The 82,315-nt window shown below is 66.5% G+C and carries 90 protein-coding genes and 3 pseudogenes; 45 read left to right on the top strand and 48 right to left on the bottom strand.

Annotated elements, in window-relative coordinates:
- Positions 1–286: 286 nt before the first annotated feature.
- A complete protein-coding gene (locus D893_RS10015; protein WP_246863910.1) occupies positions 287–634 on the top strand; it encodes a VapC toxin family PIN domain ribonuclease in 348 nt (115 codons plus the stop codon).
- 6 nt (positions 635–640) lie between these two features.
- Here the strand turns inward: D893_RS10015 and bioF are convergent, their stop codons facing one another.
- The 3 genes from bioF to D893_RS10000 all read right to left on the bottom strand — a co-directional run bounded on the left by bioF (position 641) and on the right by D893_RS10000 (position 3,343).
- Complete coding sequence (bioF, locus tag D893_RS10010) at positions 641–1,825, bottom strand: 8-amino-7-oxononanoate synthase (protein ID WP_110619710.1); 1,185 nt, start codon at positions 1,823–1,825, stop codon at positions 641–643.
- A 64-nt stretch (positions 1,826–1,889) separates the two neighbouring features.
- Positions 1,890–2,888 (bottom strand): biotin synthase BioB, encoded by a 999-nt coding sequence (gene bioB, locus D893_RS10005; protein WP_110619709.1) that lies wholly within the window; start codon positions 2,886–2,888, stop codon positions 1,890–1,892.
- Positions 2,885–3,343 carry a hypothetical protein gene (locus tag D893_RS10000; RefSeq protein ID WP_110619708.1) on the bottom strand — a complete coding sequence of 153 codons (459 nt, stop codon included), beginning with the start codon at positions 3,341–3,343 and terminating at the stop codon, positions 2,885–2,887. The genes bioB and D893_RS10000 overlap by 4 nt, the downstream gene beginning before the upstream one ends.
- Positions 3,344–3,419: 76 nt before the next feature.
- On the opposite strand from D893_RS10000, the gene D893_RS09995 reads away from it, so the two are divergent.
- Complete coding sequence (locus D893_RS09995) at positions 3,420–4,130, top strand: ComF family protein (protein WP_110619707.1); 711 nt, start codon at positions 3,420–3,422, stop codon at positions 4,128–4,130.
- Between the two features lie 31 nt (positions 4,131–4,161).
- Here D893_RS09995 and ubiA read toward each other — a convergent pair whose 3' ends face one another.
- The 9 genes from ubiA to D893_RS09950 are packed head-to-tail and all read right to left on the bottom strand — an operon-like array spanning position 4,162 to position 14,004.
- Entirely contained in the window at positions 4,162–5,037 is an 876-nt protein-coding gene (gene ubiA / locus D893_RS09990) for a 4-hydroxybenzoate octaprenyltransferase (protein ID WP_110619706.1), read from the bottom strand.
- Between the two features lie 12 nt (positions 5,038–5,049).
- The gene (gene aroE / locus D893_RS09985) at positions 5,050–5,892 is read right to left on the bottom strand and encodes a shikimate dehydrogenase (protein ID WP_110619705.1); all 843 of its coding nucleotides are present in this window, start codon (positions 5,890–5,892) and stop codon (positions 5,050–5,052) included.
- Positions 5,889–6,905 carry a porphobilinogen synthase gene (hemB, locus tag D893_RS09980; RefSeq protein ID WP_110619704.1) on the bottom strand — a complete coding sequence of 339 codons (1,017 nt, stop codon included), beginning with the start codon at positions 6,903–6,905 and terminating at the stop codon, positions 5,889–5,891. Before hemB ends, aroE begins: the two co-directional genes overlap by 4 nt.
- Positions 6,906–6,931: 26 nt before the next feature.
- Entirely contained in the window at positions 6,932–7,861 is a 930-nt protein-coding gene (gene hemF, locus D893_RS09975; protein ID WP_077243596.1) for an oxygen-dependent coproporphyrinogen oxidase, read from the bottom strand.
- Between the two features lie 11 nt (positions 7,862–7,872).
- Positions 7,873–8,442, bottom strand: coding sequence for a Sua5/YciO/YrdC/YwlC family protein (locus D893_RS09970; RefSeq protein ID WP_024329308.1), 570 nt, complete (start codon positions 8,440–8,442; stop codon positions 7,873–7,875).
- A gap of 31 nt (positions 8,443–8,473) precedes the next feature.
- Positions 8,474–11,122 carry a DNA topoisomerase I gene (locus D893_RS09965; protein WP_110619703.1) on the bottom strand — a complete coding sequence of 883 codons (2,649 nt, stop codon included), beginning with the start codon at positions 11,120–11,122 and terminating at the stop codon, positions 8,474–8,476.
- Between the two features lie 57 nt (positions 11,123–11,179).
- The gene (locus D893_RS09960; RefSeq protein ID WP_110619702.1) at positions 11,180–11,665 is read right to left on the bottom strand and encodes a DUF494 domain-containing protein; all 486 of its coding nucleotides are present in this window, start codon (positions 11,663–11,665) and stop codon (positions 11,180–11,182) included.
- Positions 11,662–12,810 carry a DNA-processing protein DprA gene (gene dprA, locus D893_RS09955; protein ID WP_110619701.1) on the bottom strand — a complete coding sequence of 383 codons (1,149 nt, stop codon included), beginning with the start codon at positions 12,808–12,810 and terminating at the stop codon, positions 11,662–11,664. Before dprA ends, D893_RS09960 begins: the two co-directional genes overlap by 4 nt.
- 27 nt (positions 12,811–12,837) lie before the next feature.
- A complete protein-coding gene (locus tag D893_RS09950) occupies positions 12,838–14,004 on the bottom strand; it encodes a LysM domain-containing protein (protein ID WP_018946674.1) in 1,167 nt (388 codons plus the stop codon).
- A 138-nt stretch (positions 14,005–14,142) separates the two neighbouring features.
- On the opposite strand from D893_RS09950, the gene def reads away from it, so the two are divergent.
- Genes def through msrA form a run of 13 tightly spaced genes read left to right on the top strand, consistent with a single transcriptional unit; the run spans position 14,143 to position 28,044 of the window.
- On the top strand, positions 14,143–14,676 hold the full coding sequence (gene def / locus D893_RS09945) for a peptide deformylase (protein ID WP_110619700.1): 534 nt from the start codon (positions 14,143–14,145) through the stop codon (positions 14,674–14,676).
- Complete coding sequence (gene fmt / locus D893_RS09940) at positions 14,676–15,668, top strand: methionyl-tRNA formyltransferase (protein WP_110619699.1); 993 nt, start codon at positions 14,676–14,678, stop codon at positions 15,666–15,668. Before def ends, fmt begins: the two co-directional genes overlap by 1 nt.
- On the top strand, positions 15,668–16,993 hold the full coding sequence (gene rsmB, locus D893_RS09935) for a 16S rRNA (cytosine(967)-C(5))-methyltransferase RsmB (RefSeq protein WP_110619698.1): 1,326 nt from the start codon (positions 15,668–15,670) through the stop codon (positions 16,991–16,993). Before fmt ends, rsmB begins: the two co-directional genes overlap by 1 nt.
- Positions 16,993–17,538, top strand: a complete 546-nt coding sequence (locus D893_RS09930; protein ID WP_110619697.1) for a DUF4390 domain-containing protein — start codon at positions 16,993–16,995, stop codon at positions 17,536–17,538. Before rsmB ends, D893_RS09930 begins: the two co-directional genes overlap by 1 nt.
- Entirely contained in the window at positions 17,523–19,751 is a 2,229-nt protein-coding gene (locus tag D893_RS09925) for an ATP-binding protein (protein WP_110619696.1), read from the top strand. Before D893_RS09930 ends, D893_RS09925 begins: the two co-directional genes overlap by 16 nt.
- On the top strand, positions 19,748–21,130 hold the full coding sequence (locus D893_RS09920) for a sigma-54 dependent transcriptional regulator (protein WP_110619695.1): 1,383 nt from the start codon (positions 19,748–19,750) through the stop codon (positions 21,128–21,130). The genes D893_RS09925 and D893_RS09920 overlap by 4 nt, the downstream gene beginning before the upstream one ends.
- A gap of 3 nt (positions 21,131–21,133) precedes the next feature.
- A complete protein-coding gene (gene trkA, locus D893_RS09915) occupies positions 21,134–22,513 on the top strand; it encodes a Trk system potassium transporter TrkA (RefSeq protein WP_110619694.1) in 1,380 nt (459 codons plus the stop codon).
- Between the two features lie 10 nt (positions 22,514–22,523).
- Entirely contained in the window at positions 22,524–23,978 is a 1,455-nt protein-coding gene (locus tag D893_RS09910; protein ID WP_018946682.1) for a TrkH family potassium uptake protein, read from the top strand.
- A gap of 33 nt (positions 23,979–24,011) precedes the next feature.
- Positions 24,012–24,356, top strand: coding sequence for a tetratricopeptide repeat protein (locus tag D893_RS09905; protein WP_018935934.1), 345 nt, complete (start codon positions 24,012–24,014; stop codon positions 24,354–24,356).
- Positions 24,353–25,312, top strand: a complete 960-nt coding sequence (locus tag D893_RS09900; RefSeq protein ID WP_110619693.1) for a lysophospholipid acyltransferase family protein — start codon at positions 24,353–24,355, stop codon at positions 25,310–25,312. The genes D893_RS09905 and D893_RS09900 overlap by 4 nt, the downstream gene beginning before the upstream one ends.
- 3 nt (positions 25,313–25,315) lie before the next feature.
- Entirely contained in the window at positions 25,316–26,188 is an 873-nt protein-coding gene (locus tag D893_RS09895) for a DNA-formamidopyrimidine glycosylase family protein (RefSeq protein ID WP_110619692.1), read from the top strand.
- 27 nt (positions 26,189–26,215) lie between these two features.
- On the top strand, positions 26,216–27,403 hold the full coding sequence (locus D893_RS09890) for a PQQ-dependent sugar dehydrogenase (protein ID WP_110619691.1): 1,188 nt from the start codon (positions 26,216–26,218) through the stop codon (positions 27,401–27,403).
- Complete coding sequence (gene msrA, locus D893_RS09885; RefSeq protein ID WP_110619690.1) at positions 27,403–28,044, top strand: peptide-methionine (S)-S-oxide reductase MsrA; 642 nt, start codon at positions 27,403–27,405, stop codon at positions 28,042–28,044. The genes D893_RS09890 and msrA overlap by 1 nt, the downstream gene beginning before the upstream one ends.
- Here msrA and D893_RS09880 read toward each other — a convergent pair.
- The 6 genes from D893_RS09880 to D893_RS09855 form a co-directional block, all read right to left on the bottom strand.
- Positions 28,026–30,905: a chemotaxis protein CheB gene (locus tag D893_RS09880; protein WP_110619689.1), complete on the bottom strand. Its 2,880-nt coding sequence runs from the start codon at positions 30,903–30,905 to the stop codon at positions 28,026–28,028. The genes msrA and D893_RS09880 overlap by 19 nt on opposite strands.
- Complete coding sequence (locus D893_RS14040; protein ID WP_168409939.1) at positions 30,902–31,429, bottom strand: EAL domain-containing protein; 528 nt, start codon at positions 31,427–31,429, stop codon at positions 30,902–30,904. The genes D893_RS09880 and D893_RS14040 overlap by 4 nt, the downstream gene beginning before the upstream one ends.
- On the bottom strand, positions 31,426–32,394 hold the full coding sequence (locus tag D893_RS14035) for a diguanylate cyclase (protein ID WP_168409941.1): 969 nt from the start codon (positions 32,392–32,394) through the stop codon (positions 31,426–31,428). The genes D893_RS14040 and D893_RS14035 overlap by 4 nt, the downstream gene beginning before the upstream one ends.
- A complete protein-coding gene (locus D893_RS09865) occupies positions 32,357–33,172 on the bottom strand; it encodes a PAS domain-containing protein (protein ID WP_110619687.1) in 816 nt (271 codons plus the stop codon). Before D893_RS09865 ends, D893_RS14035 begins: the two co-directional genes overlap by 38 nt.
- Before the next feature lie 196 nt (positions 33,173–33,368).
- Complete coding sequence (locus tag D893_RS09860; protein ID WP_110619686.1) at positions 33,369–34,199, bottom strand: gamma-glutamyl-gamma-aminobutyrate hydrolase family protein; 831 nt, start codon at positions 34,197–34,199, stop codon at positions 33,369–33,371.
- Complete coding sequence (locus D893_RS09855; protein ID WP_110619685.1) at positions 34,165–35,160, bottom strand: amidoligase family protein; 996 nt, start codon at positions 35,158–35,160, stop codon at positions 34,165–34,167. The genes D893_RS09860 and D893_RS09855 overlap by 35 nt, the downstream gene beginning before the upstream one ends.
- Positions 35,161–35,304: 144 nt before the next feature.
- Here D893_RS09855 and folB point away from each other — a divergent pair, with 144 nt between their 5' ends.
- The 5 genes from folB to D893_RS09830 all read left to right on the top strand — a co-directional run bounded on the left by folB (position 35,305) and on the right by D893_RS09830 (position 39,860).
- Positions 35,305–35,667, top strand: a complete 363-nt coding sequence (folB, locus tag D893_RS09850; protein WP_110619684.1) for a dihydroneopterin aldolase — start codon at positions 35,305–35,307, stop codon at positions 35,665–35,667.
- Positions 35,668–35,986: 319 nt separating this feature from the next.
- Entirely contained in the window at positions 35,987–36,709 is a 723-nt protein-coding gene (locus D893_RS09845; RefSeq protein WP_110619683.1) for a TorF family putative porin, read from the top strand.
- A gap of 73 nt (positions 36,710–36,782) precedes the next feature.
- The gene (glnK, locus tag D893_RS09840) at positions 36,783–37,121 is read left to right on the top strand and encodes a P-II family nitrogen regulator (RefSeq protein WP_018869196.1); all 339 of its coding nucleotides are present in this window, start codon (positions 36,783–36,785) and stop codon (positions 37,119–37,121) included.
- A gap of 39 nt (positions 37,122–37,160) precedes the next feature.
- Entirely contained in the window at positions 37,161–38,411 is a 1,251-nt protein-coding gene (locus tag D893_RS09835) for an ammonium transporter (protein ID WP_018946693.1), read from the top strand.
- A gap of 375 nt (positions 38,412–38,786) precedes the next feature.
- A complete protein-coding gene (locus D893_RS09830) occupies positions 38,787–39,860 on the top strand; it encodes an ABC transporter substrate-binding protein (RefSeq protein WP_038036096.1) in 1,074 nt (357 codons plus the stop codon).
- 7 nt (positions 39,861–39,867) lie between these two features.
- On the opposite strand, the gene D893_RS09825 is transcribed toward D893_RS09830, so the two are convergent.
- Complete coding sequence (locus D893_RS09825) at positions 39,868–40,485, bottom strand: TetR/AcrR family transcriptional regulator (RefSeq protein WP_081618818.1); 618 nt, start codon at positions 40,483–40,485, stop codon at positions 39,868–39,870.
- 354 nt (positions 40,486–40,839) lie between these two features.
- Between D893_RS09825 and D893_RS09820 the strand changes: the two genes are divergently transcribed.
- From D893_RS09820 to fetB, 10 genes are all read left to right on the top strand, one after another.
- Positions 40,840–42,087, top strand: coding sequence for an NAD(P)/FAD-dependent oxidoreductase (locus tag D893_RS09820; RefSeq protein ID WP_110619682.1), 1,248 nt, complete (start codon positions 40,840–40,842; stop codon positions 42,085–42,087).
- A complete protein-coding gene (locus D893_RS09815) occupies positions 42,065–43,318 on the top strand; it encodes a DUF1116 domain-containing protein (RefSeq protein ID WP_246863909.1) in 1,254 nt (417 codons plus the stop codon). Before D893_RS09820 ends, D893_RS09815 begins: the two co-directional genes overlap by 23 nt.
- The gene (locus D893_RS09810; protein WP_018946699.1) at positions 43,308–44,240 is read left to right on the top strand and encodes an ABC transporter permease; all 933 of its coding nucleotides are present in this window, start codon (positions 43,308–43,310) and stop codon (positions 44,238–44,240) included. The genes D893_RS09815 and D893_RS09810 overlap by 11 nt, the downstream gene beginning before the upstream one ends.
- Positions 44,237–45,070: an ABC transporter ATP-binding protein gene (locus D893_RS09805; RefSeq protein ID WP_244263437.1), complete on the top strand. Its 834-nt coding sequence runs from the start codon at positions 44,237–44,239 to the stop codon at positions 45,068–45,070. Before D893_RS09810 ends, D893_RS09805 begins: the two co-directional genes overlap by 4 nt.
- A gap of 15 nt (positions 45,071–45,085) precedes the next feature.
- Positions 45,086–45,406, top strand: a complete 321-nt coding sequence (locus tag D893_RS09800; RefSeq protein ID WP_024329285.1) for a 2Fe-2S iron-sulfur cluster-binding protein — start codon at positions 45,086–45,088, stop codon at positions 45,404–45,406.
- Positions 45,406–46,848 carry an FAD-dependent oxidoreductase gene (locus D893_RS09795; protein ID WP_018946702.1) on the top strand — a complete coding sequence of 481 codons (1,443 nt, stop codon included), beginning with the start codon at positions 45,406–45,408 and terminating at the stop codon, positions 46,846–46,848. Before D893_RS09800 ends, D893_RS09795 begins: the two co-directional genes overlap by 1 nt.
- 168 nt (positions 46,849–47,016) lie before the next feature.
- Complete coding sequence (locus tag D893_RS09790) at positions 47,017–47,415, top strand: RidA family protein (RefSeq protein ID WP_018946703.1); 399 nt, start codon at positions 47,017–47,019, stop codon at positions 47,413–47,415.
- Between the two features lie 16 nt (positions 47,416–47,431).
- Positions 47,432–48,598 (top strand): FAD-dependent oxidoreductase, encoded by a 1,167-nt coding sequence (locus D893_RS09785; protein ID WP_246863908.1) that lies wholly within the window; start codon positions 47,432–47,434, stop codon positions 48,596–48,598.
- A 176-nt stretch (positions 48,599–48,774) separates the two neighbouring features.
- Positions 48,775–49,395 carry an ATP-binding cassette domain-containing protein gene (locus D893_RS09780; protein WP_018946705.1) on the top strand — a complete coding sequence of 207 codons (621 nt, stop codon included), beginning with the start codon at positions 48,775–48,777 and terminating at the stop codon, positions 49,393–49,395.
- Positions 49,386–50,192, top strand: a complete 807-nt coding sequence (gene fetB / locus D893_RS09775; protein ID WP_110619681.1) for an iron export ABC transporter permease subunit FetB — start codon at positions 49,386–49,388, stop codon at positions 50,190–50,192. Before D893_RS09780 ends, fetB begins: the two co-directional genes overlap by 10 nt.
- Before the next feature lie 20 nt (positions 50,193–50,212).
- Here the strand turns inward: fetB and urtE are convergent, their stop codons facing one another.
- From urtE to speE, 14 genes are all read right to left on the bottom strand, one after another.
- A complete protein-coding gene (urtE, locus tag D893_RS09770) occupies positions 50,213–50,902 on the bottom strand; it encodes an urea ABC transporter ATP-binding subunit UrtE (RefSeq protein WP_019589970.1) in 690 nt (229 codons plus the stop codon).
- 71 nt (positions 50,903–50,973) lie between these two features.
- Positions 50,974–51,825, bottom strand: coding sequence for an urea ABC transporter ATP-binding protein UrtD (urtD, locus tag D893_RS09765; RefSeq protein ID WP_019591535.1), 852 nt, complete (start codon positions 51,823–51,825; stop codon positions 50,974–50,976).
- Positions 51,822–52,913: an urea ABC transporter permease subunit UrtC gene (gene urtC / locus D893_RS09760; RefSeq protein ID WP_110619680.1), complete on the bottom strand. Its 1,092-nt coding sequence runs from the start codon at positions 52,911–52,913 to the stop codon at positions 51,822–51,824. Before urtC ends, urtD begins: the two co-directional genes overlap by 4 nt.
- Positions 52,914–52,925: 12 nt before the next feature.
- Complete coding sequence (gene urtB, locus D893_RS09755; RefSeq protein WP_110619679.1) at positions 52,926–54,659, bottom strand: urea ABC transporter permease subunit UrtB; 1,734 nt, start codon at positions 54,657–54,659, stop codon at positions 52,926–52,928.
- Between the two features lie 92 nt (positions 54,660–54,751).
- Positions 54,752–56,101: an urea ABC transporter substrate-binding protein gene (gene urtA, locus D893_RS09750; RefSeq protein ID WP_018869204.1), complete on the bottom strand. Its 1,350-nt coding sequence runs from the start codon at positions 56,099–56,101 to the stop codon at positions 54,752–54,754.
- Positions 56,102–56,346: 245 nt separating this feature from the next.
- The gene (gene ureG / locus D893_RS09745; RefSeq protein ID WP_018869205.1) at positions 56,347–56,976 is read right to left on the bottom strand and encodes an urease accessory protein UreG; all 630 of its coding nucleotides are present in this window, start codon (positions 56,974–56,976) and stop codon (positions 56,347–56,349) included.
- A gap of 21 nt (positions 56,977–56,997) precedes the next feature.
- The gene (locus D893_RS09740; RefSeq protein ID WP_110619678.1) at positions 56,998–57,699 is read right to left on the bottom strand and encodes an urease accessory protein UreF; all 702 of its coding nucleotides are present in this window, start codon (positions 57,697–57,699) and stop codon (positions 56,998–57,000) included.
- Complete coding sequence (gene ureE / locus D893_RS09735; RefSeq protein WP_110619677.1) at positions 57,683–58,147, bottom strand: urease accessory protein UreE; 465 nt, start codon at positions 58,145–58,147, stop codon at positions 57,683–57,685. Before ureE ends, D893_RS09740 begins: the two co-directional genes overlap by 17 nt.
- A gap of 7 nt (positions 58,148–58,154) precedes the next feature.
- Positions 58,155–59,861 carry an urease subunit alpha gene (ureC, locus tag D893_RS09730; protein WP_110619676.1) on the bottom strand — a complete coding sequence of 569 codons (1,707 nt, stop codon included), beginning with the start codon at positions 59,859–59,861 and terminating at the stop codon, positions 58,155–58,157.
- Positions 59,858–60,178: an urease subunit beta gene (locus D893_RS09725; protein ID WP_110619675.1), complete on the bottom strand. Its 321-nt coding sequence runs from the start codon at positions 60,176–60,178 to the stop codon at positions 59,858–59,860. The genes ureC and D893_RS09725 overlap by 4 nt, the downstream gene beginning before the upstream one ends.
- A 14-nt stretch (positions 60,179–60,192) precedes the next feature.
- Positions 60,193–60,495 carry an urease subunit gamma gene (gene ureA / locus D893_RS09720; RefSeq protein WP_018869210.1) on the bottom strand — a complete coding sequence of 101 codons (303 nt, stop codon included), beginning with the start codon at positions 60,493–60,495 and terminating at the stop codon, positions 60,193–60,195.
- Between the two features lie 14 nt (positions 60,496–60,509).
- The gene (locus D893_RS09715; RefSeq protein ID WP_210434094.1) at positions 60,510–61,373 is read right to left on the bottom strand and encodes an urease accessory protein UreD; all 864 of its coding nucleotides are present in this window, start codon (positions 61,371–61,373) and stop codon (positions 60,510–60,512) included.
- Positions 61,374–61,383: 10 nt separating this feature from the next.
- The gene (locus D893_RS09710; protein WP_110619673.1) at positions 61,384–61,983 is read right to left on the bottom strand and encodes a HupE/UreJ family protein; all 600 of its coding nucleotides are present in this window, start codon (positions 61,981–61,983) and stop codon (positions 61,384–61,386) included.
- A gap of 342 nt (positions 61,984–62,325) precedes the next feature.
- Entirely contained in the window at positions 62,326–63,177 is an 852-nt protein-coding gene (gene speE, locus D893_RS09705; RefSeq protein ID WP_110619672.1) for a polyamine aminopropyltransferase, read from the bottom strand.
- Positions 63,178–63,280: 103 nt separating this feature from the next.
- On the opposite strand from speE, the gene speA reads away from it, so the two are divergent.
- Complete coding sequence (speA, locus tag D893_RS09700) at positions 63,281–65,185, top strand: biosynthetic arginine decarboxylase (RefSeq protein ID WP_110619671.1); 1,905 nt, start codon at positions 63,281–63,283, stop codon at positions 65,183–65,185.
- Between the two features lies 1 nt (position 65,186).
- Positions 65,187–65,456 (top strand): YcgL domain-containing protein, encoded by a 270-nt coding sequence (locus D893_RS09695; protein ID WP_110619670.1) that lies wholly within the window; start codon positions 65,187–65,189, stop codon positions 65,454–65,456.
- A 13-nt stretch (positions 65,457–65,469) separates the two neighbouring features.
- Here D893_RS09695 and D893_RS09690 read toward each other — a convergent pair whose 3' ends face one another.
- Together D893_RS09690 and D893_RS09685 are read right to left on the bottom strand one after the other, a co-directional pair.
- The gene (locus D893_RS09690; protein WP_018935906.1) at positions 65,470–65,856 is read right to left on the bottom strand and encodes a type II toxin-antitoxin system VapC family toxin; all 387 of its coding nucleotides are present in this window, start codon (positions 65,854–65,856) and stop codon (positions 65,470–65,472) included.
- The gene (locus D893_RS09685) at positions 65,856–66,086 is read right to left on the bottom strand and encodes a type II toxin-antitoxin system prevent-host-death family antitoxin (RefSeq protein WP_018946710.1); all 231 of its coding nucleotides are present in this window, start codon (positions 66,084–66,086) and stop codon (positions 65,856–65,858) included. The genes D893_RS09690 and D893_RS09685 overlap by 1 nt, the downstream gene beginning before the upstream one ends.
- 133 nt (positions 66,087–66,219) lie before the next feature.
- Between D893_RS09685 and typA the strand changes: the two genes are divergently transcribed.
- Positions 66,220–68,046 (top strand): translational GTPase TypA, encoded by a 1,827-nt coding sequence (gene typA / locus D893_RS09680; protein ID WP_024329280.1) that lies wholly within the window; start codon positions 66,220–66,222, stop codon positions 68,044–68,046.
- 28 nt (positions 68,047–68,074) lie between these two features.
- On the opposite strand, the pseudogene D893_RS14030 reads toward typA, so the two are convergent.
- From D893_RS14030 to D893_RS09665, 3 genes and pseudogenes are all read right to left on the bottom strand, one after another.
- A pseudogene (locus D893_RS14030) lies at positions 68,075–68,218 on the bottom strand (HepT-like ribonuclease domain-containing protein); the annotation flags it as partial.
- A pseudogene (locus tag D893_RS09670) lies at positions 68,211–68,432 on the bottom strand (nucleotidyltransferase domain-containing protein); the annotation flags it as partial. The pseudogenes D893_RS14030 and D893_RS09670, both read right to left, overlap by 8 nt.
- Positions 68,433–68,574: 142 nt before the next feature.
- Entirely contained in the window at positions 68,575–68,958 is a 384-nt protein-coding gene (locus D893_RS09665; protein WP_110619669.1) for a precorrin-3B synthase, read from the bottom strand.
- Positions 68,959–69,043: 85 nt separating this feature from the next.
- Between D893_RS09665 and D893_RS09660 the strand changes: the two genes are divergently transcribed.
- Complete coding sequence (locus tag D893_RS09660) at positions 69,044–69,250, top strand: hypothetical protein (protein WP_018935903.1); 207 nt, start codon at positions 69,044–69,046, stop codon at positions 69,248–69,250.
- Positions 69,251–69,282: 32 nt separating this feature from the next.
- On the opposite strand, the pseudogene D893_RS09655 reads toward D893_RS09660, so the two are convergent.
- The 3 genes and pseudogenes from D893_RS09655 to nadA form a co-directional block, all read right to left on the bottom strand.
- Positions 69,283–69,417, bottom strand: a pseudogene (locus D893_RS09655) (nucleotidyltransferase); the annotation flags it as partial.
- Complete coding sequence (locus tag D893_RS09650; protein WP_077243636.1) at positions 69,410–69,760, bottom strand: nucleotidyltransferase family protein; 351 nt, start codon at positions 69,758–69,760, stop codon at positions 69,410–69,412. The gene D893_RS09650 and the pseudogene D893_RS09655, both read right to left, overlap by 8 nt.
- A gap of 14 nt (positions 69,761–69,774) precedes the next feature.
- A complete protein-coding gene (gene nadA / locus D893_RS09645; protein WP_018946715.1) occupies positions 69,775–70,857 on the bottom strand; it encodes a quinolinate synthase NadA in 1,083 nt (360 codons plus the stop codon).
- Positions 70,858–70,928: 71 nt separating this feature from the next.
- Between nadA and D893_RS09640 the strand changes: the two genes are divergently transcribed.
- From D893_RS09640 to D893_RS09625, 4 genes are all read left to right on the top strand, one after another.
- Positions 70,929–71,360: a hypothetical protein gene (locus D893_RS09640; protein ID WP_026288939.1), complete on the top strand. Its 432-nt coding sequence runs from the start codon at positions 70,929–70,931 to the stop codon at positions 71,358–71,360.
- Positions 71,357–71,899 (top strand): protein disulfide oxidoreductase, encoded by a 543-nt coding sequence (locus tag D893_RS09635; protein WP_077243638.1) that lies wholly within the window; start codon positions 71,357–71,359, stop codon positions 71,897–71,899. The genes D893_RS09640 and D893_RS09635 overlap by 4 nt, the downstream gene beginning before the upstream one ends.
- A gap of 113 nt (positions 71,900–72,012) precedes the next feature.
- Positions 72,013–72,258 (top strand): prevent-host-death family protein, encoded by a 246-nt coding sequence (locus D893_RS09630; protein ID WP_024329270.1) that lies wholly within the window; start codon positions 72,013–72,015, stop codon positions 72,256–72,258.
- Complete coding sequence (locus tag D893_RS09625) at positions 72,258–72,638, top strand: type II toxin-antitoxin system VapC family toxin (protein ID WP_018946719.1); 381 nt, start codon at positions 72,258–72,260, stop codon at positions 72,636–72,638. The genes D893_RS09630 and D893_RS09625 overlap by 1 nt, the downstream gene beginning before the upstream one ends.
- Positions 72,639–72,833: 195 nt before the next feature.
- Here D893_RS09625 and D893_RS09620 read toward each other — a convergent pair whose 3' ends face one another.
- Positions 72,834–73,700: a formylglycine-generating enzyme family protein gene (locus D893_RS09620; RefSeq protein WP_110619668.1), complete on the bottom strand. Its 867-nt coding sequence runs from the start codon at positions 73,698–73,700 to the stop codon at positions 72,834–72,836.
- A 79-nt stretch (positions 73,701–73,779) separates the two neighbouring features.
- Between D893_RS09620 and D893_RS09615 the strand changes: the two genes are divergently transcribed.
- Positions 73,780–74,313: a GspH/FimT family pseudopilin gene (locus D893_RS09615; RefSeq protein ID WP_110619667.1), complete on the top strand. Its 534-nt coding sequence runs from the start codon at positions 73,780–73,782 to the stop codon at positions 74,311–74,313.
- A gap of 23 nt (positions 74,314–74,336) precedes the next feature.
- On the opposite strand, the gene D893_RS09610 is transcribed toward D893_RS09615, so the two are convergent.
- Entirely contained in the window at positions 74,337–74,735 is a 399-nt protein-coding gene (locus D893_RS09610; protein WP_110619666.1) for a type IV pilin protein, read from the bottom strand.
- A gap of 189 nt (positions 74,736–74,924) precedes the next feature.
- Here D893_RS09610 and D893_RS09605 point away from each other — a divergent pair, with 189 nt between their 5' ends.
- Genes D893_RS09605 through D893_RS09590 form a run of 4 tightly spaced genes read left to right on the top strand, consistent with a single transcriptional unit; the run spans position 74,925 to position 79,502 of the window.
- A complete protein-coding gene (locus D893_RS09605; RefSeq protein WP_110619665.1) occupies positions 74,925–75,539 on the top strand; it encodes a GspH/FimT family pseudopilin in 615 nt (204 codons plus the stop codon).
- Between the two features lie 2 nt (positions 75,540–75,541).
- Complete coding sequence (locus D893_RS09600; RefSeq protein WP_110619664.1) at positions 75,542–76,426, top strand: prepilin-type N-terminal cleavage/methylation domain-containing protein; 885 nt, start codon at positions 75,542–75,544, stop codon at positions 76,424–76,426.
- Between the two features lie 2 nt (positions 76,427–76,428).
- Complete coding sequence (locus D893_RS09595) at positions 76,429–77,649, top strand: PilX N-terminal domain-containing pilus assembly protein (protein WP_110619663.1); 1,221 nt, start codon at positions 76,429–76,431, stop codon at positions 77,647–77,649.
- 59 nt (positions 77,650–77,708) lie between these two features.
- Positions 77,709–79,502, top strand: coding sequence for a prepilin-type N-terminal cleavage/methylation domain-containing protein (locus D893_RS09590; protein ID WP_168409940.1), 1,794 nt, complete (start codon positions 77,709–77,711; stop codon positions 79,500–79,502).
- Positions 79,503–79,514: 12 nt separating this feature from the next.
- Here the strand turns inward: D893_RS09590 and D893_RS09585 are convergent, their stop codons facing one another.
- The gene (locus D893_RS09585) at positions 79,515–79,970 is read right to left on the bottom strand and encodes a hypothetical protein (protein WP_210434093.1); all 456 of its coding nucleotides are present in this window, start codon (positions 79,968–79,970) and stop codon (positions 79,515–79,517) included.
- Between the two features lie 167 nt (positions 79,971–80,137).
- Between D893_RS09585 and D893_RS09580 the strand changes: the two genes are divergently transcribed.
- Both D893_RS09580 and D893_RS09575 read left to right on the top strand, forming a co-directional pair.
- Positions 80,138–80,329, top strand: coding sequence for a hypothetical protein (locus D893_RS09580; protein WP_077244200.1), 192 nt, complete (start codon positions 80,138–80,140; stop codon positions 80,327–80,329).
- Positions 80,326–80,646: a type II toxin-antitoxin system RelE/ParE family toxin gene (locus tag D893_RS09575; RefSeq protein ID WP_077244201.1), complete on the top strand. Its 321-nt coding sequence runs from the start codon at positions 80,326–80,328 to the stop codon at positions 80,644–80,646. The genes D893_RS09580 and D893_RS09575 overlap by 4 nt, the downstream gene beginning before the upstream one ends.
- Positions 80,647–80,723: 77 nt before the next feature.
- Here D893_RS09575 and D893_RS09570 read toward each other — a convergent pair whose 3' ends face one another.
- From D893_RS09570 to D893_RS09555, 4 genes are all read right to left on the bottom strand, one after another.
- Complete coding sequence (locus D893_RS09570; RefSeq protein ID WP_026288943.1) at positions 80,724–81,245, bottom strand: hypothetical protein; 522 nt, start codon at positions 81,243–81,245, stop codon at positions 80,724–80,726.
- A 176-nt stretch (positions 81,246–81,421) separates the two neighbouring features.
- A complete protein-coding gene (locus tag D893_RS09565; protein ID WP_018946731.1) occupies positions 81,422–81,802 on the bottom strand; it encodes a type II toxin-antitoxin system VapC family toxin in 381 nt (126 codons plus the stop codon).
- Positions 81,799–82,005, bottom strand: a complete 207-nt coding sequence (locus tag D893_RS09560; RefSeq protein WP_110619660.1) for an AbrB/MazE/SpoVT family DNA-binding domain-containing protein — start codon at positions 82,003–82,005, stop codon at positions 81,799–81,801. Before D893_RS09560 ends, D893_RS09565 begins: the two co-directional genes overlap by 4 nt.
- A gap of 56 nt (positions 82,006–82,061) precedes the next feature.
- A partial coding sequence (locus tag D893_RS09555; protein ID WP_146220547.1) for an integrase core domain-containing protein occupies positions 82,062–82,315 on the bottom strand: 254 nt, incomplete at its 5' end.

The raw sequence follows: 82,315 nt of genomic DNA, 5'->3' as shown, positions 1-82,315 counted from the left end.
CTAGGGAAACACTGATCAATGTACACGCTCGCGTTGGCACCCCGGGTTTTCCGAGACAAGGCGCGGTACGCAGCCGGTAGTGGTTCTACCGGCAAGGGCCGCAACGCAGGATCGGGGAACCCGGGGTGCCAACCCCCACAAGTTATTGAATGCAGGGGCTCGGCCGCTTTTGCGCGCGCACGGCGTTGCGGCTCCCTTGTGCAGAATGACTGCACGGCGGTCGCCGCGCCTTGTTCCCACGCAAAAGCGACTCGAGCGCGAGCGTGTACATTGATCAGTGTTTCCCTTGGTATGGATCGATCATCTGCGCGAGGGGGAGCCGGAACTGGAGGTTCTGCTCCATGAATCGCGGGTGCTGGTGCATGTCTTCGTGATCGGCGAGCTCGCATGCGGAAATCTGCGCAACCGGGGCGAGATCCTGCGGCTGCTGGGCGACCTTCCGCACGCGACCCGGGCAACGGACGAGGAGGTGCTCGCGTGCATCGAGGCCCGCGAATTGATGGGTCGCGGTATCGGGTATGCCGATGCCCATCTGCTTGCTTCCGGCTTGCTGACGCCGGGCACGCGTCTGTGGACCCGGGGTCGACGGCTGCATTGTGCGGCCGCCGACCTGGGGATTGCCCGCGGCGCCTGACGAGGCTCAACCTCCGGGGCTGGCATGGAGGGCGCGCTCGAGTGCGTCCAGCAGGGCGTCGACCCGGGCTTCGCTGTGGGCCGCGGACAGGGTGATGCGCAGACGGGCCTGGCCCTCGGGGACCGTGGGCGGGCGGATGGCGGGAACCAGGAAGCCGGCCTGCCGCAGGCGCTCGGCGATGGCCGTGGCGCGCGCCGCATCGCCCAGGATCACCGGCTGGATGGGCGTGTCCGGTGGCGGGTGAGGCAGGCCCAGGGCATCCAGCCCGGCGCCCAGACGCCGGATCAGGGCGCGCAGGTGATCACGGCGGTCGCCGGCCGCCTCGGCGATGCGAACGGACGCCAGGGTGGCGGCGGCCAGCGCGGCGGGCATCGCCGTGGTGTAGATATACGGGCGGGCGGTCTGGATCAGGGTCTCGATCAGCGCTTCACTGCCGGCGACGAAGGCCCCGGCGGTGCCGAAGCCCTTGCCCAGGGTGCCCATCAGGATCGGTACGTCGCCGGCATCCAGGCCGAAATGCTGGCAGCTGCCGCCCCCGGTCTCGCCCAGCACCGTGAAACCGTGGGCGTCGTCCACCATCAGCCAGGCGTCGAACTCGCGGGCCAGCGCGGCCAGCTGTGGCAGCGGCGCGATGTCGCCGTCCATGGAGAAGACCCCGTCGGTGACGATCAGCCGGTGGCCGTTGGCGGGCGCGCGCTCCAGACGCTGGCGCAGATGTTCGGGGTCGGCGTGGCGGTAGCGCTGGCTGCGCGCGCCGGACAGGCGCACGGCGTCGATCAGCGAGGCGTGGTTCCAGCGGTCCTCGAACACCGTGTCGTGGCGCCCGACCAGCGTCTGCACCAGCGCCAGGTTGGCCATGTAGCCGGTGGAGAAGACCAGTGCCCGCTCGCGCCCGGTGAAACGCGCCAGCGCCTGTTCCAGCTCGGCATGGGCCCGGGTGTGGCCGTTGATCAGGTGGGCGGCCCCGGCGCCGGTGGCGTATGCGTCCAGGGCCTCGCGGGCGGCCGCGCTGACCGCCGGATCGGCGGCCAGGCCGAGATAGTCGTTGGAGCAGAAGGCGACGACGCGCTGTCCGTCGATGATCTGCTCCGGCTTTTGTGGCCCGTCCAGCGTGCGCAGGCGGCGCCACAGTCCGGCCTCGCGGACGGTCTCGAGGCGCTTATGGAGGAAGCGTTGCAGGGAGTCGCTCATGCCCGGCCGGGGATGCTGGCAGGCGGGAGGCGTCCGCCCCGGGGTGCCGGGCGGACGCCCGGCCTCACGCGCTGCGCGCGGCGGGTTCGGCGGCGTCCTCGCCGGTGTGCCCGTCGGCGGTTTCCGGCTGCAGGCCCAGGCGCTCGAACAGCGCGAGGTCGTGGTTCTCGCCGGGGTTCGGCGTGGTCAGCAGGGTGTCGCCATAGAACAGCGAGTTGGCGCCGGCGAGAAAGCACAGGGCCTGCATCTCGTCGGACATCTCGGTGCGCCCGGCGGACAGGCGCACGTAGGAGGCGGGCATCACGATGCGCGCGACCGCGATGCTGCGCACGAACTCCAGCGGATCGATGTTCTCCACGTCCTGCAGCGGGGTGCCCTCGACCTGGATCAGCTGGTTGATCGGCACCGATTCCGGGTGCTTGGGCAGGTTGGCCATCTGCTGCAGCATGCGCGCGCGGTCATGGCGCGTCTCGCCCATGCCGAGGATGCCGCCGCAGCAGACGTTCATGCCGGCCTCGCGCACGTGCTCCAGGGTCTCCAGCCGGTCCTGGTAGGTGCGGGTGGAGATGATGTGGCCGTAGAACTCCGGCGAGGTGTCGAGGTTGTGGTTGTAGTAGTCCAGCCCCGCTTCGGACAGGCGCCGGGCCTGCTCCGCCTTCAGCATGCCGAGGGTCATGCAGGTCTCCAGTCCCTCGTCCTTGACCGCGCGCACCATCTCGATCACGCGCTCGAGATTCTTGTCGGTGGGGTTGCGCCAGGCCGCGCCCATGCAGAAGCGGGTCGCGCCCTGGGCGCGGGCGTTGCGCGCGGCCTCGACGACCTCCTCCACTGGCAGCAGGCGCTCGCGTTCCAGTTCGACCTCGTGGTGGGCGCTCTGCGGGCAGTAGGCGCAGTCCTCCGGGCAGGCCCCGGTCTTGATCGACAGCAGCGTGCTGACCTGCACCGCGTTGGGGTCGAAATATTCCCGATGGGCGGTCTGCGCGCGGAAGATCAGGTCGTTCAGCGGCAGATCCAGCAGGGTTTCGACTTCCTCGGTGGTCCAGTCGTGGCGCAGCTCGCTCATAGGTGGTGCTCCTGGTCGGCCTCGGCCGGGACATCGATGTCCGACCATGGCTCGCGATAGATGGTGTAGAGGGCATACAGCGACCACGGCAGCAGGATCACCGCGGCCACGGCCCAGTAGGCGCGATAGTAGTCGATGTCGGGCGGGAAGAAGGTTGCCACTACGATCAGCGCGCCCATCAGGGCGTACAGCCGGTAGGCGGCCCACTGGGTGTGGTGCCCCACGCGCGGGTCGGGGTGATGCTTGTTCAGGGCATAGACGACCATGGAGCCCCCGAACCAGAGGATCAGCGGGACGATCCCGACGATCGCCGCGATGATGAACCCCACGCCGACCCCGTCGCCGCCGACGAGGAACAGGGGGATACCGGCCACGCTGATGACGATGACGTTCCCGATGTCGAACAGCGATGCCGCTCGCCGCGATCGGCGTCCGGAGATGGTCTTCGTTTCCATGAGCTATCCTGCCGGTAAAAGGTCGGAGTTTAGCATCATGGCACGCGGCCCTTCATGGATGACGGGGAAAGCGGGAATGCGGGTACGGCGCTGGCTGGAGGGGCCGTTTCCGTCGGCCTGCGGGCTTTGCGGGGCCGGCGTTGGTCCGGGCGATGCCCTGTGCGCGGGCTGTCTGGCGGAACTGGAACGGGTGGTGGCTCCCTGTACGCGCTGTGGCGAGCCGGACACCGTGGCGGGTCCGTGTCCCCGGTGTCGGGATCGCGAGCCGCGGCTGGCGGCACTGCATGCCCCGTGGCGCTATACCTGGCCGCTGGATCGCCTGATTCTCGCGCGCAAGCATGCCGATGACGCGACCGCGGCACGCGTGCTCCGGGAGCTGGCCCGGCGCGCGGCCGACGAGCTGGCGGATGCACAACGTGGCACGGATCCGGGGCCGGATTGTGTGGTCCCGGTGCCGCTGCATCCCGAGCGTTACCGCGAGCGCGGTTTCAATCAGGCGCTGGAGCTGGCGCAGCAGGTGGCGCGCCGGCTGGAGGTGCCGCTGGCGTCGCGGCTGGTGGTCCGGGTAAGTGCCACCGAGTCGCAGCAGGGGCTGGGGCGGCGCGAACGCCGTCGCAACGTCGCTCGTGCCTTTGCCCTGAGACCCGGTGCGGAATTCCCGGAGGCTGCCCGGGTGCTGCTGGTGGATGACGTGGCGACCACCGGGGCCACGCTGGATGCACTGGCGGAGGCCCTGTATGCGGCGGGGGCGGCGCGGGTGGAGGCGCTGACGCTCGCGCGGGCCTGAGGTGCGTCGTTCGCAGGGCGCGGTTTGCGGCTCAGGCGGCCGCGCGCCACAGGTGGTCGCCGATCATCGCCAGCATCACCACCGCGCCGAGATAATGATTGTTCCTGAACGCCCGCAGGCAGTCGGCCGGCTCGCGTTCGGCGATCAGGAACTGCTGGTAGAACATCAGCGCGGCGACCACCGCCAGCCCGGCCATGTACACCCCGTCGAACTCCAGGTTGCGTCCCAGCAGGAACAGGCCGATCCAGACCATTACCTGAAGCGCCCCGGTGATGGCGCGGTCCAGCTCGCCGAAGGCGATGGCGGTGGATTTCACCCCGATCTTCAGGTCGTCCTCCCGGTCGACCATGCCGTAGAAGGTGTCGTAGACCGTGGTCCATGCGAGGGTGATCACGAACAGCAGCCAGGCCTCCGGCGGCGGCAGTTCGTTGTTGACCGCGGTAAAGGCCATGGGCACCGCCCAGGCGAACGCCGCGCCCAGATGCACCTGCGGGAAATGGTGGAAACGCTTGGAGAACGGATAGGTGCCCGCGAGCAGCACCGCCACCACCGAGAACGCGATGGTCAACGGGTTGGTGAACAGCACCAGCACGAAGGCCACCAGGCACAGCGCCGCGAACACCGCCAGGGCCTCGCGCGGGGTGATGCTGCCGATCGCCAGCGGGCGGTCGCGGGTGCGCGTGACATGGGCGTCGAAATGGCGGTCGGCATAGTCGTTGATCGCGCAGCCGGCCGAGCGCATCAGGGTGACCCCGGCGACGAAGATGAACAGCAGATGCCAGGGTGGCAGGCCGTCGGCGGCGATCCACAACGCCCACAGCGTCGGCCACAGCAGCAGGTAGATGCCCACCGGCCGGTCCAGCCGGGTCAGGCGGGCGTACTCGTACAGGCGCTCGCGCGGGGTCATGGCCGGGGCGGGTCAGTCGGCGGCTTCGTGGCGCAGGGTCGCCAGTACCGGTCCGGTTTCGGGGTGTACCCCGCGCCAGATGGCGAAGGCCTCGGCGGCCTGTTCCACCAGCATGCCCAGACCGTCGCTGCTGAGCGCGCAGCCGGCCGCCTCGGCCCAGTCGAGAAAGCGCAGGGCGGCCGGGCCGTAGACCAGGTCGTAGGCCGTGGTCCGCGGACCGACCAGACCGGCGGGCAGCTCCAGGGCATCCTCGGACAGCCCGGCGGCGGTGGCGTTGAGGATCAGATCGAACGGGGCGTCGGGCAAAGCGTCCAGCGCGCAGGCCTCCAGGCGGGTGTCGCCGGCGAGATCGGCGAAGTCGCGGGCGAGGCCCTCGGCCCGGGCCGGGGTGCGGTTGGCGATCATCAGCGTGGCGGGCCGGCGTTCCAGCAGCGGCTGCAGGATGCCGCGGGTGGCGCCGCCGGCGCCCAGGATCAGGATGCTTCGACCGTTCAGTTCGCAGCCGAGGCGGTCTTCCAGGTCGCGCAGCAGGCCGATGCCGTCGGTGTTGTCGCCATGGATGCGGCCGTCGTCGCCGGTCCACAGGGTGTTGGCGGCCCCGGCGCGGCGGGCCCGGTCGGAGAGCACGGCCGCAAGCTGGCAGGCATCCTCCTTGAACGGCACGGTCACGTTCACGCCACGCAGCTCCCCGGCCAGCCAGCCGCCGACCTCTTCGGCGAACTGCCCCGGGGTGCCGCGGCGCGCCTCGTAGGTCATCGCCTGCCCGGTCTGCTCGGCGAACAGGGTGTGGATGCGCGGCGACAGGGAATGATGGATCGGGTTGCCCACCACCGCGTAGCGATCGGGACGGCTCATGATGTGGCGTCCTCCGCCAGCCATTCGGCCGCCGCCCGGGCGTAATAGGTGAGGATGCCGTCCGCCCCGGCGCGCTTCATGCCGGTCAGGGCCTCCAGCACGCAGGCGCGCTCGTCCAGCCAGCCGCGTTCGGCGGCGGCCTTGAGCATCGCGTATTCGCCGGAGACGTGGTAGACGAAGGTCGGGCGCTGAAAGCGCTCGCGGAGGCGGTGGACCACGTCGAGATACGGCATGCCCGGCTTGACCATCACCATGTCGGCGCCCTCTGCCAGATCGGCGGCCACCTCGTGGATTGCCTCCTCGCCGTTGGCCGGATCCATCTGGTAGGTCTCCTTGCTGCCGCGGCCGAGGTTGCCGGCCGAGCCCACCGCGTCGCGGAACGGGCCGTAGAACGCCGAGGCGTACTTGGCCGAGTAGGCGAGGATGCGCGTGTGGACCTGGCCGTCGTCTTCCAGCGCGCTACGGATGGCGCCGATGCGGCCGTCCATCATGTCCGAGGGCGCGACCACGTCGGCGCCGGCCGCGGCATGCGAACGCGCCTGACGCACCAGGGCCTCCACGGTGATGTCGTTCACCACATAGCCGTCGTCATCGATGATGCCGTCCTGGCCGTGGGTGGTGAACGGATCCAGCGCGACGTCGGTGATCACGCCCAGATCCGGAAGCTCGGCCTTCAGCGCGCGCACCGCGCGCTGGGCGAGGCCCTCCGGGTTCCATGCCTCGGCGGCGTCCAGGCTCTTCTTCTCCGCCGGGACCACCGGAAACAGGGCCAGGGCCGGGATGCCCAGGCGGTGGCCGGCGGCCGCGTCGATCAGCAGCTGGTCAATGGAGACCCGCTCCACGCCGGGCATCGAGGGCACCGGTTCGCGCACCCCTTCGCCTTCGGTCACGAACACCGGCAGGATCAGGTCGTCGGCGCTCAGGCGATGCTCGCGCATCAGCCGCCGGGAGAAGGCATCCCGGCGCATGCGGCGTGGACGGCTGGCAGGATAGGGGGCGATGGGGGCGGTCATATGTGCGCGTCCTCGATCGGGTTTTCTCAGTCAGCCTCGGCCAGCCAGTCGCGGGGCACCAGGTAGCGCTCGTAGAGTTCGGCCTCCGGGGTGCCGGCTTCCGGCCGGTAGTTGTATTCCCAGCGCACCAGCGGGGGCAGCGACATCAGGATCGACTCGGTGCGCCCGCCGGACTGCAGGCCGAACAGGGTACCCCGGTCGTAGACCAGATTGAACTCCACGTAGCGCCCGCGGCGGTAGAGCTGGAACTGGCGTTCACGCTCGCCCCATTCGAGATCGCGGCGGCGGCGCACGATGGGGGCATAGGCCTCGAGGTAGGCGTCCCCCACGCTCTTCATGTAGCCGAAGGCGTGTTCGAAGCCGCCCTCGTTGAAGTCGTCGAAGAACAGCCCGCCGATGCCGCGCGGTTCCCCGCGGTGTTTGAGGAAGAAGTAGTCGTCGCACCACTTCTTGTGCTCGGGGTAGAGGTGCTCGCCGAACGGACGGCAGGCGGCCTCGGCGGTGCGGTGCCAGTGGATGCAGTCCTCGTCGAAGCCGTAGTAGGGCGTCAGGTCGAAACCGCCGCCGAACCACCACACCGGATCCTCGCCCGGTTTCTCCGCGACGAAGATGCGCACGTTGGCGTGCGAGGTGGGCACATAGGGGTTGTGCGGGTGGATCACCAGCGAGACCCCGGCGGCCTGGAACGAGCGCCCGGCGAGTTCCGGGCGGTGGGCGGTGGCCGAGGCCGGCAGGGTGTCGCCCATCACGTGCGAGAAGTTGACCCCGGCTTGCTCGAAGGTCGCGCCGCCGGACAGCACCCGGGTGCGCCCGCCGCCGCCGGCCGGGCGGTCCCAGGCGTCCTCGTGGAAACCGGCCTCGCCGTCGAGTTCCTCGATGCCGGCACAGATGCGGTCCTGCAGCCCCTGCAGGTATTCGGTTACGCGATCGATGGAGACGTCGTCTTCGCGGGCCATGTCGGCTCCTCTCAATGGTCCGGTTCGGGTTCGGGGTCGGCGCCGCCGCGCAGCCAGGCGCCGGTACGCGCGTCGCGGATGGCGGTGGGGCCGGGGAGGTCGCCGCAGGCGGCCTGCAGGATGGCATCCACCCCGTCGCCGAAGCGATGTTCCACGCAGGACCAGTCGGTACAGGGCGCCTCTCCGGCGGGATTGGCGCTGGTGGAGACCAGAGCGCTCTCGGCGGCTGCACACAGTGCGCGGGCCGGAGGATGCGCGGTCACACGTACCGCCAGGGTCTCGTGCTCGCCGCGCAGCAGGGCCGGACACTCGGGGGCGGCCGGCCACAGCCAGGTGACTGGCCCCGGCCAGCTGGCCTCCACCCGGGCGCGCGCCTCGGCATCCAGGGGTGCCAGCCACCCGACAAGACGCTCCAGGCGGTCGCTGATCAGGATCAGGCCCTTGGTGCCGGGGCGGCCCTTCAGGGTGAGGATGCGTTCCACCGCGGCGGGCTCGTCCGGCCGGCAGCCCAGGCCGAACACCCCCTCGGTGGGGTAGGCCACCACACCACCGGCGCGCAGGATGCGCGCCACGGACTCGATGGATGTCGTGCCCCGCCCGGGGGTGGACGCGTCAGTCGGAACCACGGCCGCTGGCGGTAACGGTCTCGTCGCTGGGGGATTTTTCCGTGGAGTCGCCGTCGCTTCCGGCCTTGCCACCCGATTTCTTGCTGGTGGCCTTGCCGGTGGATTTCCCGCTGCCCGATGCACTCGATTTCGTGCCGGTGGACTTCGAACCCGAGGCCTTCGAACCCGAGGCCTTTGAGCCCGTGGATTTCGTTCCCGAGCTCTTCGTGCCTTTTTGGGTTGATGCTTTCGACCCCGTGGACTTTGACTTCGACGCGGTGGATTTCGAAGTGGTCGACCTGGTCGTGGAGGCCTTCTTCGTGCCGCCCGACTTGCTGGCCGCGGCCTTGCCGCCCTTGCGCCCGCGCCCCTTGCGTTCGGGGGCATTGGCGATCAGTTCCTGGCACTGCTCCAGGGTCAGCGACTTGGGATCGGTCTCCTTGGGCACCTTGGCGTTCTTGTTGCCGTCGGTGACATAGGGGCCGTAGCGACCGTTCAGCACCTGGATGCCTTCTTCGTCGAAGCTCTTGATGAAGCGTTCGGCGTCCTTTTTCTTCTTCTCCGCCACCAGTTCCAGGGCGCGCGGCAGCTCGATGGTCCAGACGTCGTCGTCCGGGCCCAGGGAGACGTACCTGGAACCGTACTTCACGTACGGACCGAAGCGCCCGATGTTCACCATCACCGGTTCGCCCTCGGGGGTCTCGCCCAGCTCGCGCGGCAGCTTGAACAGCTCCAGTGCCTCCTCGAGGGTGATCTTGTCCATCTTCTGCCCGGGCAGCAGCCCGGCGAAGCGCGGCTTCTCCTCGTCGTCCTTGGTGCCGATCTGCACGATCGGCCCGAAACGGCCCAGGCGCACACTGACGGGCCGCCCGCTCTTCGGGTCGGTGCCCAGCTCGCGCGACTGCACCGCCTCGGCGCGGGTGACGTTCTCTTCCTTTTCCTTGACCCGGTCGCGGAAATCGCCCCAGAAGTCCTCCAGCACCGGGACCCAGTCCTTTTCCCCGCGCGAGATCGCGTCCAGCTCGTCTTCCAGGTTCGCGGTGAAGTCGTAGTCGACGTAGCGATCGAAATGCTGGGTCAGGAAGCTGTTCACGATCCGGCCGGTGTCGGTCGGGATGAAGCGCTTGCCGTCCATCTCCACGTATTCGCGCGACTGCAGGGTCGAGATGATGCTGGCATAGGTCGACGGGCGGCCGATGCCGTATTCCTCGAGGGTCTTCACCAGGCTGGCCTCGGTGTAGCGCGGCGGCGGCTCGGTGAAGTGCTGGTCGGCGGTGACCTCGTGCAGCGCGACGGTGTCGCCCTCGGCCATCTCCGGCAGGCGCTTGTCCTCGTCGTCGTCCGCGCTGTCGTCGCGGCCCTCCTGATAGACCGCGATGAACCCGGCGTGGCGCAGGGTGGAGCCGGTGGCGCGGAAGCGGTGGTCGCTGTCGCCCGGGACCAGATCGGCGGCCACGGTGTCGAAGGTCGCGTGGATCATCTGGCAGGCCACGGTGCGCTTCCAGATCAGGTCGTACAGCCGGGCCTGGTCGCTGGTCAGGCGGTTGCGGACCTCGTCGGGGATGCGCCGCACCGACGTCGGACGGATCGCCTCGTGGGCCTCCTGCGCGTTCTTCGACTTGGTCTTGTACTGGCGCGGGCTGTCCGGGAGGTTGTCGGCCCCGTAGCGCTCTTCGATCAGGCCGCGGGCCTCGCCGATCGCCTCGCCGGCCAGCGCGACCGAGTCGGTTCGCATGTAGGTGATCAGGCCTTCCGCGCCGGAGCCCAGGTCGATGCCCTCGTACAGCTGCTGGGCGGTGCGCATGGTGCGGCTGGCATTGAAGCCCAGCTTGCGCGAGGCCTCCTGCTGCAGGGTCGAGGTGGTGAACGGCGCGGCCGGGTTGCGGCGGCGCTGTTTCTTCTCGACCTTGGCCACGCGCAGTTCACCGTTCGCGGCCTCGTTCAGGCGGCCCTGCGCATCGTGGGCGAGCTCGGCGCTGTTGAGGTCGAACTGCTGGAGCTTGTTGCCGTCCAGGTGGGTCAGCCGCGCGGTGAACGGCTGGCCCTCGCGTTCGGCCTTCGCGTCGAGCGTCCAGTATTCCTGCGGGACGAAGGCCTCGATCTCGTTCTCGCGCTCGCAGATCATGCGCAGCGCCGGGCTCTGCACGCGTCCGGCGGACAGGCCGCGCTTGATCTTGCGCCACAGCAGCGGCGAGAGGTTGAAGCCGACCAGGTAGTCCAGCGCGCGGCGCGCCTGCTGGGCGTCGATCAGCGGCTGGGCGAGTTCACGCGGCTGTTCGATCGCCTCCTGGATGGCCTTCTTCGTGATCTCGTGGAACACCACGCGGTAGACGTTGCGGCTCTCGAGCAGGCCGCGTTCGCGCAGGACCTCGTAGAGGTGCCAGGAGATCGCCTCGCCTTCGCGGTCGGGGTCAGTCGCGAGGATCAGGTCGTCGGACTTCTTCAGGGCCTTCGCGATCGCGTCGATCTGCTTTTCGCTGCGCTCGATCACGTCGTAGCGCATGCGGAACCCGTCCTCCGGGTCCACTGCCCCCTCCTTGGGCACCAGATCGCGCACATGGCCGTAGGAGGCCATGACCTGATACTCGGGGCCGAGGTACTTCTCGATGGTCTTCCCCTTGGCGGGGGACTCAACAATGACGAGGTGCTTGCTCATGGGGACTCGGGACCGTCTCGGTGGCGGCGGGTTCCGTGGGAGGCGGTGACGCCGGGGTCAGTGCAGATAATCCATCTCGGTGGGGCCGATATGGTCGCGCATGACCTCGTCGAGCCGGGAGTAGGCGACGGCGTCGTCCGGCTGGTTGAACAGCACCATCAGTACCACCCAGCGCAGCTGGTCGAGGTCGATCTCCTCGGCGTCCAGTTCCATGACGCGGTCCATCACCAGTTCGCGGGTGCCGGCACTGAGCAGACCGTTCTGCTCCAGATTGAGGAGGAAGCCGCGGCCTTCCATGTTCAGGCGCTGGCGTTCTTCGGGGGCGAACACGCGGCAGGCCGCGCTGTCACCGCCGCGGCTGGCCAGCGGGGCCTCGCTCATCAGCCGGTCCAGCCAGCCCAGGGCGCGCTCGATCTCGCCGGACGCAAAACCGGCTTCGACCAGCTGCCGCTGCAGCTCGCCGCGATCGGGTTCGGCCTCGGATTCTTCGTCGAGGGTGTGCTCGAACAGATACATGAGCACGTCCAGCACGCTTTCGTTCATGATTCGGGGGATCCTGCGTCGAGGCGCTGATAGCGCCCGTGATCGAGGGCGGCCACGCGGCCATTGAGTTCCAGTAAAACGAGAATGGATGAAAGCGTGTCGATGGTCAATTGAGTCCGGCTGCGCAGGGTTTCCATGTCCACCGGGTCGAAACCCATCGCCTGCAGGACCCTTTCGTGCTCCGGATCCACCGGCTCGGCGGGCGCCGGCCCCGGGGGTTGCGGGGCGGGCGGGACGCCCAGCCAGTCGGCCAGGTCGTCGAGGATCTCGCCGGCGGTCTCGACCAGTTGCGCCCCTTCGCGGATCAACCGGTGGCAGCCCCGGCTGACCGGGCTGAACACCGAGCCCGGGACGGCGTAGACCTGCCGGCCCTGTTCTCCGGCGAGCCGCGCGGTAATCAGCGAGCCGCTGTTGTCGCCCGCTTCCACCACCAGGGTCGCGAGGGCGAGCCCGCTGATCACGCGGTTGCGCTGCGGGAAGTGTCCGGCCTGGGCCTGGGTGCCGGTCGGCCACAGCGACACGATCAGGCCGTGATCGGCGATGCGGTGCCCCAGCCGCCGGTGCGCGGCCGGATAGATGCGGTCGGGGCCCGTTGCGACCACGGCAGTGGTGCGCCCCTGCGGGGCGTCCAGTGCGCCCTGATGGGCGGCGCCGTCGATCCCGCGCGCCAGTCCCGAGGTGATGGTGACCCCGGCGCTCGCCAGCTCGCAAGCGAACTCGCGGGCCAGCTTGAGTCCCTGCGGAGTCGCGTCGCGGCTGCCGATGATGGCCACCTGCGGTGCGGTCAGCAGGGCCGGGTCGCCGTTGAGGAACAGCACCGGCGGGGGGTCGGGCAGTTGCGTCAGCAGCGGCGGATAGTCGGGGTCGTCGCGACACAGGATGCGGTGACGCGCGTCCGCGCGCTCCCAGGCCAGGTCGGCCGCCACGCCGGGGTGGTCATCGTCGGGGTTTTCCGGCGGGGCCACGCCGACGTCGGCGTCCCTCCACTGCCGGGCGGGCGCGGCCAGCGCGGCCTGTGGCGAGCCGAAGGCCTCCAGCAGGCGCTGGATGCGCCGTGGCCCCAGTCCGGGGGTATGCAAAAGACGCAGCCACGGCCCGGGGTCGACCCCGGCCGTGGCTGCGTCGTTGCGGGACTCGCGTTCCATCGCGGAATCCGCCCTGGTGGTCATGGCTTACGGATGGCGGACGGTGTACCCCTCGCGCAGCGTGCGCTCGGATTCGGTCACCAGCACGTAGGAGACCTTCTCGAAGGTCTTGAAGACCATCACCTCGCCGACCCGTTCTTCGGGCAGGTCCACGGACTCGTTGGTCCCGGCGATCGGATCGCGGACCGTCCGGCCGGCGGTGTAGGCGGCGAACACGTGGCCGTTCTCGATGCCGTCGCGCTCGCCGCGGTTGATCACCGCGGCCTGGTAGCGGCCGATCTGGCTGATCGCATCGAACAGCTTGATGACCTGGCCGTCGATGTCTTCCGGCGGGCGGCCGATCTCGAACAGCAAGTCCTGTTCTTCCGCGAACGGAACCAGGCGGTCGCCGCGGATGGTCTCGCGTTCGCCACGGCGGATGTTGGCACGCGCCACGTGCCCGGGTTCGACGATCTCGGCTTCACCCACCGGGATGGTGGCGACGCCCAGTTCCTCGCCGGTGTCCGGATCCAGCAGCATCTCGTCGCGCCGGACGATGTGGTAGATCTCGTATTCTTCCGTGTCCTCGGCATTGCGGACATAAACCCGGTCGCCCGGGCCGTAGATCACGCGATCGTCGTCCGCGGCCACGATGTAGGGCGCCTGTTCCAGGGTCTCCTCGTCGAGGACCTGCGGCTGGAACATGAACGACTGCAGCGTGGAGATCGGCGGGGTGTCGTCGTCGAGCTCCTCCACGCGGACCTCCGGCGAGAGGCGCTTGGTCGGCCGCACGCGCGGGCCGCCGTCGACCGTGATGCGCGGTTCGCCGTCCACGTAGTGGATGCTCAGGACATCGCCCGGATAGATCAGGTGCGGGTTCTCGATCTCCGGATTCACCGCCCAGATCTCCGGCCAGTACCAGGGTTCGTCGAGGTACATTGCGGAGATGTCCCAGAGGGTGTCGCCCTTCTTGACGACGTAGCGCTCCGGCGCCGAGTCCCGGATCTCCGGGGTTTCCTCGGTGGCGGAGCCGCTGGCCTCCTGGCGTTCCCCGTTGTCCGGGGTGGCGGTTTCGGCAGTCCGGTTCTCGGGATCTTCCGTGCCGCTGCCGGTGTCGGTGTCTCCGGTGGCCGCGCAGCCCCCCAGAAACAGCGTTACACTGAACAGTACGCCCGGCAGCACGAAAGAGGTCGTGGTCGCTCTGGTTTTCAACATCATGATTTCCCCTGTCAGGTCCGCACTCCCCGGGGCCATCCTGTGGCCCGGTCCGAATTCGGTGACGCTTCGGCGGATGATGCGGTCCAACGTTAGCAGAATTGACGGGACTGTACAGCACAAAGATTGAGGTTTTTCATGGCGAAGCGAGAAATTCTCCACTTTCCCGATCCCCGGTTGCGGCAGAAGGCCGAACCGGTCACCGAGGTGGATGACTCCATCCGCACACTGGTGGACGACATGTTCGAGACCATGTACGCGGCACCGGGCATCGGCCTGGCGGCGGTGCAGGTGAACGTCCACAAGCGTGTCCTGGTGGCCGACGTCTCCGAGGACCAGAGCCAGCCCCGGGCCCTGATCAATCCGGAGATCCTCGAGACCCGGGGCGAGGAAGAGATGGACGAGGGCTGCCTGTCGGTGCCCGGTTATTACGAGAAGGTGCGGCGCGCGGACTGGATCCGCTTCCGCGCGCTGAGCCGCGACGGCCAGCCGTTCGAGGCCGAGGCCGAAGGGCTGCTGGCGGTGTGCATCCAGCACGAGATCGATCATCTCGACGGCAAGCTGTTCGTGGACTACCTGTCCAGTCTCAAGCGTGGCCGTATCCGCAAGAAGCTGGAGAAGCAGGGCGCGCGCGCCGGCGGGTCCGGCAAGGCCGCGGTGCCCGCGGTCTGATGGCGGCTGCCGACAGGGACGCCCCGGCGCCGCGCATCGTGTACGCGGGAACCCCCGACTTCGCGGTTCCCGCGCTGGAGGCCCTGATCGCGGCGGGTCATCCGCCGGTCGCGGTCTATACCCAGCCGGACCGTCCCGCCGGCCGCGGCCGCAAGCTGCGTCCGGGGCCGGTGAAGCAGGCCGCGATGGCCGCCGGGATCCCGGTGGAGCAGCCGGAATCGCTGCGGGATCCGCAGGCGCGGGCGTGGCTGGCCGAATGGCAGCCGGACCTGCTGGTGGTCGCGGCCTACGGGCTGATCCTGCCGCGCGCGGTGCTGGAGATCCCGCCTCTGGGCGGGGTGAACATCCACGCCTCGCTGTTGCCGCGCTGGCGCGGGGCGGCACCCATCCATCGCGCGATCCTCGCCGGCGACGACGAGACCGGCGTGTGCCTGATGCAGATGGCCCCGGGGCTGGATACCGGCCCGGTGCACGCCTGCTGGCGCCTGCCGCTGGGGCCGCGTGTGACCACCGGCGAGGTCCACGACGCCCTCGCGCGGATGGGGGCGGAACTGCTGGTGGAGCGCCTGCCGGCGATCGCGCGTGGCGAGTCGGTGCCCGAGCCGCAGGACGACGCCCGGGCGACCTATGCCGCCAAGCTCGAGAAGGACGAGGCGCGACTGGACTGGGATCAGCCGACCCGCGAGCTGGACCGCCGCGTGCGCGCCTTCGACCCCTGGCCGGTCGCCTGGACCCGCATGCCGGACGGCGAGGCGGTCCTGCGCATCCATGCCGCCCGGCCCGTTGAGGCGGCGCAAGCGGCGACCATGACGCCCGCCGATGCCGCGCCGGGCACTATCGTCGCCGCGGGCGGCGAGGGCGTGGACGTCGTTACCGGCGACGGTCTCCTGCGTCTGGAGCGCGTGCAGTTGCCCGGCCGGCGGCCGGTGAGAGCCGCCGACTGGGCCAATACCGGTGATCTGACCGGTCAGCGACTCGGAGGTGACGCCTGATGGCCCGCCAGCTTTCTCCCCGCCAGTGCGCCGTGGAGGCCACCGAGCAGGTGGTGCTGCACGGGGCTTCGCTCAACAGCGTGCTCGAACCCGCGGTGGCGGATCTCCCGGCGCGCGAGGCGGCCTGGACCCGTGCACTGGTTTACACCACCCTGCGCTGGTATCCGCAGCTGGAGGTGCTGGTGCGCGAAAGCCTGGACCGGCCGCTGCGGCGCAAGGACGGCGTGATCGGCGTGCTGCTGGCCCAGGGCCTGGCGGAGATCCTGCATTTCTCCACCCGCGATCACGCGGCGGTGCGCGAGACCGCCGAGACCGCGCGTCGCATCCATCGGCCCGGGGCCGTGGGGCTGATCAACGCGATCCTGCGTCGGGCATTGCGCGAGACCGATGCGCTGGAGGCCCGCATCGCCGAGGACCCGGTGTTGCGGCATGCCTGCCCGGCGTGGCTGATCGAGGCGATCGAGGCCGCGTGGCCCGAGCGCGCGGAGGCCGTGCTGGGCGAGTTGCTGCGCGAGGCCCCGCTGACCCTGCGGGTCAATACCCGTCGCTGGAGCCCGGCCGATGCGCTGGCGGCGCTGCGCGAGGCGGGCTTCGAGGCGCGGCTGCACGACGCCCCCGAGGGCGCGCTGACGCTCGAGGCGGCCACCGACGTGACCGCGTTGCCGGGGTTCGGTGACGGCCGGCTGTCGGTTCAGGATGTCTCCGCGCAGTGGGCCGCGCATCTGCTGGCGCCGCGCCCGGGCGAGCGGGTGCTGGATGCCTGTGCCGCCCCCGGCGGCAAGACCGGGCATCTGCTGGAACGCGCCGACGGCGAGCTGGACCTGGTGGCCCTGGACAACGACGCCACGCGCCTGGAACAGGTGCGCGAGAACCTCGACCGGCTGCAGCTGGATGCGACGTTGACCGCGGCGGACCTGGGCGACACCGACACCTGGTGGAACGGGGAGCCGTTCGACGCGATCCTGCTGGACGTGCCCTGTTCCGCCACCGGCGTGATCCGCCGGCATCCGGACATCAAGACCCTGCGCCGGGCCGATGACATCCCGCGTCTGGCCGCCGAACAGGCCCGTCTGCTGCGCGCGGCCTGGGACCTGCTGCGTCCGGGCGGACGCCTGCTGTATGCGACCTGTTCCCTTCTGGACGCGGAAAATCAGGCGGTGGTGACGCCGTTCGCGGACGCGACCGACGATGCGCGCGTCATGGAAGCGGGGCCGGAAGGCCCGATTCCCGGGGCGTCGCCCCGATCCATCGGGGTTTCCATCCCGCCGGGGCTGGCCGGAGGCGACGGCTTCTACTATGCCCTGCTGGAGAAGGTCGGCGACTGATGCCGCGGATCCCGTGGCTGCTGGTGCTGCTGCTGGTGCCGGGGGTGGCCCCGGCACTCGAGATCCGCGACGCCAGCCACCTGTGGCTGGATGACACCACGCTGCTGGCGCGCCTGGATCTGCACATGAACCTGCCCGAAGTCCTGGTGGACGCGCTGGAGAACGGCGTGATCCTGGGGTTTCGGCTGGAGGCGCAGGCGGAGCCCGACCGCATGCTGCCGGGGAGACCGCTGGTACGCGCGGAGAACCGCGTGCAGCTGCGCTACTACCCCCTCAACCGGCATTATCTGGTGACCTCGCGGGATGGCGAGCGCATGGAGCTGCGCCCCACCCTGGGGGATGCTCTGGAGCAGAGCGCCCGCCGTCTGGGGCGGATCCGGCTGGAGGACGTCCCCGAGGCGCTGCGCGAGGCCCCGGGTGACTACCGCCTGAACGCCCGGCTGTCGCTGGACTACACCGCACTGCCGCTGCCGTTGCAGCTGGACGCCGGCCTGCGCGGCGAACTCACGGCCCGTCAGGAGTGGTACGGATGGTCTCTCGACTGAAGAGCCTGCCCTGGGGGCTGCTGGGGATGATCCTGCTGTTCGTCCTCCTGCTGGCCTCGCTGCTGGTGATGGGGGACGCGGCCCAGCACCAGGCGCGTTTCGAACAGCTGTTCATCTGGCTGCTGGTGTTCCACGCCGGGGTGCTGATCGTGCTGGCCGGCCTGATCATCTATCAGGTGGTGCGCATGTTCTGGCAGTACCGCCACGGGGTGCCGGGCAGCCGCCTGACCCTGCGCCTGGTCGGCGGGTTCATGCTGGTCGCGGTGCTGCCGGTCTCGGTGGTGTACTACTTCTCCTACGAATTCCTCAGCGAAGGCGTGGACTCGTGGTTCGACGTGCGCGTGGATTCGGCGCTGGAAGACGCGCTGGAGCTGTCGCGCTCCTCGCTGGACCTGCGCGTGCGGCAGCTGGCCGAGGAGACCCAGGAGATCATGGAAGACCTGGAAGGTGTCTCCGAGGGCCTGATGGGGCTGACCCTCAACGATTACCGGCGCAGTCTGGGGGCCCAGGAGCTGACCCTGGTGGGCGCCAACAACCGCATCATCGCGTCGAGCACCGACAGCCCCATCCGCCAGCTGCCGTCACCGCCAAGCTCCGACATCCTGATGCGCGTGCGGCCGGGCCAGCCCTACTCGCGTCTGGAGCCGCGCCCCGATGACCAGCTGGTGATCCGTGTGGTGGCGACCACGGCCTCGCGCCGACCCGGCACCGACAACCGCATCCTGCAGGCCGTGTACCCCGTGGATCCGCGCATGAGCGCCCTGTCCCTGCGGGTGCAGGACGCGTTCGCCGATTACCGCGAGTTCGCCTATCTGCGCGGGCCGATCACCCAGGGCTTCATCTTCACCATGTCGCTGGCGCTGGCGATTTCGCTGATGGCCGCGCTGTGGGCCGGGCTGGTGGTCGCGCGGCGGCTGGTGCAGCCGGTGTCCGATCTGGTGCAGGGCACGCGCATGGTCGCCGCCGGGGACTACAACACCCGGCTGGAGGTGCGGCGGGCGGACGAACTGGGTTTCCTGGTGCAGTCGTTCAACGCGATGACCCGCACCCTCAGTGAGGCGCGCAACGAGGCCGAGCGCAACCGCCGGCTGCTGGATGCCGAGCGGGCCTATCTCGAGAGCGTGCTCAAGCACCTGCGTTCGGGCGTGCTGGCGTTGGACGGCAGCCTGCGCCTGCGCACCGCCAACGACGCCGCCGGCCAGATCCTCGAATGCGACCTGCCGGGCGCGCGCACCCGCGATATCGCCGAGGTTGGCCGCGAGTGCCCGCTGGTGCACCAGTTCTTCGAGGCCATCCGCGATCCGCTGGCCGGGCACGAGGCGGAATGGTCGCGCCAGGTGGTGGTGTTCACCCGCAGCGGGCGCAAGGTGCTGATGACGCGCGCGGTCTGGCTGCCGACCCCGGGCTCGGGGCGCGGGCTGCACGCGATCGTGTTCGATGACATGACGGAGTTCCTGAAGGCCCAGCGCGATGCGGCCTGGGGCGAGGTGGCGCGGCGCCTGGCCCACGAGATCAAGAACCCGTTGACGCCCATCCAGCTGTCCGCCGAACGTCTCTCGCGCCGGCTGGGCCGGGTGCTGGAGGGGGCCGACCACGAGGTACTGGAACGCGCCACTGGCACCATCATCCAGCAGGTGGAGGCGATGAAGACCCTGGTCAACGCCTTCCGCGACTACGCCCAGGCGCCCAAACTGGAACTCGGCCACACCGACGTGAACCAGCTGGTGCGCGACGTCTCCGAGCTGTATCTGGGCGCGGACGGCAGCTCGCGGGTGCATCTGGATCTGGGCGAGGGAATGCCGCTGATCCGTGCCGACGGCGGTCGCCTGCGTCAGTTGCTGCACAACCTGGTTCGTAACGCCATGGAGGCGGCCGAGGAGCAGGAGCGCGGCGACGACCTGGAGGTGTACGTCTCCACCGACCATGTCGAAAGCGCCTCCGGAAACTGGATCGAACTGCGTGTCCGGGATAACGGTCCCGGGATCCGGCCGGAGCTGCTGGAGCGCATCTTCGAGCCCTACACGACGCACAAGCCGCGTGGAACCGGGCTTGGACTGGCGGTGGCGCAGAAGATCGTCGAGGAGCACGGGGGTATCATCGAGTGCCATAATGATGATTCCGGGGCGGGCGGCGCGGTCTTCGTGATCCGCATCCCGGTGGACGAGGGCGGCCCGTCCGGGGCGTCCGCTGCCGAGGAGGAACAGCCGCAATGAGCGACGCCTACATTCTCGTGGTCGACGACGAGCCCGACATCCGCATGCTGCTGCGCGACGTGCTGGAGGACGAGGGCTACCAGGTGGCGCTCGCGGGCTCGGTGGCCGAGGCCAAGGCACAGCGGCGCAGTCGGCGGCCGGACGCCATCCTGCTGGACGTATGGATGCCCGACGGCGACGGGGTCTCCCTGCTCAAGGAATGGCAGGAGGACGAGGGAGCGATGTGCCCGGTGGTGATGATCTCCGGCCACGGCAATGTCGAAAGCGCGGTGGATGCGACCCGCCTGGGCGCCTACGACTTCATCGAAAAGCCGCTGACCATCGACAAGCTGCTGATCACCCTGAACAACGCGCTGGAGGCCGCGCGCCTGCAGCGGGAAAACACCGGCCTGCGGCGCCAGGTGGCCCCGGTGGCGGACCCGGTGGGCAGCAGCGCGGTGATGGTGAACCTGCGCGACCAGGTGCAGCGCATGGCCCAGCACGATACCTGGGTGCTGATCACCGGCGAGCCGGGGGCCGGCAAGCAGACCTTCGCGCGCATGTTGCACGCCCGCAGCGCGCGGCGCGAAAGCCCGTTCATCGTGGTCTCGGTGGGCTCGATGTCGGGCGACGAGGCGGTGGCCGAGCTGTTCGGCAGCGAGCAGGGCGAGCGGGTGCGCTATGGCCTGCTGGAGCAGGCCTCCGGCGGGGTGCTGTACCTCGACGAGGTTGCGGAGATGGACCTGCAGACTCAGGCGCGTCTGCTGCATGCGCTGGACACCGGGCGCATCACGCGCATCGGCGGGGACCAGCCGATCAGCGTGAACGTGCGCGTGGTGGCGGCCACCCAGCACGATCTGGGCGAGGCGGTGGAGCAGGGGCTGTTCCGCGAGGATCTCTATTACCGCCTCAACGTCCTGCCGCTGAACGTGCCGCCGCTGCGCGAGCACGCCGAGGACATCCCCGAACTGCTGGACTACCATATGCGCCAGCTGCATCAGCAGGAGGGCCTGCCGCAGCGCACGTTCCAGCGCCCGGCCCTGGAGTGCCTGCAGCAGTACCCGTGGCCGGGGAACGTGCGCGAACTGCGCAACCTGGTCCAGCGCCTGATGATCCTGGGCTCCGGCGACGAGATCACCCGTGACGAGGTGGACCGCACCCTGTCGGGGCAGTCGCGGCGGGTGGAAGAGGAGAGCGCCGAGGGGGTGGTGACCATCCCCGACCTGCCCCTGCGCGAGGCGCGCGAACAGTTCGAACGGGAATACCTGATGCAGCAGCTGGAACGCTCCGAGGGCAACATGACCCGACTGGCCGAGCGGGTCGGTCTGGAGCGGACCCATCTTTACCGCAAATTCAAGGCGCTGGGTATCGATCCGCGCCGCGTGAAATCCGACGGCTGACGCATGAAACAGATCATCATCCTGGGGGCCGGTCAGGTCGGTCATTCCCTGGCCGAGGCCCTGAGTGCCGACGGGATCGACATCACCGTCGTCGACAACCGTGCCGAACGCCTGGCCGAGCTGGAAGATCAGTTCGATCTCAAGACGATCCACGGCTTCGGGGCCCATCCGTCGGTGCTGGATGCGGCCGGGGCGCGGGATGCCTCCATGCTGGTGGCGGTGACCGACTCCGACGAGGTCAACATGCTGGCCTGTCAGGTCGGCTCCACGCTGTTCAACATCGAGACCAAGATCGCCCGGGTGCGGGCCCGCGATTATCACGAGACCCCGGAGCTGTTCGCCCAGGACGCGATGCCGGTGGACATGCTGATCTCGCCGGAGGCGATCGTCACCAGTCATATCCAGCGCCTGATCGAGCACCCCGGCTCGCTGCAGGTGCTGGAGTTCGCCGAGGGGCGGGTCTCGCTGGTGGGGGTGCGCGCCTACTACGGCGGGCCGCTGGTGGGCCACGAGCTGAAGAACCTGCGCTACGACATGCCGGGGGTCCATACCCGGGTCGCAGCGATCTTCCGTCAGGACCGTTCCATCCAGCCGGACGGCAACACGGTGGTGGAAGCCGACGACGAGGTGTTCTTCGTCGCGGCGAAGAAGAACATCCGTGCCGTCACCTCCGAGCTGCGCAAGCTGGAGAAGCCCTACAAGCGGATCATGATCGCCGGCGGCGGCAACATCGGCCGGCGGCTGGCCGAAGCGCTGAGCAAGCGCTATCGGGTCAAGGTGATCGAGCGCGATGCGGAGCGGGCGGATCAGCTCGCCCGGGAACTGCCCGGCAACGTGCTGGTGCTGCAGGGCGACAGCGCCGACGACCGCTTCCTCGAGGCGATCAACGTCGAGCACAGCGACGTCTTCTGCGCGGTGACCAACGACGATCAGGCCAACATCTTCGCCGGGATGCTGGCCAAGCGCTACGGCGTGCGCAAGGTGATGTCGCTGATCAACCGCCCGAGCTACGTGGATCTGCTGCAGAGCGGCACCATCGACGTGGCGCTGTCGCCGCAGCAGGCCACGGTGAGCGCCCTGCTGGCCCGGGTGCGCGAGGGCGGGACCGCCACCGTGCATACCCTGCGCCGCGGTGCGGCCGAGGCGATTGAAACCGTAGTCAGCGGCGATTCGCGCACCTCGCAGGTGGTGGACCGCCGGATCGACGAGATCAACCTGCCGGAGGGGGCCAGTGTCGGTGCCGTGGTGCGCGACGACGAGGTCATCATTCCGCACCACGACACGGTGATCCATTCGGGGGATCACGTCATCCTGTTCCTCACCGACCGTGGCAAGGTGAAGCAGGTCCAGCGCCTGTTCCAGCCCAGCCCGCTGTTCTTCTGAGCCGTCCGCCGTGCTCCATCTCGCCTCCACCGCGCGCCTGCTGGGGATCCTGCTCACGCTGTTCAGCCTGAGCATGCTGCCGCCCGCACTCGTCGGGTACATCTACGACGAGTCCACCGCGTACGTGTTCATGCAGGCGTTCATGGTGCTGCTACTGGTCGGCGGGATGCTCTGGGGGCCGCTGTATCGCGCGCATCGCGAACTGCAGCCGCGCGACGGGTTCATCCTGGTGGTGATGTTCTGGCTGGGTCTGGGCCTGGCCGGGGCGACGCCGATGGTGCTCGACCCGCATCTGAACGTCAGTTTCACCGATGCGGCCTTCGAGTCGATGTCGGGGCTGACCACCACTGGCGCCACCGTGCTGACCGGGCTGGACGACATGCCGAAGGCGTTGCTGTGGTATCGCCAGCAGCTTCAATGGATGGGCGGCATGGGCATCATCGTGCTGGCGGTGGCCATCCTGCCGCTGCTGGGCGTGGGCGGCATGCAGCTGTTCAAGGCCGAGACCCCGGGGCCGATCCGCGACAACAAGCTGACCCCGCGCATCGCCGAGACCGCGCGCAACCTGTGGTACATCTACCTCGGCCTGACGGTGGCCTGTGCGGTGGCCTACTGGGTCGCCGGGATGGAGGTCTTCGACGCGATCGCGCATTCCTTCACCACCGTGGCGATCGGCGGGTTCTCCACCTACGACGCCAGCCTTGGCCACTTCGATTCCGCCGCCATCGAGGGCGTGGCGATCGTCTTCATGCTGATCGCCGGGATGAACTTCGCGGTGCATTTCCTCGCCCTGCATCGTGCGTCGGTCGCGCCCTATCGGCGTGACGAGGAGCTGCGCACCTACCTGATCCTGATGGCCTCGGCGGTGGCCGTGGTGGTGGCCTACATGCTGGTGACCGGCTTTGCCGCGGACGGCGCGGACGCCTTCCGTCGGGCCGCGTTCCACGTGGTGTCCATCGGCACCACCACCGGCTACGCCACTGACGACTTCTACCTGTGGCCGGGGTTCCTGCCGGTACTGCTGATCTTCCTGTCGTTCGTCGGTGGCTGCACCGGATCCACCGGTGGCGGCATCAAGGTGGTGCGCGTGCTGCTGCTGATGAAGCAGGGCATGCGCGAGGTGAAGCGCCTGATCCATCCGCATGCGCGCATCGCCGTGAAGGTCAACGGCAAGGAGGCCCCGGACCGCGTGGTGCAGGCGGTGTGGGGTTTTCTCGCGGCCTATGTGATGGTGTTCGTGGTGATGATGCTGGCGGTGATGGCATCCGGACTGGATCAGGTCACGGCCTTCTCGGCGGTGGCGGCCACCCTCAACAACCTCGGCCCCGGCCTGGGCGAGGTGGGGCCGAACTTCCAGTCCATCAACGACTTCAGCAAATGGGTGCTGATCCTCGCCATGCTGATGGGGCGGCTGGAAATCTTCACCGTGCTGGTGCTTCTGTCCCCGGCGTTCTGGCAGCGCTAGGGTAGGAGCGAATTCAAGGACAGGAGGTCGTCCATGTCGCAGATGGTCGAACGTTTCCAGAACATGCTGGACGGAGGCGAGGACTCCGCGATGCTGCGCTTCTCGCTGGGCAACGCCCTGGTGACCGATGGCCAGCAGGCGGCGGCGGTGGAGCACCTGGAGCGCGCGCTGGAGCTGGACGAGGGCTACTCCGCGGCGTGGAAACTGCTGGCAAAGACCCTGGTCGCCCTGGAGCGCCCGCAGCGTGCGCTGGAGGTCTGCGAGCGGGGCATGGCCATCGCCGAGGAGAAGGGCGACCTGCAGGCGGTCAAGGAAATGGAGGTCTCCGCGAAGCGCGCCCGCCGCCTGCTGGAGGCCGGGGGTGAAGCGGACACATGAGCCGTGACGATGCCCCCGGGGAGGAGGCGGACGTCGGCGCCTACCGGGCGCCGCTGACCGCGCGGCATTTCGCCCCCCGCTACTGGCTCACCTGGGTCGGCGTTGCGCTGGCCTGGGTGCTGCAGCAGATCCCGCGTCCGGCCGTGCAGGCGCTGGCCCGGGGTATCGGCCGCCTGCTGTACCGCCGTTCGGGGCGCAGCCGCCGGATCGCCGAGCGCAACCTCGAGCTGTGCTTCCCGCAGCTGGATGCGGCCGAACGCGAGGCGCGGCTGGCCGCCTTCTACCGCTACCAGGCACAGACCGTGCTGGATTATGGCCTGCTGTGGTTCGGCAAGCCCGGCGAGCATGCCTCGCGCATCCGGGTGGACGGGCTGGAGCACTACGAGCGCGCGCGCTCCGAGGGGACCCCGGTGATCATCCTCGCCCCGCACTCGCTGGGGCTGGATTATGGCGGGGTGCGCATGAGCCAGATGTACGACGGGGTCTCCTTCGCCAAGCCGATGAAGAATCCGGTGCTGGAGTGGATCAACCACCGCAGCCGCACCCGTTACTCCGGCGATATCTTTGCCCGCGAGCAGGGGCTGCGCCCGGCGATCCGCCAGCTGCGCCGCGGGCGGTTCTTCTATTACCTGCCGGACGAGGACCTGGGCGCCGACGGGGCGGTGTTCGTGGATTTCTTCGGTGTATCCAAGGCCACGCTGACTGCCCTGGGGCGGCTGGCACGCATGTCGCGGGCGGTGGTGCTGCCGAGTTTCGCCTGGTACGACCTTGCCCGTGACGAATACGTGATGCGCCTGTGGCCTCCAATGGAGGACTTCCCCTCGGGTGACGACGCCGCGGATGCCCGGGCCATGAACGCCGCCGTCGAACGGGGCGTGGAACAGGCCCCGGCGCAGTATCTGTGGACCCTGCGCCTGTTCCGCACCCGGCCCGAGGGCGAGCCTCCGCTCTACTGATCCATGCCCGAGGGCGATACCATCCACCGGCTGGCGGCCATGCTCCGCCCGCGCCTGGAAGGGGCGGCGCTGGAGGCGGTGGCGACCCGCGCCGCACGCGGTGAACCCCTGCGCGAGCACGGCCCGATGCGGGCCGATGCGCTGCGCGCCCGCGGCAAGCACCTGCTGATGGAACTGATCGCTGCCGACGCTACGCCGTGGCTGCTGCGCACCCACCTCGGGATGTGGGGCACCTGGCACGAATACGCGCGCGGTGCCGAATGGTCGAAGCCCGCGCCCCAGGCCCACGCCGTGCTGACCCTCGAAGATCGGATGCTGGTGTGTTTCCACCCGCGCGAACTGGCTTGGCGCCGGATGCCCGCAGTGGGAGCGGAAGCGGCGGATGTCGAGCGTCTGGATGCCCGGGTGGGGCCGGACCTGCTGGCCGCCGACGTGGATGTCGATGCGGTGGTGGCGCGGGTGCGCCGGGACGCGACTGCGGACCGTCAGCTGGCGGACGTGCTGCTCGACCAGTCGCTGGCGGCGGGGATCGGCAACGTCTACAAATCGGAATTGCTGTTTCTGCATGGCTGTCACCCGCGGACCCCGGTCGGGCGGGTGAGCGACCCCGTGCTGCGGGCGCTGTATGCCGACGCGGTGCGGCTGTTGCGGCGCAACCTGCGTCCGGGGCCGCGGATCACGCGGGAGCATGCGGAGCCGGATGCCTTCCTGTACGTCTACGAGCGTGAAGGCGAGGCCTGCCGGCGCTGTGCCGCCATCGTGCGGCGAGCCCCGCTGGGGCAGCACGGGCGTGCGACCTGGTGGTGTCCGGTCTGCCAGCCGGAGGGCGTGGCGGGGGCATCCCGGAACCCCGGTGGCGTTCGCCCGGACCAATGAGAACAGGCATCCACGGGGAGAGACGTCATGACGAAACCAGTTCACTTGCTGCGTCGCAGCCTGGTCACGATGCTGGCCGGCAGTTTCCTGGTTGCGGGATGCTCCGGGGCCTCGGCCCCGTCGCCCGAGACGGTGGAGGCCTCGGCCGACGGGCTGTCGGTAGAGATCCTGCACGAGGGGCTCGACCATCCCTGGGCCATTGCGTTCCTGCCCGACGGTGGCGCGCTGATCAGCGAGCGCCCGGGCGCGCTGCGGCATTTCCCGGCCGGCGACGACGGCCCGGATTTTTCCGGTCGGGGTGAACTGGTGCCGGGGTTGCCGGATGACCTGCGGGCGCGCAATCAGGGCGGGTTGCTGGACCTGGCCCTGCACCCGGATTTCGCCGACAACCGCTGGCTGTACTTCACCTATGCGGCCAGCGTGGACGGCGGGCTGACCACGCGTCTGGCGCGGGGACGCTTCGAGGACGGGGCCCTGAACGACGTCGAGAACCTGTTCACCGCCGAACCCGGGGTGCGCGGCGGGCGCCATTTCGGCAGCCGCATCGTGTTCGACGACGACACTCACGTGTTCATCAGCGTCGGCGACCGCGGGGACCGTCATCAGGCACAGGATCCCTCCAACCACATCGGTACCATCATCCGTCTGCACGACGACGGTACGATCCCGGCGGACAACCCGTTCGTGGATGATGCCGACCGGCGCGACGCGATCTGGGCGTATGGCGTGCGCAACTCCCAGGGCATGGTGATGGATCCCGAGACCGGCATCCTGTGGGAGAACCAGCACGGTCCGCAGGGCGGGGACGAGGTCAACATCATCGAGCCGGGCAACAACTACGGCTGGCCGGTGATCACCCATGGCGAGGAGTACGGTGGCGGCCAGATCGGGGAGGGCATCACCGAGAAGGAGGGGATGGTCTCCCCGTTGCACCACTGGACGCCGTCGATTGCGCCTTCCGGCATGGCGATCCTGCGGGATCCGGCCTTTGCCGAGTGGGACGGCGACCTGCTGGCGGGCGGGCTGGCCCACCGTACCCTGCGCCGTCTGACTTTCGATGATCGCGAGCTGGTCAGCGAGGTGGAGGTGCTGCCCGATCTGGATCGCCGGGTGCGCGACGTGCGCGTGCACGACGGCGCGATCTGGGTGCTGACCGACCATAACCCCGGCGAGCTGCTGCGGCTGCGCCCGGCCGGCGACCACGGCAGCGAATGATGTTCGGCGACTGGATGCAGCCGCAGATGGTGGAGCCCGAGAGCGCCCTGCCCGGCCGGGGCGAGGCCATGCCGGTGCCGGAACGCCATGCGGTGCTGGGGACCCCGCTGGCGCCGCCGTACCCCGATGGCATGGAACTCATCCACTTCGGCATGGGCTGCTTCTGGGGCGCCGAGCGACTGTTCTGGCAGCTCGAAGGGGTGTATTCCACCAGCGTGGGTTACGGCGGCGGGTACACCCCCAATCCGACCTACCGCGAGGTCTGCAGTGGCCGGACCGGCCATGCCGAACTGGTGCGGGTGGTGTTCGATCCACGCGCGGTGTCGACGGAGACCCTGTTCCGCACCTTCTGGGAGGGACACGACCCGACCCAGGGGATGCGTCAGGGCAATGATGTCGGGACCCAGTACCGTTCCGGGGTGTACACCGTGGACCCGGCCCATTACGAGGCCGCGCTGGCCAGCCGCGAGCGTTTCAACACCGCGCTGCAGGCGGCGGGACTGGGACCGGTCACCACCGAGATCCGCGAGCTGGAGGCGTACTACTTCGCCGAGGATTACCACCAGCAGTATCTGGCGAAGGTCCCGGACGGCTATTGCGGCCTGGGTGGCCTGCGCGTCGCCTATCCGTCCCCGGTCTGAGCGCGCTCGCGCATGTCGCGCAGCACGATGCGCGCGCCGGTGACACGACCCTCGACCATTTCGGGCACCCCGCTGGCCTCCGTGGGGATCTCCGTGCCGTCGGGCGTGCGCAGGCGGATGTGTCCGTCACTGATCGGCGTACCCTGCAGCAGGGTTTCCAGAACCTGGTGACCGTCGGTTTCAGCGGGCGGGCCGGGGATGAGTTCGCGAAGATCGAGCGCTTGCAGATCCTCGATGCCACAGCCCAGCCGCTCGCGGGCTGTCCGGTTCCCCTCCCGGATCCACCCCTGCGGGTCCAGCAGCAGGATGATGTGCGGCGCCTCGTCGAACAGTCGGCGGAAATGCAGCTGGGATGCCTCCAGCGCGAGCTGCGTGTCCTTCAGGTGGGTGACGTCCACCAGGCTCATTACTACCGAGGAGGTGTATTCGCTGCCGACCTGGTAGGGGTGCATGGTCAGCAGGTACCAGCGGCCCCGTCCCGGTTGCACCTCGCGTTCGGCGGGCTGACGTTCCCGCTGGACCTGATGGGCGAGTTCGGGGAGGTCCTGCGGGCCCAGGCGGCGGCAGACCTCCGCCAGATGACTTCCGATGTCGGCGTCGGTGATGTGGCAGACCTCCGTCAGGGCCGGGGTGTAGCGCCGGATCCGCAGCTGACTGTCGAGGAACAGGGAAGCAATGCCATTGGCCGAAAGGAGGTTGTCGAGATCGTTGTTGAGCTCGTAGAGCTCGCTGATCTTGCTCTGGTATTCGGCGTTGACGGTGTGCAGTTCCTCGTTGACCGACTGGAGCTCTTCGTTGGTGCTCTGCAGTTCCTCGTTCGAAGCCTGGAGTTCCTCATTGGATGCCTGGAGTTCTTCGTTGGCGGTTTCCAGCTCTTCCACCGTGGCCTGCAGGTTTTCGCGCGTGAACTGCAGTTCGGCTTCCAGGTCGGCGATGCGCTGTTGCGTCTCCTGGTCGAGGTCGTAGACCACCGCCTCGTCGCCGGATGAGGGCTGCTGGTACTGCGGACGGATGACCACCGCCGCCAGGGGCGCCTGTCCCTTGTGCGCGGGCAGTGGCAGCATGCGCAGCTCCACGACCTGTTTTTCGTCCCGCAGACGCAGATGGACATTGCTGTAGCTGGCGCGCTCCCCGGTATTGAAGACCTTCTGCAGCCCGGTGGCCAGGGGCGTGGCCAGATCGGCGATGGCCAGACGCGTGATGTCGTGCTGCACGCGACCCGACGGCATGCGCAGATAGTCTTCGGGGTTGCCGATCACGTGGCGCAGTTCCAGGTCCTGGGTCACCACCAGGGTGAGGGGCAGGATGTCTTCGCCCAGCGTCTCCATCAGACGTCCGAGCAGACGCTCCTCGTCGTGGTCGCGCCGTGGCGGACGGCCCGATGTTCCGGCGGGGGTCTGAGGTGAACGTACGCCGCCGTGTTCGCGGGGTTCCCGGTCCTCGGCCAGACGCCGCTTCCCGAGGGTGCGGAAGATCCGAAGTTTCTGCTCGACGGGTTCGTAGGTGTCGGGCGCGTCGCCCACGGTTTCGCTGTTGCCGAGGACGAGGACACCGTCCGGGCTCAGGGAGAAGTTGAACAGGTCCAGGACCTTCTTCTGCAGCACGGGCTGCAGATAGATCAGCAGATTGCGGCAGGACACCAGCTGGATGTTGGTGAACGGGGGGTCCCGCAGCAGGTCGTGCGGCGCGAACACCACCATTTCCCGGATGCGACGGGCGATCCGGAAATGTTCGTCCTGGCGCTGAAAGTACTTGGCCAGCAGGTCCGGCGGCAGGTCGGCGACGATGCTCTCGGGATAGATCCCGTTTCCGGCATTCTGGACGGCATTGCGGTCCACGTCGGTGGCGAAGATCTTCACGTCCACGGTGAGGCCCAGCCGGTCCATGACCTCCCGGGTGACGATGGCCAGGCTGTAGGCCTCCTCGCCGGTGGAGCAGCCGGCGACCCAGAAGCGCAGCCCCCCCTTGCCGCTGTTTTCGATCAGGCCCGGAAGCACCGACTGCTCGAGATGCTCCCAGACCTCGCGGTCCCGGAAGAAGCTGGTGACACCGATCAGCAGTTCCCGCCGGAGGGTGTCCACTTCGCCGGGATGGCGTTCGAGATAGCGGGCATAGTCCCGCAGTTCGCCAATTTCGTTGACCGTCATCCGGCGCTCGATGCGGCGGACAACGGTGCTGGACTTGTAGAAGGTGAAGTCGATGCTGGAATCCTCGCGCAGCAGCGCGAAGATCCGGGTCAGGGCGTCTTCGTCGGTGACGATGACGCCGGGGCCCTCGGCCTTGGCGGAATGCGGGTGCTGCACGAAGGATTGCAGCAGCCGGGGCATCTCTTCCGGGGCCAGCACGAAATCGGGGAGGCCGGTGGCGGCGGCGCTGCGCGGCATGCCGTCGAACTTGGCCGAATCGGCGGACTGCGCCATGATCATCCCGCCCTGTTCCTTGATCGCACGGATGCCGCGGGTGCCGTCGGACCCGGTGCCGGACAGGATAACGGCGATCGCGCGTTCCCCCTGATCTTCGGCCAGGGAGCGCAGGAAGACATCAATCGGGAGGTTTACGCCGCGACTGGCGTCCTGTTCGCTCAGGATCAGCTTGCCGTGGAACAGCGTCAGGTTCTTGCGCGGCGGGATCAGATACACCTGGTTGGCGGCCACGGTCTCGCCGTCCTCGGCGCGCTGCACGGGCATTTCGGTGTGCCGCGACAGCAGTTCGGCCATCAGGCTCTTGTAGTCGGGCGACAGGTGCTGGACCACCACGAATCCCAGCCCGCTGTCCGGAGGCATCTGCTGGAAAAACGCATCCAGGGCCTCGAGCCCGCCGGCGGAGGCGCCGATCCCGACGATGTAATCGGGTGTGCTCACGTGGGATCTCCGCATTGCGAGGGTGAGGATGGCCCGTCCCGGTGGAATTCTTCGCACCAGCGGGCACAGTCGCTGGCAGGGAGCGGGGGAATGTAGACGTACCCCTGAATCAGGTCGCAGCCCTGATCCCGCAGAAGTCCCAGTTGTTCGCAGGTTTCCACGCCCTCGGCGAGGAAGTGCATGTCCAGATGCCGGGCCATGGTCATCACCGTGTTGACGATCGCCAGGTCACAGGTGTCCTCCGGCAGGCCGCGGACAAAGCTGCGGTCCAGTTTGATGATATCGATCGGCATGTGGCGCAGCCTCCCCAGCGACGAATGGCCGGTCCCGAAGTCGTCCAGGGCGACCCGCACCCCCAGGCTGCGCAGATCGTGGAGGGTCGAGATGAGGGAGTTCGCATCGTCCCGGAAATGGTCCTCGGTCGCTTCCACGACCACCCGCGTCGGTTCTACCCCGGTCTTCGCGAAGGTGTCGCGGAGATCCCCCGCGGTCAGGCCGTGGAGCTGTCGGGGAGAGAAATTCACGGCCAGCCACAGCTCTTCGGCACCGGGGAATGTCCAGTCGCGCAGGGCATTGCAGGCCTGCCCAGTGTCCAGCGGGCCACTTCCGCACCGAGGCCGAGGTTCTCGAGGATCGGGATGAACTCCAGGGGCGAGATCGAGCCGTCGAAGCCGTCCCAGCGCATCAGGGCCTCCACACCCGCCACGCGTCCCTGCCGGGCATCCACCACCGGCTGGAAGGCGAGGCTCAGTTCGTTCCGCCCCAGGGCGTGCCGGAGCTGGTTCTCGAGCGATACCCGCCGTTCGAGCTGATGATTCATCTCGGGGGCGAAAAAGGCGTACTTCTGTCCGCCGTCCTCCTTGGCTTGATACATCGCGATATCGGCGTGCTTGGCGAGTTCGCTGCAGGTCGAGCCGTCGCGCGGGAACAGGGCGATGCCGATACTCCCGCCGGAGATGATCTCGTGACCGTGAATATGGAACGGACGCCGCAGGGCCCCGAGGATGTCGCCGGCCACCCGCCGCGCGGTCTGCATCGCCGTCTCCTCGTCCTCCAGTTCGCACAGCACCACGGTAAATTCGTCGCCGCCCAGCCGCGCGACCGTATCGGAGGGGCGGACGACCTGCTTCAGCCGTTCGGCTGCCTGCTGCAGCAGCAAATCCCCGGCCTGATGGCCCTTGGTGTCGTTGAGGGTCTTGAAGCCGTCCAGGTCCAGGTAGAAGACGCCCACCATCTTGCCGTCCCGTTTCGAACGCATCAGACCGTGCTTGAGGCGTTCGTGCAGCAGGGTCCGGTTGGGCAGGCCGGTAAGGGCATCGTAGAACGCAAAGCGCTCGACGTCCTGTCCCGTCTGGCCGTGGTCGCCGATGTCGGAAAAGATCCCGAGGTAGTGCCGGACATTTCCGTCCCGGTCGGTGACCGCGTTGATCTTCAGCCACTCCGGGTAGATGTCAGGTCTCGCCGTTCTTGCGTCGGTTCCAGACTTCACCCATCCAGTGGCCTTCCTCCTGGAGGCGGTTCCACATGTGCTCGTAGAAGCTGCGGTCATGACGCCCCGAGGAGAGCAGCCCCGGAGTGCGGCCGACGACTTCGTCTTCCTGATATCCGGTCACGATGGTGAACGCACGGTTGACTCGCTGGATGCGGGCACGGGCATCGGTCACGATGATGCCTTCGTTGCTTTCCTCGAACACCGTGGCGGCCAGGCGCTGATGCTGTTCGGCACGCTTGCGGGCCGTGACATCCACCATGGCCAGACGGAAGCGAAGCCCTTCCGGATCGTGGTCCGGCGACAGGCTGGCATGAACATGGAGCTCCGCTTGTTCGGGGGTGTTGAGCACCAGTTCGAAATCATCCGGCGGCGCGCCGTGTCCGGCGGCGGCCAGCAGTTGATGAAAGGGCTCCCGGCTGCCGGTGTCGAGGAATCGCCGCAGAGGCTGCTGAAGCAGATGGCTGCGCGGAAGACCCAGCATGCGGGTGGCCGTGCGATTGACTTCCAGCGTTTCTCCGCTGGCATCGAGAACAAAGAACGCCACGGGGGCGAAGTCAAACAGGTCCTGATAGCGCTGGCTGGCCTGGGCCAGGGCCTGCTGGGTCTGCCGCAGTTCCTCGTTCTGGGTGCGCAGCTCCTCCTGATGCAGTTGAAGTTCTTCCAGCGTTTGCCGGGCATCTTCGCGGGATGCCTCGAGTTCCCGGATGCGCTCCCGGGCCTGCTCCAGGGCTTCCCGAAGCGCCGGTTCTCCTTGCGGTTGTTGCTCTTGGGTCATCGGAGCGTACCCGGATCGCGGACCGTCCGCAGGACGCCAGGATCGTTCCCTGATCGCCACGGGTGGTCCGGGTGGTTGTGCGACGATCGTCGGTCGGATGGATGTTTCACCCGCGCCGGAAAGCCTCCTGAACAGTGCGGTCAAGCTAGATGTTTTCCCCAGAGTTCGCAAGTGATTGTCGGGAGCGGTGTCCCGGTCACTGCACCTCGTGGTGGTCGACGGCGGCGCGGACCACCGCCCGGAACAGGCGCTGGTGGCGGGTCTTCTGCGGCAGGTATTCGGGGTGCCACTGCACGCCGATGCAGAAATCGGGCCCGTCGGCCTCGATGGCCTGGACCACGCGTGAGGGCTCGCGCCCGGCGATGGTCAGGCCCCGTCCGAGGCGGTCGACGGCCTGGCTGTGCAGGGCATTCACGTGCAGTGCGGCATCTCCGAGGATGATGGACAGCCGCGAGTGCGGATCCAGCCGTACCCGCTTCACGGGCAGCAGGCTGCGGGCGTTGGGGGTCTCCACGTAGAAGGCGGCGAGGTCGCGGTGCAGGCTGCCGCCGCGCACCACGTTGATCAGCTGCATCCCGCGGCAGATGCCGAGGATTGGCAGGTGTTCGTCCAGGGCGTGGTGAATCAGGGATTTCTCCAGCCGATCGCGCTCCGGATCCAGCGATGGTCTTTTCGACTGGAACAGCCGGCGCAGCAACCACAGCGCGGGATAGAAGGCGTAGCCGATCAGGCGCTGCGACAGGCGTTGCTCCGCCCGGCGGATGGCAGTGGTGTCAGGGCCCTCGGGCAGGGTTTCGCCATAAAGTTCGGGATCCACGTCGGCCCCGCCACCGACGATCAGGGCGTCGATGCGCCGGTTGCGGCGGGGGCGTCCGGGACGGATGCGCAGGGGGCGGCCGCCGGCCCGCCACACCGCGAGGGCGGTGAACAGCCACGCGGGCGTGCCGCCACGGTCCGGGCCGGTGACGGCGATCACCGGACGCTGCGGGCGCTCAGAACCAGGCACGCAGTCGCTGCATCCATTCATCGGTCCAGCGGCCTACTGCCTGGCCCGGGCGCTCCAGGTACTCCCGCGCGAGCCGTTCCAGACGTTCGGGATGAGCGGCCAGCTGTTCCACTTCCACCCAGCCGTTCAGCGGGTGCGCCAGGCTCCAGGCCGGGTCGTCGATGCGGCAGTCCGGCAACCGGTAGTGCAGTGCGAGGCGCGGCTTGATCAGTTCGTGCTCCACCGGCGCCGCCGCAACGCGTTCCGGATCCAGCTCCGCCAGGACTGGCAGCAGGTCGAGCGGGCGGTTGCGCGTGGGGTTGTGGGCCAGGTAGGTGTCGATCAAAGAGGCGCGGTCGGGGGTGAAATCCGGGTCGAGGATGTAGCGTACGAAGGCGCCGGGGAACGGCCGGATGTAGGGCGACAGGCGGCGCGACAGGTCGATGGCCCCCGCCTGCGCGAGGATCTCGTACATGAGCACGAAGGCCCGCAGGATGGCCAGCAGCCATTCGGGCTCGCGGCTGTGGATCTCGATGTTCAGCTGCAGCCCGAACGCGTACAGGAACGAGCGTTCGGTGCCCAGCGCGCCTTCCTGTTGCAGCGCGGCACGCACCCGGTCCAGCCGGGGCAGCTGCGCAGGTTCCAGGGGTGGCGCGACGATCTCGTGCGGGACCAGGCGCCCGGCGGCATCGGCCAGCCAGGCCTCCAGTGCTTCCTGGTCGCGGTCTTCCAGGTCGACCCCCAGGCGGGCCAGGTGCTCGCGATAGCCGCGGTCCTTGAGTACGCGGGCATCCAGCTCCAGCTGGAAATCCCCCGCGTCACTGTCGCGGACATGCAGCACGAAGGCATGCTCGGCCTCGATGTGCCCGCCGAATTCGTCGATGATGGCGCGGGCCATCGTCTCCAGCGAGACCCCTGCCATCTCGATCTCCACGCCGACCCGGCGCCGGGCCCCCTCGGGGGTCCGGGTCCACGGCAGTGGCAGAAACGAAGTGGCGGACATGCGGCGGCTCTCCTGGCGGCGCTGATCGGCCGGGCTGTCCGGGCATGGTAGCGCGTTGCGCCACGAGCGCACGCCCCGGTGTACGCGGGCGGGGGCAGGCAGTACGATAAGCCCCTCCGCAACCCTGTGTCCCCGGTGTCCCGCATGGACCGTATCTATTTGCGCGATCTCGAAATCCCCGCCGTGGTCGGCGTATACGGCTGGGAACAGCGTATCCGGCGCCCGCTGCGTTTCGACATCGAGCTGGCGGCGGATACCCGCGTGGCCGCCCACTCCGGCGAGATCGAAGACACGGTTGACTACGAGGCCGTGGCCAACGCGGTGCGGGCCATCGTGACCCGCGAACCCCACATCCTGCTCGAATCCCTCGCCGAGGAGATCGCCGAGACCCTGATGGCGCAGTTCGGTTCGCCGTGGCTGCGCATCACCCTGGGCAAACCGGGCGCGGTGGCCGGGGTGCGCGAGGTGGGCATCACCATCGAACGCGGCTCGCTCGCCACCGACTGACCTCGGGACTTCGGCGCGCAGGCCCTGGCCGATTGGCAGGACGCTTCCACACTTCCTGCTCCTGTCTCCCGCACAGCTTTCCCGTACTGCTCTTTCCCGCGCGGCGCCCTTTCCGGTGGCGGCCCCGCCTCGTATTGCCCCCTTTTGGTGCGCCTGCACTTTGTGATTGCACCCGTTCGTGGCAATCACCCGTGGTTTGCCCGCAACAGCGTTGCATAAAACCGGTTTTTGCCCCGTTTAACGTTTCTGGCACGCCCCCTGCAAGGAACGGGTGTCGACAAGCAGCGACATCCAGAAAACACGCAGAGGGAGTCAATCAATGAAGAAATTCGCTTATTCCGCCGTCGCCACCGCGATCCTGGCCGTCGGGTCCACCGGGGGTGTCGTCTTTACTTCCAGCGCGGCCGCCGAGGTGTCGGCCAATATCTCGATCGTGTCCGATTATGAACTGCGGGGCTTTTCCGAAACCGATGGCGGCGCCGCTATCCAGGGTGGTTTTGACTGGGAGCATGCCTCCGGGTTTTACCTGGGGACCTGGGCATCCAACGTGGATTTCGAGGAAGACGACGGCACGACCTACGAGCTCGATCTTTACGGTGGGTTTGCCGATTCCTTTGACAACGGCTTCGGGTACGACGTGGGTTACGTGTATTACGCCTACCCCGATGCCGAGTTCGAGGGGGATTCCGTCTCTTACGATTTCGGCGAACTGGTCGGGTCAGTCAGTTATGACATGGACATGATCGGTTTTTACGGCGGTGTTCAGTGGGTGGTGACCGACAGCGCGTCCGAGTCGCTTCTGGAAAGCGACGACGTCTATTTCTACGGCGGCCTGGATGTGCCGTTCGCCGAGGTCTACAGCGCCGGTTTCATGGTCGGACGTCAGACGTACGACGACAGCGACAATGACGATTACACCCACTACTCCGCCAGCCTCGCCCGCGATGCCGGCGAGTTCGGCGAATTCAGCCTGAACCTGGCCTACGCCGATGTCGATGACGAAGACATGCGCGCCTGGGTGGGCTGGTCGAAATCCTTCTGATCGTTGAACCGGAAGCAAAACATCGTTGCGGGTCGTTGCCCCCGGGCAGCGGCTCGCCGGAGAGGAGTCTGACATGAAGATGATTACTGCCGTGATCAAGCCGTTCAAGCTTGATGATGTGCGCGAGGCGATGTCCGAGATCGGTGTGCAGGGCATCACCATGACCGAAGTCAAGGGTTTCGGTCGCCAGCGCGGCCACACCGAACTGTACCGCGGTGCTGAATACGTCGTGGACTTTCTGCCCAAGGTCAAGCTGGAGGTTGCGGTGGATGACAGCCTGGTCGACCAGGTGATCGAAGCCGTTTCGAAGGCCGCGAGCACCGGCAAGATCGGGGACGGAAAGATCTTTGTCTCGCCGGTCGAGCAGGTCCTGCGAATCCGCACGGGTGAAACCGGAACCGAAGCGCTCTGAGCGCCCATCTCGGTCATTATTAGATGAGGTAATCCGAAAATGGATATCGAACAGCAAGTCGTCGAGGTGGCCTACGCCCTTGACACCTTTTACTTCCTGATGGCCGGCGCACTGGTCATGTGGATGGCCGCGGGCTTTACCATGCTCGAGGCCGGCATGGTGCGGACCAAGAGCGTGGCCGAAATCCTCACCAAGAACATCTCCCTTTATTCCATCGCCTCGGTCATGTACATGCTGATCGGCTACAACATCATGTACAGCGACGGGCTCACCTCGTTGATCCCGGGCCTGGGCTTCTTTATCACCGGTGACAACGCCGTGTCCGAGGTGCTGGGCAGCGGTGGCGACATCTACTACTCCGACCGCGCGGACTTCTTCTTCCAGGTGGTGTTCGTGGCCACCGCGATGTCGATTGTTTCCGGGGCGGTTGCCGAACGCATGAAGCTGTGGGCCTTCCTCGCCTTCGCCGTGGTCCTCACCGGCGTGATCTACCCGATCCAGGGCTTCTGGAGCTGGGGCGGCGGCATGCTGGACCAGATCGGCTATCTCGACTACGCCGGTTCGGGCATCGTCCACTTCACCGGTGCCGTGGCCGCGCTGGCGGGCGTCCTGCTGCTGGGGGCGCGCAAGGGCAAGTACGGCAAGGACGGCCAGATCAACGCGATCCCGGGCTCCAGCATGCCGCTGGCGACGCTGGGCGTGCTGATCCTCTGGCTGGGCTGGTTCGGCTTCAACGGCGGTTCCGAGCTCAAGGTGTCCGACGTTGAATCCGCGAATGCCGTGGCGGCCGTGTTCACCAACACCAACCTGGCCGCGGCCGGGGGCGTGATTGCCGCGCTGATCACCACCCGTCTGATGTTCGGCAAGGCCGATCTGACCATGGCCCTGAACGGCGCGGTCGCCGGCCTGGTGTCCATCACCGCCGAACCGCTGATGCCCAGCCCGCTGCTGGCGACCTTCATCGGCGCCGTGGGTGGCGTGATCGTGGTGTTCTCCATCGTCGCCCTGGACAAGGTCAAGATCGATGACCCGGTGGGTGCGATCTCGGCCCACGGCACGGCCGGCATCTGGGGCGTGCTCGCGGTCCTGCTGTCCAACCCGGATGCGACCTTCGTGGCGCAGATCGCGGGTCTGGCGGCGATCTTCATCTTCGTCTTCCTCGCCAGCCTGCTGGTGTGGTTCATCCTCAAGATGGCCATGGGCATCCGCCTGGGCGAAGAGGAAGAAGAGATCGGTGCCGACGTGACCGAGTGCGGCCTCGAGGCCTACCCCGAGTTCACGAACAAGTAACGCGAAACCCATAGCCTGTACGCAGGCTGGACGGGGCCGGGAGGCCGGCCCCGCAACTTGTCTCCTCCGACGCCGACAGCACGGTCTCTCCCAGGACCCGGAAGTTGGCCTTCAGGGCGCCCTCGCGGCGCCCTCTTTTTTGGGGCGATGAACGCGGATCCCGCAGACCTGCCGATCGGAGGGTGCCTGTTCGTTGCGAGTGCGAATACGATCAGTGGCGGGGCAATTCGCACCAGTGTTGATCTTCCTTGTTTGGGGTTGTCTTAATAACCAATTGAAATTGCGGAAAGATTATTTCTGGCATCCCGTTTGCAGGCCAGTTACATGCGAGACAAATCAGTCTCTTTGTGGTGATGGTCAGCGGAGATAGAGCCAATGAAATTCAAAAAGCTTGCAAACCTCGTTTCGCCCGGTCGCGCGGACGCCGCGAATACGGCATTCAGCCCCGATCGCCGTAAGTTCCTTCGAACGGGATGTGCCTGTGGTGCGTTGAGTCTTTCCTCGGCCGGCATGGCATTGCTAGCGACCACCGGAAGTGCCAGGGCCGGGGTTGCGGATGAACTGGTGAAGGCGGGGCACCTGCCCGCGGGGTGTATTTCTCACCTGCTCCTGGCCGCGCAACGGGGGCTCTTCAAGGAGGCCGGGTTGGCCGTGGACATTACCCAGTTCAACGGACCCATGGAGAATCTCCGGGCGCTCGGCGTCGGGGGAGTGGATGTGGCCCACAACCCATGGACAGCGTCCATGGCGGATTATGCCGAGGGCAATGATGGCCTGCGGATTATTGGCGGTAGCGGCATCTCCGGGATCGAGCTGGTGGCACGCGAAGGCTCGGTGACGTCCGTGGAGGAGTTCGTCGAAGCGGCGGGCCAGGGGCTGCGGGTCGGCACGTTGCGGCTGGACACACTGGAGCTGGTTGCCTACGGGACGATGTCGCAGAACGGGCTTTCATACAGTGACTACGAGATGACGTTCTTTAACGGCATGCCGGGGATGGGCGAGGCCCTGATCAACGGCAACGTCGATGTCTGTACCCTTGCACAGCCCTACGCCGAGACCGTGGTCAAGGAGTCGGGCGGCAAATACATCGCCACCAGCAACGATGTCTGGGGCCCGGATGCGGCGGATTGCGTGATTAATGCCACTGCCGATTTCATGGAAGAGCGCCCGGAGGTGGCGACGCGCTACATGGAGGTCCTCAAGGAGGCAGGGGAACAGTTCCATTCCGACTTCGAGTCGGCGCTGGACGACCTGGAGCCTCTGTTCAGCGCGTCACGCGAGGTGCTGGAAGTCGCCCTGAAGCGTCAGCCGCCGGCACCGGTAATGTCGCAGGAATCCGCGGATGGGATCCGCCAGGGCGTCGACTACCTGATCGAACTCGGATATTTCGATTCGAACATCGCGGACGAGGTGATCGATTTGCGTCTGAGTCCGAGCGAGACCGCTTGACTGTGGATCATGCGGTGCCGTGATGTTCGGCGCCGCATGTTTGCCGGACCGGTTGGTGTGACCGGAGCAGGACTTCCGCGATGGCCCTGGTTTCCCGGGCAGCACTCGCTGTCCGGGTCACCATGGCTGTAACGGTTGCGCCATCCACGAGGATGGTCAGCTGTTCGCCAAGTTCCTCGGGCCGCGGAAACCCTTCGTCACGCAATAGCCGGATAATGGCCCGCCTGATCGAATCGCGATGATTCAGCGCCATCCTGCGGTATTCGTCGGCCCGTTTGTCATGTTCCGCAACCGTGTTCACGAAAGGACATCCATAGAATTCCTCGTTGAGGAACCAGTCCTCCAGGATGTCAAACACACCTGCGACACGATCTGCCCCGGTTCCCGGCAAAGCATCCAGCCGGCTCTCGAACCATTCCATCCAGCGATGGCCATCCCGCTCCAGAACCTCCTTGAGGAGATTCTGTTTGGAGCCGAATTGTTCATAAAGCGTCTTTCGCGCGACCCCGGCTTCGGCGAGTAGTCGGTTGAGTCCGGTGCAATTGACGCCGTCGCGGCAGAACAGCCTTGTTGCCGTGTCGAGCAGAATTTCCCTGGGATCTTCATCTCGCGGTCGACGCCCCATGTCGTGTGCACCCCGATGGCTGAGCCTGAGCGCGATCGTAACACGCGATCATCACGCGGGCTTGCCGCTTTTCCGGGGTGGCGCAGCGACCCCGGCGCCCGGTTCGGAATGGGCTCCCGTCAATGCCACATCGGGGTGCAACTGCTCGCTGATGGGGCCCGCCTATGGGGCCTCGGGGTATCGGGTAACCCGTTGTGCGTTTCTTAAGGTTCTGATTCTGCGGTTTGTAAAGGGTTGGCATGCTCTCTGCATCAGTAGCCAGTAGAAAGACCGGTCTCTTTATTATTCACGATACAAGCTTATCGCCCGGTGAGCCGGTCTTTGCCAGGCGAGGAAGCAATGAAGGAGACGGACATGCCGGAACCCAAGCATTACGACACCATCATCGTGGGGGCGCGCGTGGCGGGCAGCTCCCTGGCCATACAGCTTGCGCGTGCGGGTCAGAAAGTGGCCGTGCTCGATCGCACGACGTTCCCGTCGGACACGCTTTCGACCCATGTTGTCTATCCCAATACGCTGAAGCGGATGGACGAACTCGGGGTCCTCGACCGGGTGCTGGAGAATGGTCCGCCCCCCCTGTATACCGCCTGGCATTATGACGGACAGATGGTGGTCGCCCCCCATACGCCAATTGCAGGACGTGACTGGGCGATCTGTGTGCGGCGGATCACCCTCGATTCGATCCTGGTGGATCAGGCCCGGTCTGATGGGGCCGAGGTCTTCGAGGGGTGCCAGGTCACGGGCCTGATCGGTGAAGCGACCGACACCGATCCGGTTCGTGGTGTCACCGCGTCCGGCCCCGAGGGTGAATTCACTCTGACGGCCGATGTGGTGGTGGGAGCGGACGGTGCCAACTCGTCGATCGCCCGGCTTGTCGGAGCAGAGAAGTACTCCGTCATGCCCAGCGAGACGATGCAGTACTTTGCTTACTGGAAGAATGCCGACGTTCGCAACACGCAGGACTTCTTCTTTGAGCCCCCCTGGATCGTCACCCACTTTCCTTCCGACAACGATCACCATGTGGTCTCGATCAACGGCCCCAAGAGTGAACGGAAGTCCATCAAGAATCTGGAAGAGTTCTATCTCTCCAAACTGGAATCCGTGCCTGCCTTGTGGGGCAGGCTTTCTCGGGCCGAAAAGGTCAGTCAGGTAAAGGGCACCACCCGTCTGGAAGGTTTCTACCGCCGGTCCACCGGTGCTGGCTGGGCGCTCACCGGCGACGCCGCGCACTTCAAGCATCCGGCGACCGCTCAGGGCATTGGTGACGCCCTGCATGCTGCCGAGGCTCTCGCACCGATGATTTGCAGCGGTACCTATCGGGATGAGTACCCGCAGTGGCGACACGAAGCGTCCCGGGAGCTGTATGCGTTCAGCAAGCATCTGGCCGAGGTGCCAACGCATGCCTCCATGGAACTCATGTTCAAGGCCCTGGTGCATGACCCGGATACCGCGCGCCGACTGTTCGACGTCTGGTCTCGTCGGTCGCGCCCGTGGGAGGACGTCATTCCGAATATCCCCGGAATGGAGGCCACTACGGGTACCAGTGTCGAGGACGTCCTGACACCGATCGAGAGCCAAGATGATCTCCGCAAGACCGCCTGATCTTTCCGGCTCCATGAGCAGCGTCGATGCGGCCAACCAGGAGGCGCTGGACAGGATCCGGTCGTGCGAACCGCACCTGACCGGGATCCGTGTCGCCGGAGAGGCCCTCGGCATGGCGGAGCGACAGCTGGGTCATGCCGGGCCCCCGTTCCGCGATCCTTCACGGATTCCGCCGGTTGTGCTTTCCGCACTCGCGGGGGCGGCGGTCCTGGAGGGCTGGGCCACCAACCATGAAGAAGGGCGCCGCCTGATTCTCGAAGGCTCAATCCGGCTTACGCCCAATCATGAGCTCGGTACCGCCTCTCCCATGGCCGGCGTGGTCCGACCCTCTCAACCGGTGATGGAGGTGCGCAACCGCGGTGGCTCCGAGACGGGGTTTGCCACCTTTGCGGAGGGTGGGCGCCAGGGCCTGCGGTTTGGTGTCTGGGGCTCCAGCGTGGTGCGTCACCTCGCGGAACTCGAGCAAAGGATTGCTCCGGCGATCGCGGCCGCCCTCCCGCAAGAAGGGTTGCCCGTTTGGCCGCTGGTTTCACAGGGACTGCGCCAGGGCGACGACATCCACCAGAGGAATGAGGCCTTCACGCAGGCCTTCATCGACGCACTGAAGGGTTTGCCGCCGGATGTCGCGGCGTGGCTAGGCGAAAACCCCCAGCACTGCCTCAACTACGCGATGGGTGCGGCCAAACTCGCCCTGGATACGGCCCGAGGTGTCTCCGGCAGTTCGATCGTGGTGTCCATTGCACGCAACGGCGATGAATGTGGCATCCAGCTCGCGGGTACCGGGGACCGCTGGTTCTGTGCCCCGTCCAATCTGCCTCGCGGCCAGTTGTTCGGGGAGTTCATGCCGGACGACTGCCAGCCCGACCTCGGAGACAGCGCGATCATGGAGACGATCGGCCTGGGCGGAGGTGCGGCGTTCTCGGCCCCGGAGCTCAATCGCAAGCTGGGTGTCGCACAGGATCAGGCCGACCGTGATGCCGTTGTCCAGCGTTCCTGGTTTCTCGCCGCAAATCCGTGGTTTGTGCCGCCGGATGTCCCCGACGCACGCGACTATGGCCTCGGGCTCGACGCGCGGAAGGTCGCCACTTCGCATGCCGAACTTCTGATCCATACCGGTATCGCCCACCGCGACGGCGCGACCGGCTGGATCGGCATCGGTCGTGTACGGGCGCCGGGTGCCTGTTTTTCACAGGCCGTGCAAACCCTGCAGGAGATTACTGATGCGCCATAGTCCCGATGTTGACTCGCATTCTCAGCCAGTCCCCGCTTCGGCCACAGAGCCCTCGGACGCGGGGTCCCTCGCTCAAGGCGATGGTTCCCCGCCGTCGGGCCACTCGCTCGGTACCTGGCTTGCGTTGCGCTGGCGTGACGTGCGCGGAACCGTGTCAACGGTTATCTGGTTTTTGCTGGCCTGGCTTCTGATTGGCGTCCTCTGGGAAGTAGCGGTGCACTTCCACTGGGTGCACGGCCGCATCCTGCCACCGCCCAGCGAAACGATCCCGTACCTTTTGTCGGGCCCTGCTCCTGCCGGTATCGGTACGCAGCAACTGACGTACGGCGGTGCCGTCCTCGACACCCTGGGTCGTATTGCCATCGGTTTTGTCCTTGGGGTCACCGTGGCCATTGTTATCGGGGTCATGATTTCCCTGGTTCGGCCATTCCGGAATCTGATCCTGCCCATCGTGCAGACCATCGCCCCCATCTCGCCGGTTGCATGGATTCCTTTTGCAATCGCCATTGTCGGTATTGGCGGTCCGGCGGCCATATTCGTGGTTTTCATGGCCATTATAGGTTCGATGACCATCTCGGTCGTGACCGCGATCGAAAATACCCCGCAGGAATATCTGATGGTCGCCCGCAACCTGGGGACCCGTGGGGTGCGTCTGTGGACGCATGTCATTCTGCCGTCGGCCGCCCCGACTCTCATCGAGACTGCCCGATTGAGTTTTTTTGCCGCATGGATGGCGGTCCTGGCCGGAGAGATGGCGGGCATCGATTCCGGCCTTGGCTATCTCATCATGCTGGGGCAGCAGATGTATAACATGAAGCTTGTCATGGTGGGCATCATTACGATCGGATTCCTTGGCTTCGCGATCGATCGAGCCCTGGTTCTGTTGAAGAAAAAGGCTGCATGGTGGGGGTCCCAGCAATGAATGATCATGCGCGCAACGTTCCAGCTCAGGATGCCGAAGTGATCTTCGAGGATGTGACGAAGAAATTCGATGGCCATCCTGCCATTGAGAATGTGAACTTTCGGGTCCCTCGAGGCAGCTTTACCGTCGTCATCGGACCCAGTGGCTGCGGAAAAAGCACCCTTCTGGGGATGGCGGCGGGCCTGTCCTCGCCCGACGAAGGCTATGTGTTTGCGAATGGTCGACAGGCCCTGGGTCCCACTCCGAAGACCGCGCTCCTGTTTCAAAGCTACAACCTTTTTCCGTGGCTTTCGGCCCAGGGGAACGTCGCATTCGCCCTGCGCAACCAGGGTTGCCGCCCTGCCGAGGCACGAAAACGGGCAAAGGCGCTTCTGGGCGCCGTCGGCCTGGGGGGCTGCATCCAAAAATACCCCATGCAGCTTTCCGGTGGGATGAAACAGCGGGTTGCGCTGGTGCGTGCCTTCGCCCTGAGTCCTCGGCTGCTGCTTCTGGATGAGCCGTTCGCAGCCCTCGATCACCAGACCAAGAAGCTCATGCACCAGTACCTCCTCATGACGTGGGAAGAAACCGGGTGTTCGGTCGTGATGGTGACGCACAGCCTGGATGAAGCGCTCGCGCTCGCCGACCGGATTGTTCTTGTGACGGGTTCGCCCGGGCGTGTTTCGGACATCATCGACGTTGATCTTCCGCGTCCAAGAGACCCCTTCGATGACGGCATGCGGGAGTTGCATGCACAACTGGAGAATCACCTGGAGCGCGAGGTTACAAGGGGAGAATTTACGGCCGAGGAACGAGAGATCCTGGGTGCGGCCGGCGGCAGCAAAAACTGAAAGAGGTTGACCAAGATGCCAAATGTGATTTTTGTCGAAAGTGACGGCCAGACCCACGAAGTGGAAGCCGAGGTCGGATCCTCGTTGATGGCATCCGCCGTGGGGAATGGCGTGCCGGGGATACTGGCCGATTGTGGCGGGGATTGCGCCTGTGCTACGTGCCATGTCTATGTGGATGATGACTGGTCCGAGCGGATCGGTCCGCCCAACCCCATGGAGGATGAACTCCTCTCTGCACGTGAAGACCGGCGGGACAACAGCCGCCTCTCCTGCCAGGTGAACATCGAACCGGACCATGAAGGGCTTCGGGTGTTTCTGCCCGAAGAGCAGTTCTGATGGAAACAGTGAACACCGGGACCTGTGACCTGGCGGTCGTGGGCGGGGGATTCACCGGCGCCTCGCTCGCCCTCCACCTGGCTCGCGAGAAAGCGGATCTCTCGATCGCTTTCTTCGAACCACGGGGGCGGCTGGGCTACGGGCTCGCCTATGACACCGCAGACCCGTTGCACCGCATTAACGTGCCGGCCGAAAAGATGACCGTCTTTGCGGATGCGCCTGACGATTTCCTGCAGTGGTGCTTGCACGAGGCGGGCGTCGACGAATTCGATCCGGATGCCAGAGGCGCGGACGGGCATTTGTATCCCGCGCGGGGCGATTTCGGACGATATGTGGAGGAGCGGCTCGCCGCACACCCCTTGCCTGTGGAGACGGTCCCTTCCGCCGCGAGGGTCGTGGAACGGATCTCCGGTGGTTTCCGGGTTGAGGCGGTGAACGGTCAATCGCTCGTAGCCCGGCGGCTGGTTCTCTGCAACAGCCATGGATCGCCGCAGTTTCCCTGGGCCACGGACAACGATGTTGTGGGGCATCCCCGGCGTCTGGATGACCCCTGGAAGCCCGAAGCGCTCGGGCGTATCGGAACGCGCGACGAGGTGCTGATTTTTGGTACGGGCCTGACCATGGCAGACACGGTGGTGGGCCTGCTGGACCGAGGCCACGTGGGTCCCATCCGGGCCGTATCCCGGCGTGGCCTGCTGCCCCGCCCGCACGGTTGCTCGTACGAACCCGTCCCGATCGATCCATGCCCGGGGGGCGAGACGCCCGGCCCCGCGAAGTTCCTGCGGATCATCCGCTCCATGCTCAGGGATGCGGAGAGCCGGGGAATGGAGTGGCAACCGGTGATCGAAGGCGTGCGTGCGGCGCTGCCGACGATCTGGCCGCAGTGGTCGATGCGGGAGCGTCGCTCGGTCCTCCGTCATCTGCGCCCGTACTGGGATACGCACCGTTACCGCCTGTCCCCGCAGGTCCTGCAGGTTCTGGCGGATGCACGCTCCAGCGGTCAGCTCACCGTGACGGCAGGATCCATCGTCGGCGTTCGGTTGGATGCAAGTGAAGACCGGTTCCGCGTGGGGATCAGGCCGAGGGGCTCGGAAGAAGCCAGAACGTTTTCCGCGGACTCGCTGGTTAACTGCATCGGCCCCGTGAGTGATATCCGGCGGTCACGTGACCCCCTGTTCTCGGGACTGCTGCAAAAGGAAATGATCGCGGCCGATTCGCTGGGCCTGGGCGTCCAGGTTGATCAGCAATGTCGGGTGCTGGATTCGGACCATGAAGTGGTGCCCGGGCTTTATGCCGCCGGCCCCCTGACGCGTTCGGTGTTCGGCGAGGTCATGGGCGTTCCCGAGATTGCGGCGCAGACCGCCGCGCTGTCCCGTGTGATTAAAAGGGACCCCTTGCCTGAAGCGCAGACATCACCGGACGAAGAGCGAGCGATGCTCTGAGATTCTCTCCATATGGAGTGAGGGGCGCCCGGCATGGAGCCGGGCAGGCGCCCTGGGCGCTGTCGCGTGGTTGCCGCCGTTCCCGGCGGCATGAGGCGTGTCCTTGAGAGGCCCGCCACGGAGGGTGATTAAAAATGCAAATCGCTAATGTTTGATAAAGGAGAAACCATGAGCAGCATCAGTTATCACAATGTCGAATCGGCCCCGGCGCCGGTCGCTCCCTATCACCATGCGGTCGAGGCGGATGGATGGCTTTATGTGACCGGCCAGTTGCCGATCGACCCGTACAATGACGGCGCTCCTCTTCCGGAGGGCATCGTCGCTCAGACCGAGCTGGTTTTTAAGAATATCCAGGAGATTCTCGATCAGGCCGGCTACAAGTTCACCGATGCAGTCTATGTGCGGATGTTCCTGACTCGGTTCCACGAAGATTTTGCCGGGATGAATACCGTTTATACCCAATATTTCGAGCGGGACACGCTTCCTGCCAGGACGACCGTTGGTGTGGCCGCGCTCGGGCGCGACGCCCTCGTGGAGATCGACATGGTCCTGTACCGAGGAAAATAAGATGAAGAGTGGCGGTGTGGTGATCGTGGGCGGTGGGCACGCGGCTGCGGAACTTGCGGCCCATCTGGTTCAGAACGGATACGAGGAGAGGGTCTCCATCATCTCCGAGGAGGACCGGGCTCCCTATCACAGGCCGCCACTCTCCAAGGGCGTTCTGGATGGCGCCCAGCAGCCGGAGGAGATTGCTCTTCGTCCGGAAAGATTCTACGAGGAGCGGGGCATTCAGCTGCTGCTCGGAAGAAAGGTGGTGCGGGTCGACCCGCAAGCCCGTGAGGTACTGCTGGATGACGGGTCGAGCGTCCGGTTCGAGAAACTCGTCATCGCTACCGGCGCTGCGCCGGTCGTTCCTCCGATTGAAGGGGCGGATCTTCCGGGGGTGTGCACGCTGCGCTCGCTGGAAGATGCGATCAGTCTTCGCGAGGCGTTCGGGAGGAGCAGCAGAGTGCTTCTTGTCGGCGGCGGGTACGTCGGCCTCGAGGTGGCGGCCAGTGCAAGGCGCATGGGCCTGGAGGTCGCGGTTCTTGAGGCGGGGGCAGAGGTGATGTCGCGGTCGGTCAGTCCGACGATCGGCGCTTTCATGCGAAGGATCCATGAAGGAAAGGGTGTGGAGATGAATCTCCGGGCCAGGGTGGAGAAGATCGAAGGGGATTCCCGTTGTCGGGGCGTAACTACGGCGGACGGGATGGTGCATGAGGCGGACCTGGTCGTGCTGGGGGTCGGGGCTGCACCGCGTGACGAGCTCGGGGTGGAATGCGGGCTGGCTTGCGACAGGGGGATTCGGGTCGACGAGTTCGGTTTTACGGGGGTGCCGGGCATCCATGCGATCGGTGACTGTTCGGTGATCCATGAGTCCGGCCGGGACGAGGGCCTGCGGCTCGAATCGGTCAGTGGCGCGGTGGGGCAGGCCCGTCGCCTGGCGGCGCATCTGACAGGACGGCCGGACCCCGGGCGCGACATCTTCAATTTCTGGACCCATCAGTACGACTACAAGGTTCAGGTGGCGGGTCTGCCGGGCGGTGACTGGGCGACGGAGATCGCCGGGAACATGGACGAGGGCGCGTTTGCGGTGTATCACACCGACGAGGAGGGTCGTGTGCAGGTGGTTGAGGCGGTGAACCAGCCCTCGGCATTCGTTCGGGGCAAGGCCGCTATCCGCAAGGGCGCGCCAGTCCCCGGGGGGTGAGGTACCCGCTCGCAACGAGTGGAAGGGTTTCAGTCGCGCCGGGGGCGCGTCTGGCAAGCCCGGTCGAACCGGACTGGCCCGCCCTGGGTCGCGGCCGCCGGTGACGACCGGAATGCATGCAAGGCTTGCCGGGCAGGTTACCATTCGTTCCTCGTGATAGCGGGGCCTGATCATTGATGGATTGCCTTCTCGAGGTGAGTCACCTCCAAACAGAACGTCTGGGGCCGCTGTCCCTCAGGCTGCAGCCCGGCGAGCTGGTGCAGATCACCGGCGCCTCCGGCGCGGGGAAGTCGCTGCTTCTGCGCGCGATCGCCGATCTGGATCCGAACACCGGCGAGGTGTGGCTGGACGGGCAGGCGCGTGACGCGCTGACGCCCCCGGAGTGGCGCCGGCAGGTGGCCTACGTCCCGGCGGAGACCGCCTGGTGGGGCGATCGCGTGGACGAGCATCTGCCCGCGGACTGGGCGCGCGACGATGCCGAGTCCTTCCTCGAGCATCTGGGGCTGGAACACGGCGCCCTGGACTGGGAGGTCGAACGACTGTCCAGTGGCGAGAAACAGCGACTGGGTCTGTTGCGGGCCCTGCTGACCGGGCCGCGCGTACTGCTGCTGGACGAACCCACCGCCAACCTCGACCTGGAGAACACCCGCCGCTTCGAGCGGCTGGTGCGGGCCTGGATGGCCGAACGCGAGGCCGCGGCCCTGTGGGTCACCCACGACACCCAGCAGCGCGACCGTCTGGGCGGGCGCATCCTGACGCTGAGTGACGGCCGGCCGGAGGGCACATCATGGACCTGATCCGGCTCAGCCCGTTCGACCTCGCGCTGGCGGCGGTACTGGTGGTGCTGCTCGCCGGCGGGACCATGTGGGCCCGCATGGGCGTGGGCCGTACCCTGCTGATCGCCGCCGTGCGCACCGTAATCCAGCTGTTGCTGGTGGGCCTGGTGCTGCAGACCCTGTTCGATCATGCCCACCTGGGCTGGGTCGCGCTGATGGCGGTGGTGATGCTGGCGGTGGCCGGCTACGAGGTGATGGCCCGCCAGCAGCGACGTTTTGCCGGGATCTGGGGCTACGGGATCGGCGCGGCCACCATGTTCGTGTCCTCGTTCGCGATTACCGTGCTGGCACTGACCACCATGGTCGGCCCCAGCCCGTGGTGGGAGCCGCAGTACGCGATCCCGCTGCTGGGGATGCTGCTGGGCAACACCATGACCGGCATCGCCCTGGGCCTGGACCGGCTCACGCAGAACGTCTGGCGCGAGCGGCGCACCATCGAGGGCCGGCTGGCGCTGGGGGCGTCGTGGAGCGAGGCCGTCACCACCATGCGCCGCGAGGCGGCGCGTTCCGGACTGATGCCCACCATCAACGCGATGGCCGCCGCGGGCATCGTCAGCCTGCCGGGCATGATGACCGGACAGATCCTCGCCGGCGCCCCGCCGGTGGAGGCGGTCAAGTACCAGATCCTGATCATGTTCCTGATCGCCGCCGGCACCGGCTTCGGCGCCATCGGCGCGGTGTGGTTCGCATCCAGCCGCCTGTTCGACCACCGCCAGCGCCTGCGCCTGGACCGTCTGAAGCCCGGACGCCACACCTGAAGACGAACGAACGGAACGCGTCAGACGGTCAGGTGCTCCCGGACCAGGTCATCGCTCAGTTCGCCCATTTCGCCGCCGGCCACGATCTGGCCGTTGTTGATGATGTCGAAGCGGTCGGCGGTGGCCCTGGCAAACGGCAGCTTCTGTTCGACCAGGAGGATCGTCAGGCCCATCTCGGTGTTGAGCAGCCGGATGACGTCGCTGATCTCGCGCACGATGTTCGGCTGGATGCCCTCGATCGGTTCGTCCAGCAGCAGGATGGAGGGGTTCAGCACCAGGGCACGGCCGATCGCCAGCTGCTGTTGCTGCCCGCCCGACAGGTCGCCACCGCGGCGGCGTGCCATGTCCTTGAGCACCGGGAAGAGTTCATACACCCGTTCCGGAATGTCGCGGGAGCGTTTGCTGGCGAGGGCGACCTGCAGGTTTTCCTCCACGGTCAGGCGCGGGAAGATCTCCCGGCCCTGGGGCACGTAGCCCAGACCCAGCCGCCCGCGTTCGTGGGGCTTGCGGCGGCTGATGTCCTCGCCCTGAAACAGGATCTTCCCGCTCGCGATCGGCAGCAGGCCCATCACGCATTTCAGGAGCGTACTCTTGCCCATCCCGTTGCGGCCCATCAGGCAGTTGGTTCTGCCTTCAAGGATGTCCAGGTCGATGTCGCGCAGGATGTGGCTGCCGCCGTAATACTGGTTGAGGCCTTCGATCCGAAGCACGTTCAGGTCCTCCCGTGGAATGTTCGAGACGCGGGCGTGCGGATGGTCCCGGTATGGATCGGTGCCACGACTCAGTCCTCCTCGCCCAGGTAGACCTCGCGTACCCGCGGATCGGCCTGAACTTCGTCCATGCGGCCCTCGGCGAGAACGCTGCCCTGATGCAGGACCGTGACCTGGCGGGCGATGGACCGCACGAAGTCCATGTCGTGTTCCACCACCACCACGGAATGGCGGCCGGCGAGGCTGGTCAGCAGTTCGGCGGTCGCCTCGGTCTCCTGGCCGGTCATCCCGGCCACCGGCTCGTCCACCAGCAGCAGGCGCGGCTTCTGCATCAGCAGCGACCCGATTTCCAGCCACTGTTTCTGCCCGTGCGACAGCGAGCCGGCCGGGGCGTCGCGCCGCTCCGTCAGGCCGATCAGCTCCAGGGTCTCGTCCAGCTGATCCCGCTGTTCGCCGTTCAGTTTCCAGGTCAGACTGGTCAGCAGGCCGCGGTCGGCGTGCAGGGCCAGCTCCAGGTTTTCGTGCACCGAATGGTTTTCGAAGACGGTCGGCTTCTGGAACTTGCGCCCGATCCCCTTGCCCGCGATCTCGTGTTCCTTCAGACGGAGCAGATTGATCCGGTTGCCAAACCACGCGGTGCCCGCATCCGGACGGGTCTTGCCGGTGATCACGTCCATCAGGGTGGTCTTGCCGGCCCCGTTCGGGCCGATGATGCAGCGCAGTTCGCCGTCGCCGATGTACAGGGTGAGGTCATCCAGCGCGCGGAATCCGTCGAACGACTTGGTGATGCCCTCCAGGTACAGCGCCATGCCGTGCGAGACGTCGAGCGCCGGGTTCTCCGCGGGGTTGTTGACGAGGTCGAACACCCGGTCCCGGCGCATCGTCTCGCGGAACCGTTCGAGACTTTGCGACACGCCGTTCATGCCTTGCCCTCCTTGCGGCGCGAAAACAGGCCGATCACCCCGCGTGGCATCAGCAGCGTGACGAAGATGAAGATGCCGCCGAGGATGAACAGCCAGAGATCGGGGTGGGCACTGGTGGCCCAGGTCTTGACCACGTTCACCACGCCGGCGCCGAGGATGGCCCCGACCAGCGTTCCTCGGCCCCCCAGCGCGACCCAGATCGCCATCTCGATGGATGCGGAGGGCACCATTTCCGAGGGGTTGATGACGCCGGTCTGCGGGACGTAGAGCGCGCCGGCGACCCCGCACAGGACCGCGGAGACCACCCAGACGAACAGCTTGTAGCGCAGCGGATCGTAACCGGTGAAGCGCACGCGGTTCTCGGCATCCCGCACGGCCGTGAGGACCCGCCCGAGCTTGGAGGTCACGATCCAGCGGCACAGCAGGTAGGCCAGGATCAGTGCGAAGGCCGAGACCCAGAACAGGACCAGCCGGGCCTGCGGGGTGCCGAGATCGAGCCCCAGCAGATAGGTGAAGTTCGTCAGTCCGGTGTCGCCGCCGAACCCCGTCTCGGTGCGGAAGAACAGGTGCATCCCGCCGAAGGTGAGCGCCTGCGTAATGATGGCGAAATACACCCCCCGGACCCGGGAACGAAACGCCAGTACGCCGAACACGAACGCCAGCACCCCGGGGACCAGGGCGATCATCAGCAGGGTAAAGAGGAACGAATCGAAGCCCGCCCAGTACCAGGGCCAGTCGCTGTAATCCAGCCACTGCAGGAAGTTGGGCAGGCGGTCCTCGTAGCTGACCCGCGTGAGATGGGCGCCCATCACGTAGCCGCCCATGGCGAAGAAGACCCCGTGGCCCAGGGACAGGATCCCGGTGTAGCCCCAGATCAGATCCAGGGCCAGGGCGACCATGGCCAGGGCGAGGAAACGACCCGCGAGGGTGACCATCCAGCCCGGCATGTGGAACGGGGAATCGGGGGGCACGAACCAGTACAGCACCGGGACCACCACCAGTGCCAGGAACGCGAGGATCGCGAGGATGACCCAGGCGGTCCCGCCGTGCAGCCGGCCGAGATGGGAGATTGCGCTGGACGAATGCATGAAGACGGTCTCCTAATCGTCGGCCGAGCGGCCCTTCAGGGCGAAGATCCCCTGAGGACGCCACTGAATGAACAGGATGATGGCGGCGAACACGATGATGGTGCCGAGTACGGCGCCGACCGCCGGTTCCAGGAATTTGGTGGTCACGCCGATCCCCAGCGCGCTCAGCACGGGACCGAACAGACTGCCCACGCCGCCCAGCACGACGACCATGAACGACTCCACGATGTAGTTCTGGCCCATCTCCGGGCCCACGTTCACGATCTGGGACAGCGCGACCCCGCCCAGGCCGGCCACGCCGGCGCCCATGCCGAAGGTCCACATGTCGACCCGGCGCGCGGGGACGCCCAGACAGGCGGCCATGTCCCGGTTCTGCATGACCGCGCGGACCTCGAGGCCCAGACGCGTCCGGTTCATCAGCACCCAGACCAGCCCGACGACGAAGATCGCGAACACGATGACCCCGACGCGCGAGGTGGACAGACTGACCCCCTGCATGATCTGCACGCTGCCGGAGAACCACGGCGGGCTGGCGACGCTGACGTTCTGTGCACCGAAGATCATGCGGACGGACTGAATCAGGACCAGGCTGATGCCCCAGGTGGCCAGCAGCGTCTCCAGCGGACGAGTGTAAAGAAAACGGATCACGCCGCGTTCCATGGCAATGCCCACGGCACCGGCCGTCAGAAAGGCCAGTGGGACCGCTGCAATCAGGTAGTAATGGAAATGCTGCGGAATCAGGAGGGCGAACAGGGCCTGGGTCATGAAGGTCGTGTAGGCCCCGACCATCAGCAGTTCGCCGTGGGCCATGTTGATCACGCCCATCAGACCGAAGATGATCGCCAGGCCCATGGCGGCCAGCAGCAGCACGCTGCCCATCGAAAGTCCATAGACGAGGTCGGACACGAAGCGGGCCGTGCGTTCACGCTGCTCGATTGCACGAACCCCGGCCGCGGCGGCTTCGCGGATCTCCGGGTTCGTCTCCACGGGCTGGCCGTCGTCGTCGCGTTCCAGCAGGGCCTGCAGATCGCTGCGCAGGCGACTGGCCCGCACCTCGGCCACGATCTCGACGGCTTCCAGCCGACGGGCATCGTCCTCGCTGTCGAGGTCCAGCTGGGCCAGGGCAATGTTCAGAAGGCGTTCCGTTTCCGCGCCCGTTTCCTCGTCGAGGGCGGCGACGATGGCATCGCGCATCTCCGGACGGGGGCGTTCCGCCAGTTCTTCGGCCGCGGCGAGGCGGGCGGCCGGGTCGTCCGCGAAGATCTGCAGCGCGCCGATGGTCGGGCGCAGGATCCGGCGGATGGGGTTGGTCGCACGCGGTTCGTTCAGATCGCCTGTGTCCAGATCCTCCCGGGGTTCACCGGTAATGGCCTCCCGGAATGTCCCGTCGCGGGCATCCTCGATGATCAGGGTCTCGTCATCGGTGAAAAACAGCCGACGGTCGCGCAGCGCCAGCAGGGCGGGCAGCGTGTCCGCGTCCTGACTGGCCGCGATGTCCTCGATGGCGGCCTGCAGCGCCCGGATGTCCTGAGTGGCCATGGCCCGCAGGAGTTCTGCCGTATCTTCGGCAAGCCCTTCGTCGCTGACTTCGGCCAGTTCGGCTTCCAGTTGTTCTTCCTGCTCTTCTTCGAGCTGCTCGGCCTGTTCCCGGGCTTCTTCCATGGCCGCCGATGCGCCCGGTGACAGCAGGGGCGTCACGAGCAGCGCGCACAGCAGGCCGGTGGCGACACGTGCGGTGAGTCGCATGATTCTCTCTCCTCAGGGTGCCCCGCCACGGATGCGCGGGGGGCAATCGGGAAGGCCGGCACCGGTGTGGTGCCGGCCGGACGTACCCGGACTCAGAAGCGCAGGTCGTAGGTGGGTTCTTCGCAGTCGCCGCAGACCCAGGGGTAGCGCCAGTTCGCTACACGGTCTTCGTTACCTTCGACGTAATCGCTCCACGGCTCGGCGCGGACCACGTCATCGGTTTCCCAGACCGGGAAGAACTGACCATCCGGCTGGATCTCGCCAATGATCACGGGCTTGTGCAGATGGTGGTTCTCGTCGTCCATGCACACCTCGAACCCGGACGGCGCATCGACGCACTGCCCGTACACCGCCTGGCGAACGGCGTCGACGTCCGTCGTGCCTGCCTGCAGGACCGCCTGGGCCCACATGCGCATGCCGATGTGCGTGGCTTCCATCGGATCGTTGGTCACCCGGTCGGAACCGCCGGACAGGCCTTCCTGTTCCACGTATTCCATCCACCGCTCGGTGAAGCGTTCGTTCTCCGGGGTCTCGATGGACATGAAGTAGTTCCAGGCGGCGAGGTGGCCCGCGAGGGGGTCGGTGTCCATGCCGCGGAGTTCTTCCTCGCCCACCGAAGTCGCCAGTACCGGAACGTCGATGGGATCAATGCCCTGGTTGGCCAGCTCCTGGTAGAACGCCACGTTGGAATCGCCATTGATGGTGTTGATCACCGCGGTGGGGCCATCCTGGGAGAAGCTGTCGATGTCGCTGACCAGCGTCTGGAAATCGGCATGTTCGAACGGGAAGTAGACCTCCTCGATGGCGTCGTCCGAAATCCCGTGGGCATTCAGATAGGCACGCACGATGCGGTTGGTGGTCCGCGGGAAGACGTAGTCAGTGCCGACCAGGAAGAAGCGCTCGGCGCCGCCGCCCTCGTCGCTCATCAGATATTCCACGCCGGGCAGGGTCTGCTGGTTCGGCGCGGCGCCGGTGTAAAAGATGTTGCGCGAGGACTCCTCGCCCTCGTACTGGACCGGATAGAACATCAGCCCGTTGAGTTCCTCGAGGACCGGCAGGACCGCTTCACGGGACACTGATGTCCACGAGCCGAAGATGACGTCCACGTTCTCGCGCTCGATCATCTCGCGGGCGTGTTCGGCGTAGGTGGGCCAGTCGGAGCCGGGGTCCATCACCACCGGTTCGAGTTCGCGGCCCAGCAGGCCGCCGTTTTCGTTGATGTCCTCGATGGTCATCAGGGCCACGTCCCGGAGGGACGTCTCGCTGATGGCCATCGTGCCCGACAGCGAGTGGAGGATGCCCACCTTGATCGGATCTTCATCGGCCTGTGCGGTTATGCCTCCGCCGGTTGCCAGGCCCAGGGCCAGTGCGACACCGGTGGCGGTGCGGGTGGCCCGGCGCGCGAGCGAAATTTGCGGGGGGTGGCTCGTGTTTGGATGCATCGATTGTCTCCGTTCTCCGCTAGGGATCGTTTCCAGGGAACAACCCGGCACTCCGTAATACCGGCGCCGGACATTCCCGGGGCAGCAAGCTGTGTGCCATGAACGGAAAACGGGGTCTTGCGCCCGGTGTCCGCAGTCATCTCCGGTCGGGAGGGGAGGGCGGACTGCATGCACATGGTGCATCTGTCTCGTGATGGGGCGGAGGTTGCCGCACGGGTGTGCATCGTCCGCCGGGCGGTCGCTGCTCAGGCCGATTCCCTGGCGGGGAGCATTCCATGCTCGATGATGAACCGGACGACTTCATCCAGGCCCTCGCCCGTGCGCATGTTCGTGAAGACAAACGGGCGCTCGCCGCGCATGCGCCGACTGTCGCGGTCCATGACCTCCAGCGATGCACCGACCCCCTCGGCGAGATCGATCTTGTTGATCACCAGCAGGTCGGAACGGGTCACGCCGGGCCCCCCCTTGCGCGGGATCTTGTCGCCCGCGCAGACGTCGATCACGTAGATCGTCAGATCGGACAGCTCCGGGCTGAACGTCGCGGACAGGTTGTCGCCGCCGCTCTCGACGAATACGACCTCGAGGCCGGGAAAACGGATGCCGAGGTCGGCCAGGGCCGACAGGTTCATCGAGGCATCCTCGCGGATCGCCGTGTGCGGGCACCCGCCGGTCTCCACCCCGACGATGCGTTCGGCCTCCAGCGCATCGTGGCGGGTCAGGAACTCGGCATCCTCGCGGGTGTAGATGTCGTTGGTGACCACGGCGATGCTGTACATCTCGCGCATGCGCTGACACAGGGCCTGGAGCAGGGCGGTCTTGCCGGAGCCGACCGGCCCGCCGATGCCGACGCGCAGGACTCGGGGATTCAGTGACATGGGTGCCTCCTGGGAATTTCGCTAACTGCGGAACAGGCGTGAATACTGGGTTTCGTGCAGGGCGCTGGCGATGGCGACACCGACGGCTGTGCCGCCGATCGCCGCGTCGTCCCGCGCAAGCCCCTCCCGTGCCGCCTCGCCGATGGTCGAGGCCAGGCGGTGGAGCACGCGCTGGCCGGCGGTCTGCCCAAGCGGGACCAGCTTGATCGCGGCCGCCACCTGGTTCTCGCACCAGGACCAGAGGATTGCCTCGGCCCCTTCCTCGACGGGGATGGACCAGCGCACCAGCGCCAGCGCGAACAGCGTGGCCCAGGTGGCGTCGGGATGACCCTGCCACCGGTCGGCTTCGTTCAGATCGAGCTCGGACAGCAGGCGCGCCAGCGCCTGCCCGAGGTGACGGTCTTCGGCGCGCAGTTCGCGGGTCTCGCGACTGGCGCTCAGCCACGCACTGAACCGTTCGACGGCCGCGTCGTTGTCCTCCAGCCAGGCCCGGTGCAGGCGTGCGAGCAGGGGGATGTCGACCCGGCTCAGGCTGTGGCGGATCTGGCCCTGCATCCAGTCGGCCACCGCGTCCTCGTCCGCGATCCAGCCCGCCTCGATGGCCCATTCCATGCCGCCGGAATAGCTGTAGGTCCCCACCGGCAGCGTGGGGCTCACCAGTTGCCAGAGACGCCGCCGTGCCAGCCCCGGGTCATCCAGCTCCGGGTCAGTGCGAGTGGCCATGGCCGTGACCGCCGTGGGCGTGTCCGTGCCCGTAGGCACCGGCCTCCGGCTCGAACGCGGCGTGTTCGAAGACCGGATCGAGCCCGATGCCGCGCAGCATGTCGTCCAGCACGTGGTCGTGCAGGTAACGCAGCCGGCCCGGACCAATCTGCAGGGCGATGTGGCGGTTGCCCAGATGGTAGGCCGCGCGCGCGAGCAGCAGCGGGTCTTCGCAGTACACGGTGCTGACCGGTTCCGGCGCGGCACGCACCGTGACCCACTCGCCGCTTTCGGCGCGCAGGGCGGACCCGTCGCGCAGCATGCCGCCCCGCTCGAGGAATACGCCGACCTCGTCGCCGGTGTCGAGAGTGGCCCGGAAGCGGCTCTTCATCCGTGTCTCGACCGGCAGATGCAGGGTTCCGGTCACGGTGGTCAGGGCGCTCTCGGCGCGTTCGATCAGGCGAATCATGGGGACCTCAGAACAGGAAGTAACGCTGGCTCAGCGGCAGCTCGGTAGCGGGTTCGCAGGTCAGAAGCTCGCCGTCGGCACGGACCTCGTAGGTCTCCGGGTCCACCTCCATCTTCGGCAGCCAGTCGTTCAGCCGCATGTCCTGCTTGCCGATCTCGCGGCAGCCGCGGACCGCGACCAGCCTTCGCTCCAGACCCAGCTGGTCGCCGATCCCGGCGGTCAGGGCGGCCTGCGAGACGAAGCTGACGGAGGTGCCGGTCATGGCCGGGCCGTAGCTGCCGAACATCGGCCGGTAATGCACCGGCTGTGGCGTGGGGATGGAGGCGTTGGGGTCGCCCATCGGGGCCGAGGCGATCATCCCGCCCTTGATGATCAGCGCCGGCTTGACGCCGAAAAAGGCCGGATCCCACAGGACCAGGTCGGCCAGCTTGCCGGGTTCGACGGAGCCCACTTCGTGGGCCATGCCATGCGCCAGCGCGGGATTGATGGTGTATTTGGCGACATAGCGCTGTGCGCGGAAATTGTCGTGCTCGGACGGATCGCGAGTCAGGGAGCCGCGCTGGGTCTTCATCTTGTGGGCGGTCTGCCAGGTCCGCAGGATCACCTCACCCACGCGTCCCATCGCCTGCGAGTCCGAGGCGATCACGGAGAACGCACCGAGGTCGTGCAGGATGTCCTCCGCGGCGATGGTCTCGCGCCGGATCCGGCTCTCGGCGAACGCGACGTCCTCCGCGATCTGCGGGTCCAGATGGTGGCAGACCATCAGCATGTCCAGGTGTTCGTCGATGGTGTTCACCGTGAACGGCCGCGTGGGATTGGTGCTGGACGGCAGGACGTGGGCTTCGCCGCAGGCCCTGATGATGTCCGGGGCATGGCCGCCGCCGGCGCCCTCGGTGTGATAGGTGTGGATGGTGCGCCCCTTGAACGCCGCCAGGGTGTCCTCGACAAAGCCGGATTCGTTCAGGGTGTCGGTGTGGATGCAGACCTGGACATCATGGGCATCGGCGACCGACAGCGCGCAGTCGATGGCGGCCGGGGTTGTGCCCCAGTCCTCGTGCAGCTTCAGGCCCAGTGCCCCCGCCTCGACCTGCGCGTGCAGGGCGCCGGGTCCGCTGGCGTTCCCCTTGCCCAGAAAGCCCAGGTTCATCGGGAATGCCTCGGCGGCCTTCAGCATCTGCTGGATGTGCCAGGGGCCGGGGGTGCAGGTGGTGGCGTTGGTGCCGGTTGCGGGGCCGGTACCGCCACCCACCATGGTCGTGATGCCGGAGGTCAGGGCCTCTTCGATCTGCTGCGGACAGATGAAGTGGATATGGGCATCGATGCCGCCGGCGGTCAGGATCCGTCCCTCGCCGGCGATGACCTCGGTTCCCGGGCCGATCACGATGTCGACACCCGGCTGGGTATCCGGGTTGCCGGCCTTGCCCACCGCGTGGATCCGGCCCTGCTTCAGGCCGACATCGGCCTTGACCACGCCCCAGTAGTCGAGGATGACCGCGTTGGTGATCACGGTGTCCACCACGGCTTCGTCGTGCCGCTGGCTCTGGCCCATGCCGTCGCGGATCACCTTGCCGCCGCCGAATTTGACCTCGTCGCCGTAGACGGTCCAGTCGCGCTCCACCTGGATCAGCAGCGCGGTGTCGCCCAGTCGCAGGCGATCGCCGGTGGTGGGGCCGAACATCTCGGCATAGGCGCGGCGGGGAATGGTCTGGCTCATTGCGCATCTCCGTCCAGCGGGCCACCGATACGGCCCTGGAATCCGAACACCCGGCGCTCCCCGGCGTAGGCCACCAGCTGCACGCTGCGGGTCTGCCCCGGTTCAAAACGCACGGCCGTACCCGCCGGTATGTCCAGGCGGAAGCCTTGTGCGCGCTCGCGGTCGAAGCGCAGGGCGTTGTTGGTCTCGAAGAAGTGATAGTGGGAACCGACCTGGACGGGCCGGTCGCCGCTGTTGGCCACCTCCAGGGTGACGGTGTCGCGGCCGGCGTTCAGGGTGATGTCGCCGTCCGCGGGCAGGAGTTCACCGGGGATCATCGGGGCGCTTCCTCTCAACGGATGGGTTCGTGAACGGTGACCAGTTTGACCCCGTCCGGGAAGGTCGCCTCGACCTGTACCTCCGGGATCATCTCCGGGACGCCTTCGAGTACGTCGTCACGGGTCAGTACCTCGCCGCCCAGGCTCATCAGCTCCGCGACCGAACGGCCGTCTCGGGCCCCCTCGAGGATGGCCGCCGAAATCAGCGCCATGGCCTCCGGGTAGTTGAGCTTCAGCCCGCGCGCCTGGCGGCGTTCCGCCAGCAGAGCGGCCGTGAACAGCAGCAGCTTGTCTTTCTCGCGTGGGGTCAGTTCCATGGATCTTCCGGTGGTCAGGTGTTCCAGATACGGGGGGTGCACGGGGGGCGCCCGATGACCGGCTCGCGCAGGAAGGCCCAGGCCCGCTGCAGCAGCGCGCGCACGGTCTCCGCGCCATGGCCCAGACAACGCAGGAACAGGACATCCCCGATCCGCGAGATGCCCAGGCGCAGTGCTTCGGGTGTTCCGAGATGCTCGCGCAGTGCCGGTTCGAGTCCCTCGGGGGCCGGGGTGGCCACGAGCTGGCCCACCACCGGGAAGCCGTCGAGGCCCCACGGGCGGCTCAGCAGGGGGTCGCCATGGGCCAGATCGAGGCGGTCATGCACCAGCGGTCGGCCTTCGCGTTCGATACACAGATCCTGGGTGCAGGCTCCGCCCTCGTAGTGATCGCCGTGCGCCGGGCGTCCCAGGCACAGGACATCCCAGGTGCAAAGGCGCGCGCCGGGTCCCAGGCGGAAGTGGTTGTGCAGCGTCACGCGGGAGCGACCGTGCAGGATGGTTTCCGTCGGCAGGAACTCCAGGCTCGCGTCGGGCCCCACCGTGAAGCCTTGTTCCTGGCGGGCGCTGTCCGTCCGCGTCCGGTAGAACTTGGCCGCGGCAGGGGTGGTGAGCAGAGCCCGGCTGCCGGCGTCCAGCTCCGCTTCCAGCTGCAGGCGATCGCCGCCGGCGACGCCCCCGGGGGGATGGATCACGTAGCAGTGGCAGACGTCGCCTTCGGGGAAGAAGCTTCGCTGCACCAGCAGAGGGCCCTCGTGACGACGGCGGACCAGCCGGGTCCGTCCGCCATGCGAGGCGAAGCCCAGCTCCAGGCGCCCGAGCCATCCGTCCCGGGTCTCCGGTGTGGTCTCTGTAGCTCCGGCCAGTTCCACGGGGGTGATGTCCACGTCCCTAGACCACCAGCAACAGATAGACGCTGGCGGCGACCATGGCCCCTCCGGCTGCCTGCCCCACCGGACGCTCGAGAGCCGTATCGCGTATCCGGGAGGCGGCCAGTGTGCCGGCGGTCAGCATCAGGGTACTGGCCAGCAGGAAGCCGGCGGCGAATCTCAGTGCGGACAGGTCGGCCGCCATTTCGGCACCGTGGGCGAAGCCGTGCAGTGCGGCGAAGCCGGCCGCGATCGCGGCGGTCACCACCAGCGGGAGACGTGTGCCGAGAAAGACCAGCACGCCGGTCAGCAAAAGCGAGGCGAGGATGCCGAATTCGACGGTCGGCAGCGGTCCTTGCGCCATGCCGAGGGCGAAGGCGAGCGCCAGAGTGGCCAGTACCGCCGTACCGGAGATCAGAGTGCCCGGGATTCGCTGTGAGCGGGCCATCCAGAACCCGATTCCGAGCAGGACCAGCAGGTGATCGAGGCCGGTGAACGGGTGCAGAAATCCCGCAGCGAAGCCCGCATGTTCGTGGACGTGGTGCCCGTGGTGGGGATGGGCCAGCGCCATCACGGGCGCAAGAAACAGAACAACGAATGCGATGCAGCGTCGATGCAGCATGGTTCTCCTCGCTTGAATCTCGGTGCGGCGCGCAGGAATGCGCCGGCAGTAATCCGAGTAAGCAGGAGCCATGCCATGGTCGCCCCGAAAGCGTTGCGGAGCGTGGTGCCGGGCCAGGGAGCGCCGGTCTGCGGAGCTAATGTTTCGTCGTGGTGCAGCCCGTTTCGGGGGCATGCATCAAGATGGATCAGGCTGCCCTGAAAGTGTGCGAGCGCGGGAGGTTTTGAGGCGGTGTCTGCTGATGCCGGGCGGATGCCGGAAGGCGTGCAGAGGCGTTACTCCCGGCTGAAGCCGACACCCCGCGCCGGCCCGGCGCCGGGGTGGCGGACCGGCGCGGCCGGATCAGGCGAACAGCTTGCGGCGGAAGAATTCCGGGGTGGCGCCGGCGGCGCGGTGGATGGCCGCGTTGTAGTAGTGCGTGACGAACGGGATCTCCTCCGCGGCTTCTTCACGCAGGAAGGACACCGGGGCGTCCTTGGAGGCGATGGTGCAGGTCCACCAGCCGGAGGGGTAGGTGGGCTGAGGGAAGTGCATGGTCAGGGCGTCGATGAAGCCGGCGCCGCGCATGCTGTCGTGCATCGGCCGCAGGATGCTGTCGGTATGCAGCAGGGGGGATTCGCTCTGTTGCACCAGCAGGCCATCGGAGCCCAGGGCCTTCACGCAGTCGCGGTAGAAATCCGCGGAGAACAGGCCCTCGGCCGGGCCCACCGGGTCGGTGGAGTCGACGATGATCACGTCGATGGAGCCCGGTTCCGCGTCCTTGATGTACTGGATGCCGTCGTCGAACAGGAGTTCGGCGCGCGGGTCGTCGTTGGCGTCGCACAGCTCGGGGAAATACTGCTCGGACAGGCGGGTCACGCGTTCGTCGATGTCCACCTGCGTGGCCTTCTCCACCTCGTCGTGCTTGAGCACCTCGCGCAGGGTGCCGCAATCGCCGCCGCCGATGATCACCACGTTCTTCGGCGCGTTGTGCGAATACAGCACCGGATGCGACATCATCTCGTGGTAGATGAAGTTGTCGCGGCCGGTGAGCATCACGAAGCCGTCAATCACCATCAGGTTGCCGAAGCCCGTGGTCTCGAAGATCTCGATCTTCTGATAGGGCGTCTGCTCCTCGTGGAGCTTTTTCGTGATGCGCAGGGACATCGCGATGTCGCGGTCGGGCTCGGTGAACCAGTTGTCGTCGAGTGCCATCGGGCGGGCTCCCCTTGTGCATGGGTGAACGGTAGGATGCGCCGCCATGATAGTGCCCTGTATCCTGCGGGCAACTCCGACCCTCCCCAACCGCGGAACCGCCATGTCAGCCACGTCCTGGACCCTGGATGATGCGCGCCGTACCTACGGCATCGATCACTGGAACGGGGACTTCTTCGAGATCAATGCGTCCGGGCATGTCTGCATGCGCCGGCCGGACTGGCCGGAACACCCCGGCGTGGATCTGCACGCGCTGGCCTGCCGCCTGCGCGAAGAGCACGTGGGCCCGCCGGTGCTGGTGCGCTTTCAGGACGTGCTCGACGGTCGCGTGCGGCGCCTGTCGCGCGCCTTCGCCCGGGCGGCCGAGGAGCTGGATTACCATGGCGACTTCACCGCGATCTATCCGATCAAGGTCAACCAGCAGCGCTCGGTGGTCGAGCGCATCCTCGCCGCCGGCGACCACGCGGATACCGAAGGCCACCGGCCGCAGGTGGGGCTGGAGGCCGGCTCCAAGCCCGAACTGATCGCGGTGCTGGCGCAGTCGCGCCCGGGCTCGGTCATCATCTGCAACGGCTACAAGGACCGCGAATACGTGCGCCTGGCCCTGATCGGGCGGCAGCTCGGCCACCGGGTGTACATCGTGATCGAGAAGCCCTCGGAGCTGGAGGAGGTGATCCGCCAGGCCGAAGCCATGGACATATCGCCGCTGCTGGGGCTGCGGGTGCGCCTGGCGTCCATCGGCAAGGGCAAGTGGCAGAACACCGGTGGCGAGAAGGCCAAGTTCGGCCTGTCCGCGGCGGACGTGCTGGCGATCCTCGAGCGCCTGCGCGGGCTCGACTGGCTGGACCGCCTGCAGCTGCTGCATTTCCACATGGGGTCGCAGATCGCCAATATCCGCGACATCCAGAACGGCATGGGCGAGGCGGCCAGTTACTTCGCCGCGCTGCACGAGGCCGGGGCCGGCATCCGCGTGGTGGACGTGGGCGGCGGCCTCGGCATCGACTACGAGGGCTCGCGTTCGCGCAACGAATGCTCCATCAACTACTCGGTGGAGGAATACGCCCTCAATATCCTGCGCCCGCTCAGCCGTATCTGCCACGAGCACGACCTGCCGATGCCCGAGGTGTTCAGCGAATCCGGCCGCGCGCTGACCGCGCATCACGCGGTGCTGATCACCAACGTGATCGACTGCGAGCCGGCCCCCGGGGACGGCCCCGTGCCGCCGCCGGCCGCCGACGAGCCGCCCGAGATCGCGATCCTGCGGGCGCTGCTGGAGGACAGCGCGCGTCCGCCGTCCGAGGTCTTCCACGACGCCGCCTGGCATCTGGCCGAGGTGCAGGCGCAGTTCGCCCGCGGCATGCTGTCGCTGGCCGACCGCGCCCGCGCCGAGGCGCTGTACTTCGCCCTGTGCCAGCGACTGCTGGCAGACCCGGACGCCCTGCCGGCCGAGATCCATGCCGAACTGACCGACAAGCTGGCGGACAAGGTCTTCTGCAACTTCTCCGTGTTCCAGTCCATCCCCGACACCTGGGCGATCGACCAGATCTTCCCCATCATGCCGCTGCACCGGCTGGAGCAGGCGCCCACGCGCCGCGCGGTGCTGCAGGACCTGACCTGCGACTCCGACGGCCACGTGGAGTACTACGTGGAGCGCGAAGGCACCCACACCACGCTGGCCCTGCACGAGTGGGAACCCGCGCGGCCGTATTATCTGGGCATCTTCCTGGTGGGGGCTTACCAGGAGATCCTGGGTGATCTGCACAACCTGTTCGGGGATACCGATACGGTCAATGTCGAGCTCACCGCCGACGGCGGCTACCGCCTGGTCGACCCCGAACGCGGCGACACCGTGGACGAACTGCTGTCCTACGTGCATTTCGCCCCCGACGACCTGCGCCGCGCGTTCCGCGCCCGCATCGACGCCGCCGGCCTGCGCGGCGAGGCGGCCGGGCGGCTGCTGGCGGAACTGGAACACGGCCTGACCGGCTACACCTATCTGGAGGACTGAAATGCAGTGCTACGTCTATCGCGCCACGCGGCGCGCCGACACCTATGTCTACCTGCCGGAGAAGGACGAATTCTCCGATCTGCCCGACACCCTGATGAAGGCCCTCGGCAGCCTCGAATTCGCGCTGGAGTTCGAGCTGACCCCCGACCGTACCCTGGCGCAGGAAGACCCGCAGAAGGTCCTCGCCAACCTGCAGGACCAGGGCTTCCACCTGCAGGTCCCGCCGCGGGAAGACAAGCTCGACCCGTGGCAGGGCGGGGCGTCGGGCTGATCGGAGTGGGCGCTTACCAGAGGCAGCGGATCGGGAATGTCTGCAGGGCCGGGTCCGCGGTGACCAGGGGGACCTGTTCCAGTTCGGCCTGAGCCGCGAGGACCCGGTCGAACGGGTCCCGGTGTTCCTGGGGGTAGGACCCGGCATGGATGGCCTGTCGGTAATTCACGGCCAGATGGGAGAACCCGTCGGCGGTAATCAGCTCATCGAAGTCGCGGAGCACCTCCGCTCCGATCGCGAGCTTGCCCAGGCGGTACTTGGTCGCGATCTCCCAGGCGCTGGCCGCACTCACCAGCACCGTGTGTGTTTCGTCCTGAATGGTATTTCTGGCAGTGGTGGAGAGTTTCGGGTCGTCGGTCATCCACCACAAAAGGGCGTGCGTATCCAGCAGGACTCGCATCACTCTTCCCATGCGCGAAGTTCTTCCTCGGGCAGGGGCTCGAAGAAGGATTCCTCCACACGGCCCTGAACCCTGCCGGGCTGCCGTTTCTGCGGTGTGCCCTCCAGCGGGACCAGCCGTGCATAGGGGCGCCCGGCGCGCGACAGGATGATCTCCTCGCCGTCGTGTGCCCTTTTCAGCAGACGTGATAAATGAGTTTTCGCTTCATGCACGTTCACGGTGGTGGTCATCAAGGCACCTGTACAGCTTGGTCACCTGGTTAGTCTATGCGAGGGACGCTGTCGCGACAACGAAAGCCAAGCACTACTCAGTATAAATCTGTATAGTGACGGCCCTTTTGCCAGTACCCAGAGTTCGTATTCCATGACCGAGAAGCTTCGCAACATCGCCATCATCGCCCACGTCGACCATGGCAAGACCACGCTGGTCGACCAGCTCCTGCGCCAGTCCGGCACCCTCGACGAACGTGGCGACCACGGCGAGCGGGTCATGGATTCCAACGCGCTGGAGCAGGAACGCGGGATCACCATCCTGTCGAAGAACACCGCCATCAAGTGGCAGGACTACCGCATCAACATCGTCGACACCCCCGGGCACGCCGACTTCGGCGGCGAGGTCGAGCGCGTGCTGTCGATGGTCGACTCCGTGCTGCTGCTGGTGGACGCGGTGGACGGCCCCATGCCGCAGACCCGCTTCGTGACCCAGAAGGCCTTCGCGATGGGCTTCAAGCCGATCGTGGTGGTCAACAAGGTCGACCGCCCGGGGGCGCGTCCGGACTGGGCCGTGGATCAGGTCTTCGACCTGTTCGACCGCCTCGGCGCCAGCGACGAGCAGCTGGACTTCCCCATCGTCTACGCCTCGGCGCTCAACGGCTTCGCCGGCATGGACTCGGACGTGACCGAAGGCGACATGACCTGCCTGCTGGAGACCATCGTCGAGCACGTGTCGCCGCCGGACGTGGACGCCGACGGCCCGTTCCAGATGCAGGTCTCCTCGCTGGACTACAACTCCTATCAGGGCCTGATCGGCGTCGGCCGGGTGAAGCGCGGGCGTATCACCCCGAACACCCAGGTCAAGGTGATCGATCGCGAGGGCGGCGTGCGCAACGGCCGCATGCTGCAGATCATGGGCTTCCACGGGCTGGACCGGGTGGATGTCAGCGAGGCCAACGCCGGCGACATCATCACCTTCACCGGCATGGACAAGCTGTTCATCTCCGACACCCTGTGCGACCCGAGCAATGTCGAGGCCCTGCCGGCCCTGACCGTGGACGAGCCCACGGTCAGCATGACCTTCCAGGTGAACACCTCCCCGCTGGCCGGCAAGGAGGGCAAGTACGTCACCTCCCGCGTGATCCGCGAGCGCCTGGACGAGGAGCTCAAGCACAACGTCGCCCTGCGCGTGGAAGATACCGAGGACCCCGACAAGTTCCGCGTCTCCGGCCGTGGCGAGCTGCACCTGGGGATCCTCATCGAGAACATGCGCCGCGAGGGCTACGAGCTGGGCGTCTCGCGCCCCGAGGTGGTCATCCGCGAGGTGGATGGCGTGAAGCAGGAGCCCTACGAGACCGTGACCGTGGACATCGAGGAAGAGCACCAGGGCACGGTGATGGAGAAGCTGGGCGAACGCCGCGGCGAACTCACCAACATGATGCCGGACGGCAAGGGCCGGGTGCGCCTGGACTACACCATCCCCTCGCGCGGGCTGATCGGCTTTCAGACCGAGTTCATGACCGCGACCTCGGGCACCGGCATCCTGCACCACGTGTTCGACCACTACGGGCCGTTGTCCACGACGGGTTCGGTGGCCTCGCGCCAGAACGGCGTACTGATCGCCAACGGTCCCGGCAAGGCCATCGGCTTCGCCCTGTTCAACCTGCAGGACCGCGGCAAGCTGTTCATCGGCCCCGGCGAGGAGGTCTACGAGGGCATGGTCATCGGCCTGCACGCGCGTGAGAACGACCTGGTCGTGAACGCCCTCAAAGCCAAGCAGCTCACCAACGTGCGCGCGGCCGGCACCGACGAGAACATCCAGCTGACCCCGCCGGTGCGCATGACGCTGGAGCAGGCGATCGAGTTCATCGATGACGACGAACTCGTCGAGGTGACCCCGAGCGCCATCCGCATCCGCAAGAAGCTCCTGCTGGAGCACGAGCGCAAAAAGGCCTCGCGCGCCGCCGCCAACGCCTGACGCCCGTCCCCGCCCCGGCGCCCGCCGGGGCGGAATTCCAGATAATACGGTTGTCGACCTTCGCATAACCGTGGATCAGCAGGTTTCGCAGATCCACGGCCGCCCTCAATTTCGGGATCTGTCGAGCCACGTCGGGATTCGCTTTTTCCAGCTGGCCCAGCGCCTCGCCCAAGAATGTTGCTCAACTCGCTGCGCAGAGCGAGAAATTGCTCCAGAGAGCATTCGGTCTGGTCCGGACTGAATTCCACCAGGAAGTCCACGTCCGAACATTGAGCGTCGAAATCATCCCCACGGGCTGCAGACCCGAAAACGTCCAGCCGCGATACGCCGAAGTCGCGACATACCGATTCGAGCGCTTTACGATGTTGCTGGATCAATGGATGCATGCCCGAGCCTCCTGTCCTCCTACGATACGACAGTCACGCCCGGGGCGCAGCCACAAGGCGTTGCCCGCCCGAACGCATATGCTGCCGCAGTGCGGGACTCCCCACTGCCAGACCGGCTGGGACCTCACGCCATGTTGAGGTGTTACTGCGGTTCGGCCGGGTCCTCGGCGTCCATGCGGGCGAGCATGCGCATGCCGCCGGCCATGCAGGTCAGTGCCGAGTGGGTGGCTTCGTCGAATGTGGCCGGGGCGTTCTGCAGCACGTCGGCCGGAGGAAGGTGCCAGTATTTCGGACGGCAGCCGGGCGGGCGACCGGCCGGCATGGCCTCCGCGGCCTCGGCGTCCACCGCCACCAGCAGGTCCGCCCAATCCAGGTCCTCGCGCGCGAGTTCGCCCATGGCCGGGCGCGGGCGAACCTCCAGCCATTTGGCCACGTCCCCGTCCTGCGCGGCCAGCTCGGCCACGCGATCGGCGCGGCCGTCATCCCCGGCGGCGGCCACCAGCAGACGCGCGCGGCGCTTAAACATCTCCGCGCCCCTGCGGGTTCATTTGGCGGTGGCCCGCGCGGGGCCGCAGGATGCCGGGATCATCATTCATCGCGGAGAACCTCTGATGGCCGAATTCGACTGGTCGCAGTATGCCCTGAGCGAGCTGAAGCTGGTGTACACGACACTGCATGCCCAGCTGACCCTGCAGCCGGAGCTGATGGACTCGCAACTGATGGAAGACCTGCAGGCCCACCTGCAGCAGGCAGCGAAGGCCGACGGCGTGGACGCCTCCACCCACTCCCAGTGGGCCGCCTGGCTCAACGATCGCTGACGGGGAATTGCTCAAGCTGTATGACCAGTTCGGGCAAAAAAAACCAGGTCGTTGTGCACGAACGCGTCGTGATCCATGCCTTCGGTGTAGGCGAGCGCCTTGCGGGCGAAGCGCAACATGTCATCGAGATAGAAATGCCATGCCCGAGAGGGTGACGATTCAGACATGAATGGCCTCGCGTTCCACATACGGCCGTAGTTCGGGGCGCAAGGCTCGTACGGTTACCAGGTCTACGGGGCGTCCGAGCAGGTCCTCGAGGTAGAACTGCAGCCCGAAATACTGTTGTGCCGACGCTGGATCGGGGAAATCGACGAGGATGTCGATGTCGCTTTCATGGTCGGCTTCGTTTCGGGCGAGCGAGCCAAACAGCGCGAGCTCTCGTACGCCAAACTCGCGGATCAGTATGGCGCGATGCGCCCGGAGTGTCGCCAGGACACGGTGACGTTCGAGCGGCGATGATGCGGGGGGCTGTCCCGCAAGCGTTGTACCGGTCGCATGAGGCGGCATCATCCCGCTCCCCGTGTTCAGGCGTCGCCGGCGGTGGCCTTGCGGTGCTCGGCGGCGAAGTCGAGCATGCGCTGCGTCGCGGTCAGGGCCTTCAGACGGGCGTCCTCGTCGATGAAAATCTCGTTGGTGGCCGGCTCGGCGGTGTCTTCCAGTGTATTGGCCAGCGAGACCAGATCGTTCATCGCCATCCACGGGCAGTGGGCACAGCTGGTGCAGGTCGCGCTCTCGCCGCCGGTGGGGGCCTCGATCAGGGTCTTGTCCGGGGCCGCCTCGCGCATCTTGTAGAAGATGCCCTTGTCGGTGGCCACGATGAATTCCGGCTCGTCGCGGTCTTTCACCGCGGCGATCAGCTGGCTTGTGGAGCCCACCACGTCGGCCTGATGGATCACCTCGCGCGGCGATTCCGGGTGCACCAGCACGGCCGCGTCCGGATGGCGGCTGCGCAGGTCCTCCAGCGCCCACGAGCGGAACTCGTCGTGCACCACGCAGGACCCGTCCCACAGCACCATGTCCGCGCCAGTGGTGCGGCGGATGTAGTCGCCCAGGTGCTTGTCGGGCGCCCACAGGATCTTCTTCCCCTGATCGCGCAGGTGTTCCACCAGCGGCACCGCGATGCTGGAGGTGACCACGTAGTCGGCCTGCGCCTTCACGTCCACCGAGGTGTTCGAATACACCACCACGGTGTGGTCCGGGTGCTGCGCGCGGAATTTCGCGAACTCGTCCGCCGGGCAGCCCAGGTCCAGCGAGCACTCGGCCTCCAGCGTGGGCATCAGCACGCGTTTCTCCGGGCTGAGGATCTTGGCCGTCTCGCCCATGAAGCGCACCCCCGCCACGACCAGCGTGCTCGCCGGGTGCTCCTTGCCGAAACGCGCCATCTCCAGCGAATCCGCCACGCAGCCGCCGGTCTCGTCGGCCAGGCGCTGCAGCGATTCGTCCACGTAGTAGTGCGCCACCAGCACCGCGTCGCGCTCGCGCAGCAGGCGCTTGATGCGGTCCACCAGCTCCGCGCGCTCGGCCTCGCCGAGGTGGTGCAGCCCGGCGGTCACGTGCGCCGTGGACGGCACGTGGAACAGCGGTTTTTCGGCCACCGGTGCGGTCATGGGAATCCTCGCCGTTATTACAGTCTGCTTATAATACGACAGCCTCCTTTCCGGTGTCGTTCGGCCCTGCCATGACCGAGCTTGAGCAACAGTACCGACAATTGTCCTTCGACCAGCGCATGGAGATGGCGCTGGCCGCCGACCTGGAGCCGTGCTGGCGCCCGTTCCTGGTGCGCGACCAGCATGCCCAGGTCAAGGCGTATTTCTCCCGCCGTCTCGATCTGCAGCCCGACGAAGTCGCCCTGCTGCTGGCGGACCCCAACCAGACCGTGCGCCTGAACTGCGCCAAGCGGCCCGACCTCACGCCGGAGCAGGTGGCCGCCTGCGTGAACGACCGCGACCCCAACCTGCGCTATTTCGTGGCCCGCAACCCGCTGCTGAGCGAAGACCAGCGGGAACAACTGATGGACGACGAGGACGAACTGGTACGCATTGCCGTGCGCAAGGGCCCCAAACAGCGCGGCACCCGCGCCCGACCCGGCCAGGCCGAGATGATCCGTTGACCGATACCCAGCCCGAAAAACCCGAACGCCCGAAACCCACCGCGCGCCGCCGTGCGCTCGGCTGGGGCATCCAGATCGCCATCGCGCTGGCCATCTTCCTGCTGGTGCGCGCCTGGATGGCCCGCGACATGGTGGAAGGCCCGGCCCCCGAGTTCGAGGCCGAACTGCTCGACGGCTCGCCCGTGGCCCTGTCCGACTACGTGGGCGACGAACCCGTGCTGCTGCATTTCTGGGCCACGTGGTGTCCCATCTGCCGGCTGGAGGAAGGCGAGATCGTGCGCCTGTCGGACAGCCATCCGGTGCTGACCGTCGCCATGCAGTCCGGCGAGCCGCAGGAGGTCATCGACCACCTGAACGAGAACGAGCGCGAACTGGCCACCATCAACGACCCGCAGGGCCAGCTCGCCGCCCGCTACGGTGTCCAGGGCGTCCCCGCCAGCTTCATCATCAACACCGACGGCGACGTCGTCTTTCGCAAGCAGGGCTACGCCCCGCCGCTGGAACTGCGTTTCCGCCTCTGGCTCGCCCGCTGGCTCTGATGGTGCAGCCCCGGGTCGCCTGCACCAACGGCAGCTCATGGGGCGCGGGCAATGGGGTTTGGGCAGTACAGGCCCAAGGGTTACACTGAAAAGTGTAACTCCGGGAGGCAAAGATGGAAGCCACCACCAAAGACATGCGGCTCCACAGCCGCGAACTCCTCGCCGCGATCGATCGTGGAGAGGAGATCGTGATCACCTATCATGGCCGGAAGCGGGCCCGTCTTGTGCCCTTCACCCTCCGCGAGGAAAACGGGCGAGAAGAGAGGACTCGCAATCCGTTGTTCGGACTCTGGAGTGACCGGACCGGATCGGTAGACGACCAGGTTCGGCGGATGCGCCAACCGAGGGCGTTCGACTGATGCTGGTGGACACGGACGTCCTGATCTGGAACCTGCGCGGGAACCGGAAAGCGGGGGACTGGCTCGACAGTTCGCCCGGGTTCACGGTGTCTGCCGTTACCTACATGGAGCTGGTTCAGGGCCTGCGGAACCAGGCCGAATTCCGGATGCTTCGGCAGGCCATGAGCTACTGGGATGCCACAATTCATCCCGTCAGCGAAGCGATTTCGACTCGTGCCACCTTCCTGGTCGAGACGTATGCGCTCAGCCACAACATGCAAATGGCCGATGCCCTGGTTGCCGCAACGGCCACCCAGCTTGGCCAGCCCCTGGTCACGGCCAACGATCGCCACTACCGCCACATCGAAGGCCTCGAAATCCACCTGTTCCGACCGGAATAAGGTCTCACTCATGCCGTCTTCGGCCAGAGGACGGGCCCCGCGGCCCGGGGGCGCCTTGTGGGGGCGCAGCCCCCTGCGCGATGCGGTGCGGGGATGGCCCCGATCGGCCAGAGGGCTGGCCTCCTACGGGCCGGCGTTCCCCCCCGTAGGAGCGCAGCCCCCTGCGCGATGCGGCGCTTCGTACAAGCCGCGGGGCTAGCCCTCCAGCTCCCGCAGCACGCGAAAGCCCAGGTTGGTGTCCATCTCGTCCACGTTGCGGCGCCGGCGCGCGGCGCTGCGCGTGAGCACCGCCGGGTCGAACCACGAGCCGCCCTTGGTCACCAGCCACTCGTTGTCCGGCTCCGGCCCGTAGATCCCGTCGCGCGGCAGGCTGGCGTGGCCGTCGTGCCACGGCGTCGCAGTGAACTCCTGCACGTTCCCGTGCATGTCGTACAGCCCCCACAGGTTCGGCTGAAAACTGCCCACATCCAGCGGCCGGTTCAGCGGAAAGCACGCCGGGATATACCACTTGCGCCGCTGGCGTCGCTCCTCGTACGGGAACAGCGAATTGAAATGCACGTCGCGGCAGCCCACCACCTCGCCGAACGCGAACGGCGTGGTCGTCCCCGCGCGGCAGGCATGCTCCCACTCGGCCTCGGTCGGCAGGCGGTAACGCTGCCCGGTCTCCTCGCTCAGCCACTCCAGATACTTGCGCACTCCCGCCGGCTTGATGTTGAACATCGGCGTGCGCGGCGTCTTCGGCCGCACCAGCCAGTCCCAGCGCTCGTGGCCGGTGGCCTCCTCGAAGGCCAGCCACTCCTCCAGCGTGACCGTAAAACGCCCCAGCGCGAACGGCCGCTCCAGCGTCACAAGCCGCCGCGGGCCCTCGTGCTCCTGGCGCCCGAACTCCTGCGCATCGGAACCGATCTCCAGCTCCCCCGGCGGGATCACCACCAGCTCCGGCGTGGGCGCGCCCGACCGGGCCTCGTCGCGGAAAACCGTGTCCCGGCGCGCCTCCCGCGCGGCCTGCTGCTGCAGCTCCAGCAACTGCGCCTGATCCATTTGCTGCACGTTCTTCGCCATCAGGTCCTGACTCCTCTGCTTGCATCCTGTGTTCCGCCGGACAAGAATCGGGGCCGGTCCATGGCTCAGGGAGGATGCCATGAAAGGGACACAGGGAATCGGTGTCGTCGAATTGCTGATCGTGATCGTGGTGCTGGCCATATTGACCGGCATCACTGCTTCCGGGTTTCAGGGAACCCTGGATCGGCGTCGTGCGGAAGGCGAGGCCCAGGATCTGTGGTCGGCGCTCAACCGGGCACGAACCGAAGCCATCATGCGGGATACGCGCGTGACGCTGTGCCCGGTGAATGATGCCGGCCAGTGCGCTGCGGATGCCTCATGGGAGAACGGCTGGCGAATGTTCGAGGACCCGATGGCCCAGGGGTATCCAGCGGAGGATGCCGCGTGGATCGACGGGCGCGGGGTGTCCACGGTCGACATTCGCCCGAACACGCCGGTCGATGCGTACGTCTCGTACACGTCGCGGGGTGTTCCGCGTCGACTCACCGGTGCCCTGCAGATGGGCTCCTTCCGGATCTGCGGGGAGGCCGTGGCCTATCGGCTGGTGATGACCAGCGTCGGCCGGGTGAGGCTGGAGGAAATCGCCGAGTGTCCATTGGCAGATCCGGGCTAGCTTCCGGGTCTGCCCTTCGGAGTTTACCAGCAATCTTCGGGGGTTCGTTCCTGCCCGTCCGAACCCAGTTCAAGCACGATTGGATTGCAGCTGGAGTCGCGGTCCTGAGAGCCCTGTGGCGTAGCTGTGGCCCGGAACCCTGTAGCGTCAGCCTCCGTGATCGTCACACGATAGTGGCCGTCGGCCGAGTCCACGGTATCGGCATCCCACCCCTGGAGTTCACTGAGATCTCCGGCGTACTCCGGATTGTTGCCCCGATAGCGCTCCTGCGCCATGTGGATGCGCGTCAGAGAGTCGTGTGCATCGGCCCGCTTGGATTTCTGCACGTGGTTGAGGTAGCTCGGGTAGGCAATCGCCGCGATGATGGCGATGACCGCTACCACGATCATCAGTTCGATAAGCGTGAAACCCTTGATTCGCATCGCCGTTCCCTCGTGCCGGAAATGAGTGCCGATGGTGCGGATTACAGCACATTCGCCGCTTGCTGGCACGGCACCCCACCCGAACGGTCATTCACGGGTGCCAGGCGGTAGGCGCGCGGGGTCAGATTGCCCCGCAGGGTTTGCTACCTTATAGACAAGCGTTCAGACCACCACGCAAGGCGGATCAACATGCGCAACCGGCGTCGACAGACCGGATTTACCCTGATCGAGCTCATGGTCACGCTGGCCGTGCTCGTCATCCTCGTTTCGCTCGCCTCTCCCATCATGAACATGCTCGAGCAGCGCAAGGTTGTAGGCGCGGCCGAAGGGGTATTCGAGGAGATTCAGTTCATCCGCAGCGAGGCCATCATGCAGGGGCGAGAGCTGCATCTTCGGGTCCAGGCCGACAGTGGGGGAGACGACTGGTGCATCGGTATCAGCAACAACGCCGGCTGTGACTGTTCCGTGGAAGATTCGAACGCTACGGACGCCTGCCTGCTGGATGTCGCCGTCGACGACGAATCCGGAGCCACGCAGCAGGTCCTCCGCCGCTTCACCCACGACGACTTCGCCGACGTCTCCATGGAGATCAACGGGAACGGCGATACGGAGCTTGATCTGGCGTTTGACGGGGTTCGGGGCATTCCGTCTCCCCGCCCCGATCCATTCGAGCAGTTCCGTTTCGAGTCTTCGCCCAACAATTTCGAACTGGGCGTGGAGATCAACGCCATCGGCCGGCCCAGCATCTGTGCCAGTGGCCGGGCCACCGGAAGGTACCAGACCGCATGCGAGGTGAACCCGTGAACATGAACCAGCCGAGCAGGAGCCGCCCGGTGCACGCCCGGTGGCGCAGCAGGATTCGCGGTGTCACGCTGGTCGAGCTGATGGTCGGCATCCTGGTCGGCATGCTCGTGGTCGCCGGCGTGATCGCCCTGTACCTGAATGTTCTGCGCGGTGCGGGGTTTGTGGTCCAGGAGGCCCGGGTCACGCAGGAATCCCGCATCGCCATGGACTTCATGATCAACGACGTCCGCCGCGCCGGCTTTTCGCATCGTGATCGGGCCAGTGGCCTCAGCAATCCGTTCACTGAAGATGATCGCAACATCACGATCCATGATTACGATAGCGGCACGCGGAACTGCATTCTGCTGAGCTACGACCCCACCTTCAGCTACGACGCCTCCAGCGCGGACCATGACCCCCTGGAAAGCGATCTCTCCGATCTCGACACCGAGGGCGTTCAGTACGTATTCGGGTACCGCCTCGATGATGGCGAACTGCAGATGCTGACCGGTGGTCTGGAACAGACTGACCTGGGGTGCGACGGCGGTGACTGGGCCAGCCTCACCGACCCCGGAAGCACCAACGTCACGGACCTGTCCTTCAGTACCGAGGGCTCCAGCTGCCTCAATCTCTCCGTTAATCGCAACGATGACGACTATGATGATGACGACGAGAAGTGGGTGAATGGCAACGCAGACTCGGCGGCGCATTGTGCCGACGACGAGGCCGACGGCGGGTATGACGGCGAATGGGAAGGAGACGCGGGTGACGACAACAACTTTGTGGAAACCCGCCGTATCAACATAACGCTCACAGCCCGGGACCGGTCGGATTCCGGCACGAACGTCAATCTTCAGGAAACGGTTCGCGTGCGCAATAACCGTATCTTCGTGCGACAGGTACCTTAACCATGACATACCGGACTCTGCACAACCGTCCTTCGCGTCAGCGCGGCGTCGCAACCCTGCTGGTGGCGCTGGTCATCATGGTTGCACTGACCCTGCTGGTGTTCTTTTCGGCCCGCACGGCCCTGCAGGAAGAGCGCATGGCCGCCAACGAGGTCCGCATGAAGCAGACCGCCAGCGCCGCTCAGGCCGGAGTGGAGTCCGCGATCTCCTACCTCAAGGAAGGTGGAACGGACACGACTCACCAGGGCACGAAGACCGCGTCCGACGGCACCGTCTATCATTTTGCCTTCGTTCCTCGGGACGAACTGGACAAGCTGCCCGATTGTCCCGCGGACCCGAATGATTTCGGTACTGAAGCGGCCAACGTCGGGACCCCCGACGACGATAATGGCGGCCTGCGCCGCACCGGCATCTGGTCCTGTGGCTGGAGCGATGATCGCAACGCTCGTAAAGGAATCGCCACCGCGAGTTCCGGGGCGCCTTCGCTTGCCGACCCGCCCACCAACCCGCTGACCAGCCGTGGCGGGGTCGATACCAACGGGGCCGCTCGGGTCTTCAATGCGTTCAATAACCTCACGATTTGGTCGGGGTCCGATCTGACGATTACGGGTAACCCCGGCAACACCTACATCGCGAGGGACGACCAGCAAGGTACGGTCGACCCCGAAACTTGGGTGCATGATGCGCCCAATCAGGCATGTGGCGACAACGCCATGTATATCTGCACGACGGATGCCGGAGGGCAGGGGCCGGACGTCGTGGATCAGGACCTTCAGCTCGCCAGCCTTTCGGACGACGAGTTTTTCCGTAACTTCATGGGGCAGGACCCTGCGCGGTATCGCGATACTGTCCCCACCATGCTGGACCCGGATATGGGTGACATCGATGGGGCGGAGAACGAGGTCATCTGGTTCTCTGAAGATGCGGACCTCGACGGTAATGTGGGAACCCGCGAAAACCCGGTCGTGATCGTTGTGGATGGGGACGCAGACCTGACCGGCAACTTTGAAATGTACGGGGTTTTGTACGTTCGCGAGGACCTGCGCGCCAATGGCACGCCGCGTGTCTTCGGCTCAACGGTTGTCCAGGGGGATTCCACCGACGTGGGCGGTACCCCGCATTTCATCTTTGACCCCATCGCGGCGGAAGGAGCCGGTGACCTCGGTGCCCGCTCCGGCGTGGCCGGCGCCTGGCGCGACTGGACTTCCATGGAGGCGCCGTAATGTACCGCCCCGGTTCCTCACAAATCTTCAGCAAGACCGCGGCCCACGGGAGGCTCGCCATGAACAAGACCTACAGTTTGCGCGCTCGTACAGCGGGTTTGACGCTGATCGAAGCCCTGGTGGCCCTCGTCATTATTTCGGTTGGAGTGCTGGCCATTGCGCGGCTGCAGGGGGACCTGGTGGCCAATACCAGTACCTCCAAGGCCCGCGCCGAAGCCGTGCAGCTTGCGGAAAGCGAGATCGAGCGCCTGCGCAGTTTCTCCACCTACGAGGATTTTGCCGCCGCGGTTGACGAATATGATGGCGACTGGACGGAGATGGGCCAGAACGCCGAGTACACCCTGAGCATCGACCTCAACAAGACCGAGGTGGGCTCGGTTATCCGTACCATCGAGCCCGAGATTACGGTCGAGTGGCAGGATCGGCGGGATGAGTCGCAATCGGTCACTCTGAGCACCTTCGTGGTCTGGGATGACCCCCGCATCAGCTTCGCTGCCACTGAGTCCGAAGAAGGCAATGGGGGCGGTAGCCTGGTGGATCGCCCCACGGGAGCGGGCCGCATGGGCGGTGACGAGGTCCTGGACGTCGATGATCCGGATGTCGAAAAGGTCGACCGCGGCGAAGACGAGGGTCTTGTGGAAGACGGGACCGACATCCTGATGGCGGACGACGGTACGGTTCAGCTGGTTCGAGGAGAAGGCGACGAGGCTGAGGTTCTGATGACCATGGAGGGTTCAGGTAGTTGTCAGGTCACGCCTGATTGTATCCCGCAGCGGTTCAGCACCATTCGCGGGCGCGTCTATTTTGACAATGACCATGATCTGGGTACCGGCAACAACGATGTGGATCCGAATGAGACCCGAGTGGTCTCTTCCGACGCTGCGTTCTGTACGCGTTTCGTGCTGGACGAAGATGATGAAGTGCTGGAAACCTTCGGTCCGGATGACACCATCGAAGAACACCATCTCGGTGAACAGGACGACGCCCGCTACTTCGACTATCAGTGCTATTTCGCCGAGGGCTGGTACGGCAATATCGGGATTGTCCGGTTTGACGGTATTGCCAATCAGGACCAGGTCTGTGTCGGATCGCCCGCGCACGATCCGAATCCGGATCTCTGGGCCAGCCGGGAGGCCCGCCTGTCGTCGATCCGGCGTTACCGTGGTTTCTACGAGAGCGGAGATCGGGTCCGCGTGGCTGGCATCGGTGTGGATCCGTCATTGAGTATCGAGGAAAGGTACCCGCCCGTGGATCTCCTGGCTCATGATTTTCTGCTGTCTCCCCTGGGGAACAACGCGGACAATGAGGACTGCCAAACCGCGTGGTCCGAGCGGGCCCCCTCTGCTGACGACCGCAGCAGTCCCGACGGCAATCCCGGACGCAATTACTGCCTGCTCGATGCCCTGGATCTGGACCCCAATCTGGGTTATCAGTGCATCGGTGATGATGCGGAGGTCGAAGAAACGCGTACCACCATTGTCAGTGGAGCCATCACGGAAACGAGGCAGGGAGGAGATCACCCCGAACTCGAGTCGCTGACGATGGATGGAGGCGAGATCACCTGTGAGACGGAAGATCTTGGGGGGAACGTACCCGGTGACATCGGCTATGTCTGCGAAATCGAACGTAGCGCCGGACAGGAGGCGGCCTCAACCTGGGAGGGGACCATGGAGGTTAACCTTGGTGAAGGCTTCGTCTGTGACGCCTTCGAGCACAGTGACAACCTTGGTGATGGTTCGATCGAACTGGAAGGAAATGTCTTCGATTTCGAAGATATTTCGGAGTTCGGCGAGGTGACCCTGGATTTTGAAATCGCTGGCGACGGAGTCGATTGCGAAGGAGTCGATAACTAACCCTGTGCGGGTTCATTGATTCGGGCCCGTGGTGTGCCCATGAAGTTCAGCAAGGTGTGCTTCGTACAGTTCCCAGATCCGCGGGGCAATCGCCCCGCGTGATCCGGGGAAGGTGAGGCGGTCGGGGGCGAAGTCGGTCAGGTATTCGATCTCGGTGCAGCGCAGTTCGTCGGCGATCACGTTGAAGATAAGCAGCTGGGTCCCGCGTTCGGCGAGCGGGACCAGGGCACCGATCACGCCGGTGTCATTCAGCCCGGGTTCGCCCCGGGCGTCTCCTTCCTCGGCCGGCGGGCGCACCAGCGTGCCCAGCAGTTCCTGGAACGCCTGGTCGCAGGCGTAGCAAACCTCCGGGGCCCGCAGTCCCTGTACCCGTTCGCAGGCCGCGCGGATGTCGTCGTCCGGCAGCATGGTGCGTTCGGGCGGCAGGGTCACGCGGTTGGCGCTGCCGTTGGGCAGCAGTCGCGGCACCGACTCGCGGCAGGAGGGACAGTGCCAGGTGGCTACGCGCAGATTCGCGATCAGATTCCAGGAAAGGCGTATTTGGTAAGTGTTGCGGCGTTGGTGACGCGCTCACTCCCGATGACGAGCAACTGTGTGTAAAATTGGCTGAGCTAGGTAGAGAGGCGATGCGAAACATGGAAGCAAGCAAGACTCCCAAAGCGCAGGCACACGACCTGATCGACGAACTTCCGGACAACGCCAGTTGGGAGGACGTCGTGTATCGCCTGGAGCTGCATGCGTCCATCGAACGCGGACTGGCCGATAGTGAGGGCGGGCGTGTGATGCCGCAGGTGGAGGTGGAGCGGCGGTTCGGCCTGCGGCGGTGAGCGCGGTTCACTGGACGGATGAGGCGCTTGCGTGCCTTGAGGAGCTGCATGCGCACATCGGCTCCGTGGATCCGGCAGCGGCCGCCCGGATGATCGAGCGCCTCCTTGCTCGTACTCGTCAATTACCCGACCATCCGCTGAGTGGTCGAACCGTTCCCGATTATCGTCGCGCCGACTTGCGCGAGTTGCTCGAGCGCCCTTACCGGATCATTTACCGCGTGTCGCCCGGGCAAATCGAGATCATTACCATCAAGCATTACCGTCAGCGCCTGCCACATCAACCCGAAGCTCTCGCGAGAAGCACCGACGCTAACTGATGTCGCATTCGCCACATTGAAAGTGTCACGTTTGGGGAGGGCTGGCGGGGCGGCCTTGGTCCGCTGTGCTTGAGGTGTTATGAGGGTGAGTCACTGCCTGCATGCAGTTCGGCCAAGTGTCGCTCGTACAGTTCCCAGATCCGCGGGGCGATCGCCCCGCGTGATCCGGGGTAGGTGAGGCGGTCGGGGTCGAAATCGGTCAGGTATTCGATCTCGGTGCAGCGCAGTTCGCCGGCGATCACGTTGAAGATGAGCAGCTGGGTCCCGCGTTCGGCCAGCGGGACCAGGGCACCGACCACGCCGGTGTCGTTCAGCCCGGGTTCGCCCCGGGCGTCGCCTTCCTCGGCCGGCGGGCGCACCAGCGTGCCGAGCAGTTCCTGGAACGCCTGGTCGCAGGCGTAGCACACCTCCGGGGCGCGCAGTCCCTGTACCCGTTCGCAGGCCGCGCGGATGTCGTCGTCCGGCAGCATGGTGCGTTCGGGCGGCAGGGTCACGCGGTTGGCGCTGCCGTTGGGCAGCAGTCGCGGCACGGATTCGCGGCAGGAGGGGCAGTGCCAGGTGGCTACGCGAGGGCCTTCGACGATATTGCTGGGGGGCATGCGGCACCGCTGGTTGCGTACACGTCCGGCGAGTATACGACCCCGCCGCACCCGCCCAAAATCGCGCCGCATCGCACAGGGGACGCGCTCCCACAAGGCGCCCCCGGCCCGCAGGAGGCGAGCCCTCTCGCCGATTTGGGTGTTGGACAGGCCCGATCGGCCAGAGGGCTGGCCTCCTACGGGGAAGGCTTCGGGATGTAGTGAACAGCTGGAAGCCCGTCGAAATCGGCGTCCTGGGTCCAGAGGTCGGCCTGATGGGCGCGCGCGGTGGCGTAGATGATGCTGTCGGCGAGCGGGAGACCATGCTGGTTGCCGAGACTGGCGGCGGACAGGGCCAAGGGGCCCGTGAGTTCGACGAGTTCGCCCTGCTGCATCAATGCGGCCGCCTGCAAGGCTGCCGCCTCGCCTCGTTGCTGGAGTACCCGTTTGAAGACTACGTAGAGGCTGATCGTGGGGACGATCAGTTCTGGCGTGGTCTCGATGGCGTCTGCAAAAACTTCGGCATTGGGGCCGTCGGCAAAGTATTCCAGCCACGCGGACGAATCGACCACGTTCACACGCGATCTCCCTCGCGCCGGACATCAGGGTCAATGCCCTTGAGGAACCCCCGCATCTCGCTCATACGCCGCTCGGGAATCAGTTCGATACGGTCGTCGTACGCAATAATCTGCACCTTCTGGCCTGCACGAAGATGCAGCGCCTCGCGTACCGCCCGGGGGATGACGACCTGATATTTCGGAGAGATGGTGAGGGCTTCCATTTTTAGCACCCCGCTATCTGTCAAGGTAGATGTCGCCTGATGGAGTTCAGGGTTCTTTAACAACTGGCGGCTGTCTCCGGGTTGAGGGTCACCGTCTCTGGCAGACCGAAGTCCCGGATGGGGCCGGACCAACGCTCGGGATGGGCGTCTCGTGCCCGCTCGTATGTGGCTCGGCGGCGTTCCAGGATCCGAGCGGCCTCGCCGTTGTGGCGCTGGGTGGGGGTCACGTAGTTCAGCGCGCTGTGACGATGCTGCTCGTTGTACCAGTGCACGAAGCCGAGCATCCATTCACGAGCCTGTTCGAGAGTGG

The organism is Thioalkalivibrio sp. ALE21 (assembly GCF_003208255.1).
Classification (GTDB): Bacteria; Pseudomonadota; Gammaproteobacteria; order Ectothiorhodospirales; family Ectothiorhodospiraceae; genus Thioalkalivibrio; species Thioalkalivibrio halophilus.
The sequence above is the reverse complement of the archived record's forward strand: the minus strand, read 5'-3'. Positions and strand labels throughout refer to the sequence as shown.

Excerpts from the sequence above, each read along its gene's own strand:
- D893_RS10000 (WP_110619708.1), bottom strand. The coding sequence starts at position 3,343 with ATGGAAACGAAGACCATCTCCGGACGCCGATCGCGGCGAGCGGCATCG.
- urtD (WP_019591535.1), bottom strand. The coding sequence starts at position 51,825 with ATGAACGGCGTGTCGCAAAGTCTCGAACGGTTCCGCGAGACGATGCGC.
- D893_RS09800 (WP_024329285.1), top strand. The coding sequence starts at position 45,086 with ATGCCAAATGTGATTTTTGTCGAAAGTGACGGCCAGACCCACGAAGTG.
- D893_RS09660 (WP_018935903.1), top strand. The coding sequence starts at position 69,044 with ATGGCCGAATTCGACTGGTCGCAGTATGCCCTGAGCGAGCTGAAGCTG.
- D893_RS09560 (WP_110619660.1), bottom strand. The coding sequence starts at position 82,005 with ATGGAAGCCCTCACCATCTCTCCGAAATATCAGGTCGTCATCCCCCGG.
- D893_RS09860 (WP_110619686.1), bottom strand. The coding sequence starts at position 34,199 with ATGAATGGATGCAGCGACTGCGTGCCTGGTTCTGAGCGCCCGCAGCGT.
- D893_RS09665 (WP_110619669.1), bottom strand. The coding sequence starts at position 68,958 with ATGTTTAAGCGCCGCGCGCGTCTGCTGGTGGCCGCCGCCGGGGATGAC.
- D893_RS09825 (WP_081618818.1), bottom strand. The coding sequence starts at position 40,485 with ATGGGGCGTCGACCGCGAGATGAAGATCCCAGGGAAATTCTGCTCGAC.
- hemF (WP_077243596.1), bottom strand. The coding sequence starts at position 7,861 with ATGGCCCGCGAAGACGACGTCTCCATCGATCGCGTAACCGAATACCTG.
- D893_RS09710 (WP_110619673.1), bottom strand. The coding sequence starts at position 61,983 with ATGCTGCATCGACGCTGCATCGCATTCGTTGTTCTGTTTCTTGCGCCC.
- D893_RS09830 (WP_038036096.1), top strand. The coding sequence starts at position 38,787 with ATGAAATTCAAAAAGCTTGCAAACCTCGTTTCGCCCGGTCGCGCGGAC.
- D893_RS09625 (WP_018946719.1), top strand. The coding sequence starts at position 72,258 with ATGCTGGTGGACACGGACGTCCTGATCTGGAACCTGCGCGGGAACCGG.
- D893_RS09630 (WP_024329270.1), top strand. The coding sequence starts at position 72,013 with ATGGAAGCCACCACCAAAGACATGCGGCTCCACAGCCGCGAACTCCTC.
- D893_RS09790 (WP_018946703.1), top strand. The coding sequence starts at position 47,017 with ATGAGCAGCATCAGTTATCACAATGTCGAATCGGCCCCGGCGCCGGTC.
- bioF (WP_110619710.1), bottom strand. The coding sequence starts at position 1,825 with ATGAGCGACTCCCTGCAACGCTTCCTCCATAAGCGCCTCGAGACCGTC.
- D893_RS09780 (WP_018946705.1), top strand. The coding sequence starts at position 48,775 with ATGGATTGCCTTCTCGAGGTGAGTCACCTCCAAACAGAACGTCTGGGG.
- glnK (WP_018869196.1), top strand. The coding sequence starts at position 36,783 with ATGAAGATGATTACTGCCGTGATCAAGCCGTTCAAGCTTGATGATGTG.
- D893_RS09695 (WP_110619670.1), top strand. The coding sequence starts at position 65,187 with ATGCAGTGCTACGTCTATCGCGCCACGCGGCGCGCCGACACCTATGTC.
- D893_RS09640 (WP_026288939.1), top strand. The coding sequence starts at position 70,929 with ATGACCGAGCTTGAGCAACAGTACCGACAATTGTCCTTCGACCAGCGC.
- urtA (WP_018869204.1), bottom strand. The coding sequence starts at position 56,101 with ATGCATCCAAACACGAGCCACCCCCCGCAAATTTCGCTCGCGCGCCGG.
- rsmB (WP_110619698.1), top strand. The coding sequence starts at position 15,668 with ATGGCCCGCCAGCTTTCTCCCCGCCAGTGCGCCGTGGAGGCCACCGAG.
- D893_RS09725 (WP_110619675.1), bottom strand. The coding sequence starts at position 60,178 with ATGATCCCCGGTGAACTCCTGCCCGCGGACGGCGACATCACCCTGAAC.
- folB (WP_110619684.1), top strand. The coding sequence starts at position 35,305 with ATGGACCGTATCTATTTGCGCGATCTCGAAATCCCCGCCGTGGTCGGC.
- urtC (WP_110619680.1), bottom strand. The coding sequence starts at position 52,913 with ATGCATTCGTCCAGCGCAATCTCCCATCTCGGCCGGCTGCACGGCGGG.
- urtB (WP_110619679.1), bottom strand. The coding sequence starts at position 54,659 with ATGCGACTCACCGCACGTGTCGCCACCGGCCTGCTGTGCGCGCTGCTC.
- speE (WP_110619672.1), bottom strand. The coding sequence starts at position 63,177 with ATGGCACTCGACGACAACTGGTTCACCGAGCCCGACCGCGACATCGCG.
- D893_RS09965 (WP_110619703.1), bottom strand. The coding sequence starts at position 11,122 with ATGAGCAAGCACCTCGTCATTGTTGAGTCCCCCGCCAAGGGGAAGACC.
- hemB (WP_110619704.1), bottom strand. The coding sequence starts at position 6,905 with ATGACCGCCCCCATCGCCCCCTATCCTGCCAGCCGTCCACGCCGCATG.
- D893_RS09890 (WP_110619691.1), top strand. The coding sequence starts at position 26,216 with ATGACGAAACCAGTTCACTTGCTGCGTCGCAGCCTGGTCACGATGCTG.
- aroE (WP_110619705.1), bottom strand. The coding sequence starts at position 5,892 with ATGAGCCGTCCCGATCGCTACGCGGTGGTGGGCAACCCGATCCATCAT.
- D893_RS09900 (WP_110619693.1), top strand. The coding sequence starts at position 24,353 with ATGAGCCGTGACGATGCCCCCGGGGAGGAGGCGGACGTCGGCGCCTAC.
- dprA (WP_110619701.1), bottom strand. The coding sequence starts at position 12,810 with ATGGAACGCGAGTCCCGCAACGACGCAGCCACGGCCGGGGTCGACCCC.
- D893_RS09590 (WP_168409940.1), top strand. The coding sequence starts at position 77,709 with ATGAACAAGACCTACAGTTTGCGCGCTCGTACAGCGGGTTTGACGCTG.
- D893_RS09795 (WP_018946702.1), top strand. The coding sequence starts at position 45,406 with ATGGAAACAGTGAACACCGGGACCTGTGACCTGGCGGTCGTGGGCGGG.
- trkA (WP_110619694.1), top strand. The coding sequence starts at position 21,134 with ATGAAACAGATCATCATCCTGGGGGCCGGTCAGGTCGGTCATTCCCTG.
- D893_RS09615 (WP_110619667.1), top strand. The coding sequence starts at position 73,780 with ATGAAAGGGACACAGGGAATCGGTGTCGTCGAATTGCTGATCGTGATC.
- D893_RS09835 (WP_018946693.1), top strand. The coding sequence starts at position 37,161 with ATGGATATCGAACAGCAAGTCGTCGAGGTGGCCTACGCCCTTGACACC.
- D893_RS09595 (WP_110619663.1), top strand. The coding sequence starts at position 76,429 with ATGACATACCGGACTCTGCACAACCGTCCTTCGCGTCAGCGCGGCGTC.
- D893_RS09865 (WP_110619687.1), bottom strand. The coding sequence starts at position 33,172 with ATGACCCAAGAGCAACAACCGCAAGGAGAACCGGCGCTTCGGGAAGCC.
- fetB (WP_110619681.1), top strand. The coding sequence starts at position 49,386 with ATGGACCTGATCCGGCTCAGCCCGTTCGACCTCGCGCTGGCGGCGGTA.
- D893_RS09805 (WP_244263437.1), top strand. The coding sequence starts at position 44,237 with ATGAATGATCATGCGCGCAACGTTCCAGCTCAGGATGCCGAAGTGATC.
- D893_RS09845 (WP_110619683.1), top strand. The coding sequence starts at position 35,987 with ATGAAGAAATTCGCTTATTCCGCCGTCGCCACCGCGATCCTGGCCGTC.
- D893_RS09740 (WP_110619678.1), bottom strand. The coding sequence starts at position 57,699 with ATGGCCACTCGCACTGACCCGGAGCTGGATGACCCGGGGCTGGCACGG.
- D893_RS09920 (WP_110619695.1), top strand. The coding sequence starts at position 19,748 with ATGAGCGACGCCTACATTCTCGTGGTCGACGACGAGCCCGACATCCGC.
- speA (WP_110619671.1), top strand. The coding sequence starts at position 63,281 with ATGTCAGCCACGTCCTGGACCCTGGATGATGCGCGCCGTACCTACGGC.
- D893_RS09995 (WP_110619707.1), top strand. The coding sequence starts at position 3,420 with ATGCGGGTACGGCGCTGGCTGGAGGGGCCGTTTCCGTCGGCCTGCGGG.
- D893_RS09820 (WP_110619682.1), top strand. The coding sequence starts at position 40,840 with ATGCCGGAACCCAAGCATTACGACACCATCATCGTGGGGGCGCGCGTG.
- D893_RS09815 (WP_246863909.1), top strand. The coding sequence starts at position 42,065 with ATGATCTCCGCAAGACCGCCTGATCTTTCCGGCTCCATGAGCAGCGTC.
- ureC (WP_110619676.1), bottom strand. The coding sequence starts at position 59,861 with ATGAGCCAGACCATTCCCCGCCGCGCCTATGCCGAGATGTTCGGCCCC.
- ureE (WP_110619677.1), bottom strand. The coding sequence starts at position 58,147 with ATGATTCGCCTGATCGAACGCGCCGAGAGCGCCCTGACCACCGTGACC.
- fmt (WP_110619699.1), top strand. The coding sequence starts at position 14,676 with ATGGCGGCTGCCGACAGGGACGCCCCGGCGCCGCGCATCGTGTACGCG.
- nadA (WP_018946715.1), bottom strand. The coding sequence starts at position 70,857 with ATGACCGCACCGGTGGCCGAAAAACCGCTGTTCCACGTGCCGTCCACG.
- D893_RS09895 (WP_110619692.1), top strand. The coding sequence starts at position 25,316 with ATGCCCGAGGGCGATACCATCCACCGGCTGGCGGCCATGCTCCGCCCG.
- ubiA (WP_110619706.1), bottom strand. The coding sequence starts at position 5,037 with ATGACCCCGCGCGAGCGCCTGTACGAGTACGCCCGCCTGACCCGGCTG.
- D893_RS09810 (WP_018946699.1), top strand. The coding sequence starts at position 43,308 with ATGCGCCATAGTCCCGATGTTGACTCGCATTCTCAGCCAGTCCCCGCT.
- D893_RS09620 (WP_110619668.1), bottom strand. The coding sequence starts at position 73,700 with ATGGCGAAGAACGTGCAGCAAATGGATCAGGCGCAGTTGCTGGAGCTG.
- D893_RS09580 (WP_077244200.1), top strand. The coding sequence starts at position 80,138 with ATGGAAGCAAGCAAGACTCCCAAAGCGCAGGCACACGACCTGATCGAC.
- D893_RS09570 (WP_026288943.1), bottom strand. The coding sequence starts at position 81,245 with ATGCCCCCCAGCAATATCGTCGAAGGCCCTCGCGTAGCCACCTGGCAC.
- typA (WP_024329280.1), top strand. The coding sequence starts at position 66,220 with ATGACCGAGAAGCTTCGCAACATCGCCATCATCGCCCACGTCGACCAT.
- D893_RS09930 (WP_110619697.1), top strand. The coding sequence starts at position 16,993 with ATGCCGCGGATCCCGTGGCTGCTGGTGCTGCTGCTGGTGCCGGGGGTG.
- def (WP_110619700.1), top strand. The coding sequence starts at position 14,143 with ATGGCGAAGCGAGAAATTCTCCACTTTCCCGATCCCCGGTTGCGGCAG.
- D893_RS09950 (WP_018946674.1), bottom strand. The coding sequence starts at position 14,004 with ATGTTGAAAACCAGAGCGACCACGACCTCTTTCGTGCTGCCGGGCGTA.
- D893_RS09605 (WP_110619665.1), top strand. The coding sequence starts at position 74,925 with ATGCGCAACCGGCGTCGACAGACCGGATTTACCCTGATCGAGCTCATG.
- D893_RS09600 (WP_110619664.1), top strand. The coding sequence starts at position 75,542 with ATGAACCAGCCGAGCAGGAGCCGCCCGGTGCACGCCCGGTGGCGCAGC.
- D893_RS09855 (WP_110619685.1), bottom strand. The coding sequence starts at position 35,160 with ATGTCCGCCACTTCGTTTCTGCCACTGCCGTGGACCCGGACCCCCGAG.
- D893_RS09960 (WP_110619702.1), bottom strand. The coding sequence starts at position 11,665 with ATGAACGAAAGCGTGCTGGACGTGCTCATGTATCTGTTCGAGCACACC.
- msrA (WP_110619690.1), top strand. The coding sequence starts at position 27,403 with ATGTTCGGCGACTGGATGCAGCCGCAGATGGTGGAGCCCGAGAGCGCC.
- D893_RS09690 (WP_018935906.1), bottom strand. The coding sequence starts at position 65,856 with ATGCGAGTCCTGCTGGATACGCACGCCCTTTTGTGGTGGATGACCGAC.
- D893_RS09925 (WP_110619696.1), top strand. The coding sequence starts at position 17,523 with ATGGTCTCTCGACTGAAGAGCCTGCCCTGGGGGCTGCTGGGGATGATC.
- D893_RS09610 (WP_110619666.1), bottom strand. The coding sequence starts at position 74,735 with ATGCGAATCAAGGGTTTCACGCTTATCGAACTGATGATCGTGGTAGCG.
- D893_RS09685 (WP_018946710.1), bottom strand. The coding sequence starts at position 66,086 with ATGACCACCACCGTGAACGTGCATGAAGCGAAAACTCATTTATCACGT.
- D893_RS09905 (WP_018935934.1), top strand. The coding sequence starts at position 24,012 with ATGTCGCAGATGGTCGAACGTTTCCAGAACATGCTGGACGGAGGCGAG.
- bioB (WP_110619709.1), bottom strand. The coding sequence starts at position 2,888 with ATGAGCGAGCTGCGCCACGACTGGACCACCGAGGAAGTCGAAACCCTG.
- ureG (WP_018869205.1), bottom strand. The coding sequence starts at position 56,976 with ATGTCACTGAATCCCCGAGTCCTGCGCGTCGGCATCGGCGGGCCGGTC.
- D893_RS09650 (WP_077243636.1), bottom strand. The coding sequence starts at position 69,760 with ATGATGCCGCCTCATGCGACCGGTACAACGCTTGCGGGACAGCCCCCC.
- ureA (WP_018869210.1), bottom strand. The coding sequence starts at position 60,495 with ATGGAACTGACCCCACGCGAGAAAGACAAGCTGCTGCTGTTCACGGCC.